Raw genomic sequence first — 115343 nt, forward strand, 5'->3', positions numbered from 1 at the left:
TTCAATCGCAACTTATGAGCCAATGACGACAATACAAATGGTTTATCTTTTAGGGGCAGGTCTTTCTGCTGCAGTTGGCCAAATTGGTATAACACTAGCCTATAGTTTTGCACCTGCAAAAGATATTTCTATCTTTACGTATGCTTCAATCATTTTCACGGCTATATTCGGATTTATTTTATTCGGTGAAACACCTGATTTCTATGCCCTTATCGGTTATGTCATTATTATTGGTGCAAGCTATTATATGTTCGAAAAGGCACGACGACAAACCGATATAACTAAACAACAATCTAACACTAAGGAGTGATTCAATTGACTCAAGGACGTCAAAAAGAAGAACTACAAGATATTACTTTATTAGGTAATCAAAATAATAAATATGAATTTGACTATACACCGGAAGTTTTGGAAACATTTGATAATAAACATCAAGGACGCGATTACTTCGTAAAATTCAATTGTCCTGAATTTACATCTCTTTGCCCAATTACAGGTCAACCAGATTTCGCAACGATTTATATTTCGTACATTCCAAATATTAAAATGGTAGAATCTAAGTCATTGAAATTGTACTTATTTAGCTTTAGAAATCATGGCGATTTTCATGAGGATTGTATGAATATCATTATGAATGACTTAATTGACTTAATGGACCCACATTATATTGAAGTTTGGGGCAAATTCACTCCACGAGGTGGTATTTCAATAGATCCATACACTAATTATGGACGTCCAAATTCTAAATATGAGAAGATGGCTGAACACCGATTAATGAATCATGATTTATATCCAGAAAAAATAGATAACAGATAAAAGATTAACTTAACCACTAAATCGTCAAACAATTTAGTGGATTTTTTCATTATTTGTGATATTTTATTCAAATTTACTATTGCCTATTAGTGAATTAAAGCGTATTTTATTATTATCATTTAAAATTCCAAAAGAGTAAGATGATCTAAATAAAGCAACTTATTCTCATTCAATTTTAAATCATCAACTCATTGACTGAAATTTCTAAAAATTTCTATTTTTAAGAAATTAATCAATTTTACTTATCATATTTATGATTTTAAATTTCAGTCTTTAAAGAAAGAAAGGATTGGGATACATATGGCAACAAACAATTCCCATGAACAAGCTGTTCAAACAATACCTCAGCGAGGGTTCTTCGGACACCCTAGTGGTTTAGGAGTACTATTCTTTGTAGAATTTTGGGAAAGATTTAGCTATTACGGCATGCGTGCCATGCTTATTTTCTACATGTATGATCAAATTAAAAATGGTGGTTTAGGAATTGATCAAACGACTGCAATGTCTATCATGTCAGTTTATGGCGCATTAATTTACATGTCTTCAATTCCTGGTGCATGGGTCGCAGATAGACTATTCGGTACTAGAGGGGCAACCTTGATTGGTGCAGTACTCATTATCATCGGACATGTTTGTCTAAGTTTACCATTCGCAATGTTCGGTTTATTCGCATCAATGTTCTTTATTATCATAGGTTCAGGCTTAATGAAACCAAATATTTCAAACATCGTTGGACGATTATATCCTGAGAATGATACTCGTATGGATGCCGGTTTCGTTATATTCTATATGTCAGTTAACCTAGGTGCGCTTATCTCACCTATCATTCTGCAACATTTCCTAGACGTGAAAAACTATCACGGTGGTTTCTTAATTGCAGCGATTGGTATGGCATTAGGTTTAGTATGGTATATGATTTTCAATAAAAAGAATTTAGGTTCTGTTGGTATGAATCCAACCAACCCACTATCTTCTGAAGAAAAGAAAAAATATGGATTAATCGTAGGTATCATTGTAGCAGTCATTGCGATTGTACTATTAGTTACATATTTCACAAACACTTTATCATTCAATCTTATTAGTAATACGGTTCTAGTACTTGGTATAGCTTTACCAATCATTTACTTCACTACTATGATTCGCAGTAAAGATGTTACAGATGTAGAACGTTCTCGTGTTAAAGCATTCATTCCTTTATTTATTTTAGGAATGTTATTCTGGGCAATACAAGAACAAGGATCAAACGTATTAAACATTTATGGTTTAGAACGTTCTGATATGAAAATGAATTTATTCGGTTGGACAACAGATTTCGGTGAAGCATGGTTCCAATCAATTAACCCATTATTTATTCTTTTATTCGCACCAATCGTATCTGCGATTTGGTTGAAAATGGGTAAAAAACAACCAAGCCTTCCAGTAAAATTTGGATTAGGTACGCTATTAGCTGGTGCTTCATACATTTTAATGGGACTTATCGGTATGAGTTATGGTGATACGCACTTCTCAGTAAACTGGGTTATCCTATCATACGTTGTATGTGTGGTTGGTGAATTATGTTTATCACCTACTGGTAACAGTGCGGCTGTTAAATTAGCCCCTAAAGCATTTAATGCTCAAATGATGAGTGTTTGGTTATTAACAAACGCATCTGCACAAGCACTTAATGGTACATTAGTTAAATTAATCAATCCTTTAGGGCAAACGAATTATTTCATCTTCTTAGGAAGCGTTGCTATTGTAATTACAGTAATCATCTTAGCTTTCACTCCTAAAATTTCAAAAGCAATGAAAGGTATTCATTAATCACCTTTGTATTGTTAAAAGATGACATTTAAACAAGATAATAAGTTATCATAAGCCCCTTCATAGTATTTTATAAGCTATGAAGGGTTTTTTTATAATTCTTATCTTTATTGAGACATTGACAAGAGCCTGAGCCTGGGACATAATTCAATGTCTCAGGCTACAAATATATATTGGCAGTAGTTGACTGAATTAAAAATGCACTTGTAACTAGCTTTTTTTAATTCTAGTCAACCTTGCCGGGGCGATGGGACCCTAGCAAAGAGAAGTTCACAAAGAAATTCTACAAGCTAAGCAAGCTGGGGATACAACGAAATAAATTTTGAGAAAATATTATTTCTGCCTCGCTCCCTCTATCTTGTATTTTCTTTGTATATCAACTAAAAAAATGTAATGATAAATACTTAAGCACTTGTTTTACTCAAATTATAATTAAGCAAATAACATTTCGGGTAAATAAATGTTAAATCAGAGTAAATAAATGAAAGTAGGCATACGTATGGGTCAAAAATTTAATCATGGTGTTCTTTTTTACCATGAACATAGTGGTCTCAAAGATATATATGAAGGTTTAGGAGAAGTAACTAAATCACTTACTACTATGTGCAAACACCTATCAATTCAACTAAGTGAAAATGAAGGCGACATTATTAAGTATTCTGAAAGAATTAAAAATCAAGAATATAGTAGTGATGTTGATATCGTTTTTATTCTAGGTGGCGATGGTACAGTTAATGAATTAGTTAATGGTGTTTTGGCAAATGACCTAAATGTACCTATTGGAATTATTCCTGGAGGTACATTTAATGATTTCACTAAAACATTAAACTTGAACCCTAACTTTAGTAAAGCTAGTGAACAACTTAAAACGTCTCACTTGGAATCATATGATGTTATGAAAGTGAATGGCACTTATGTGCTTAACTTTGTGGGATTAGGACTTATAGTTCAAAACGCGGAAAACGTGCAAGAAGGTCGTAAAGATATCTTCGGTAAATTAAGCTATGTTGGTTCAACTGTTAAAACATTAATGAATCCAGAAGATTTTGATTATACATTAACTGTAGATGATAAAGAACTTAATGGTAATACCTCTATGCTAGTCGTTGCTAACGGTCCTAATATCGGTGGCAGTAGAATACCACTTATGGATTTATCACCTCAAGATGGTAATTTGAATAGTTTTATTTTTGATAAACAAAGTTTTACTATTCTCAATGATGTGTTCAAAAAACGCGATAGTATGGATTGGAATGAAATTACAAACGGAATTGATCACATAGCCGGTAAACATATTACATTATCGACGGATCCAGTTATGAAAGTAGATATTGACGGTGAAATTAGTCTTGAAACGCCAATTACAATTGAAGTTCTACCAAAAGCACTTCAGATTCTAACTTTTCCAGAGAATGCTGAACAATAAGAATTTATTATACTAATATAAAAGCGATTAAGGTTAATGATAGGGTTATCATACCTTAATCGCTTATTTTAATTACTCTCCTAGAAAGAATGCTTCTACATCTTTCCAACCGTTAACACGTTTAAAACGTTCTTCACTTACATTGTGAGACGCAGTAAAAATGATTGGTTCACCTTCAAATATTTGTAATTGACGAGGATTATCATCTATTAAGTAATCTGTTTTCACTACATTTTTACGACCACAGAAGACAAATTGCTGTGGATCTAAAAATGGAAAGAATTCAAGTAACCACTCATATTTATCATGAAATGAAGTAGGAACATCCATAGCTGCAGTAGCAATGTAAACATCATATTGCTCAGTCAATTTCTTAACGACTTCTTGTGCATGAGGCATAACAGTTAAATTTCTAAAGAAGCCTGGCGCTCTTAAAATATCACGAACTAAACCATCATGCTCTGGTATTACATTTTTAAGCTTTTGTCCATTTAAAGACTCAACTGTAATTCCTAATTCCGTTTTTACGTTAACCGCTTCAATAATTGCACCTAACGTGTCTGCTAATACTTCATCCATATCTATTGCTATAGATTTTCTAGACATACTATCTCTCCCTTAATCATCACCTATATACTTTTAAAGTATAGCAAAAATTTAAAAGGGAGTGCTACAAGACATTTAGAATCTATTATAGCACCCCTTGCATAATCAACTTATGATGTACTTCTAAAACTCAACTAATCATTGTAAGTTAAAGAGCTTACGTATTAGACCAACTTAATAATCAAAATGTTTTAATACTTCAATCATTCTGTCATTTTGTTCTGGGAATCCGATTGTAATACGAACGCCAGTTGGAAACGGACGTGTGATACAACCCACTTTTAGTAACGCTTCATATAATTCTTGTGCTTTTTCAGTTACAACAAATACAAAGTTCGTCTGACTAGGTAAAAAATGTTTACTTTGTGGTATCTCAAAAAATTTTTCACGTTCTTTAGCATTTTTAGCTGTTACATCTTTCAAATACGCTTGATCTTCTAATGCTGCAATCGCTGCGTATTCTGAAATACGAGTGACATTGAATGGTGGTCGAATGATATTCCACTTTTCAATAGCTTCATTTGTAGCTACAACATACCCTACTCGCAAACCAGCTAATCCATATGCTTTAGAGAATGTTCTCAATAAGAATGCATTATCGAATCGTTCTTGCAATTTCAATGTATCTGGATAATCTTCTGCTGTCACAAATTCAAAGTAAGCTTCATCGATCAATACAGGTACATGACTAGGTACGCGTTCTAAAAAGCTTTCTAATTCATCGTGATTGAAATAGGTTCCAGTTGGATTATTCGGATTACATAGCCACACTAAAGCAGTCTCTTCATCGACCTCTTTAATAATATTCTCTAAATCAAACCCACCATTTAGTAGTGGTACTTGAACAACTTCAGCAGATTCTACAATAGCATTATGATAATATTGTCCAAATGTACCTTCACTTGTGACAATTTTATCTCCTGGCGTTAACACTGCTCTTGAAATCATCAAAATAACTTCGTCTAACCCCGCACCAAATAGAATTCGAGAAGGATCCACGTTCAAATGTTCACTAATTGCCTTACGTAATGAAGGTGAGCCCGTCTCAGGATAATAAAATAACTCATCCAAATGTGCTTGAACTGCTTGCTTTGCTTTTGGAGAAGGACCATATAAATTTTCATTTGAAGCAAGTTTATATAATTCGCCTTCTATACCGTGCTTTTCTTTAAGTGCTTGTGGTGATAATCCTGGTTGATACGCTGCTAATTGATTTAATTGTTGTTTCATTGCCAACCACTCCTTTTCAAAAAATTAAAAATGTTTATTCAATTATAAACCTGTTCCCCTAACATTGTTAAATTACAAGTCATTGACTAGTAAAAATTTATATTAACTTAATGTACACCATTCATCGCTTTCTTAACCATTGGAGAAATAGCTACTAAGATAACACCAATAAGCAGTGTAAACAATCCTGAGTATAAGAAGAACTCTTTCTCACTAATAATCTTAAATAATACAACGATTTGGCTATTGAGGCTTTGTGCAGTGGCGTTACTGAGCATCCACAATGCCATCATTTGTGCAGAGAACTTTGCAGGTGCTAATTTAGATGTTACAGATAACCCTACAGGTGAGATACACAATTCACCTAATGTAATTAAGAAGAAACTTAACACTAACCATATAGGGTGAATCAAATGCGCATCACTATTCAAAGGTATAATCATGACTAGATATGATAAACCTGCAAAGATGGCACCTAATGCAAATTTATATACTGTACTTGGATTATGTCTGCCTAATTTAGTCCATAAACTAGCAAAGACAGGTGCTAACATAATAATAAATACTGGATTGACAGACTGGAACCAAGCTGCTGGTATGTGGAAATCTAACGCACCATTAGTCAATTTAGCTAAGCTAAGTTCTGTCTTCTGGTCGGCAAAGTTAGCCAAAACGGTCGAACCTTGTTCTTGAATCATCCAAAATGCAACAGACGTAATAAACAACGGTATGTAACTATAAATTCTAGAACGCTCTTCTTTGTGTGTCTTATTACTTGATAACATATAAACAAAAATACAAATTGGTAACACGATACCTACAATCGTTACAATGACACTAAAACTAGATAAACTCAATTTTCCAATAAATTGCAAGATAAGTAGGATAATTGCGAAAATTACTACGACAATGCCGGTAATAATTGATAATCTTTTGATTTCTTCTTTTCTAAGTGGGTTAGGAACGCTTAAACCAGCCAATCCTAGATTCTTTTTATTTGTAATAAAATAAGTGACTAATCCGATGAACATCCCTATTGCTGCTACCGCAAAACCAAAGTGGAACCCTAATCTTGTTTGTAAGTAACCTGTTGCAAATGGTGATAGAAAACTACCTAAATTGATACCCATATAGAAAATAGTAAAAGCAGCATCTAAACGTCTATCATTGTGGTCATATAATTCACCAACTGTAGTTGAAATATTAGGTTTCAATAAACCTGTACCAATAATAAGTAGTAATAATGCTATCATAACCACTGTTAAACTACCTGGTATCGTTAACATGATGTGACCAAACATAATTAATATGCCGCCATAAAATAATGCATGTCTTGTACCAATGATTCTGTCTGCTATCCAACCCCCGATGGTACCAGACATATAGATGAGTGCGCCATATAATGATACGATTTGTAATGCTGTTCCCTGTGGCAAGCCGAAGCCACCTTTACTAACTGAATAGTACAGATAATAAGCTAGAATCGCTTTCATACCATAGTAACTGAATCGCTCCCAAAATTCAGTAAAGAATAGCGTACTTAACCCTTTGGGATGTCCAAAGAATCCTTTTTGAGGTACACTCTCAACAATCTCTCGTCTCGAATAATTTCTAGTATTCATTTTTCTCCCCCCTAAAAACCATACACGCTTTTTGTGTATTTATAGAATAGTGTAATTAAAATTAATTCAGATTACAATTGTATTTACTAATTTTGCGCTTTAAAAAAAGGAACAAGACAACGAATTCATGATTAATTCGTTGTCTTGTTCCAACATTTTCGCGTGACTATTTATTTTACTAAACCTTCTTTTTCAAGATAATGTTTCGCAACATTATACGGATCTTCATTTTTCACGGTAACTTTGTAATTCATTTCTTGCATCTCTTCATCTGAAATTTTACCCTCTAATTTGTTGAGCGGTTTTTTAATTTCTGGATGTTGCTTTAAGAATTTTTCTTTAAACATTGGTGCACCTTGATATGGTGGGAATACGTGTTTATCATCTTTTAAGACTACCATATTATATTGTTTTAATTCTGCATCTGTTGAATATGCGTCAATTAAATTAATGTCACCTTTTTCTACTGCAGTATAGCGTAATTTAGGCTCCATTTTTTTAACATTAGATAAGTTGAGACCATAAGCTTTCGCCACAGCTTTATAACCATCAGATCGATCATTAAATTCCATAGTGAACCCTGGTTTAATTTTATCTTCAACCTTTTGTAAATCACCAATTGTTTTAATATTATTTTCTTTAGCAAAGTCTCTCTTCACCGCTAAAGCATACGTATTATTATATTTCATAGGTTTTAACATCGTCATGTCATATTTCTTCTCTAGACTTTGTTTAGCTTGTTGATATACTGCATCTTCTTTTTTAGATTTTAAATCTTCTTTAGTTAATTCACCTAATACTGTCCCTGTAAATTCTAAATATCCGTCGATGTCGTCAGATTTTAATGCATTAAACAGGAATGATGTTTTACCCATACCATCTTTAACATCAACTGTATCATCCGTTTCATCCTCAATTAAAATTTTGTACATATTCGTAATAATTGAAGGTTCTGAACCTAATTTACCTGCAAGCGTAATTGTGTCACCTTTTTTACCGAAAAGTGGTACAACAATGACTAATAGTATAATAAGAATCATTGCACCTACAGTGATTAGTAGCTTTTTATAAGATAATTTCTCCATATAACGTAGTATTAAATCAAACATAATTGCGAGTAGTGCAGCAGGAATCGCTCCGATAAGGATTAAAGACGTGTTGTTACGGTCAATACCTAGTAAAATTAAATCTCCTAGTCCACCGGCACCAATTAATGCGGCTAAAGTTGCTGTACCGATAATTAGAACCATAGCAGTACGAATACCGGCCATCATCACTGGCATCGCTATTGGCAATTCTACTTTAGTCAAACGACGCATCGGCTTCATGCCAATACCTTTTGCAGCTTCAATAAGAGACGGATCAACTTCTTTAATGCCCGTATATGTATTTCTCAAAATTGGCAACAATGCATACACAACTAATGCAATAATTGCTGGCACGCGACCAATACCAAATATTGGAATCATTAACCCTAATAATGCCAATGATGGAATGGTTTGTAATATAGCAGCTATATTCATAACGACCTCAGATAACCGCTTCGTCTTTGTTAAAGCAATCCCTAATGGCACAGCGATTAAAATTGCGATTAGTAGTGCAATAAATGAAATTTGGATATGTTCTAAGATGGTCGTAAGTACTTCGCCTTTACGATCATTGAGTGTGCTAAATAATTCGCTCATGCTTTAACCTCCTTGTCATGGTCTATCTCAGATAAATACTTAAAGATATCTTCACGTTTTAAGAGTGATTGCGTGGAGGTTGATACATCATTAACAATAACCGCTTCATGTTGGGCTAATGTAGAATAAACTGAACGTAATTGCGCATCACTATTGATTTCAGGATAATCATGGTGTGTTTCTTTTTCTGTGAGTGGCGAAGTAATATTAAGATCTTTCAACTGTAAGCTTTCTTTATCTTGTTCTAAATGGCTACCCATAAACTCTTCTACAAATTTATTTTTAGGTTGATTACGGAATGCTTGTGGTGTATCTATTTGTTCAACATGCCCATTATTAAGTAAACAAATTCGATCACCTAGCTTCATTGCTTCTTGAATATCATGCGTTACAAATACAATTGTCTTTTTGATTTTAGTTTGTAGTTCTATTAAATCATCTTGTAGTTTCTCGCGACTGATTGGATCCAGTGCACTAAAAGGTTCATCCATCAATATAACTGGTGGATCTACAGCTAATGCTCTTACTACACCAACTCTCTGTCGTTGGCCACCTGATAATTCATCTGGTTTACGATCTCGATATTTTTCAGGTTCTAAACCAACCATTTCAAGTAATTCGTCAACACGTTGATCTATATCTTTATCTTTCCATTTTTTCATCTGTGGAACCTGTGCAATATTCTCTTTAATGGTCATATGAGGGAAAAGTGCGATTTGTTGCAACACATATCCAATATCCCATCTCATTTCATAAACAGGATAATCACTTATAGGTTTATCTTTAAAATAAATATAACCTTCACTTAACGGAATAAGCCTATTAATCATCTTCAAAGTAGTTGTTTTACCACACCCTGATGGACCTATAATTACAAAAAACTCACCCTCATTTATTTTGAAACTTACATCATCAACTGCCACATTATCCCCATAACGTTTTGTTACGTTTTTAAATTCAATCATTTAGTCACCTTCATTTGCTTTACTTATTCAAATAGTTTGCATTCTTATTCCCTATTTAAACATGTTTAATGATGAATTCATATTAAATTAATCGAAATATAGAAATTACATTTAAAATTAATAATGTGGCAATAAAATAAAGGTAAGGTTCGCTACAGAAATAGTAACAACCTTACCTTTTACTTTATATACTCGCTTTATATGAATGTATAATCTCTAAGAATTTCGGACAATAATGTTTTAATTTATAGCTACCAACACCATCTATAGATATCATTTCTTGTTTGGATTCTGGTTTGCGTTTAGCAAACTCTTCTAACGTGTAATCCGAAAAAATACTAACCGGTGCAATATTCAATTTCTCACTTAACTTACGTCGAACTTCAACTAATTCACTGTATAATGCTCGATCTACACCTTCAACTGTATTGATATAGACTTTTTCTTTGGATTTTTGTTTAAATGGTGTCGTAAATACTTTCTCTTTATTGTTAAGTAACTTTTTAACACTTTCATCACATATTAAGATTTCATCATTTTCATTTAAAAACCCTTTGAAACGCAATTCATCAATTAAATGATTTAATTCTGAAGTGGTATAATCTTTCATCAAACCATGTGTCGTCAACTTATCATAATCATTATATTTAATATAATCACTTGTTTCTCCACGCAAGACTTGAATGATTACGCTATAGCTTTCTTTTTGACGCATGCGTGCGATACAACTAATAATCATTTTAGCTTCTTGCGTCATATCATATGTTTTATTTTGTTGAATACAGCTACTACATTGTCCGCACTCTTCTAATTTTTCGTTAGGTTCAAAATAATGTACTACAGTCGCTTCAAGGCATTTTTTTGTTTTCGTGTATTGAATCATTTTAGTGAGTTTCTCACCCATTTTATCTTTATAATCTTCATCAGCCTGTGAAACTGTAATAAAATATTCATGCAATCCTTTATCACGTTCACTAAATAAAAGAATGCATTCACTTTCTAATCCATCACGACCTGCACGACCTGCCTCTTGATAATATGATTCTAAATCACCTGGCATATTATAGTGTATAACGTATCTAACATTTGATTTATCTATCCCCATACCAAAGGCGTTTGTCGCAATAACAACCTTCACTTTATCATATACAAATTCATTTTGAGCGGCCTCGCGTTCTTTGTTTGTTAAACCAGCATGATAAATTGCCGAAGAAACATTGATAACATCTAATGCTTCTTGTAACTCCTCAACTTGCTTACGTGTAGAGCAATAGATAATTCCTGCTTGTTCTTTATGTTTCTGCACATAATCTACAACAAATTTCTGACGTTGATAGGTAGGATTCACTTTAAAAATAAGATTCCGACGTTTCGTACTTGTTTTTACTTCATCTCGTCTATCTATGTTTAACTTTTCCATAATATCTTGCTGTACTTCTGCAGTAGCTGTTGCCGTTAATGCAACGATTGTAAAGTTTTGAGGTAATGTGAATACTTTTTTAATGACACTTTGATAGCTAGGTCTAAAGTCATGCCCCCACTTAGATATACAATGTGCCTCATCAAATGCGATAAGATGAATATCAATTCGACTTAATAAACTTAAAAAATATTGATTATCGAAACGTTCTGGTGCAACATATAAAAACTGAATATGACCTTTCCTTAAATCATCTTCGATTTCTTTTTGTTGCTTCTTAGTTAAACTACTATTTAAGAATGCTGCTTTAATCCCCATTGCTTTAAGTTGATCAACTTGGTCTTTCATTAAAGATATTAGTGGACTTATTACAATTGTCGTTCCACCTAACATTAATCCAGGCACTTGGTAGCAAATTGATTTACCACCACCTGTAGGTAATACACCTAAAACATTATGATGATCCATTATTTTAGTTATGATTTCTTTTTGACCAGGTCTGAACTTGTCATACCCAAAATAATGCGATAATGTTGCTTCCATACTTTACATTCCCCTTATTGCTCTTTTAGTTCTTCTAATTCACTCCATCTCGTGATGTCTGTTTCATATGTTAGCTCTAAATGTTCTTTCTCTTCATTTAATTCTTTGATTTTGCCATAATCAGCACTGGCCTCAATCATCTCTTCATCTATTTCTTCTAAGCGTGTTTCAGTTTGTTCAATACGTTCCATCAAAGTTTCATATTCTCGTTTTTCCTTATAAGACAACCCTGATTTTTTTCGCGCCGTTGTTTTTTGCTTTGGTTGTTGTGCTTGTTTCTCTAGTGCAGCTAATTTATCCTGCTCTTTCTTATAAGTCTCATAATCTTCAAAGGTCCCTACAATACGTTCCATCTTTCCGTCATGAATATACCAGTACTCTTGAGCGACTTTATTTAAAAAATAGCGATCGTGACTAACAGTTATAACTGAACCACCAAAACTACTAATATAGTCCTCTAAAATAGTTAATGTTTCTGTATCTAAGTCATTTGTCGGTTCATCTAGCAACAGTACATTAGGTTGATGCACGAGTAATCTTAATAAATATAAGCGTTTTTGCTCTCCGCCTGATAATTTGTATATCTTCTTACCATGTGTTGAGCTTGGGAACAAGAAACGTTCTAGTAATTGAGTTACAGAAATTGAAGTCCCATCCTTCTCTTTAGCCACTTCACTCTCTTCTCGTAGGTAATCAATCATACGTATATCTCTATCTAACGTTTCTTCTGTTTGTTTAAAGTATGCTACTTTTACAGTTTGGCCAATTTTAAGTGTGCCTGTATAATCGTTGTCTTCTCCGCTTAAAATATTTAATAATGTTGTCTTTCCAGCTCCATTTGGCCCAACAATACCAATAAGTTGCCCACTTTGAATAATTTCAGTAATATCTTCAAATAATGTTCTGCCGTTAATTTGTTTTGAAAGTTTTTCTAACTCATACACTTGTTTGCCTAATCTTGAATACGCTAGATTCAATTGCCCTTTATCTTGAACGTGTTGATCTTGCACTTCTGATTCTAAATCATTAAAACGGTTGATACGTGCTTGTTGCTTTGTCGTTCTTGCCTTAGCGCCAGCTCTCATCCAAGCTAATTCTTGTTTATATAAAGCCTTTTGCTTTTCTTGTTGTTTTTGTTCAATAATTTCATTTTCTGCTCGCATTGCTATGTAATCTTCATAATTACCTGGATAAGATTTTAATTTACCTCTATCTAATTCAATGATTCTACTCGCAATTTCATTTAAAAAGTAACGATCATGAGTTACGAACAATACGGTATGAGGATACTGCTTTACATAATTGATTAGCCATGTTATAGATTCAAAGTCTAGGTGGTTTGTAGGTTCGTCTAATAATAATAGATCAGGTTGTTCAATAAGCGTTTTAGCAAGCACTACGCGTTTTTGCTGACCACCTGACAGTTCGTTCACCTTTTTGGTCGTGTCATTAATACCTAGTTTAGATAATATGGTTTTAATTTCTGCATTATAATCCCATGCACTATTTTGGTCCATAGCCTCTTGTGCTTTCATCATCTTTTGAAAATGCGCGTCATCTTGTTGTTGTGAATAAGCATTAACTGCTTCTTCGTAAGCTTTTATAATTTGAAGAGTCGATGTGTCTGAACTAAGTACAGCTTGAAAAACAGTCATATCTCCATCTAAATCCTGCTTTTGAGAAGAATACCGTATACGATATTGATTAGGATGCGTAATATCAGCTGTATAATCATCATCTATATTCCCGATAACTTTAAGTAGAGTACTTTTACCAGTACCATTTATTCCAACCAATCCTATTCTTTCATGTTCAGAAATAGATAGGTTTAAATCATCGAAAATGATTTTATCCGCATATGATTTATTTAAGTGCTCTATTTTATACGCTTCCATGCATCTACTTCCTTTTCCAAATCGAAATATCGAATTTTTTAAATATTTTTGATAAGCTTAAATCAGTTCTATATATTATACACCTTTTTAGGCTTAAATGATACAAGGAGACAAGAGTTATGATTGACTTTTTCGAAAATTTACCGCCTTATTTACAGGCGCTTGTAGCAGGTATTATTACTTGGCTACTCACAGCATTAGGTGCTGCTTCTGTATTTATATTTAAATCCGTAAATAAACGAATACTAACATCTATGCAAGGATTTGCTGCGGGCATTATGATAGCTGCCAGCTTTTGGTCTTTATTACAACCCTCTATTGAATATGGTAAAGATGGTAGTTTGCCTGCTTGGTTACCTGCTGCAATTGGCTTTTTGTTTGGTGGTATCTTCATACGTGTCCTCGATTCAGTTATTCCTCATTTACATCAAAGAATTGGCGATAAGAGTCAGTACCGCGAGGGTGTTAAGACTTCTTTAAGTAAGAATACGCTATTAGTACTAGCTATTACATTACATAATATTCCAGAAGGTCTATCGATTGGTGTTGCTTTTGGTGGAATTGCAACTGGTAATAGTCAAGCTACATTTTTAGGTGCTTTAGGCTTAGCGATTGGTATAGGAATACAAAACATTCCAGAAGGTGCAGCATTATCAATGCCTATTAGAGCTGCAGGCGCATCTCGTTGGAAAGCTTTCAATTACGGTCAAGCTTCAGCAATTGTAGAACCTATCTTTGCTACTATCGGAGCTGCATTGATTTTAGTTATTACACCTATTTTACCTTATGCGTTAGCTTTTGCAGCTGGCGCTATGATATTCGTTGTAGTTGAAGAACTTATACCTGACTCACAATCTGGTAACAATACTGATTTAGCAACACTAAGTCTAATGATTGGCTTTACAATTATGATGATTTTAGATGTAGCACTTGGATAATACTTGCTATTATCATAGATATTTAAATTAATAATGAATTCGATATTATTTTATTAAAACTCTTATTTAAAATACTTGTCTATGACATTAACTAAATTGAAATACAAACAAAAAACGAGTTGAACGTTTGTTCAACTCGTTTTGTTATTATTTTTGGTTACCTTTTGGCCCAGTTTTATATTCATATTTAGATGGGTCAATTTTTTTGAAATCAGGGTTTTTATAGAATCTGAACAAGTCACCATTTAAGACATTGTCACTCATTTCTAAATCTTTCTCAACCTGTTTCTTATTCTTATCTAAATCTTTTGGTTGCGTCTCTAATAATTCGTTAGTTTTATTAGAATATGCTTTACCGTTTACATATTTGTAATCTTTCGTGATGAAATCACCATTACGGAATGGAATTACATCATTATGATCTTTAGATAACATGTCAGTACCAAACATTAAGAAGTTTTTAGAGTCAATTCCTACTAAATGTAATATAGTAGGCATAACATCCATTTGACCAGCATATGTCTTATCTACTGTACCTTCTTTACCAGGAATTTTTAGCCAGAAACCTGTACGATTTAAGTCCATAAATTTCGCTGGCGTAATCTTTTCACCTAATAATTTTTCCATCGCATTATTATGGTTCTCTGAAATACCATAATGGTCACCATAAATCATAATAACTGAATCGTCGTATAAACCTTTCTTCTTAAGATCAGTTACGTACTCTTCAAGTGCTTGGTCTAAATAATGCGCTGTTTGAATGTAACCATCAACAGTTGAATCACCTGTATTAGGTTTATCAATATCTGCATCTTCCTCACTCAATGTGAATGGATAGTGGTTTGTTAATGTAATTAAGTGTGAATAGAATGGTCCTTTCATTTTAGATTGATATTCTGCTGACTCTTTAAAGAACGGTTTATCTTTTAAACCTAAGTTAACAATATTATCGTCAGACATATCATAATATGTTGCATCGTAGAATTTATCAATACCAAAATGTTTATAAACTTGGTCACGGTTCCAGAATGTTTTATAGTCACCGTGCATAACATCAGAAGTATAACCTTGCTTTTGATCTAAAATAGCAGGTAATGATTGGTAAGTATTATCACCTTTCAATGAATATGCAGAACCTTGTGGTAAACCATAAAGGCTGTTATCCATTGTGAACTCAGCGTCTGATGTTTTACCTTGACCAGTTTGATGGAAGAAGTTTGGATAGTATCTAAAATCTTCGTTACCTGTAGATAATTTATTTAAGAACGGTGTTACTTCTTTACCATTAACCTTTTTATTGATTAAAAATGTTTGGAAACTTTCTAGATGTATTTTAATAATATTTTTCTTCTTAGCAGCACCAAAATACTCTGAATTTGGTGTTGTATTTTTTTGTTTCGTGTAATTCAATACTTTAGTTAGGTCATCTTCAGAAGCCAATGCTTTTTGTTGGTTATTCTGGATTGTTTTAACGCCATCATAAACTGTAAAGTTATATGGACCTAAATACTTCACTAAATATTTATGGTCAAACGTACGTGTTAATAACTCAGGACGATCTGTTTCAGCAAAAGCTAAGTTCAAGAAGAATAATGCTACTGAAGCAGCCATTACAACCGGTACAAACTTTTTACTGAAGACCCGCTTATCTAACCAACTTCCTTTGAAAATAAGGATGAATAGATAAACAATAGTATCTATAAAGTAAACAAAGTCATACCATTTAAATGATGCCCCAACAGCACCACCCATAGACTCAACATTCCCCGCTTGGTTAAGTGTACTAAATGTTAAAAAGTCCGAGAAGAATCTAAAATAAACTACATTTGCATATAGCAAGAATGATAGTAAAAATCCTCCAATAAAGATGAACCAATATGCTTTTTTTCCTTTAAAGAATAAGAACACACTTAAAATAAGCGCGATTAAACTATATGGATTCATCAATAGTATTAAGTTTTGAACTAGTCCTTTAACACCCAAAGAAAAATCAACATAATATGAAAAATACGTCTTCAATGTCACTGTAAAAACAGTCAGTAAGAAAAACGCAAAAAGACTTATTTTCTTTTTGTGTAAACTCATGTATGTTTCCTCCGTTTATAGTTATTCAACTTTGAAGAAATGTTAAAGACTTAACCGAAGACTTAAACACTCACTCAAATATGACCGTTATGCAATTACTTACTAGTTTTTAAATTTCGCTATTTTAATTTATTAAGAATATGTCATACACATACATTAAATACAAACGATAATTCACTCTTACATATTTATCCCAATGACGAACTATACGTTAGTAATGCCTTATGTATACAATGTTGGATGCTATTCTATTTAATTATTAATAAAATATTAACAAATTATGAACTTTGTAATATTATTGTAATATTGCCCGTAGTTCAATATATAAATATATAGTATTTTTACTCATTTATCAAGAAAAAACATCTTTATATATCGACATCTCAATAGTTTGTCACAAATATATACAAGTATAATGATGACGCACTGATTTATTTATTATAGCTTTTTATATGATATTTTTAATCAGACTATAGACCTACTCAATCTATTAAAAATCCGTATAAATAAATCGTACATTCAATTAATTATTAACAGTTATTTCATCATTTCTAATTGCATTCTGAATTCAATACCGTGAAACAGTTGATTCATCCAATTGCTAAATTTCACAACATTTTTTTCAGCGGTTTCAATATCAATAAATTGGAATTTCAAACGTGAACCTTGTGGTTTCTGTGCAAGTTTAGTCAAATGATAACTCGCAATCGTTCCAATTTGAGGGTAACTTCCTATTGTATAATGATCGTTTAATAAGATAATCGGTGTACCATCTCGTTTAACTTGAATTGTTCCTCTTTTAACAGATTGATGTGCAGGCATATCATCGTAATATGCTTTTATCTTCTCACCATCTAATAACATACCAACACGATTTGATTTATTAGTTACTTTATATTCGCCTTTAATAAAATGGGATTGCGTTTCCTTATCAAAGTCTTCAGTACCTTTATTTGCGATAACATGAAACACGTCAGAGATATAGTTGAACGACAATGCATAACCATCAATCCCCCAATCAGTAGTACGCTTTTCTTTTAGATTCTCAAATAACTTATGATGACGTTCAGTATATTCTCTTTTCATTTCAACTTCATCGCCATTTTCAAGTTTACGCCCGTGATAGCCACCAATGTGAACATTTAAATCCGTAGAATTCGAACCCAGCCAATTGTCTAATTTAAATCCTCCACCTATAGCAAGATATACACGTGACGTTTTATTTGTTTCTTTAAAAGATAACACATCATCTTTACCTAAAAGGTATAGTTTATAAGGTTTTACTCGCATGTTTTGTGTATAAGCTTCAAAATTTTGACCTGTTAATGCAATCAAAGTAGGTTCAGTGAATCGAATTTTAGCCATTATATGTGTCATTTCAAGTGTTGCTTCATTCTTGTCATTAGCGACAAGACGATTTGCTATTTCATGACCTAGCGTGTCTAAAGCTCCACACGGAATAACACCTGCATATTCATATCCATGACGCCCGAAATCTTGAAAGCTACTAAACAATCCGGCTTTTTCTATTATGATTGACATGGTTTAAATTCTCCTAATTCAATATCTTTGCGTTTTTCTGGTTTGAATGTGACATTATCTCCTAATTTTAGCAGTGTAAAATCTTCTTTTTCAGGAGTAAACAACGTCATAGGCGTGTACCCTATCACTAACCAATCATTATATGTATCAGTTGTAACAATCCCGCATTTTTTTCCTTCAATAATAACTGAACCTGCAGTAACAAGTTTCTTCTTATTACTTGTATGATTAACATACAATGCCTCATTCATTCCAGTTAAATATGGAAAGCCAGGAGCATAGCCCATCATAGAGACAAAGTAAGCATTATCAGAATGTAATTGAATAAATTCATCTTTTGTTAATTTGTAATACTCTAGCAAGTCCTGTAAATCGGGACCAAATTCATCACCATAAATAATAGGAATTTCATAGGTCGTGCTCTCATCTTTGTTCATTTCTAATTGTTTTATTTCTTCTTGAATAGATGTTACTAGTGCCTTCATATATTGAAAAGGTGAAGTAATATTATGATGTTTAATCATATCTCGAGCATCATAGCAAATCATCATATCTGATTCAGTAGGCACAATTTCAGTTATAAATGGCAAATCTTTCTCTAATAAATGATTACGCACTGCGATTAACTCAGTTGTTACATTTTTAGATACATCTTTTTCAACCGCAATTACAATTGCTTGATCTCCCTGACTATAAATTTTCATAACTCCACCTCAAAATAATTATGTTTAATGATGATAAAATATATTTAGAAAATCAACCACATAAGGAATGATTGATTTAATTAAAAAATAAATGAATACACATTGAATTAAAACGGTAACGGTTGCCACAATTCGTGCCTTAATGAGTGCATTATTATTTAAATATCGATCTGCTAAATATTTACTTATCACATTTAAAATCACAATAATTACAACCCATAATATTGCCATATTTCACTCCGTTAGTTCGTTTTTATCAATAAATACGCATATACTTCCAATATTATTTTATAGATAAATAGACACATCGGCAACCTCTCGTAAACTATTTAGTAAATAGATACGTACCTGCTGATTAGTTAATTTCTCGCTGAGTTCTGTTTTAGTATAATTTTTGATTGAAAGTTTTCCTTCATCTATAAGAGATTGACGCATGCATCCCAATAAAAAGTCGTTGTCATAACTCGGCGTATTGTATGTACCTTCTTCCTCTATCATGATATTACCAATATCAAATTCCAGAATCTTACCTTTTTCATCATATAATAATATTAAATCTGTTTCATGATTGTGTGCTAAATGCCGGCGTTCTGTGGTTTTGTTAATGATATATCGTTCGTTATAATGCGTTTGAACTTGCTGAAATTTAGCCGTAAACAGCGACTTTTGAGATAAAGGTTTAATTACATAATTCATATCGCCAGTTTTATCTATTTCTATTTTAAGTCGGAACGTGCCCTGTTGATGATTTTTTATAATCTCCTTTACAAGATGTAACCAGTTCTCCTTTGAAAAGGCATAACCTAAACGTCCACATGATTGTTGTATTCGATTAATATGATATTGAAGTCTTGGAATTTCACCATTTTCTAAACGCATCGTTTCAAACAAGTTCATTTATAACATCTCCAATATCTTTGTTTTATCTCGAAACTCTTGTACTTCTTTTTCAGGTATAGAATCAATCGTAATCCCTGCACCCACACCGTAATGAACTTTCTCATTTCGATACTCAAGCGTTCGAATTGGAATATTAAATATCATTTTATCATCCGGGCATAATAATCCAATTGTGCCACAATAAATATATCTAGGATTAGCCTCAAGCGCTTTAATGTATGACATCGTATTAAGTTTCGGTGCGCCCGTAATAGAACCACATGGAAACAGCGCTTTTAGAATATCAGTCAAACTCGTTTCGGCTTCTAATCGACCCGAGACCATACTCGTCATTTGATAAACAGTCTTATAACTTTCTATAAAGAATGGCTTATTAACGTGTATAGTTCCTGGCTTAGAAATTCTAGAAATATCATTACGCAATAAATCAACAATCATTACATTTTCAGCACGATCTTTAAGAGAGTTCTTCAATATTTCATAATTCATCAAATCTTCATCTTTATTAATACTACGTGGCATTGTCCCTTTCATCGGTTTACTTACGACTACATTTTCTTGGTTATTAAATGCTCCTTTTTGAAAGAATAATTCAGGAGAAATTGAGGCAACTTTAATCTCTTCTACATCTAATAATGCAGTATAACCACCATTATTTGTCTGAGTTAAATAATAATATAAATCAGAGATTGGGTAATGGATATCACTAACTAAACGTGTTGTATAGTTCACTTGATACGTTTCTCCATCAGTGATTGCGTCTTGAACTTGTTTAATCTTATCTTGCATTTCTGCATCACTTTCCAAAAAGCGAAACTGATGTTTAGGAATGTAGCTTTGTGAAAGATTGTTAGACGGATGTTTAGCCATATTAGGATTGAAACTATATGCAAGAGCTATGACTTGATTATTATCCAATTCGTGCGTAGCCATTTCTTGATTAAAAAATTTTGCCGCTTCATATGTAAGATAAAGTGCTACGTATCGTCCGTTTGATTGTTCATCTTGAGCAAAGCGAACTACTGCACCGATGTCATTCAAAGTGTAAGCCACCTTTTTAGAGACATACGTGTCAAAATTCAATGCTATTGTTTCAAAATGATCAGGTGTCGTATAGTATCGATAATTAAATGCGATGTTCATAGTCTATCCTCACTTTTTCTAAAAATAGTCGAATCTGTTCATGCCCATATTCACTTAAAATAGATTCAGGATGATACTGAACGCCATAAATAGGATATTGATTATGTTCAAAAGCCATTATAATCCCCTCTTCGTTATAAGCTGTCATATTTAAAACGGTAGGGATATGATTTTTATCAGCAATCAGTGAATGATATCTCATTACTTCAAACGATTTAGGTAGTCCTTTAAATAGTCCAGTTCCTCTATGAGTTAACGTCGTGGTATGACCGTGAACCGGCTTTAATCCATGAATAATCGTACCTCCATAATATTCATAAATAAATTGGAAACCTAAACAGACACCTAATATAGGAATTTCACCCTCAAATTGATTCATAATTTCAGTTAAAATTGGATAGTCACTAGGTTTACCTGGACCTGGCGAGATGACAATTGCCTCTACGTTAGATGACCTTAATAGATCAACGGAAACGTCATCTACCTCGTATACAACTATCTCTTTATCAGTTTCTGTCTTAAAATAATCTATTAAATTATATGTAAATGAATCTTTATTATCTATAACTATAATCATTTATGTCGCTCCAACTCTATGTTAAATAAATTCATCTATAACCTTATTATAATTAATAATTTTTTGAAAATGTAAGGGTTTACTATTTATATTGCTTTAAAATATAGCTTGATTTTAAGAAGTGAATATATTACGCTAACTAGCGTACTAAAACTCAAAAGAGGTTCCTAGCTGAAACCCTCTATAAAAAACTAGACAATAATCGAAATATTTAGTTTGAAAGTAACATTACTTTTATATAACTAGTTGAAATGTTTCTAAGTCTATCTTTTTTATAGAGATAGACTTTTTTTATGTTCTCATGGCTAGGTTAGAGACGGCATAAAGTATCATTCTAATCTTTTCAAAAAAGGAGAATATTCATGACAAATCAAAATTTAAACAAGGACAAAGCCATTGTAGTATTTAGCGGGGGGCAAGATAGCACAACGTGTTTATTTTACGCTAAAAAACATTTTAAAGATGTTGAATTGGTAACATTTAATTACGGTCAACGACATGATGCAGAAATTGAAGTTGCTACACGCATCGCAAAAGAGCAAAATTTAAAACATCATATTTTAGATATGTCACTATTATCACAATTAACTCCAAACGCCTTAACACAACATGATATGGACATTGAAACTGGTGAAGACGGTATTCCAAACACGTTTGTACCAGCACGTAATTTATTATTCTTATCATTTGCTGGTGCATTAGCTTATCAACGCAATGCTAAACATATTATTACCGGGGTTTGTGAAACGGACTTTTCAGGTTATCCAGACTGTCGTGATAGCTTTATTAAATCAATGAATGTAACGCTTAGTTTATCTATGGATAAAGACTTTGTTATTCATACCCCTTTAATGTGGTTAGACAAAGCACAGACATGGGAACTTAGTGACGAATTAGGTGTTCTAGATTATATTCGACACAATACACTTACATGCTATAACGGTGTGATTGGTGATGGTTGTGGTGAATGTCCAGCGTGTCAATTAAGACAACGTGGTCTACAACATTATTTAGAAGCAAAAGGAGCGAATTAAAATGATTCAACAACTCTATCCGTCAGTTGCCCACCCCTATAGTTTTGAACTTAATAAAGATTTTAATTTTTCAGCCGCGCATTACATTCCAAGTGAAGATGCCGGTAAATGTATGAGAACACACGGGCATACTTACTTTGTTAATTTAACAATTGCAGGCGATAAACTCGATCATAATGGTTTCTTAATCAATTTTAGTGATTTGAAAAAACTAATCCACGACCAATTCGATCACTACTTATTAAATGATTTACCTCAATTTAAAGATAAGAGTCCCTCAACTGAAGTTGTAGCTCAAACAATATATAAAATGGTCCAAACTCATCTACAAAACTGTGATAATCAACCTGAATGTGTCCAAGTTTATCTACGTGAAACGCCGACTAGTTATGTGGTATATCGCCCAAAGGAGTATAAATAATGGCTGCTAAAATTCCAGTACTCGAAATTTTTGGACCTACGATTCAAGGTGAAGGACGTGTTATAGGTCGCAAAACGATGTTTGTTAGAACTGCAGGTTGTGATTATCGTTGTAGTTGGTGTGACTCTGCTTTCACTTGGGATGGAAGTGCTAAAGAAGACATTAAGTTAATGACAGCTGAAGAAATATATAATCAACTGAAAAAAATCGGCGGTGACCGTTTTGATCACGTTACGATATCTGGAGGTAACCCAGCACTAATTAAAGGTATACAAGATTTAGTGGATTTATTTGAAGAAAAACAGATATACACTGCTTTAGAGACTCAAGGAAGTAAATTCCAACCATGGATGAGACAAATTAACGATTTAACTATAAGTCCTAAACCACCAAGCTCTAACATGAAACCTAACATTGACATATTAGATAGTGTAATCGAACAATGCATTGAATCAACACTTAATTTAAAGGTTGTTATTTTTGATGATGATGATTACGAATTCGCTAAAATGATACATCATCGCTACCCAAACATTCCTTTTTACTTACAAGTCGGTAATCCCTACCTAGATGATGATGTTGACAACCATACAGAGAAACTTTTAAGTCGATATGAAGCATTAGTTGATAGAGTAATGGCTAGTAATGATATGAACCAAGTTTATGTTTTACCACAGTTGCATACGTTACTGTGGAGTAACAAAAAAGGTGTTTAATAATTACTTTATAAATGAAAAATATTTTTTAAGTGTTTTGAAATGATTAAGTTTGTTTTAATTGGTATAATGTTCTAATGAACTATGTGAGATAGGAGTACAGCATGATTATATATGTATTAATTAATATCGCCGTAGTGCTTGGTGTACTCGGCCTTGACTTATATAAGCACCAATTCAAACAGCTTAAATTTAGCTCCGTATTAATAGCAATAACGATTAACGCTTTAATTAATGCTATCGTCATCGACAAATTTAATTTTATAACATTATGCTCAATCGCTTTTTTTATATGTTGGTTGGGACTTCAATATTACTTGAATCATCAACACTATACACTTGTAATTTACGAGTATAAATCGATTGCCTTGATATTTTCTATCATAATAAGTTGCTCATTATTTATTACCTATGGATCAAGTGATCAATCAATTTACATGTCTGTTCCATACTTAGCGCCAACAATATTCTTAATAGGTGCTAGTGCAATATTTTTAGGTACTTTCTCTAGAGGAGAGCTTGGAATTTTTAAATTTATAAAAAAGCTTAAATTTCCAATTACTATAGGCTATATGCTTATTATAATTTCGATTGTATTATTAACTATTTTGACGCCATTCTGGTATATCTTCTTAATCATCTATATTCTTTTAGGTATCTATCTAGCATGGCAACTTAAAAATACTAATTTAAAACATCATATAGAAAATAAATAAACGCTTGAAGTTTCATCATTTAAAACTTCAAGCGTTTATTTTGATTTTTATTAATGTACTTTTTCTTTCTCTTGCTCTACTACTTTGAGATCGTGCGTTGGTTCTTTTAAATTTGATGCTTGCACAATATATTTAGGTCGTTGCTTAACTTCATAGTAAATCCGTCCAATGTATTCACCTACTACACCAATAGAAATCAATTGAATTCCGCCAATAAGTAATACCGCAGCTATCGTTGTAAAATAACCAGGATTATTAATGCCATTGACCATTATACCTATCAGCAGATACAAGATATAAACGATACTTAAACTGAATATCGTCATTCCGAGATAAATCATCGCACGTAAAGGTTTATTATTAAATGAAATTAGCCCATCAATACCGTAATTTAATAATTTAGTGAATGTCCATTTAGAATGACCCGCTTCTCGTTCTACATTTTGATATGTAAAGATTTTAGTATTATAACCAATCCATTCAAATAAACCTTTTGAAAAGCGGTTATATTCTTTAAGAGAAGACATTGCTTTAACTGCACGTTGACTCAATAATCTAAAGTCACCGACACCATCTATGAATTCAATGTCTTCGACAAAGCTATTTATCAATTTATAATATAACTTAGTCATTGACTTACGGGCTATGTTCTCCCCTGTTCGATCTCGCTTAGCAATAACTTGGTCATACCCCTCTTGGAATCCTTCTATCATTTGTGGAATGAATTCTGGTGGATGTTGTAAATCTCCATCTACCATCACCACAGCATCACATTTCACACTATGCTGAAAACCAGCTATCATTGCTGATTCTTTACCAAAATTTCGGCTGAAAGAAATATATTTAACATGTTGATCTAAGCTTGCTAAATGTTGAACATAGTCGATTGTGTTATCTTTACTACCATCGTCGACAAATAAAAGGTCATAATCATACCCTTTGTCCAAGCTATCTTCCATCAAAATTTCAGTCAATTTGTCGTAAGTTTTTGTTACGACTTCACCTTCGTTAAAACAAGGCACAATGACTCTGATTTTCATTAAATTACATCCTTTTCATCATTCTTAGTACTATTTTATCAATAAAATAAATAACTATTCTACTAAAAACTATGCAATTAACAAATAATTAATAAAAATTAAATAAAAAATATACAATCATTCTATAATTTTCAATGTCTGATTTCATTTAATAGAAACGGCTCTATAATAAATTGGACTGATGACTAAAAATCATCAGTCCAATTTTTATGTTTGAATACAAAAATGGCGCAATTACCTCTATAATTATTAGCTACCAAACAAAATAAAAAGAAAGGTAATGCGCCTATGTGTAAGTCTATATTAAATACATTAAGAATTAAAGATAAAAATCTAAATTTTTCAGATGAAGTGATTGAGAAAAAACATAAAGGACGAATGAGCTTGTTTTACTATGCCGAGCTCACTTATCAACCTACACATTGTGAAAATTGTTCAACTAAAAATGAAAATTTCTCAATAGTAAAAAATGGTAAGAAAACCTCAACGATTACTTTACTTAAAATTATGGAAATGCCCGCTTATTTAGAACTTCAAAAACAAAGATTTTATTGTAAATCATGTGACAGTCATTTTACTGCTAAATCTAATATTGTCGACGCTCATTGCTTTATTTCTAATAAAACAAAACTTGCAGTTTTAGATAAAGCACAAGAATACCGCTCTCAAAAATCTATCGCTAAGTCATGCTTAGTATCATCAATGACTGTGTCTAGAGTGATTAATCAAGCGGCAAGCGACGTAGGTCAGTCTTCTTTTGATGCTTTACCTGAACACTTAATGATGGACGAATTTAAAAGTGTTAAAAATGTAATCGGAAAAATGAGTTTTATTTATGCAGATGCTGTATCGCACCGCATCGTAGATGTGGTAGCGGATCGTAAGTTAAAATCGCTAAAAGATCATTTTTATCGCTATTCTTTGAAACTCAGACAAAAAGTCAAAACAGTCACGATTGATATGTATGAACCATATATGTCACTAATCAAACAATTATTTCCTAACGCGAAGATTATTATTGATCGTTTTCATATTGTTCAATCTTTAAATCGAGCGTTAAATATGTCTAGAGTTCATGTAATGAATTGTTATAGAACCTCTAATAGACCGCTTTATAATAAATATAAAAGTTATTGGAAACTATTTCTTAAACCTTTTGAAACGCTAGAAGCATTTAATTATCATAAAGTCCATTTATTTAAAGAGTGGAAAACCGAAAAAGGCATTATAAATTACTTATTAGGTGTAGATGTAGAACTATTTAATACATACCACTACGTTCATGAGCTAAGAAGATTATTAAAAGAAAATCAAATAGAGAAATTTAATCATAAACTCTTTTCTATTCATCTTTCAGATGTGTGTCCTAAATTACGCCCAGTCATTAGAACTTTAAGACGATTAGCAGCTTTCATTGAAAATACTATGACATATTCTAACCTGACCAACGGTCCGTTAGAAGGAATTAATAATAAAATCAAACTCATTAAAAGGGTATCTTTTGGTTATAGAAATTATGATAATTTACGTAATCGAATTATTATAACTTCGCGACTATTTGCGTCAACAACAAAAAAAGAGATTAAACAACCTAAGGTTGCTTAATCTCAATATTTGGACTCATCAGTCCGATTTGACGTAGAGCCATAGAAACCAATTTATTTCAAATCACCTATACTCACTTCATCGGGATCTTTACCTTGACGCGCATTGCGATTTAAACTATCTATTTCAGCTATTTCTGTTAGTTCTAGGTTGAAATCAAATATATCATGATTTTCTCTTATACGTGATGGTGTTTTAGATTTTGGAATTACAACACGATTATGTGCCACGTGCCAACGTAATACGATTTGCGCTGGTGTTTTATCATACGCTTTTGCTAGTTTTGTTATAGTAGGATCGTCTAACAATCCTCTGTTTCTCATTAATGGCATCCATGCAGTAACAACTATATCATGCTTATCACAGAAATCTTGGACTTCTTGTTGATTAAAGTAAGGATGTACTTCAATTTGATTAACTTGAGGTACAATATTAGTTTCACGCATTAATTTTTCTAAGTGATGTACTTTGAAGTTACATACTCCAATTGCTTTTATTTTACCTTCTTCATATAATTTTTCTAATGCCTTATATGTTTCAATATAAAGTTCATTTTTTTCGCAAGGCCAGTGAATTAAATATAAATCGATATATTCTAAACCTAAATTGTTTAATGAGCGATTAAAATACTCAAGCGTACTATCATAACCTTGATGGTCGTTCCATAGTTTAGTTGTAATAAACAAGTCTTCTCGAGGCACTCCACTATTTTTTAGTGCTTTACCGAGTGCTTCTTCATTATTATAAAAATATGCTGTATCAAATGCACGATAACCATCATCTAATGCAGCTTGAATCGCTGTTTCCATTTCTTCATCTGTAACCTTATAGACACCTAAGCCAAGTCTCGGCATCGGATAACCATTGTTTAAAATTTGTGTGTCATTTACCATAATATCTTCTCCTAATGTTCTTGATAATTTGTCACTCTATTAATAATTAGGATAACTCTAATAGAGTGTATTGAACAATTAAAAGGACTGGGACAGAATTCTTTTGAATTCGTTGTCCCAGCCCTCAAAGTTGGAAAGAACTGGGAAACACTTCATATAGAGCGCCTTCTCAGTTCAGTCAGCTTATGCAAGTTTGCAATATAGCCTTGTATAATATTAATTTATCCAATAAGTTTTAAATTATTCACGACTTTCATCGTTATTGTCTTTTTTATCTTCATTTTCATCTTGGTCTTCACCGAATGTTGGTCTATTATCGATGAACTCATATTTAAGTACAACCCAAACTAGTTGATGATTGTCCATTTCTGACACAATCCAACGATCATATTGCGTATCGATATGATCTTCAACTTGTAAGTTAGTGTTGTGGGCTTGGAGCCAACCACCTATTGTATCAATGTCTTCTGAATCTTCAAATTCAATGTTGAATTTTTCATTGAGGTCATCAAGAAGGACACGTCCATTAATTTGATACGTATCTTCACCAAGTTTAACGATGTCATTTACTTCATCATCATCAAACTCATCACGTATTTCACCGACGATTTCTTCAAGAATATCTTCCATTGTTAAAATACCAGCTGTGCCGCCGTACTCATCAATAATTAAACTGATATGTACGTGTTCACGTTGCATTCTAACTAACGCATCACTAATGCGAGTTGTTTCTGAAATCATTGGTAATTCATGGATATAATTATTGATTTTGATAGGTTTCCCAGAAGCATACTCTGTTAAGAATTCTTTAACGTTGATGAAACCTTTAATATGGTCTTTGTCTCCATCCTCAGTAATTGGGTAACGTGTAAATTGATGTTCTTTAATCGTCTCTAATAATTCGTCAACATTGAATGGTTCATTTAAAGTCACCATCTGAGTACGTGGTACCATGATATCTTTTGCATGTCTCTCATCAAATGAAAAGATATTTTGCATATAGTTTAATTCTGTTTGGTTGATTTCTCCACCATTATAACTGTTGTTAATAATAATCTTAATTTCCTCTTCTGACATAGCATCAGTTTGAGCGTCTGGATCAACACCTAACATTCTAATTATCACACGTGCTGAACCATTCATTAACCAAATCAAAGGTTTCATTATATTACCGAAATAGTACAATGGTCTAGCGTATGTTAGGGCTAATTTTTCTGTATGTTGAATTGCTATAGATTTCGGTGCTAATTCACCCAATACTACGTGCAAATAAGTCACTACGATGAATGAAATTACAAATGAGATTGTTGTAGTTAATGCATCAGGTAACTGTAATAAGTTAAATAGAGGATGCAACAATTTTTCAAATGTTGGTTCACCTAACCAACCTAATCCTAATGAAGTAACTGTAATACCTAATTGACAGGCTGATAAATAATAGTCAAGATTCGCAATCATCTTTTTGACAATTTTAGCGCTACGATTACCTTCTTCAGCTAATTGTTCAATACGCGTTGAACGTACTTTAACTAATGCAAATTCTGAACCTACGAATACTGTTGTTAATGCTATTAATAGAAAAAATATTACTAAATTTATTATGGTCACTGTATCCAATTAATTCCCTATTCCTAGGGATTCACCTCCAAATAAATGTGTCCCATATGGGTAACACGAATTTAATTCGTAATTTGCTTTGACGATATAAACACATGTTAAGACCTTCCCATTGCGACACCCCCGAAAAAATGTATTACTTTTATTTTATCATATATTAATTACAAATAGTTGATTGTAACGCTTTTGATTAAAAAGTTACAACTTATCATTTAAAACTAATATTGCGTAATAGTCAAGAGAGGACTACACTAAAGCGCTTAGTAGTCACAAAGCATAAATTCTTTATCACTAAAACGCTTTGCATCCTATGACATACTCTCATATGTCTACCCATTTTTACATATTTTAATGACTCTATACCAATTTGAGAGCCTGGTACATAAGTAAGATGATGATGCTATTTTGCAAATTCTCAGTAGCTGACTGAACTGAAAAGGGGCTTAAATCAAGCTTTTTCCAGTTCTAGTCATCCTTGCGGGCGGGGCCCCAACAAAGAGAATTTCACTAAGAAATTCTACAAGCAAAGCAAGTTGGGAGAGGGACGACGAATTTGAAAAGAATTCTGTCCCACTCCCGTAATTTATGACTAAGATAAAAATGGAGCAAGACATAATTCATAATGAATTCGTTATCTTGCCCCAATCTTGATAATATAGACTACTCGTCTAGTTATGAAGAATAAATTAAAGTATTAAAAAATCTCTCGCCCAATTATTAGGGCAAGAGATTTTTATTTCTATTCATCCATAGCTTTTGAAGCTTCAATTTCGTTTTTAGTTACTTTTGGTTTCAATAAACCATACATAATTGCTGAAACAAGTGTACCTACTATCAAAGCAATTAATGTTTGTAAGATATGACTAAAGTCAGTCGCTGCTATAACAATGATACCACCGTGTGGTGCATTGATTCTTGAACCTAATGCTAATGCAATTGCACCACCGACACCTGAACCTACCATCATTGATGAGATCACACGTAATGGGTCAGCTGCAGCAAATGGAATTGCACCCTCAGTGATGAATGATAAGCCCATCACATAGTTTGGCACGATAGAACCACGTTGTTCTTTAGTGAATTTACGTTTAAAGAATATCATTGCTGTTGCGATTGCTAATGGTGGAATCATACCGCCTACCATTGCTGCTGTAATTGGTGCGGCATTTCCTTCTGTCAATGCTGCTGTGGCGAATACATATGCTGCTTTGTTAAATGGTCCACCCATATCGATGGCCATCATTGCACCGATAACTAAACCAAGTAATACAATATTTGAACCTGATAAGCTATTTAATCCATTTAATAATAAGTTATTTAACCATGCTGCTGGCGGGTTAAATGCATAAATCATTAATAAACCAGTGATAGTTACACTTAATAATGGATAAATTAACGTTGGTTTTAAACCTTCAACTGCTTGTGGTAAGCCACGTGTAATATATTTAATACTTTGTGTTAAGTAACCTGCTAAGAAACCTGCAATAATACCACGATAAATCCAGAACCACCAGAAATTGCTAACATACCGCCAACTAAACCAGCTGCGAAACCTGGTTTATCTGCAATACTACGAGCGATGAAACCTGATAAGATTGGAATGATTAAGGCAAAGGCACTCTTATTACCTATATTCCATAATTGTTCTGCAAAAGCGTTGTGCTCAGAGCTTTTAGGGTCAAATGAGTTAGCCCCGAATAAGAATACGATAGCCATCAAGATACCACCAGCAATTACTAAAGGTAGCATATTTGATACACCGTTCATTAAGTGTTTATAGAACGCTTTACCAAAGCTTTGTTTCTCATTACTTTCACTATCTGTAGATTTAGAGTTACCACCACGTGCTACAAATGGTTTACGACTTGTATCAAGTGCTGTGTTAATAAGTTCTTCTGGTCGTTTGATACCATCAGCAACTGGTACTTCAACTACGTTTTTACCGTCGAAACGATCTGTTTCAACATGAACATCTGCAGCTACGATAACACCTGTCGCACGTTCGATGTCTTGTTGAGTTAAATGGTTTTTAATACCGCCTGAACCATTTGTTTCAACTTTCATTTTAACGCCCATTTTATCGGCTTGTTTTTTCAATGCATCGCGAGCCATATAGGTATGTGCGATACCTGTAGGACATGCTGTTACAGCTAATACATATGGCTCATTAGCATCTGTCGTATTTGCAGAACCACTTGTCGCACCAGCGGCCGCTGCCTCTTGTTCTTGTGCTTCTTTTTCTTCTTCTTTAGTTGCTTCATCATCCGCATTATCAATAATTTGAAGCACTTCTTCAGGAGAGTTAGCATGTAATAAACTTTCTCTCACTTTATCATCCATTAAAATACCAGATAATTTAGCTAGTGCATCTAAGTGTGTTTGTGCGCCACCTTCTGGAGCAGCAATCATAAAGAATAAATGTGCTGGTTGACCGTCTAAACTTTGGTAATCCACACCTTCCTTAGATTTACCAAAAGCAATGGCTGGAGATTTTACTGCTGCTACTTTTGCGTGAGGAATAGCAATTCCTTCTCCAATACCTGTTGTACTTTGTGATTCACGATTATGAATTGCTTCTTTAAATTGAGCAATATCACTTAACTTGCCAGCTTTATCTAATTGATTCACTAATTCATCAATGACACCATTTTTATCAGACGCTGATAAATCCATAGCAATTGTATCTTTTGTTAGTAATTCTGTGATTCTCATTAATTTCACTCCCCATCAAGTACTGTAATAGTAACCTGTGATTTAATTTTTTCTATATCTTCTATTGTTGCTAAATCTTCAGTAAATGTCGTTGCTGTCCCAGAAGCAACAGCTTGTTGAAATGCATCTTCAAGTGATAATCCAGATTCAAGACCTGCCACCATACCTGCAACAGTGCTATCTCCTGAACCAACCGTATTTACGACTTGCCCTTTAGGATTTTGAGCTTTTATACTACGCGTTTTATCTATATAAATTGCTCCATCTCCACCTAAAGATATAATGACTGATTGTGCACCTTCTTTTAAGATTTCACGACCATACTTAACAACATCTTGGTCGCTCTCAACAGTCATATCAAACATTTCTTCTAATTCATCTTTATTAGGTTTAATAAATAATGGTTGATATTTTAGCACCGTGTTAACTAAATCTTTTTCAGCATCAACCACCAATTTTGCACCTGTACTTTGAGTTATTTCTGCAATTTGAGCATACGCATCACTTGGAATACTCTTAGGTACACTACCAGCAACAATAACTGTATCTTCCTTTGTTGTCTGTTTAATTTGATTTAATAATGCTTGGAATTGGTCGTCAGTAATAGACGGTCCAGGTGCATTAATTTCAGTTTCGTCACCAGATTTCAGTTTTACATTAATACGTGTATCTTCATCAACTTTAATAAAATCCGTTTTAATTTGACTTTCTTCTAATGTTTGAGCTATAAATTCTCCAGGAAAACCACCAGCAAACCCTAATGCTGTAGATGGTACACCTAGTGTTTTTAAAACACGAGATACATTGATACCTTTTCCACCTGCAAATTTATAAGTAGATGTCGCTCTATTTAACCCTTTTATTTCAAATCCATTAGTAAACATAATGTAGTCAATAGATGGATTGAATGTTACTGTATAAATCATGGTTACCCTCCTATAAACACGTACTTCTCTTTATATTGTTCAAAATGTGAAAGTGCTATTGTTTGCTTTGATACCACCATTTCAACATGGTTTTGACTAATTGGCACATGTGCAAAATAAACTTCATCTATTTTTGAATGATCAAGTAAAACATATGATTGATTTGCTTGTTCCATGGCCTTCTCTTTTATTAGTGCCTCTTTTTCATCTGGCGTCGTAAGACCGTATTTCAAATCTAAACCATTCATTCCTAAAAATGCTTTATCAAAACAATAACGACTCAATGTATCAAGTGCACTAGCACCTACTGTGGCAAATGTTGTTTCTTTAACCTGTCCACCTATCATCAAAGTTTTGATGCCTTGGTTAAGTAACTTTTCAACATGCGTTAATCCATTTGTAACCACTACAATATTTTGTGCTTTAATGAATGGAATCATTTCAATCGTTGATGAACCAGCATCCATAAAAATGCAGTCGTTATCTTCGATGAGTTTTGCAGCAAATTGACCAATTACTCTTTTTTCTTTTAAATTTTGCGACAATTTATCCGACAGAATTTGTTCATTATTTCTATTACTATTTAATGTTGCTCCTCCATGAACTCTTTGAAGTCGACCTTGTTGTTGCAATTTCGATAAATCTCTTCTAACAGTTGAAGCGCTGCAACCTGTTCGCTCTATTAATTCTTGGAGTGTGAGAAAATCTTTTTTCCTTAATTCCTGAAGTATTAAGTCATGTCTTTTTTCAGAAATCATTTAACCACCCCGCTTCAACTCACATTATAATGTGTACGCTTACATTTTTCAATCACAAATTGTCAAAAACAATCAAAAACATTCATTTCGGTTTAAAAATTAACAGATATTACACAATTTGTCATCCTATTTGTAATATCTGTCACTATATTGCTATTTTTGAGTAATGTCTTCTACTTGTGCATTTGTCATTGAAACAAGATCCTTAAGTTGTAGCACAATTTGAATTCCTCGTTGTCCACCACTCACGATAATTTTTTCGCGTGAAGAAGCAGATTGATCAATCGTAGTTGGAAATAAATGTTTCATGCCTACCGGAGAACAACCACCTCGTATATAACCTGTTACTTGTTTCAAATTATCTAATGGCATTAGCTGTAATTTCTTTTCATTAACGACACTTGCCGCTACTTTCATATCTAATGACTCACTGACTGGAACTACAAATACGAAATGATCATGTTCAGCATTTTCTAATACAAGTGTTTTAAAAACATCATGGACATTTTCACCGACTAATTCTGCAACGCGTTCACCATCCATATGCCGATCTTCGACCTCAAATGTTTTGACTTCATAATCTATTTTAGCTCTGTCTAACATACGCATCGCATTTGTTTTCTTATGTTTCATACACGTTCACCTCAAATTCATCTTTATCTATAATCTTACTACGCTTTCTATGAAAAATAAAAAGAGCGCTCTTCTCTATTATAAGAAAAGGCGCGCTCATTGTGCGTTATTAGATAAGGCTTCTATTTTACCCGTTTTATTTACTGCAATATTACTACTTTGTGATTGATGGTTTGGATTCAATTGATACGTAATATCTTGATTCGTTTCACCACTACGTTCTAAATTGACCACTTTACCATATTGATGATTCGTATAATTTTGAGCAATTATTCTACATTCTTCAGAAGAATATTCATGCTTATTACTATTTGCATTGTCATGGGAAGTGGAATCTATTTTATTATAGTGTGTTTCCATTTTGCGTTCATCGGCGTTTTTTTCTGATGCTTTAGCTGTGTGACTTGTAGTGATATCTAACATTTTCTCAGTTGCAGAGACACTACTCATCTTTGAAAATGTAGAAATTGTCTGATGCACTTTAGCTAAGGCATTTTGGTTTGTAGCTATAAATAATAAGAAAGCTAGACATAACGATAAAATTACAGCCACCATACCTAAAAGTATGTTTTTTTAATTCATCTCCTTACCCACATTTCTCTCTAAATTTTTATTTATCTTAACATATATAGAGAGTAAAAATAATTATGTAGACTGCAATTTAAAATAACTGTAATCTTTGTAATACTTCTATTAATAATCGACGCTATATTGTTACAATTTGACAACATAAATGTAAAAACAAGCAATGACATCGTCAATTTTTCAATTAAAAACGAATGATGCCATTGCCTATTTCATTTAATATTCATATTAACCTTTACATAGCAATTCTATGGTCTTTACTTCGTTGTGTGTTTTCGACGTCTCGTTGCTTGCAGTGCTTTTTCAACAAAAATAATCACGATACCGAACAACATAACTATGATTGCCATATATAAGGGAAATTCCACGTTAACATCAAATAAAGCACCAGCTACTAATGGACCAACAAAGTTCCCCATACTAGTAAATGTGGAGTTTAATCCACCTGCAAAACCTTGTCGATTACCTGCAATGTTAGAGTAGTAGTTCGTAAGTGCTGGACGAATTAAATCGAATCCAATGAACACGATAAAACTAATAAACATGATCGTCCAATAACTATGCGACAAGATTAATAAACCAAGTACAATCGCTGAATAGAGTAATGACCAGATAATAAAGGTTAATTCAGTCATGTATTTCATAAATTTGTCGAAGAAGAAGACTTGGAATACCGCTCCTGCTACGCCACCACCAACAATTGCGATTGAAATATCACGTGGTGTATAGTTGGCTTTCTCAGCTGTATAAAGTGAGAATAATGTTTCAAATGCTGATAGACCAAATGCCAGTACTAATGTCAAAATAATTGGCGTAATAAATACTTTCCAGTTAATTTTTGTAAATACTTCCGGTTCGAGTGAATGGAATCCTTCAGTTGTTTCTTTGCGCGGGTTATGAATTAATAATAAAGACATGATAAATGCTAAAACACCTAAAGTTCCCGCAAAGTAAAATGGAGCTCGATGTGAGAATTCCGCTAAAAATCCACCAATCCCTGGACCTAAAATAAAGCCTGAATTGATAATAGCTGACATGTAACCAAAGTTCTTGGCTTTATCCTTAGCTGGTGAAATATCTGCAATCATACCAGTTACACCAGGCATTACCATCCCTGCACTAAAACCACCTAATATACGAGAAGCGATTAAAACAGGAAAATGATGACCGATAGCGAATAGAAACTCCGATATGGCAAATAGAACTAGACCAATGCAGATAATTAATTTTTTTCCGAGTTTATCAGCCATCGTACCACCGAATGGTGAAATAATCATTTGAGATAAGGCAAACACTGCTACCAATATGCCTAAGTCGCTACCCTTTAGACCTAAATCTTTCAAGTAAACGGGGAGTACAGGTATTACCAATCCGATACCTACAAAGATTAAGAAAATATTGAAGTACAATGTAAATAATTGTTTTTTCATGATGACACCTCATTTCATTTTTATATGGTAAATTTCATCATTTCATTGAAGATCAATTTTAATCACGCTTCTGATTAAATATAAATGAGCTACGTCTAATAACATAGTTGAAAATTACATAATATTAGGACATTGTATACTATTTAACTTCTATATTACAATAGTAAGATTTAAATTCTAAGCAATAAAACTTACTGGCTAGTATAATGTAGGTAACTTATCAAATTGAGGTGACGATGATGAAATATAATAAAGATGGTCAAACGTTTCTTTTAGTGCTAGACAAAGGCGAAGATATTGTAGAAGTCCTAACACAATTTGCTATGGAACAAGAAATGAAATTCGGTTCAGTTAGTGGTATAGGCGCATGTGACAATGTAACGTTGAATTTTTATAATTTAGACACTCAAAAATATGAAGCACGTGAAGTTAATGAAGCTTTAGAACTAACAAGTTTACTTGGTAATATTTCACATATTGATGATAAACCATTTACGCATTTACATGGAACATTCGGAACACGTGATTTTCAAACATTGAGTGGTCATTTAACGAAAGCTGTTGTATCAGCTACGGCTGAAATAGTAATTCAAATGACTAACTTAGATGTTAATCGTACACATGATGAAGAAACTGGATTGAACTTATTAAGACCTTAATGCAATGTATAAATTAAATTAGCCCATAGATGACATATTTAGATATGTATCTATGGGTTATTATATGTATTCCTCATTTATTACATTAAAATAGCATTTTATAACTTTAAATTTCTTTTGACTAGATAAACATAATGCTTAAATATTTGATTACCATTTAGGTAACCTTTATTATTAATCATTGACTAACTAAAATAAACTCTTATTTTTTCAAAGAAAGTAGTGTATAACATGACTTCGCGTTATATTGCCAGAATATATTTCATAATACTTTTCACATTCTCACTATTTGAAACACGTGTTTTTAATTTTATGAGTTTAAACCTCTTTTTAGCTTATATACCATTTGAGTTATGTTTACTATTAAGATTATTTAAGCCAAGAAAAAAATATGAATGGCCACTTTTTATAATATTTGGTTTGATTTTTGTATTGCTAGTGCCTAATACTTTTTATATGCTAACGGATTTAATTCATTTAAATCAATTTACATTTGATTTTTATGTTCAATTAAATATTATGGAATGGCTATATTTTACTTACCTATTATTAGGTGTCTTTTTAGCAATGTATTGTATGATTCTTATATTTATAAATTTGATGCATTTTACTTCAAAATTATGGATAAATCGTACTCTAATTGTAGTACTTATGTTCTTAAATGGTTTAGGTATTTATATGGGACGCTTTTTAAGATTCCATACTGTTCATTTGATTACTGAACCTTTCACTATTATTCGTCAGGTGATTGCATCTTTAAATACACAATCCATAACATTTATTTTACTAATGGTATTACTACAAACCGTAATCATTATTTTCGTGAAAGGAGTGAGAGTGGCAAAATGATTTGGCACATTATGATTCTTCTAATCATTATTATTGCTTTACAACTCATTATTGGACATTTCTTTCATAAAAATGGTTTTAGTATGACGCATAGTATTATCCTTATGTTATTACCACTTGGTATCGGTTTGTATCTCGTTCAAATTTTTTATTATGAACGCCGTTATCCTAAATGGGAAGTGCCATTAAATGTCAAACTACGCTTAAAATATATGTATTTGGTTACTTTCTTAGAATACGTAGCCGTATATATATGCTTATTTGCCTTAAAATAACACTTAAAACCTTGGATAAATGAAGATAAATATAAGCGTGTTCACACACTCACGTAAGTAGTTCTAATATAGATAATAAAACGTAGTTGAGTGCGGGGCCCCAGCAAAGAGATTTTCAACTAGAAAATCTACAAGCAAAGCAGGCTGGGGTAAAATAAATTTTGGAAAATATTATTTCTTCCCCACTCCCTTCTAACAAAAGTAAATTGGAGTGAGACAGCATTTAATTTGATTGCTATCTCACTCCAATTGTTTTTTATATTTGTTTAAATACTGACATAACATGGTCTCTTGCTTCTTTATGATCGACTAGTGGTTTTGGATAATCCTGACCTAGTTTAATACCTTCTTGTTCTAACTCCGCTTCATGTTTAAAAGGTTCATGTAATAATTTAGGAGTAACATCATTTAACTGTGGTATAAACGTTTTAATGTACAAAGCATCTTTATCAAATCGTTCACTCTGACGACTTGGATTAAACATTCTAAAGTAAGGAACTGCGTCTGTCCCTGTAGATGCAGACCATTGCCAACCATGTACATTTGATGCGGAATCAAAATCGATTAATTTTGTTCTAAAATAATCCTCACCCCAAGTCCAATCAATGAACAAATCTTTCGTTAAAAACTGTGAAACAACCATTCTCATACGATTATGCATAAATCCAGTTTGATTTAGTTCAGTCATTGCTGCGTCAACTATTGGAAAACCAGTACGCCCTTCACACCAACTTTTATAATCCTCTTTATTATATTCCCATTTAATGTCACGATATTTTTCATTAAATGCCTCATGAGCTGTGTTTGGATAATGCGTCATTAACACATAATAGAACTCTCTGAACATCAATTCTCGTATAAACTGTTCAATATTATGTTCATCCTCTTCATAACGCTCTATCAATTGAGTAACAATTTGCTTAATGTCTATTATGCCATAAGCCAAAATGATACTTAACTGACTTGTTAAGACTTCAGGCAAATATTCACGATTGGTTTCATAATTTTGTATGTCTTGATCTATGTAGTCATTCCATTTTTTAATTGCTTTTGATTCAGAAAGGCCATACTTAGAATAATCTTGGTTTAATTTTTGCTGAGATTTCACGAATAAATCGGACAAGTTCTTTAATTTATAGGCATAAGAGTCATGCTTTCTTAGTTTGGAACGATGTGCCTTATAAAAGCTGGTAAACACTTTGTATGGTTCCCCTTGTTTGTTCATCGTAGCGCTTGGTTTGAAATAGTGATTGGCACGCACTGTGGTAACTGTAATATTGTGCTTGTTAAAAGCCTTTTTTAAATGACGAATATCATAACTTTCTTGATGATAACTCATAATATCGCCAGCAACAATAACTTCACTGATAGATTTATCTTCACAAAAATCCCCTAAATCACTATAGTCTAACAAGAAGGGTTCAATATCATACTGTCTTAAGTCATTTAGAAATGATTGCATTACACCATAATAATAATTTGCTTTCATGTTTGTGCCATCTTCTTCGAATATTTCCTGTGGAATAATGAGGTAGCATTTCTCAATTTCCTCTTTATTTTGATGAATATATTCAAATAATGGATTGTTATTAATTCGGAAAACGCGATTTAGTATTACACCTATAGTCATCATTTCACTCCTGTTATTAAAGGTTCATTAACTTTACCCTTTTTCCAATAATTAAAATCAGAAACTTTATGTTTCGACTTAATGGAATACCAAAGTCTTTAAACCAATCCTAACCATTTCCAATATGTCAAACTAAATATGATTACTAAGATATAGGCAATAATAGTTAGTGGTACTCCTGTCTTTAGGAAGTCTTTAACTGTGAATGTACCCGTACCATAAGCAAGCATGTTTTGTGGTGCGCTAACAGGTAATAAGAAACCAAAGCTAATTACAAATTGTTGAATGAGCACAAATCCAATCGATTGATCACCTAAATGTAATGTAGCTGTAAGTGATATAAATACCGGTATGAGCGCTGAAGATAAACTTGTTGCACTCGCGAACCCAAGATGAATCAAGATATTAAATAGTGTTATAAGAGCAATAGTAGCTATGAGTGGCATATGTTGTAACCCCATAAGCCCGAAGGTTTGGTCACTCAGCCACTGTGCAGCGCCTGTTTTTAGTAGTACATTCCCTAATGAAATCCCTACTCCAAATACTATAATTGTTCCCCAAGGTATTGTTTTTTCTACACCTTTCCATGTAATAACACCAACTTTAGGTGTTAACATAATTGCTAAAGCAATTAAAGTAATTGACGCAGAGTCTATAGGATGTAGAATCTTTTCAGTAGACCAGAAGAAAAGTAATAACACAGATATAATTATCAGACGCCATTCTCTAAAAGATACTGGTCCTAATTTATCTAATTCTTCTTTTATCAATTCTTTGCCACCTTCAATTTCTTTATGTTCAGGTGGCATCACTTTCATCATGATAAAGAATAAAGCGATTGACATAAGGATAGACCATGGTGCTGCATATAAGAACCATTCTCCCCATGACACATCGTGTCCTAAGTTCTGATTAATAAAATTAGTAGCTACAATATTTTGAGCAGCCGCTGTTTTTATACCAATGTTCCAAATCGAAACGGCCTGGACTGCTGTAATAATTAAAAGTGATGCAAGTTTACTTTCTTTTGATACTTTGAATGCGGCAATCATACCTAATAAGATTGGTACAACTGCACCCGCTCTTGCAGTTGCTGAAGGAACAAAGAAAGCTAATAAAATTGAAACTAAGATCGCACCGATAACAATATTACGTGTTTTATTACCTACAATTGATAGCACTAGTAAAGCCAAACGTTTATGTAATTGCGTCTCTTGCATCGCTGCTGCCAAAAATAATGCCGCTGCTACTAATGCAACCGCAGATGTCGAAAATCCACTAAATGCATGCGTTAATGCATTTCCCGTGCCTAACCAATCAGCGCCAGATAATATTTTATCTCCCTCTTTTGGATTACCTAGTTTCTCTGACAGTTGTTGGACTGGACTAAATCCACAAATTAAAATGATTAAACCTAAAATCATTGTTGCTGAAACTGGATACGTCACAGCTTCGGTTACCCACATAATAACGGCAAACGCTAAGATGGCAAGAGCTCCTTTTGCCATTATTGGTAACCCTGCTGGTGTTGGTAATAACAAGATAATTAATAAAATGGCAAAGCTTATAATAATCCAAATTGGCTTGTAACCACTTTTACTCTTTTTCCCTTTTTTATTTTTTAAAAGGTTGTTATTCTCCTGTGTAGCCTGCACTTTTTCCATAGATACCACTCCCTTAATTCGTCAATTTCAGTATATCAAGAAAGCGCTTCATCAACGATTGAATGTGACAAAATACACAAAATATTCACTTTTCATATTATTTTAAGCATAAAAAAACTTTGTGATAACGTCTTACTGACTATCACAAAGTCTATGTCATTCTTAACAAAATTATTTAACCAAAAATTTCACGATTTAAGCCAAAAACATATAATAGCGTAAAGAATGTAGCCCCACTTAAAACGGTCAAAATTAAAGATAAAATAAGTGTTCGTTTAAAGCGATTAATAAAAGCTATGAATAAAATACCTAAATTGTATGCAAAAAAGAGTCCGAATAAAGACATTGTCACTTTAATGTTAGTATAAAATATATTAAATAGCAGTACGATAATAGCAAAAACTGTATAAGGAATCGTAATACATCTAAATTCAAAACGAATTTGTTTCGTACGTTTATCTTCGTTATTCATGGTCAAACCCTCCTATTTTTATTATAAAACATAAAAAAGTAAACGCCTATGTCATAACTGTGACAAAACGATATTATGTGAATTGAATCATATCAAGTTGATTACGTAATCTATCTGTATCCAATGACTCTCCAATGATAACGATAGTCATCGGTACGTCTTTATAGATAATGCCATAATCAGGTAAGCCCATTGCATATTGAAATTCATATGTTACTTCTGGTAGATCTCTAAACTTCACAAATCCTTTTAAGCGAAGTACACTATCTGGCAAACGCATAATAAATTGATAAAATAACTGACGGTCTATTGCTGCTGTAAATGTATACTGCATCGACTGAATTCCATGATGATGTATATGTTTATGCTGAATTTCATTATGTTGAATCACTTTACCGTTGATCTGTTCATCATTAAATTGACTATAAGTGGTAATAATTATAGGCGCTTGTGGATTGAGTTTATTTAAATTTTCTTTAACTTCGTTAAGTGCTTCTTCACCTATTAAATCAGTTTTATTTAGTATTATCGTATCACTATAACGTAATTGTTCTTCTAATAACTGAGTTGTTGAAGGACTATAGACTTCTTTTTTAGTGAATCTTTGTGCATCTACAATACCAATAATTGTTGGTTCATGAACATTTTTTATTATTGTAGGGTCTTGGCAAGCCGAATAAATCTCAAAGGGATGCGCTAAACCAGTTGCTTCTATAAGAATATGACTCGTATCTGTTTGATCAATCAACTGTTTCAATTGGTTAACTAAATCGTTATTTAAATCACAGCATACGCAGCCATTAATTAAAGAATGAATGGAAACATCATTTCCAAGTAATAAACTATCAACGTCAAAAGATCCAAATTCATTCATTATAATTGTTATTTTCTCATCTTTTTTTAATAATTGCTCTATATAATGTTTTAGAAATGTAGTTTTACCACTTCCTAAAAAGCCATTTACGATTGTAATTGATACTTTTTCATTTTTATTATTTATCATTTTAAAATCTCTTTTCTTTTTAAAATTAATTTGAATATGATAATATATGTATTTATTTTAGATTACACTTGATTAAAATAGAAATATCTTCTAGAATTTAAACATACTTTAATTTTAGCATGGCATTGAGACGAAGTGTGTTGCAAGTTATATTTTATACAACATAGACGAAATTTAATCCGAAACATAGAGGGACGGATAGAATGTCTGGAGGAGAACTTTAATGTCTGAACAACATAATTTGAAAGAGCAACTCTGCTTTAGTTTGTACAATGCACAAAGACAAGTTAATCGCTACTATTCAAATAAAGTCTTTAAAAAATACAATCTTACGTACCCACAATTTTTAGTGCTAAGTATTTTATGGGATGAATCTCCTGTAAATGTTAAAAAGGTAGTTACAGAACTAGCTTTAGATACTGGTACTGTATCACCTTTATTAAAAAGAATGGAACAAGTTGACCTCATCAAACGCGAACGTTCTGAAGTTGATCAACGTGAAGTATTTATTCATCTTACTGAGAAAAGCGAAAAATTCAAACCTGAATTAAGCGATGCATCTCAAAAAGTCGCGAATGCTTCTTCTTTAAGTAATGATGAAGTACATGAACTCAATCGTCTATTAGGGAAAGTCATTGATGCTTTTACCGAGTCAAAGTAAAATGACATGCTAATACTAAGCCAATTAAAGTTATTCGTTTCGAATCAAATTACTATATATTTATCAATAACGAAAAGCCTGAGTTATCTATAACAGATACCTCAGGTTTTTCGTTTTAAGACAACGTATGCGTATATTTAAGGTTCTATAATAAATTGGACTGATGACAAAATTCATCAGTCCAATTTTTATGTTTTTGAATAGAAAAAAGGCGCAATTACCTCTATAATTATTAGCTACCAAACAAAATAAAAAAGAAAGGTAATGCGCCTATGTGTAAGTCTATATTAAAAACATTAAGAATTAAAGATAAAAATATCAATTTTTCAGACGAAGTGATTGAGAAAAAATATAAAGGACGAATGAGCCTGTTTTATTATGCCGAGCTCACTTATCAACCTACATATTGTGAAAATTGTTTAGCTAAAAATGATAATTTCTCTATAGTAAAAAATGGTAAGAAAACCTCAACGATTACTTTGCTTAAAATTATGGAAATGCCCGCTTATTTAAATCTTCAAAAACAAAGATTTTATTGTAAAACATGCGATAGTCATTTTACTGCTAAATCTAATATTGTCGACGCTCATTGCTTTATTTCAAATAAAACAAAACTTGCAGTTTTAAATAAAGCACAAGAATGCCGCTCTCAAAAATCTATCGCTAAGTCATGCTTAATATCATCAATGACTGTGTCTAGAGTGATTAATCAAGCGGCAAGCGACGTAGGTCAGTCTTCTTTTGATGCTTTACCTGAACACTTAATGATGGACGAATTTAAAAGTGTTAAAAATGTAACTGGGAAAATGAGCTTTATTTATGCAGATGCTGTATCGCACCGCATCGTAGATGTGGTAGCGGATCGTAAGTTAAAATCGTTAAAAGATCATTTTTATCGCTATTCTTTGAAACTAAGACAAAAAGTCAAAACAGTAACGATTGATATGTATGAACCATATATGTCGCTAATCAAGCAATTATTTCCTAACGCGAAGATTATTATTGATCGTTTTCATATTGTTCAATCCTTAAATCGAGCGTTAAATATGTCTAGAGTTCATGTAATGAATTGTTATAGGGCCTCAAATAGACCGCTTTATAATAAATATAAAAGTTATTGGAAATTATTTCTTAAACCTTTTGAAACGCTAGAGGCATTTAATTATCGTAAAGTCCATTTATTTAAAGAGTGGAAAACTGAAAAAGGCATTGTAAATTACTTATTAGATGTAGATGAAGAATTATATAATACATATCACTACGTTCATGAGCTAAGACGATTTTTAAAAGAAAACCAAATAGAGAAATTTAATCATAAACTCTTTTCTATTCATCTTTCAGATGTGTGTCCTAAATTACGCCCAGTCATTAGAACTTTAAGACGATTAGCAACTTTCATTGAAAATACTATGACATATTCTAACCTGACCAACGGTCCGTTAGAAGGAATTAATAATAAAATCAAACTCATTAAAAGGGTATCTTTTGGTTATAGAAATTATGATAATTTACGTAATAGAATTATTATAACTTCGCGACTATTTGCCTCAACAACAAAAAAAGAGATTAAACAACCTAAGGTTGCTTAATCTCAATATTAGGACTCATCAGTCCGATTTGACATAGAGCCATATTTAAATATTGTCTAATTCATTTTTAATAAACGACTTAAATAATGGTTGCCATGACTTAGTTCATCATAACTTCCTTGTTCTCTAATCTGTCCATCAATAAGAACAACTATCTTGTCGAAATATGGCAGTAATTTTAAATCATGCGTTGCAATTACCAGTGTTTCAACTTGTTCATCAATCAATTGCATCACTTGTTTAGTATTATCCTCATCTAATGCAGTCGTTGGTTCATCTAATAACCATATTGAGGAACCTTTTATTAAAAGTCGTCCTAATGCAATACGTTGCACCTCACCACCTGATAATGTGTTTCCATCTAAAGTGATTGTTTTTTCTAGATCTAGATAGCCTAAATTGAGGCTCGTTAAGACACGTTGAATGACATCATCATTTTTACTAGAGAACATATTGTAACGTAATGTACCATCAAATAATTGTTGTGATTGTAAAAGAACATTAAGCTTTTCAAAGCGAATGTCTTCATCTAGTTGTGATATGTTCTGACCATCGAGAGAAACTTGTCCTTTATCGATATCGTACAAACCACTCATGATTTGTAATAATGTACTTTTTCCTGAACCAGATGGTCCAACAATCGCTACTTTTTCCCCTTTTCCAACAGTTAAATTAATATTGGATAACGTTGGTATTTCTTGATGTTCGTAACTAAATGATACATTCCTAATATTGTATACGTTACTCTGTTTTGTTACCAATGATTGCTTAGATTGATCTACTGGATATGATAGAACATCATTTAAACTATTTAACGCTTCATCAGTATCTGCTTTGTAATATGCAAAGTTACTCATAGGCACTGTTTGTTCGAATAAAGTTAACATCATCAAAACAATACTCGTTAAATACACAACATTTAATTGTCCTTCTTTAACTTGAATAAATCCTAATGCTAAGGTAGCAAATATAGCGATCATTGCGATTATATTTAGCATATAATCATATAAAGTTAAAAATCGCGCTTCTTTCGATTGCATTTTGTCATACGATTCTAATGCATTCATTAAATCTTCACGATAGGCTTCTACATTGTTAAAACGATCTAACTCAGCATAGCCTTCTTTGTAATCGTAAAATTGGGTAATCGTAGTTTGTTGCTGTTGTGCAACTTGTTGCTTTAATTTGCCTACACGTTTAGCACTCAACCACGGTACAAGCCAAAGTGAACAGAACATACTTATAATGATAACTATAGCATGCATAACACTAAAATATACCAATGTTACTGCTGCAATAATTGCTGTGAAACCAATGACAACCGGTGGATAAAAGACTCTTAAATAGATGTTTTGTAAAGCTTCTACTTTGCTTATCATTTTAGTCAATAAATCAGCGGATGAATATTGGCGATATAAATTAGGTACTCTAGGGATTAATTTTTCTAAAAATTGAACCCGAACATCTCGTAACATTGTAAATGTCGTTTTGTGTGATAGTAAACGCTCCCCATATCTTGCAATCGCACGTATAAACCCGAACAACTTAACCGATACAACTAACACCATTAATGCATATAAAGGTGCGCCTAAAGCACTTTGAGTTACCATGTAACCACTTAAGAAGAACATTGCTAATGCAACGACACTCCCAATAACACCCGTCAATATTGCTAATATTAAATCTTTGTCAGGTCGAAATCGAATTTGTGGTTTCACACTAAGTCACCACCTTTTTCAAGTCTTACAGAAATCGTTTGATCATCTTCAACTAAGTAACCATCTTTTATAAATAATCGTCGCGTTGCTTGACGAATCGTTGAATCGCGATGGGCAATCATAATCATCGTTACCCCTTCAAAATGTTGTGCGACTACTTGTTGAATAACAGTTTCAGTCTCTAAATCCAGGCCAGTGGTAGGTTCATCAAAAACAACAATATCAGGATTCATTAATAACACCCTTGATAACTCAATACGACGCATTTGTCCGCCTGATAGCATTTCTCCACCTTCACCTATTCTGCTATGAATACCATTTTTTAGAGACATTACCTTTTCTTTTAGTCCAACCATCTCTAACACATGAAGAATTTGGTCGTCATCAACTTTTTTAAACATTGCTATGTTGTCTTTAATTGATGCTGAAAAAATATAAGGATTTTGACTTAGCATTCCAATTTGATTAACACATTTGTTAAAAGATACATGCCCACTCGTCGGACGTACTATTTGAGTAAGTAATTTGGCTAAAGTCGTTTTACCTGCACCACTTGGTCCTACAATAGCTACATTTTCACCCTTATCTATCTTGAGCGATATATCACGAATGGCATAAGAAGGACTATTCGGATACTGATAATTGACGTTGCGCATCTTAATAAGAGATTCTTGTTGCTCTTTTACTATTTCTTGATTAGTAAGCGGTGTGTTTTCAGAATCTAAAAATTCAAAAACTACATCAATTGCACCCTCACTTTGTTTACCTGTGTGGAAAGCTTGTCCTAAATCTTTAATAGCATTATAAAATTCAGGAGCTAATATAATTGCAATAGCTGCTGTTTTAAAATCAATATTATGAAAGACAACAAGACTTAATGCTGCTTCTAATGCAACCAATCCAATACCAAGCATACTTATGAATTCGAGCATCAAACTTGATAAAAATGCACTTTTTAATATGCGCATCGTTAAATCTCGAAATTGTGTACTATCTTCATATACTTGCTTTTTCGTGTGGGCTGTCTGTCTAAAAAGTTTAAGTGTAATGAGTCCCTTAGAAACATTAAGAAAACGTTGACTAAACTGATTTAAATACGTCATTTGATCTTTTGATTCATCACGTGTTTTAAGTCCAAAAATAATATAAAAAAGTGGAATAAAGGGTGCTGTAACTATCATTATTAATGCGGTATTTAAATGAATAAAACACATTGCTATGATAATCATTAAAGGGATCATCATAGATTTAAAGACCTGTGGCAAATAATTTTTAAAAAACGGGGATAGTCCGTCTATTGTCTCTGTTAAAATATTAATTTGCGTTCCTGTTGCAATAGTTGATTCTTTCAAAACAACTTCTCGACGCAATTGATGTTTAACTTTGCCAGCTAACATATCACCTAATCGTAAATTAATCATATTCAATGTTGCTCTAAGAATTAAAACGATTAAGATGATAATCAATAGTGAATTTACAGAACTCAAATGATTGTAAAGCACTCGATCTAAAAAACTCGCAATACTTATATTCTGAACCACTACTGTTATTGCTAAGAACATACTTACAATTCCCATAGATAATGGAAATACTTTATATTTAAAGACTAAATTCATTAGTTTTTTCACTTTATCTTCACCTAATTTATTATTATAAAAGGTTCTCAATTGTTTATCATTTAATATCTTTTAAAAAACAGTGACAAAATAATGAACATACAATCTCATTCTTAAGTCCGTTGCGGTAAGTTAGTTATATCAGTAAATTAGTAAAGGTACTGCGATATATTTTATATAAATTCAATTATTAGTTATCTCATTATTATTAGCGTTGATTTGATGCGTTATGATATTATAGAAAAGTGAATTTTGACAACAATATATTTAAAGACAACAATATTTTAAATTTTTAATAAAAGAAAGAGGTTACTTATGATTATTATCGAGTTTATAAAGGGCCTTATCTTAGGTATTGTCGAAGGTTTAACTGAATTTGCTCCAGTTTCATCTACAGGTCATATGATTCTAGTGGATGATATGTGGTTAAAATCGACTGAATTTCTAGGTCCTCATTCAGCTTTTACATTTAAAGTCGTAATTCAATTAGGTTCTGTTTTTGCTGCGGCATGGGTGTTCCGTGAGCGCTATTTCGAAATGTTACATATTGGCAAATATAGAAATAGTTCAATAAACGAGGAGTTTCGTTCTAAACCACGTCGATTAAATTTACTACACGTATTAGTCGGTATGATTCCAGCTGGTATATTAGGTGTGTTATTCGACGATTTTATTGAAGCGCATTTATTTAGTGTTCCTACTGTAATGATTGGTTTATTCTTAGGTGCAATTTATATGATTATTGCAGACAAATATAGTAAAAAAGTTCAAAATCCTAAGTCAGTTGACCAAATCAATTATGTTCAAGCATTCGTAATTGGTATCTCTCAAGCGGTAGCAATGTGGCCTGGTTTCAGTAGATCTGGGTCTACGATCTCAACAGGTGTCTTGATGAAGTTAGATCATAAGTCTGCTTCTGACTTTACCTTCATTATGGCTGTACCTATTATGCTAGCTGCAAGTGCACTATCATTAGTTAAAAACTATCAATATATTGAACTTGCACATATTCCATTTTACTTAATTGGATTCTTGGCTGCCTTTATTGTTGGCTTGATTGCAATCAAAACATTCTTACACTTAATTAATAAAGTTAAGTTAGTACCATTTGCAATTTATCGAATCGTATTGGTAATAATTATAGCCATTCTTTACTTCGGCTTTGGAATTGGTCAAGGCATTTCAGGTTAATTATAAATCAATCTAATAATGGCTTTACGCCACATAACATCGTCAAAGATTTAATCTTTGGCGATTTTTTTAGTCAATGAGCTGACTAAAACACTCTCTTAACCTACCTAGTTTTACTCAAGTTAATATAAGGGTTCTAGCTAGTTCCTTCGTTTAGTATGATGTATCATAGGGTAATGAAGATAAATAGTAAATCTAATGGAGGCAACGAGTATGGACAAAAAGAAAATCATTAAAACGGCGATTAATGTTTTACCAATCATTATTGTGCCACTAGTAGTAGAACGTAAGCGTATTAAATCTCATCCTGAGGTACAAAAAGCAACTCATGCAACGTCAAATGCAGGACAAGCGATTGCGAATAAAGCAACAGGTGCAAAAGAGTATTTAGGAGATAAAAAACAAGAATTCGACAACAAACGTGAATTAAAGAAAATTGCAAAAGAAAATGATCCTGAATACATTCAGAAAAAAGGCGAAAAGTTAGCTAAGAAAAACTATAAAGAAGCTGACAAAATGAATAAAAAACTACAAAAAAATATCGAACAACGTCATAAAGAAGAAGAAAAAGAGCGTGAAAAGAACGAAAAACAACGCATTAAAGACATGAAGAAAACTCAAAAATATCAAGAAAAAGTTGGTTTAACTCCTGGGAAACTTGATGATGAGACAGAGAAAAAAGGCGAAAAACTCGAGAAAGATAATAAAAAAGACGTTAATAAGCTAGATAAAAAGCTCCAAAAAAATATTGATAAACGTCATAAAGAAGAAGAGAAATTACAAAAGCAAGAAGAAAAAGCACGCATCAAAGAAATGAAAAAGTTCAAAGATCATGAAGCCGAAAGTGTTGTTACACAAAATAAAAATGAAGATAACAATAAGGCGTAACGCTTTATGACACGTGTAATCATTGATGGAGATGCTTGTCCAGTAGTTGATTCAGTAATTGAATTAACTACTGGGACAGGCATTTTTGTTACCATTTTACGTAGCTTTAGCCATTACTCAAATAAAGTGCTCCCAAATCACGTTGAAACAATTTATATTGATGATGGACCTGATGCTGTTGACTATAAAATTGTAAAGCTTGCTACACCAGAAGACATTGTAATAACTCAAGATTATGGACTTGCCAGTTTATTACTATCTAAAGTTAAGATTGTAATGCATCATAAAGGGCATTTGTATCGTTCAAGTAATATAGATATGTTATTACAACAACGTTATAATAATGCACAGATAAGAAAGCAAGGCGGTCGTCATAAAGGGCCTCCCCCTTTTTCAAAAGAAGATAAAAAACAATTTGAGCGTGCATTTAAATCTGTTATCAAACAACTATAGGAGGAAGAATAATGAAGCGAATTGCAGTATATTGCGGTGCTAGTAAAGGTAAAGACCCCATTTATGTTAAAGAAGCATACGAACTTGGTAAATATATGGCTGAGCAAGGCTATGAATTAGTTTTTGGTGCAGGTTCTGTAGGTATTATGGGTGCAATTCAAGATGGTGTATTAGATCACGGTGGACATGCTATTGGTGTAATGCCTAAGATGTTAGATGAAAAAGAAATCACTAGTCAAAAAGTGAGCGAACTTATTCTTGTAGATTCAATGCATGAACGCAAACAAAAAATGGCGGAACTTGCAGATGCTTTTGTAATGGCCCCTGGTGGCGCTGGATCTCTTGAGGAATTTTTCGAGACTTATAGTTGGGCGCAAATTGGCATTCATGAAAAACCAATTGCCGTTTATAATTTAAATGGATTCTTCAATCCACTTCAACAACTTATAAATAGTATGATTGAAGAAGGATTTATTGATGAAAAATATAAACATTTAGCACCTTTATATAATTCTAAAGAAGATTTAATTAATGGGTTACTTAATTTTAAACCCCTAGGTATACGTACATACGATTAATTATAAAGCGACATGTTTTGGACTATTATATTTATAAAAGTGATTATTTATCACATAATATAACCATCCAATCTCATGTCGCTTTTAATTTTATATTGATAATTGTTTATAATAACGTACTTGTCTTTTTAACATATGATATTTGCTTAACTCTGGTAATTCAAAATGGTCATATAATGTCATGCCAATTTTTTCCATTACTTTTCTAGAAGGCAAATTATTTTCTGCAGTAAAGCTATAAATAGCTTCAATCCCCTTTTTTTTGGCAAATGCTAACACAGCTGTTGCACCTTCAGTGGCAAGTCCGTTACCCCATACTTCTGGAATAAGACGCCATCCAATTTCATATAGTGGTAATTCCTCAAATGGGTATTGGCTATCTTGAGGTATATAATTAACCCCAATAAAACCAAGCCATTCGCCAGTTTCTTTAAGTTCAACTGCAAATAAGCCTATACCGTTTTCTTTAATAATGTCATCCATTTTTTTCATATCTAATTCAGAACGTCGATAACTTAATAAACTTGGAAAATAGCGTCGCACTTGAGGATTAGCATTCATCTTTTGAAATGGCAATAAATCTTCTTGCTTCCAGTCTCGTAATTTAAGTCTTTCTGTTTCTATATATGTAGCCATTTTCAACACCCCATTTTAAAGAAATACATGAGTAAAAAAGTGCGATATGGATATAGACCATAGCACACTTTATCCGTCTTTAAATTTGATTGAGTAACTAATTAACCTCTAGATATATAACTAACGAGTTCAATGTGTACTGGAATCTCTTTTAAACGATCACGTTGATCTTTAGGTGCAACAAAAGTTGCATCTACAAAGTCATTACGATGGTTAAGTTTAAATGTAGCTACAAATGTGTCAGTATCAGATTCAAAGTTTGGTAAGTGTGCAACCACACGTTTGATTTCACCAGTAGAATCAACAATTGTACGTCCAGTAATATTTTCAATTTCACGTCCTAATTCAGGTAATGTGATTTCGCGCCCTTCTAAAATGTGAAAATCTTGTTCATGCATATGTCATCTCTCCAATGTTATAGTTTATGATTAAACGTTTTTTATGTAGTTATGTTTAATTTGTACAATAATTAAATTGTGAATTGTAAATGGTTTAGATTAAGTTTACCCTACATCCATACATGTCAAACTTGACGTATGAGGCTGGCCAAATTGCCTTCATTATTTAAATAAATTTATTAACGGCTACTTGATGATGTATCGTCTGAGCTACTTTGTTCACTTGTAGCACTTTCACCGCTATTTGATTGACGCTCTTGAGTATTACTAGATTGGTTAGATTGCTGTGAATCACTACCACCATTTGTCTCAGAAGTATTCGTTTCGTTACTTGACGTGCTATTTTCAGTGGTACTTTGGCTCTTAGATTGTTTGTATGTATCACTATCTGATGATTGATTTGAGTCACTACTATCACTTTCATCGCTTTCTGAATCATCTTTAGCTGATTCTGTCGCAACTGAATCATCAACTTCTTTTTGAAGCTTTTCACGTTGGTCGTTAAGTTTCTCTTTTTGCTTTTCTAAATCTTTCTTTTGATTTTTCAAATCATCATTTTCTTTTTGTAGTTTTTTAACATCTTTCTCTAATGATGCTCTTTCATCGCTTTTACCGCAAGCAGACAACATAAGTGTCGCAGAAAGTAGAAGTATCAACCATTTTTTCATGCTTTTCTCCTTTATTACGAATGAGTAATATTATTTTAACATGAATTAAGAACCTATTCATTTGTTTACCTTAGGTCTTTACGCATTTTTACATGACTTATCGCATAACCATTCGCTTTATTGAGCTCAATCATTGCATCATTTGTAGCATCAACCATACCTTCAATTGATTTAGCACCCATTTCAATCGCCCAATTTTCTAAAGCAATCTTTAGACGCTTAGCATGACCCAGTCCTCGAAAATGAGGGTCTGTGTATATCATCTCAGTGATTACTTTTTCTTGAACTGCTTCAAAATGCCCCCAAATAAACGAAATTAAGCGCTGTGTGTCTTCGCTCAATTCAATTAAAATTATATCATTACTGTGCTTTAATCGTTGAATAATCATATCTTGACGTAATCCAATTGATAGATGTGTCGCATTGTAATGTGTTTCTCGCTTTTCAATATAATATTCTTGTATCTTTGCGATGGATTCAATCCATAGCATATCTTTAACAGTTAGTTTTCGCATAATGACTTCCTTTATGTTATACATTATATTCTATATTTATCTATGGTATGATTATCCATATTTAACATATAATAATCTATTATTTTTAAAAATAAAATAAGTTTAGACGTTAAGGAGCTTAGTCAATGAAATCCACTGCGAAATTAGCACGTGAAAATAATGTAAAATCATTGCGCCTAAATAATACAGATAGAGAAATCTTTGAAAATTATATGACATATATCCGCGCTGATTTACGCGTCAATCCGCATGACAGTGAGGTAATGCTAAGTCGCATATTAAAAAGATTATTAGAAGCTGAGAATGAAGGTACGTTAGCATTAGAGTTTTTCGAACATAATCCAAAAGCACATGCTAAAAAAGAAATTAAATCATTGCCAAATGAAACGTTTCAAAATATATTTAAGTATATTTTCAGGAATTTTATTTTTTTAATTGGTATTTTTTGTTTCTTTAAAGGCTTTATTGGCTTTTTTATTGGTGGAGATAATAATGAAGTTTACTTGTATACATTTCCGATTAGTGTCATAGCAGGTTTATTTATTATCTTTATGTTTATATTAGTCATATTTAAGACGGTTCAACTTCAAAGTTTCAATAATTCACATTGGGTGTGGTTATTTAATTACACTATTATCGCTTTACTGTTAGTCGCTCTATTTTATGTCTTTTTTATTCCGCAATCATTTTTAGCTTTTGGTCCTTACATACTTATTAGTAATTGGTCATTTATTATAATTTCAGCCATCATTACGCCGATCGCTTTTTATATACAACATCATTTTGTTAACAAGGATTCAAATACTATCTTATAATACGTTGTCACGATGAACTAAGACTTGTAAAGTAGCATTTTATGAAAATAAAAAGGTTAAGCATCTGTATCGTACGTGCGCAATGATGTTCTCAAAAGATGATTTGAAAACTCAAAGCCACTTTGATATAAATGACTTAACCTTTTTTTAATTAGCCTACTAAAAACACATCTATAAAGAACCAAATGACCATAATGAACATAATTAACGCTTGTGCAACCGAACTCGCTAAAAATGCTACTACAGATCCAATGCTTGCATTAAGTGCTTTTCCAAAATCAAAATCTTGCACTAATTCTACAATGAGCACTGCTATAAAAGGTACAATGATAATACCGAACGGTGGAATGACGAAGCATCCAACAATCACACCTATTAACGCTGCATACTCACCCAATTTAGAACCGCCAAAGCGATTTACAAAGTATTTATTCATTAAAAAGTCAGATACTAAAATAAATACAGTGAACAAAATCATAGCTACATAAAATATCCATGATAACCCATCTTGAGAGAATCCAAATTGATAAATTAAGAATCCTACCCATAGCACAAGTACAGATGGAATAATAGGTTTAATTAAACCTACAAATGCTAAAACAAATGATAATAGTATTAATATCCATAAAACAACTTCCATTACTTAACTTTCACATCCGCTTCCGTATATTTTTGATCTTTCGTAAAGAATATCAATATCATTCCTATGAAAATAGATGTTGCTGAAACGAAGAAAACATTCTCCAATCCAACCCAATGACTCATTGCACCACCTAATAAATTTCCTAACAACTGTCCAATCACCATTGCATTCGCAAATAATGTTGAAGCATAACCTGGGAAATCAGGTAAAATATCTTGGAAATAGCTAATACCTAATCCGAGTAAGATAGCTAAAAATAGTGCTAAGAAGATTTGTCCAATCATCATAGCATAGATATTTTCAAAAACACCAATACTAAAATAGAAGGCACCACCACTAATTGCACCTATGATTAACAACGTTCGAGTAGCCAACTTAGCAGATAACATACCTAATATAACCATAAAGGGAACTTCTAAGCCGGCACATAAACTTGCTAGCGTTCCTACATATCCCTCTTGCTCCTTAAGATAATCTGTGACAAATAGCGGCATATTCATTGTGTACATCCATTGACCTATATGTAATAAAATAAATGCTATAAATGGAATAAATAGTGTTTTATCCTTAAGCATGTTAGGCGCAGTCTTCTCAATATTGGCTGTACCACCAACTTGCTCTTTTGCTGATAAATTTAAATCTTTATAGAAGAAGATTTGTAAAATAAGTGTGAATAATAATATAAAGACGGTGCCGCCAAAAAGTCCAGCATATCCCATAAATTGAATTAAATACGCTCCGATTAACGGACCAAATAAGAAACCAAAAGAAAACATAGAACGTAAAACAGTATTGGCAAATTTAGCATTATTTCTTGAAGATGAAACGTTAATGGATTCACGTGCAGATGCATATAATTGTGGCATTGCTGGAGCGAATAACCCTTGAAAAACAGCGTATACAATAATAAACAACCAAATATTATGAATATAAAAATAAATCGAGAAACTAATAGCCCCCATCATTAGTGCACTAATGATGAGTACTTTTCTATTAATGCTATGCGTATCTGAAAAGCGAGCGACAATAGAATTGACTGTAAATTGACTCACTGCTGCTAGGGCAAGTAAAATGCCGAATTGGTTAGTTGTCATCCCTAGCTCTTTAGTCGCGAATAAGACGAAGTAAGGTACTGTGATGGCAATCCCCATACCTAATAGCATCATATTCACAACAAATAATTTGTAGTTTTTTATATGCAACAATGCTGCAAACATTTTTCTACCTCTATTCTTTTTTTAATTACACATTATCCTAATGATTAGCGAATAAAGTTAAGCATCAAAGTAACAAATGACTCAACTTGAGGGAGTTGTAACATGCTACTGTCATAACTCATAAACGTTGAGCGAATAAGTGGTTGATTGTCGATGTTTACCTTTTCAAATTCAAACATATTTTTATCTATATTTTTCATCATGATTTCCGGAAGAATCGTAACCCCTACACCACTTACTAACATTTCTTTGCATGTAGCAACTTGATCCACTGTTATCGTTGCGTGATAATCTTGTCCAAGATTCTCATTATACCATTCTTTAATTTGATTGATATAGATAGGATCAGCTTGAAACTCTATGAAAGGTAATTTAGAAACCTCGCTCTTTCTTTCTTTTGGGTAGATAAAATAATGATCATCGTCAAAGAGGTGTGTATTAGTCAAGTTCATTACTTTATTTCCTCGAGTTATCATCACATGATAGTCTCTATGATTTGCTTTAATTTGTTCTGTAGAACCTACTTGAACTTGTATCTCAACATTTGGAAATTGTGAATTATATAAACTTAATACTTCTGGTAATAACGTTTGACCAATCAATGATGAGCAGCCGATTGAAATGGTACCATTCACTTCTCCAATATGTGCTTGCATTTTATCAAAAAATACACGCTCTCGTTTTAACATGTCACGAGCGTGCTCAATAATCATAGCACCCTCAGTGGTAGTGATTAATTGCTTCTTTGTACGGATAAATATGCCTACACCAAATGAATGCTCTATTGCTTTAAGTCGTTGTGTTACAGCTGGTTGAGAAATATATAATATTTCTGCTGCTTTACGTAACGTCTTGGTTTCATCTAATGTAATTAATAATCGATAGTCTTCTATTTTCATAGCTTCCCCCTACTAATGTTTATTCATGAACATGGCTATGAGCAACAAAAAAATTTAAGACTGAAACGAAAACTATATAAACAATGCTTCACATTTACTTATCGTTCCGCTTCGCTCCTAATATTAAAGGCTTAGAGTTCCATCATTTCCCTTTATTTACATGTGGCTTATGATGTTGAATATGTTTTTTATACGTCTTATTATAATTTGGCTTTTTCAACTTACCAACCATCTTGTTATAGCAATACATAATTCGATTATTAACATCATCAAAATTTTCATTGATTTCAATCATCAATTGATGCGCAATCATATAAGCTTCATGATATTGCTTTTTAGTGATTTGTTCATTTTTTAATGCTAATTTCAAATCATTTTCATCAACGAGTTCATATTCTCCAGTTGATGGTAACACAAGCACATCCAAGAATAAATCGAGTGTTCTAGCATTGCCCTTTTGAGTAATATTCTTAATATTGATATCGAAGTAATACTCCAATGGATTTCCTTTATCATCAAACATTGCAGTAATACTATATCGTTTCTTTTCCGGCAAAATCTGCAACCATTGATAATTGTCATCAGCAACAATTATATTCTGGCCTACTACCGTCACCTCTAAAGGTTCACGAACCTTCTTCATCGTGACCAAGCCAATAATACCCTTAAATCTATTATTATTTACCTTAACTTCTATGTAATCACGTTCTAATAGGCGACGCCAGTGACGTTTATCTATATATTTAATTTTCATAAAGCCACCAACTCCTTGTCATTATTATATTAAACTAACTAATTGATGTCATCTTTGGTCGTTTTTAATTGAATTACGCACATAAACATATAAAAATTTTCAATTTTATTTTACTACAACTAATTAATTTTTAGGGAAAATTGACAAAAATACTCGTATTTGATAATTTATGTTTATATTATCTGAAAATTCTAAATAAATTGATAAAGGAGGAACTGCTATTGACTTACAGACCTTTTAAAGCAGACCATGTTGGAAGTTTGTTACGACCTCAAAGATTAAAGGACGCTCGCGCTAAATATAATCAAAATGAAATCAGTGGTGCAGAGCTAAAACAAATAGAAGATGAGGAAATCGACCGTATTATAGAGAAGCAATTAGAAATAGGTTTACATAGTATTACTGATGGTGAATTTCGAAGAAGTTGGTGGCACTTTGATTTCTTAGAAAATCTAGATGGTGTCGAAGGTTACACTCCTGATCACGGGCTAGAATTTGAAGGGCTAGAAACGCGTGCCCATAATGTAAGAGTAGTTGATAAAGTTAGATATAATCCTAATCACCCCCATTTTGACCATTTCAAGTTCTTATATGACAGAGTTAATGGACGCGCTACCGCAAAAGTATCAATTCCGAGTCCAAACCAATTATTCCACCCTAACATATTGAATGAAGATATTTATCCAAATATTGAAGACTTTGCTCATGATATTTCTGAAGCTTATCGCCAATCATTGCAACATTTTTATGATTTAGGTGCAAGATACATACAAATAGACGATGTATATTGGGCTAGTCTGACTGACGGTACACATAAAGTTCGAGGACGTCAACGTACAGATGAAGAAAAAGTTCGAGCTCGTGAATTAGCATATAAGGTGGTAAATGATGCTGTCAAAGGTCTTCCAAAGGATTTAATTTTAACTACACACATTTGTCGTGGTAACTATCAATCAACATGGGCAATTTCAGGTGGTTACGAAGCGATTGCTCCGTATTTATTTAAAGAGCACCTGCATGGATTTTTCTTAGAATATGATGATGAGCGTTCTGGCGACTTTGAGCCTTTACGCTATTTTGATAAGGAAGCTTATGCCGTACTAGGTTTAATTACTTCTAAGACACCCGCACTTGAAGATAAAGAATTAATTAAACAACGTATTAAAGAGGCACAACAATACATCTCTCTAGATCAAATATGTTTGAGTCCTCAATGTGGATTCGCTTCAACTGAAGAAGGTAATCAGCTCACAGAAGAAGAACAATGGACTAAATTAAAATATGTCGTAGAGCTATCTAATGAGTTATTAGGCAGCGCTAATTAGCACCATATTGAATTCTAAAAAACACAAAGTTAGATGAACCTAACTTTGTGTTTTTTAGTCTATTGGTCTATGTTTAATAAGGCATATTGTTTAATAATTGCCTCGTGTTGAGGATACATACTGTACAACTCATCTTGTGTGAATAATTCAAAATGATTAAAATCAAATGCTGGTTGGCACATACATCCAACCAAACTATAGCCTTTTCTGTCTGTTAAACTCGATGCAAAAATAGTACCTTTAGGCACTAAATACTGCAATACGTCGCCATTTTCAATTGAAGCGCCTAATTGTACTGATTGATAGTTCCCCTGAGGTGTAATCATATGAATGGTCAAAGATTCACCTGCATGATAATACCATACTTCATCCGCATCGATACGATGAAAATGAGAAATATCACCAGTATTTAACAAGAAGTATATACTACTGAATGGTGCACGTTGTGCCTCATTTGTTGTTTCTCGAATTGTTTCTTTATAATAGCCACCTTCTGGATGAGGTGTTAGATCAAGTTGTTTAATCCAATAATCTGCATTTTTCTTCATTATTTTAAATCCACATTATGGAAAACATTTTGAACATCTTCAAGGTCTTCGAGTGCATCAATTAATTTCTCAAATGTTGCTTGGTCATCCTCTGATAATTCAATATCAGTTTGAGGTAACATTTCAAACTCAGTAACTTTAAATTCTTCTACACCTGTTTGACGTAATGCATCTTGTACATGAGCAAATTGGTCTGGTTCGGCATAAACGATTGTAAGATCTCCATCTTCAATTACATCTCTAACATCAACATCTTGTTCCATTAATGCCTCTAAAATGTCATCAGCTGATTTACCTTCAATGCCGAAAGTAGCCGTGTGATCAAACATGTAAGCTACAGAACCTGATACACCCATATTTCCGCCATTTTTACCGAAAGCAGCTCTCACATCTGAAGCCGTACGGTTTACATTATTAGTTAATGCATCTACGATAAGCATTGAACCACTTGGTCCAAAGCCTTCGTAACGTAGGTGGTCATAATTTTCATCACCAGCACCTTTAGCTTTGTCAATTGCTCTATCAATAATATGATTAGGTACTGAATACGTCTTCGCTCTTTCAAGTACTAATCTTAATGCTTGGTTAGATTCAGGATCTGGTTCACCAGATTTGGCTGCTACATATATTTCTTTACCAAATTTCGCATATATTCTACTTGTATTTTTATCTTTTTGGGCCTTTTTCTCTTTAATATTATTCCATTTACGTCCCATAATGTCATCTCACTTTCATACTCAATAATCCTTATTATATAGCATTAATAAATCATTGTCTAAAAAGGAAATAAACGCATTGTACGAAGTAAAAATAAGCATAAAAAAAATACTGACAGAATGTCTTTGTCAGTATTCTCGTTCAACATATTAAATTAAATATCTAAGAATTCTTCAACATCATTGAATAAAGCATCGAATTTTTTAACATTCTTCTCATCCATATAGATAAAAATTTTTCTCTCATCTTCAGTTGATCGAACCTTACTTAGTCTTTCTTTTTCTATAAGTCGTCGAATTGAGACTAATAATTTAGTTCTACTTAGCTCTAACTCACTAATTGCTATTTTTAGAAATTTTTGCATTAACATTTGATCTTTAGCAATATGTTCATGAGCAAGTTTGAGCAAAGCCAAATCATTTAATGTCAACTTATATTGTTTATCTATGTACTCTGACAATGCTTTATATTGTTTATAGAATTCTAGTAATTTATTTAATTTGTCATTATTCAATGATTTTTGCACCTCCAAATATAAGCAGACAACTTAATTACTATTATCCTTTATATTTTTAGGTATGTCCTATAACTTTGTTTAGAAATTTTTGTCGAATTTACTAACAATGTTAAAAATAGTTGTGCAAAACACAATTGAGTAGATTTTATTTTTTTAAAACTTTAACGATATACAACGCATTGTAATTAAGTTTAATTTGAAGGGGGTGCATTATTAAAGTTATGTTCTATCATTTGAAATGTTGGATGGATTAAATAATCTAGTTTTCTTAAAAATCGTTTTGACCATTTATGTTTTTTTCTAATACTCTGAGAAATAAGATGATTAATATTACCGTTATAGTCATCGATGAGTTGAATTTGAACTAAATAGGTATCTTTTAATACATCATCTGCAAAATCAATAAATATATCTGTCTGATCATAATTGACTTGCAATGATTCACTTTCTAAAACACGCCAATCGTAAATTAGAACAGTATATTGGTCTTCATCGTCAATTAAGATGTAATTTTCATTAAATAATTTGGGTTTCATACTAATTTCAATGAGTTGCTCTAAAATCGCTCCTAATATCGACTTAAAACCGTTTTCATCGAATATGTGAAGTGCATTAAACAAATTACCACTATGCTTGAAGTTAAAGCCAATTCCGTTAAAATATGACGCTGTTCTCACAAATGTCTCAATTAATAAAGGTGCACTATTATTCAAATCATTATATTTACTATTTAAAAATTTGTGGTTTTCAAAATTTAAAAATATTATTTTCTGATCTTCTAGATCAAATTGCTTTAATATTTGTCTAATATTTTGATATCGTAATATATTTTTCACCAGTAAATGTTCATTCTGTTCAATTAAGTAAGGCATTTTTAGTTGTGCATTATCAATATATAAAAATTCAAAATTAATGCGTTTGATTTGTGATTCTAATGTTTTAAACAATACAGGGTCGTTTAGCAGCTTACTTATTTCTAACCCAAATGAAAATTGTTGCGTTTTATGCTGTATTTTTAAAATGATTCGATAAATGGATTTCAAATTTACTTCATCTAAATCAAATACAAGACCTAATTTATGATTACCACTCGTAGGAAGTTGATGTTCTCTGAAGTAGTTTGCTACATCCTCAAAATTAGACTCTAAAAAATCCGTTAACGTTAAATCTTCCAGTCTAAATACTACATTTAATTCATTAATAATGATGTATTCAAACAATCGTTGTCTTTCATACTTTGTCATTTGATCTTTAATATCACGCATATCTACATTTAGATAAAACTTCAATGTTGAGTGTTCGTAATACAAAGGTCGTGCAAAATCTTGAAAAAATAATAATCTTATTTCTTCTATAGTATTAATTTGAATCACTAAATAATACGGATTCACAGTAGAACCAATTGTTGAATCTGCGTAGATTATATGTTCATCGTGTTGGTTATAATATTTTTGTTTAATCTTGATTAATTGATTAATGTAGTCAATATTTCCTTCGATTATATTTTCATAATCCATATCAATAGATTTTTCATATCTATCACAGTATCGGTACTCGTTGGGAGTCATGTCAACATAATTTTTAAACGTTTTAGAATAACTTGAAGCACTGCTAAATCCTACTTTTTCGCTTATTAAACTTATCGTGTATTCCGTTGTTAATAGCCATTCAAATGAATTTGCAATTTTTAAAGTATCTACATATGTCTTGAAACCCATATTTAGCAATTGATTAAACTGTGCCGAAAGATTAGATTTAGAAGTAAATAATTTCGATGCTATACCCGTTAGCGTTAATTTCTTAGTTATATTTTGATTAATATATTCTAATATTTCGCTTAATTCACCGTAAAAAGAGAAGTTATATTGATGATTTGCGATTGATTTCTCAATGGCCCCTTCTTTTCCGATAATATCAACAACAGAAGTAATATATGTAGTATCTTCAGAAACTGAGTCTGCGTTTAAATGGTTTAGGGCAAGTTGCAATAATGCGCGTTTAATGGAGTTAATGGACTTAACTAGATTAGTTGAGTATTTATAATTGAAGAAATCAAAATGGCGATCTCTAAACCAATCACTAGCGATATAAAGCATGATGGTTTTTTTATTTTTTAGAATTGAAAAAATATCTGTATTATTAATAACGTAAATGTCATTTTCGACGTTAACAGTTTTAGTAAAGTGCTGAAGTATAAGCTGACCTTCTATCGGAAACAACAGAATAATACCGTCTTGGCAACGTGTCATTTTGTATTCATTCTTAGTCAATATATGAATATTGGTATTAGACATTGATTAACCTCTTTCTAATTCATGATAGTCTTTCTAAATGTTGTACTAATTTCCTTTTGTCTCTTAGCACTATCATAGTGATTAAATGTAAATTTACCACAACATGATAAACAAATCAAAAATACAATTTTTTATAAATTAATTTCTTATTATTATTAATTTAAGTTATGAATTTGTTAAAAAAATGTCCCGTTATTGCCTCAAAATTCAATCATGTATATAGTAATACGATCAATCATACAATTACTAAACAAAATAAAATCATTGAATGCAACACGTAGACATCTCAAATGTATAGTTTCTCATTATATTCGTTCTTATTTAATTTTTAAAGCGATTTGCAAGTCTTAATACATCTTTTATAATATTCAATAAATTAATAAATAGATTAAAACCCATTTCCCGTGGTGAAAAATTCCCCCGCTTCATACGATTAAAATCATACAATGTATATAATAGGAAAAGTATTAAACCTACAACTGTAATAACAGTGTGATATATAGGATTATCAATGAACATGCCAATTAATCCAGCAATAATTAACGCAATTAATGTTACAAATAAATATTTACCAATACTAGAGGCATCATTAATAATAAAATAGCCTAAAATACCGAATACTATAAATGCACCAATTGCTAATAAGACATTTTTATAAAAAACCTCTGGTCCTAAATTCTGCATATAAGTGGTAAAAGTAGCATATGATAAAAGACCTACAATTATGGCGTAAATATGCGAAATAACCAAACCATACTTACGCGCACGTTGAATAAATAATGTTGCCAAAATAAGTACTAATAATGCTATAGATAAAGGACGTCTCCATTCCATAGGTAAGTATTGTCCGAAGTAACATCCAATTCCAAATATAATCCAATAATACATAAAAAATAGCCATACCTTGGCGTAATCACGCGTTCTATCTTTATCTCGATGTTTTGTCTTCATGTGATGTGTGTTGTTATACGACTGAAACATACAATGAATCTCTCCTTATCAGATATCACTTTTTCAACATGATTGTATCGCATTCTAACTACTTTTCAAAAAATAAATCATTAACAAATGATATGTTTTCTACAATTACATTTTCATTAGTTATTAATACTAGACCGCAAAATATGCACTACAATTAAATTTAACACAACCTTAAAGCCTATTGTTGAGCCATTTTGAGCTTAAACCTTTCCACTCATATCATCTTTATTTTAATAGAAATATTACAAATCACTTAATTTTTTTATTAAAATAAACATTCAAATATTTGATGAAGACTATCATATCAATAGATTAGGCGTTTTTACATAATCAGTGACAAATATTAACAATATTACAAGATAATAACAACGCCCAAATTGTGTCTCTTTTTTGATAGTATGAATACGTGATATATGTAAATGAATATATAAGATAAATTAATAGTTTAGGAATTTATTAATTATAAATAAAATCAATTTTCTCAAGGAGGACATTTAGTTGAAAAAGTTAGCAGTCGCAGCTTCTGTCGCAACCGGAGCAGTTGCAGTATTATCTAATCACAATGCTGAAGCATCAACTCAACATACTGTAAAATCCGGCGAGTCGCTTTGGAGCATCGCTAGTAAATATAATACATCTGTAGATAGTATTAAGAAGAGCAACAACCTTTCAAACAATATGATTTTCCCTGGTCAAGTTATTTCTATTGGGGGCAGCAGTAATAACTCTAACAATGCCAGTTCAAATGCAACAACTTCTTCATCAACATATACTGTAAAAGCTGGCGATTCTTTATATGCAATTGCTAGTAAAAATGGTGTAACTGTCAATGCATTAATGGAAGCCAATAATTTATCAGGTTACTTAATTACACCAAATCAAAAATTAAAAATACCTAATGGTTCAACTACAACACCTAGTAAAACAAATCCTAGTACAAACAATAATGTAGGCGGAAGTGGCGGTTATTCTAGTCCAACATTTAGTCACCAAAACCTATATACTGCTGGTCAATGTACATGGTACGTATTCGACCGACGTTCTCAAGCTGGTAAACCAATTAGTACTTATTGGTCAGATGCAAAATATTGGGCAGGTAATGCAGCAGCAGATGGTTATACAGTAGATCATAACGCAACTGTAGGTTCGATTATGCAAACAACTACTGGCTACTATGGACACGTAGCTTATGTTGAACGTGTTAATGCTGATGGTAGTATCTTAATTTCAGAAATGAATTATGCTAACGGACCATATAACACTAATACTAGAACAATTCCTGCATCTGTAGTTTCAAGCTACAACTTCATTCACTAAGAAATTAAATATAGAGTATAAGAGCAGCTAATTAAGTTAAATTGGATTGCTCTTTTTTCTGCATTAAAAATAATACTATTTAATAAATCATCCCACTGTTTTAACTTAAATTCAAAGAAGGTTTAAACTATTATGTCTCATTTCATATCTAACAAAGAAGGGAGTGGGACAGAATTCTTTTAAAATTCGTCGTCCCACCCCCGCAAGGATGACTAGAACTGAGAAAAGCTTGATTTAAGCGCCTTCTCAGTTCAGTCAGCTACTGCGAATTTGCTAAATAGCATTATTATATTATTTATGTCCCAGATTGTTCCTTAATATTTTATTATAAGAAAATGTTCATAACCCAGAATATCAATGCTGCTAAAAGCGCAGAAATTGGTAATGTAATAACCCATGTAATAATCATACGTTGTGCAGTGTTCCATTTAACACCTTTAGCTCTGTTAGAAGCACCTACACCAAGAATTGATGATGATACAACGTGTGTCGTAGATAATGGGAAGTGTAATGATGAAGCTACAAATATTGTTAATGCTGATGATAAGTCAGCAGCAGCACCATTTGCTGGGCGAATTTTCATAATGTTTCCGCCTACTGTTTTAATAATTTTCCATCCACCAATTGCAGTACCTAGACCCATTGCAGTTGCACAGGCAACTTTTACCCATAATGCCGGCTCAACGTTTGTAGGATCTTGAATATTAGCAACGATTAAAGCTAATGTAATGATACCCATTGATTTTTGTGCATCGTTCGTACCATGTGAGAATGATTGTAATGCTGCTGTAAATACTTGGAAGAATCGGAAATTACGATTCGCTCGAGTAAGGTTAGCATTTTTAAAGACAATTTTAACAATTGTGTACATAATGAATCCGACACAAAATGCAATAATTGGTGAAATGATTAAAACAATAATAATCTTAGTAAAACCTTGATAGTGAAGTACACCAAATCCTTGTGCTGCAATCGCTGCACCAGCGATTGAACCTATTAATGCGTGAGATGATGAACTTGGAATACCATAAAACCATGTTAATAAATTCCAAATGATTGCTGCTAAAATAGCGGCTAATACAACTACTAACCCATTATGTAACTTAAATGGATCAACAATGTCTTTTGTGATTGTACCGGCAACACCAGTAAATGTTAAAGCACCGATAAAGTTCATAATTGCCGCTAAAAATATTGCAGTTCTAGGCGTCAAGGCACGTGTCGATACTGCTGTAGCAATCGCGTTGGCTGTATCATGGAATCCATTGATAAAGTCAAAGATTAAAGAAAATATAACGATAGCTATAGTGATAATTAATACATATTCCATAAATTAAAACTCCCTTAGCTATTTTTCATAATAATCGTTTCGAAATTATTTGCTACAACTTGACATTTATCTGCGATTTCTTCCATGCTTTCATAAATATCTTTTATTTTAATTAGTGTGATTGGATCTGTTTCACTGTTGAAAATGTGTTTAATAGATTGACGTAAAATGCCATCACAATTTGTTTCAAACTCTTTAATATTAATAGAATGAATGCGCATGTGAGATAACTTCTTCTCAACTAATAAACCAACAGCTAATTTCATTTCCGCTACTGCTTTTTGAATATTTTCTACGAATTCTGCCATGTATTCATCTGTATATTCAATTGAATACATTTCAAACATTGCTGATGTTTCTTCCATTGCGTCAAGCACGTCATCGATTGCATTGCATAAAGATAAAATGTCTTCACGTTCAATCGGTGTGATAAATGTTTGATTTAAATCCGTAATCACTTGATGCATTAATTCGTCACCATGTGACTCATAAGTCTTGATATTGTCAGAATAAGCTTTTAAATCTAAGTGCGTATTGAAATCCATTTTCCCGAATTCAACTGCAGCACGGTCCAAATTAAATACCATTTCCTCTAATTGAACCATGAACTTATCCTTTTTCTTAGTAAACATTATAAAGCCTCCATTATAGCGATCGTTTCCAATCACATTTGTAAATTTTTATTATTGTAAGACAACTTTAGATAAAGAATACATTTACAATAAGAACATTTCAAAAGTCTATTTTCTGACTATTTGTAAATTTTATGTAAATATAATGTTTTACTGTTATTCACGTAATACTCCATTACTGAATTTGTCCCTATTTGAAAATATCACAAAATTTACATAACCACAATTACATTTACAAATTCTTTACAAATACGAAATATTAGATAAACATTGGCTTAAATTGAGTGATTGATAGTTCTTTTAGAGTGATTATAGGCGATAACTGCAAAAATACTATAAATGATTGTATAAATACCCATTACAACGAAAATAGGAACTTTATTATCAAAGCCTATAACCTTCATAAAGACCACTGCCGCAAAGTAAGAATGTAGTAAGGCAATAAATAGTGGTATACTAAAATTAAATGCCACTTTAAGTTTTAACCCTTTAGCCATGTCTTTTTGAATAAAACCTAATTTACGTAATACAGAATAACTTTCTAACTCATCTTCTGTTTCATCAATTTGTTTAATGTAAATAATACACCCTGTAGCGATTAAAAATGCAATTCCTAAAAATGATGTTACAAATAATAATATTCCAGTCAAACTTGATACTTCACTCACCACTTCACTACGCGTTTGAACATTACCATCAAGATCCTTTGTTATACTCTCAAGTTTTGGTATATCTCTGTTATGTTTTAAATCAAAAGCATATTGTGAAACGATGTATTTATTTTTCGCATGTGCTTTCAAATAGTTATAATCTGTATCATTTAAAACTAAAGTAGGACCTCCTAAGTCAATACTCTGTTTAAAATAAATTTTATCCATCACTTTATTCAATTTAATATTTACATGATGCTTTTTAGTTCCTATAGAAGCTGTACCATGCGGTGTATGTTTCGATAAATCATGAATTAACCCTTCAGGCATAATTAAATGAGCCTCACCCTTCTCTATAGAAACATTAGGGAAATATTTTTCACTCGTTACAGTAATCGCGTATGGTTGCACCTGATTTTTATCAAATAAATGATCTTTGTATAGTTGAGAATAAACAACTTGTTTAAAATCGTAATGGTAAGGAATATGATGTCGATTTAATTCAAAACCTAATTCATTAGCTACTTTCTCTTCTTTAAGTGTAACCTCATGAGGAGATTCTAATAGAATTTCATTTGTTAAAGAACCTCTACTAATCGCAGCGAAACACAGTACAGATACAGTTATTGCTGAAATGATTGCCATTACAGTTAATGAAAATGCATTTTTTCTAATTCGAAACATGAGTGATGATGTAAAAATAACATCATTTACAGAAACATTACCACCTTTAAGGTATCTAATCGTCTTTAAAATGAGAGAAATCGTACTTCGAAAGAAAAAGTAAGTTCCTAAAACAGTAAGAATTAGAATAACAAACGGTAGTATCACATCATCTACAATCTCGACAAAACGCGTCGATAAATAATAACCTGTTAATATCAATACAATACCTAAAACACCTAATATAACTTCACCTAATGTTAGTGTAATATGACTATCTTCTTTACTGTCTTGAGAGGCCATTAAACTTTTAATTGAAGATTTGCTTAAATAAATAGACGCTTGAATAATGATAAGTATATAAGCAATGACAAGTATAAATAATGTTTGCGCAATCGCTTGAAAACTAAAAGTGATTGATACAGAAGTATGTATACCTAATAATTTTAAAACAATCATTAATAGTATTTTTGATCCTAAAATACCGATAATCATACCTAATAACGCGGTTATAATAAAAATAAATAATTGTTCAAGCATTAGCATATAAATAATACTCTTTTTACCTAAACCAATCGTTTGCAATAATCCGAATTCATAGCTACGTCGTTTAATAAACAACATATTCGTATACATAATAAATACAACAATAATGATAAATAAAAAATAACTTCCCACTTGTGTTCCTTGTTGTATCATTGACAACGATTGATGCACATTTAAATGATGCACATACTTAATTGTTATAAAACTAAAAAACAACACGATACTTAATACAAGTGAAAAGATGTAAATCGCGTAATGAATTATATTCTGTTGAAAGTTCTTCCATATAATTTGACTAAAACTCATACATCATGCCACCTAATATACTTTGCGCACGTAGGATCTCTTTGTGAAAGACATTTTTATCATCTTCACCTTGATAAATTTCAGTAAATACCTGCCCGTCTTTTAACATAATCACACGCTCTGAGAAGCTTGCTGCCAAAGGATCATGCGTTACCATTACTATCGTTGCGTTATAAAGTTCATTGATTTTTTGAAAACGTTGTAATAAATCGCGAGTATTTTTAGAATCAAGTGCCCCTGTTGGCTCATCCGCGAAAATAATCTTAGGATACGTAATAAATGCACGCGCTGCGGATGTTCTTTGTCGCTGTCCACCAGAAATGTCTGATGGATATTTATCACTAATTTCAAAAATATTTAAAGCCTGCGTAATACGTTGATAGCGTTCATTCATTTCTTTTTTATCTAACTTTTGAACTGATAAAGGTAACATGATGTTTTCTTTAACTGTTAACGTATGTAATAAATTATATTCTTGAAAAATAAAACCAATATCTTTTTTTCTAATTTCAGACAACGCTTTATTAGATAATTTCTCTAATTGTTGACCATCTAAAATAATAGAACCATGTGTTAAATAGTCAATTGAACTTAACACGTTTAATAACGTTGTCTTGCCTGATCCCGATGGCCCCATGATAGCTACAAACTCTCCCGCTTCAATTGACAGATCTATATCTTTTAAAACTTCTTGTTCAGTTTGTTTATTTCCATAAGTTTTGGCAATTTGCTTTGCCTGTAATATTGCCACGGTTTTGTTCACCTCGCCATTCATTTTATCTACATGTGCGTTTACTATAGAAATATCGCACTACTTTAATCAGTTTAATTATAAAAGTTATCGCTTTTGATGAAATGAAGATGGAGTAACAAATCTAAGTTTTAAGGTTACATTGTTGTCACTTGGGTCATACGGGCCATCAATTCATTCTGTTTTGGAAAAGTTAATACAAAAGTAGTCCCTTGTCCTACTGTAGATTCTACTCGAACATTAATACCTAATTGATCTTTTACACTGTTAACCAGATATAGCCCTATTCCTGAAGAAGTTGTTTCATTACGATTCGCAGTCGAAGTGAAACCACGCTCAAATATACGTGGTAAATCTTTGTGACTGATACCTCTACCAAAATCTTTAATTTCCAATGTTACATGACCATCATTTGTATAAGAACGAATAATAATATCTTGTCCTTGAGAATATTTTAATGAGTTAGATAAAATTTGGCGAATCATCATGCGACACCATTTCACATCCGTGTATACATCTAAGTTTGTTTCTAAATCCAAATCATAGCCTATACCTTTGGCTTGGCTAATGTGACGTGTTAATTGGACCTCATCAATCACAAGACGCTTCAGTGATGTCTCTTCAAAATACATGTCTCTATTTTTAGACTCTAAACGCGTTAAATAAAGTTGCTTATCTAACAACTCATTAATACGTGCCCATTCATACAATAATGACTTTTTACGTTTCCCCTCTTCTTCTTGATCGATTAACAACTTCATCGCTGTCACAGGTGTTTTAATATCATGAACAAATTCTGTTAGAGATTGTTCTGTCGATTGTATGTGTAATTGTTGTTCAACAACACGTTCCTTTTGACTCGTTAATTTGCGATAAAGATAATTAACAACTTCCTTTTGAAACGGATCTTCTGCTAAATCTTTATGCTTAATTTCTTCAATTTCTTTATTATTATATAAATGTTGATATAGCTTTACTTCTTTTAAAAAAGTAAAAATTAAAAACATCGCTGTAAGACCGAGATTTAACGTTACTATAAATCCTATACTCTCGATGGAAATATCATAATCAATGTAAGCCATACCTAATAAAATCAGATGTAGAAACACAATCCAAAAAATCCAGTTACTTCGCGTTTTGAGGAATAACCAAAACCATTTCAAGTTACTCATGTGCCATGTAACCTTTACCTACTTTAGTTTCGATCTGTGTATCCATACCGATATCAGACAATTTTTTACGCAAACGGTTAACGTTAACAGTTAACGTATTATCACTTACAAACGCTTCATCATCCCATAGCGCAGTAATTAAGGTATCTCTAGTAACAATTTGATTTTGCTTTTGAATTAACATTTCTAAAATAATCATTTCAGTCTTCGATAAATAGATAACTGAATCACCTTTTTGAATACTATCTTTTGATAAATCCACAAGTGCATCTTGCCAATTCAATGTTCTCTTTTCTTCTGCTCCAAATTCATAAACACGTCGATAAATAGCTTGCAATTTAGCTATTAAGACGTTTGTATGGAATGGTTTTTGCATATAATCATCGGCTCCCAATTCCATGCTCATGACTTGGTCCATTGGATTATCACGTGATGATAAGAATAAGATGGGAACATTAGATACTTGCCTAATCTTTCTACACCAATAAAATCCATCGTATTTAGGTAATTGAACATCCATAATAACAATTTCAGGATTTGTTTCTTCATAAATATCCATTACTGCACTAAAATCATCTATACCTGTCACAAAGAAATCCCAATGTTCTAATTCTTTTTTCAGTTCTTGGAAGAGTGTTTGATCATCTTCTACTAATAATACTTGCATCACTTTATCACCTATTATTTTGTATATTTCATTTTTTCCCCTGATTGAACCCGTCCGTTAAAATGTTTAATTCGGCAATCAATTTCAAACCCTCGCATAATCAAACCTTGTAATGGTGCTTGAACGAAGTAGTAAATTGGCCATAGTAATTTCGGAATATAATCATATAAATGAACAATGACTAATCTTGTACCTTTAATTTGCCTAAATTCTAATTTACCTTGTTTCTTTTGATTAGATTTTATCATTGAACCTGAAATCAAGTGTAATGTTATAAGTCCCGAGTCGTCTTCAACTTTTTCCATAATTAATAATGGTTTAGACTTTTTTCGTGCATAAACAATGTATCTATCATTATCTTGATATGTGTGCATGAATGTACCACGTGTATCATTAAGCCATTTCATAAAGTAGTCTACTAGATAGGATAATGTCCATTTCCTAGGTAATATCATTCGCATCGCTGTTCTTATATCATCATATTTAGACATCTGTAATTCAGCATTTATATGTGGTCGTTTAATTTGTGTGTTTGTCTTTTCCACAGGAACGCCGTAATTCTCTAGCCTTTGTACTGTCTCAATATCAAATCGACTACCACTTATATATACTATTTTAGACACACCTTGTTGAGCTGCTGCTCTGGCAAAGTTATCTGCGGCAATCAAATTTAAATCTCGTGCCGTTGCTTGGGTTAATTTTGCTGAATTCTTATTAGGATCTAAATAAAAAACAGCAATATCCATACCTTCCATAGCTTTTACAACATCAGTATAATTATAAATATCTCTTTTCAACCAAATAATTCGATCATTATCTTCTTTTTTAGTATTTGGATACTTTGATAGGGCATATATGTTTGCATCTTTTTCAATAACACTACTTATATACTTACCAATATAACCACTACCACCTGCTAATAGTACATTCGGTTTCATATTTAAGATTACCCCTTTAGTTTAAAAGTTTTTTATTTTATGTATATCTATGATTTATTGCTATAATACCATGTAAGACACAATAGTTTATTAATTTGGGAGGAAGCCTTATGGCTCATATTATTCGTGAAATTAGTATAAAAGACGTTGAAGACTTTATTAAATTATTAAGCAAAATTTATGATGAATCTGAATATACATTATATAACCCGGGTGAATATACGCCCAGCATCTCAAGTGTTAGCGATCGTTTAGAACGCATTATCACTTCTCCAAGAAATACTGTTTATGTTGCAGAGCAAGATGATCAACTGGTTGGTTATGCATTCATTACGACTGAAGATTTTGAGCGTAAACGTCACGAAGCAGTTATCACAATTGGTGTTAGACAACTATATCAGAAACATGGCATAGGTATGGCATTAGTAAATGCGACTGAAGCTTGGTCAATCAACCATGACATTAGACGTATCGAAGCTTCCGTTGTCCCTGAAAACGCGCGCGCAGTTGAACTCTTTAAAGCTGCTGGATTTAATATTGAGGGCGAATTAAAGGATAAGCTTTACATTAATGGTCAATACTTCAATAAATATGTCATGGCCAAACTGCTTATTTAATATTCAAATTTACTATCATTATATTATACTCTAGTCTCAATAATATTAAACAACATTACTAAAATGTTAGATTAAATAATAATACACCTGTTGTATTTAAATAGCACTATCATAAAATATTGGAAATTAAAAAAGGCTTACTTCCTTAATGATTTAACATATAGGAAATAAGCCTTTTATTCTTAGCTATAGTGTTGTAACTAATAAAGTTTGATAATTGTATCATTTCATCGTGGTTAGTAAGGTGATAATGAGAAACTTTTATCCGAACTCGTAGAACCATCAAATGGAGATTGCTGATTTTGTTCTACACCAGATGATGATGTATTTCTACTTAAGAATGCGAGTACACGTTTCATATTCTCTTTAGATTCTGGCTTCTCTAAATGAAATTGATATTGATGATGTAAATGATGTGAACCATCATAGAATAATGTACTAACAGGAATGTCCTCTTCCTTCAACTTACGGTAAAATTCAATATTTTGACTGTAGAAAGGATCAGCATCACCTACTGATAGATACGTTGAAGGATAATCTTTAGTCACTTGATTAATTGTTGACATTTGAGAAATATTTTTAAATTCTGATTCCCATTTTGTTGCACCAGTATAACTATGCATAAACATTTGAATTCTTGGGAATTCCGTTTCTCTAACTGTCTTCATATCATAAAAACCACCGAAAAAGATAGCGCCTTTTATTTGTGATGGTGTAAAACGCTGTTCAAATCCCATTTCACTTCGTAGTGAACTATTTGTTTGCATAGCAACATATTGACTTGTAAGTTGTGCACCGGCAGAGTCACCGCCTATAACAACTTGATCTAAATCAATTGGGAAGCGGTCTTTATTATGCTTAATAAACTGAATTGCATCATCAAATTGAATGAGTGGTGTAGGATATTTATAATTAGGTGCTAAAGCATAGTTAACATTGACTACTACATAGCCTTGTTCCACAATTTGCGATAGCAATGGATTTTTATATTGTTTATCACCTGCAACATAACCCCCTCCATGCATCCAGAAGATAACTGGCAATTTAGTATCCTTGTCTACATCGTCAGGCATCATAATATCAAGTTGGCTTCCAGGAAGATGATTATTATAGGTAATATTTTGAAATAATTTGACGTTAGGATTATTAATTTGAACTTTTTCACGTTGTTGTTTTTTCTTCTCACTCTCTTGTTGATGGTGGTATAGCCCCCAAGCAACTACAACACTCACAATCACAATAATGACACCTGTGATAATCGTCCATTTTTTCTGAGTATTCATTCCCTACGTTCCTTTCAATTGATTATAGAAAGTTTGCTTATTCATTTAATAGAAAAAGCAACCCGTATAATCATACGAATTGCTTTTAAGATTAAAACATTCACTTTCAATTGTAAAGTATTGCTATTTTAAATCTATGCTATATGATCTTTGTTATCACTCTTACGTACATAGTATTTAATTAATACTGCAACTACGATAAACAGACCAACAACACCCATAATGTTATATAAGAAATTAATTAAGTCTGCAAAACCTACAAAGCTTAAAATAAATGCAGCAATCATCATAATAATGATAAAGATGTGATATTTTTTACTATATGGTTCTATAAAACGTGCTGCGAATGAATAGCATAGTCCTAAGATTGTATTGTACATAACTGTTAACATGATGACAGTTAGAACAAGACCAATCCATGGATGAATAGCATTAGCTAATGTTAATGTTGGAATTTCAACATCTTTAATTTTAGGATATTCAGATTGTAGTGCAAAGTTAATTAAAGCCAGTAAGATAGTGTAAATCACACCGCCAAACGTTGCACCTCCACCTGAAATTTTACGTTTAGAAGCGTCGCCTCCAATTGCAACGACTGTACTAAAGCCCACTGCAAAAGCTAGACCACCGTACATTAATCCTCTAACTATACCCCAAAATACACTTGTTTTATCAACAGTACTGTTAACTTCATTTAAAGGAACGCTACCTGCGAATAAGTAGTAAACGGCAATAAGTATTACCATAATTATTAAGAATGGTGTGACGATACCAAGTGCGCTCACGATTTTGTTAAAGTCTAATAATAATGTTAAATAAATGACAATAGTCATAATTAAGGCACCTAACCACGTAGGTATGCCAAAACTCTCTTGGAATGTTGAACCAGACCCTGCAATCATAGTGACTGCTATACCAAATAAGAAGAATACTAATATATAATCGAAGATTTTACTAAACTTTTCTCCGAATAAATATTTTAATGTAGACTCATGATTCGTAGCTTCAAATGCTGTACCTATTTTAGCAACTTGTCTACCTATAAAACCAAGAATCAAACCTGAAATAAGTACACCAATATAAGACCATAAACCATATGGTGTAAAGAATTGCATAACTTCTTGTCCAGTTGAGAATCCGGCACCTACTACAATGCCGACATAGGCGAAACCAATTTTTACAGCTTCTTTATTTAATCCCATGCGAAAATATAACCTCCTTAAATTTGACACATTGTGCATTATAACGCACTTCAAATAATATGCAACAGTGCATAAAGGTTACGAACCGGCGTTTATCGGCTATAAACACTATGCTATATACGCTTGTTAAGGATTTAAAATTCTTTAAAAATTATTATAATTATCTTATTTTTCATAAATAAGTAACTAGTAAATCATATTTAATTCTATATATGACATATATCACATCTAAATTTTTAAACAAATAATAGTAATAAACATTATAGTAAAATTTAATCGGAACTTTTTGAATGATATAAAACAAAAAAACCAGTAAATGTATCTATTAAACACATTTACTGGTAATATATCTAAACGCTAGAAAGTAATTAGTTAATCAATGAGACAATCATTTACATGCTTATTAATTAGAATTTCCATATTGTTGTAGTTCGTTAATATCAACGACAACATTATCCATGCGCTTAGCTGTTTCTTTAAGTGCATTTCTTGCAACATGATTACTCGGATCTAATTTCAAAATTTGTTTAGCAACTTTGAAAGCTTCCGAATCTGTAATAACAGGTTCGGGAATGGCATGTAATAACAACATTTGTAATAGACTCTTAATTTCTTTACCATTCGTCAATTGAATGGACGCTTGCGCATGGTAATAAGCAGAATCTAATGCCCCTTCTATCTCACTTAGAGGATAGACAAGTAATAGAAATGCTAAATCATGCAATTCAGACGTTTCTTCAAATTTAATCATATCTAAAATACAAGTATAAAACATCATGCTTTCATTTTCATGTGCACATGAAATGTAGGCTTCTTCAAAATCTAGAAAGTCTGCTTTGGCCATTAGTTGTCTAACTTGTTCAAATTCTCCACTTAAAACGTATTCCTTGATGCTGTTTTGCATGACCTTGCCCACCTACTCTTTCACTTTACTATAATAATCTATTTTATCACAATCATTTGTCATTTTCATTTTATAAATTACTTATTTATAAAATTTATTTTGCGCATTTATTTGATTATTATATTTACGCACATTATTTAAACATTAATCAAATGTATTTTCTTTAAAAGAAGTTTGAGCGACTTCTTTTATCGCTTCATCAGTTGTTCCGCCAACTGAGAGTTTCACTGCAGCAGTAAAACTACCTTCAACTATTGGTGCATCTATCTTCTTAATATGATGTGATCCTTCATACATCTCAATTGCTAAATCTAAATTCATTTCAGAAGAACCTAGATCATAAAAACACAATGCGTCATCATCTAAGTTATTGATAATATTTTGAATATCATCAAATGATGTACCTATGCCTCCATCGACACCGCCGTGAGCTACAACGTTAACATCTTGCGCCATCTGATTGAGCAAAGCTTTAGTACCATTCGCAATGTCTTCACTATGGCTAATAATTATAATTGTTGTCATTCAATGTCATCTCCAATCAGTGCACTTAATACGTAAACCATACTTTGGGCACCAGGGTCGATATAACCTATTGAATCCTTTTTAAAGTATGCTGCACGTCCTTTTGTAGCTTCTATCTCTTTCGTATCAGTAGCAAATTGTTGTAGTATCTCTGACGTAATTGTTTCATCATTTTCTAAAGCTTCACGCGCTCGATCTACAACATCAAACATCGTCTTCTCATCTCGTTGTACTTTACCTCTCTGCGCAATCGCATTAGCAAATTCAGTAACAACAGCTTTTAAATTTTCTTTGTCCATTTCATCATTAACAACATTAGCCATTTTAACAAAGCTAAATCCATATAATGGACCAGATGCACCACCAATATTTGACATTAATGCCATACCAGTAGATTTAAATAGCGATGACATACTACTATCATCTATCTTGTCTTTCAAACTTTTAAATCCACGCAACATATTGACACCATGATCGCCATCACCGATTGCTCTATCTAAATCCGTTAATAATGTTTCTTTCTCTGAAAACACTGCCTCTAAATTTAATAATCGTTGTTTCATATCTTTAACATCCATTTTTAATCACCTCAGTTGAATGTAGTTTTCTTTTTAAAAGTAGCGAGACGTAGTAGGTGCTTGTAAAGCTTTGAGTAGTTCTTCATTATTAGGAAGTAGTGTGATTGAAAAACCTTGCATATCTAATGAAGTCATATAATCACCAACAAACCATTGCGCCACATCTCTATTTTGCTTTTCTAAATAAAGTGAGCAATATTTAGTCACAATATTTAATTCTGATAGTGGTGTACCACCCATTCCATTAACTATAACGATTAAAGATTGCTCTTGATTTTCTTTAAGTAATCGACTTAATAACCGTTCAACGATACTATCGATTTCTTCATAGTGTATTCGTTCAATTCCTTTTTCGCCATGAATACCTATCCCAATTTCTATATCCTCATCATTAATATCAAATCCATATTGGCCTGTTGTCGGAACCATTGGTGGTGTCAGTGCCATACCAATACTTTTAATTTGTGAAACTAATGCTTCAGCTTTTTCTTTAATTTCCTGTAGAGCTAAACCTTGTTCAGCTAGGTAGCCTACATATTTATGAACGCATACTGTGCCTGCAACACCACGTCTTTGCGTTTCTTCAGACACTGATATGTCATCTTTAACGACAACCATCTCTACTTGAATATCTTCCATTTCTGCCATTTCTTGCGCCATTTCAAAGTTCATTACATCGCCAGCATAATTTTTAACAATTAACAACACACCATCACCAGTATCGACAGCCTTAATTGCTTCTAACACTTTATCAGGAGTTGGTGAAGTAAATACTTCTCCGCAAACTGCCGCATCAAGCATCCCTTGCGCAACATAACCTGCATGAGCCGGTTCATGTCCACTACCGCCACCTGAAACAATCGCTACGCCTTTAGATTTCTTTTTACGTCGCACGACAACAGTTTCTGCAATGATTTCGATATAATTATTTGCTATTTTTAAGCCGTCTAACATATCTTTTAAAAAGTTTTCCTTTTGTTTTATTAGCTTTTTCATATGCAACTTCCTCCTTTGGCCTATCAATTTAATTATAAATCAAGCACAATGTATGCGCTATCATTTACATATAAATCGACTTTAATAAAAAAGTGGAAATGGAACAGAATTTATCCTTATTCAAACACAGAGAATTTCAGCGTAAAATTCACTACTAAGGTCTGTCCACTCCCACGAAGATTACTATAATCGTAAAAAGTTTAATATTTAACTAATTAGAAATTATGTCTTGCATATATTTTATACTTCAGTATTACTATTTAATTCATCAATTTTTAAATACTCTTAGATTTATACATTAAATAAATGAAATAAGGTGCGCCTATAATAGCAACTACAATACCAGCAGGTACCCCTGTCGGTTCAAGGATGACTTTACCAATAGTATCTGATAAAACGAGTAAGAAAGCACCTACGATAATTGAAATTGGTAAAAAGAGTTGATGACGTGGCCCAATAATTGATTTTGCAATATGTGGCCCCATTAAACCAATAAATGCAATAGCACCTGCAACAGCCACGGCAATTGATGATAAAACAACAGCAATAAAGAATAGAACTACACGTTCTTTTTCAATCTTAACACCGAGACCTTTAGCAATGTGTTCATGTGTATTAATTAAATTCAATACATTAGATTTATATAATAGAAATGGAATTATAATGATTAGCCATGGAATAGTTGCAATGACAAATGTCCAGTCATCGCCCCAAATATTACCAGCAAACCAAGTAGCTATAAATTCTGACTGATCTTCATTAAATTTAGACATAAGCGTAATAGAACCACCATATAAGGCTGTCTGCATGCCTACACCAATTAGCACCATACTTGAAGGTGTAATGCCATCTTTCTTATTCACACTAAATAAAAAGATAACAATTGCAGTAGCTACACCACCAATGACACTAATCACTGGTAACACATACACAAAATTATCAGGGTTAATTTGTCCTATTGAAATAAATAATGCTATTGCGAAACCACCGCCAGCATTAATACCTAAAATACCTGGCTCCGCAATTGGATTCTTAGTGACACTTTGAATAATAGCGCCACTTAAACTTAACGCAGCACCTGCTAAAATAGTAATTAACATTCTTGGGAAACGAAATTCCATTAAGATTAATTGATCATAATATTCACCTTGACCTATGAGCGTCTTAAAAAAATGATCAACCGGAATTTTATATTCTCCTGAAGACACACTCCATGTACATGCGGCTAATAATAATATTGAAAAAATTACTAAAGTAACGATTTGTTTTCGTCTTAATTTAGGATGAATCATATTGTGCGTCCTCCTCTTTTAACTAAGTATAAGAAGTAAGGCACGCCGATAAATGAAATAATCGCTCCCACTGGCGCTTCACCTAACATTCGTGCTACAGTATCAGCTAAAATCATAAGTAAACCGCCTGTTAAAGCTGTTAATGGTAATACCTTTGAATAGTCTGTACCTACTAAGAATCTGACAATGTGAGGTACCATCAAGCCAACAAAGGCAATTTGTCCTACCATTGAAACGGCTACCCCCGCTAATATCATAGTTAAGAATAAACTTACTCCACGAATCAACGTGATATTTTGACCCAAGCCTTTAGCAAGTGTCTCTCCTAAATTTAAAATCGTTAATTGTTTACTCATTGCTATGATGATAATAATAGCAATGATAATAACAGGTCCGCTCCACATAAGTTGTTTCCAAGTCGTACCTGAAACACCGCCAGCAGTCCAGAAAGTAAGTGTTTGATTCAACTTAAATGTTAAAGCAATACCTTGACTCAAAGCTGTTAAAAGTGCACTTACAGCAGCACCTGCTAAAATGATTCTCATAGGATTGAAGCCATCACGTCTAGAGCGACCTATCGTTAAGACAATAAAGCCACCCAACATCGCACCTAAAAACCCTGCACACATGAGCATTAAGAATGGTGCTGCCGGATAAAAAGCAAATGTTAACGCCAATGCAAATGAAGCCCCAGAGTTTAAACCAATTAAACTTGGATCTGCAAGTCCGTTTTTAGTTACGCCTTGAATAACAGCACCAGCAACTGATAATGCCATTCCAACTAATACCGCACCTAAATCACGCGGTATACGTATCTCACTAATAATATTATGTTGTTGATTTTTAGGATTATAATGAAAAATAGCATCCATAATAGTTGAAAAACTAATTTTCGCTTCACCTATCAAGATAGATACAAGCAATGCGCTTATTAACAACACAAAGACTAAAATAATATAGCCAATAAAACCTATGTTTACTTTTTTATCTTTCTCCATCATGATAAAAATTCCTTTTTCTTAGTTTATCTATATATTATGAATAATTACGTTCGAATAAGTCATATGTCACTAACAGTGGTTTACCTGTACGAGGGTCCGTACTAAGTACGACATCGATATTAAACACTTTTTCTAGAATATCTTTAGTCAACACGTCTTCAGTAGCGCCACAAGCAATGATTTCACCTTTCTTCATTGCGATAAGATGATCAGAAAAACGAATAGCCTGGTTAATGTCGTGTAAGACCATAATAATGGTACAACCTTGTTCTTTATTTAATTGTTGAACTAATTCTAAAATTTCTAATTGATGTGAGATATCTAAATATGTTGTGGGTTCATCTAGGAAAATAATGTCTGTTTTTTGAGCCAATGCCATTGCAATCCAAACTCGTTGACGCTGACCACCACTTAAATCATTAATAGAACGATGTCTAAATTCAGATGTGCCAGTAACATTTAAAGCCCAATCAATCTCTTTTTTATCTTCAGCAGATAGACGGCCGAACCCTTTTTGATGTGGAAAACGACCATAAGATACTAATTCTCCTACTGTAAGACCATCTGCTACTTCTGGTGTTTGTGGTAATATAGCAATTTTTTTAGCAATTTCTTTAGTTGATTGCGTATGAATATTTTGACCATCTAATTGAATTTCACCATTTTTGATTGTTAATAAGCGTGACAATGCTTTTAATAATGTAGATTTCCCACAACCATTAGGCCCAATGATAGACGTAACCTTGCCATCAGGTATTTCTACATCTAAATTGTTAATAATCGAATGATCCCCATATCCAATTTCCACTTGTTGCGCTTTTAAACGATTCATGCTTTCCCTACTTTCATAATAAATAACTTTATATACGATTGAGTTTGTCAATTGATAATAATTATCATAGTCAATAGATGTATTATAACATCTTTGTAAATAACTGACTATTTGTAATCGACAAAGCAAAGGTTAGGTATTTCATTAATTGATGTCGTCATAACACTTTCACCAATATATTGAAACACCTAACCTTATTCATTCTCATTATTCATCCACTAAAAAGCCATTGCCATATACATCTCTCACATCATGCACAACTAAAAAGGCTTGATTATCAATCTTACGTATAATTTTCTTAGCTCGAGACACTTGTGTTTTTGCAACAACAACATATAATACGTCTTTTTCTTCACGACTATAATAGCCTCGACCATCTAATATAGTAAGGCCTCGACCAACTTGTTCATCTATTGCTTTAGCTACTTGGTCAGGCTTACTTGAAATAATCGTCATTGCTTTTTTAGTATTTAAACCTTCTATAACATATTCCATAACCTTCGTACCTATATACAATGAGATAACTGTTACTAAGGCCATTTGCAATGGTAATACTGTTAATGATATGAGTACTACAATCAAATCAAAAAACAATAACGCATATGCAGTACTTACATCTAAATATTTATTAGCAATTTGTGCTAGTATCGTTGTCCCTGCAGTTGTACCACCAGCTAAAACAATAATACCAATGCCTAACCCAACACAAGAGCCACCAAATATAGCGTTAATGATGACATTTCCAGTTTCGACGTGCCAAGACTCAGTTAAACTTAAAAACACTGAGATAAGTACAGTTGCCACAATAGTTAATAACATACTTTTCTTACTTAAAAATTTATACCCTACAATGATCAGTAGCGCATTTGCTACAAAGTTCGTGATGGCTGGAGAAATGTGAAACGCATAATATAATACGATGGCTATACCTGTTACGCCACCTTCTCCTAAATTACCTGAGATAATGAATGCATTAACCCCAGCTGAAAATATGAAAGAGCCTAGTATAACTAAAAGTAAATCTTTAATATTTTTATTCACATACACCAACCCCTTTTAATGTAATATCATTAAAAAGGTTATCACAATCACTAGTGAAGCTACAATATGCATTTCATAAATAGTCTATATCATTTTCAAGGTATATTTCTATTTCACCATGAATAAGTGAACTAATTTAAAAACAAATATAAATTTTCTGAATTTTTTGTTTACTTCGCCAATTACATTTGCTATAATGTGTATAACTTCTTAATAAGAGAAGTTATCTCCTTTGTGTTGTTTATAGTAACAAAACAAATTTTGCTCGAAGTACTGTGACAGTACCTAGTCCTTACCGTTACAAGTACATTAATATTCATTTCCCATAAAAACCAAGTATATAGGGTGTCTCCTCACCCTATATACTTGGTTTTTATCATGTTAATTAAAATCTACTGAAATTATTAAAAAAATCGTGGAACGAAATTCAAATTGAATACTGCTCCACGATTCTTTTTAATTGATAAACATGTTATGTATCTTCTTACCAAGCAAATAATCCGACAAACGCTGCAGTAAGTAATGATACTAATATACCTGCTAATAACATCATAGGTACGTATTTAGATACAAAATCTGATGTTTTTTGATCGACAATCCCTTTTAATGTTCCGACAATCATTCCGATTGTAGAGAAGTTAGCAAATGAAACTAAGAATGTTGAAATAACAGCTCTTCTGTGAGGGCTATATGAATCAACGACTTTACTAATTTCACCCATAACTACAAATTCATTAGTAACAATCTTCTTAGCCATTTGTTGAGCAACAATCCATGCTTCTCCCCATGGCAAACCAAGTAAAAGTGCAAATGGATACATGAATAAACCTAAAATTTGATTTAAACCGAAACTACCTTTTACGCCTATCCATCCACCAACTAGACCTGTAATTAAGTTTATAAAGCGATCAATTAAGTCTGCTAAAGCAACAAAACTAATTACAAATGCAATAATGATTAATACTAATTTACCTGCATTAAGTACAGAATCACCTAAAAATGAGAAGAAAGGTTGACGTTTTACCGTTTCATTATTTTTGATGCTATAAATGATGTCTTCTTGTTCTTCAACACTAACCGGATTCAAAATTGAAGAAACAATTATCGCGTTGATAATATTTAGTGGTATCGCAGTTAATACGAGATCACCCGGTATCATTTGAACGTATGCACCAACAATAGCTCCAGAGATTGAACTCATTGACATCATAGCCACTGTTAATACACGCATTTCATTCATACGTTTCAATTGTTCGTTTGATACAGCTAATGCTTCAGTATTACCTAAGAACATCATTTCGATGCCAAAGAATGATTCAAATTTAGGTTGACGCGTAATTTTCGCTAGCACCCAACCAATACCACCTATAATTTTAGGTAGAATATTGAAATACATTAATACGTCAAATAATGGTACTACAAGTAGAATTGGGAAGAGTGCGCTAATCGCCATATCCATCTGTTTACCACTAGTGAAACTGCTGAATGCAAATCCTGTTCCAGTATGTGCTGATTGAATTACCCATGCGATTGCTGAAGCTAATCCTTCTACAATAGTTCTCCCAATTTGGAAATAGACGAAGAACCATGCTAAAAACAAGTTTAATACAACAAGAATTAAAATAGATTTCCATTGGATGTTTTTGCGATCTCTTGAAAATAAAACTGCAATTCCCAAAAACGCAAGTAACCCAATGATGTTAACCAATAAAAACATAAGGCACCTACCTGATTAATTTTTTATGACATTAATGTCATAGCATGTCTATACAACAGAACCGTACTTTATTCACTAATTTACCCCAAAAGTTCCGTTAATAATATATTTTTAATTATACCATGAGGTAATGTTCGAGAAAATAAAGATTTTTTAAATAGTACAATAGAAAGCACTAGAGTTAAATTTACTGCTCTAGTGCTTTCTACTTTCATTTCAATTATGAATTTTTCTCAATATCATTATAAATATAATCACCAATATATTGAGATGCTTTTCCATTTTCTATAGAACAAAAATCATTATAAAATGCTTCTATCTTATCTTGATATTTCACTTTATGTTGATCAATTTGTTTTAACTCTTCAGCTAATTTAAACTCGTCTGTAATGATTTCACCTGGTAGGTCGTTCATGTAATCCATGTAGAAACCACGAAGTCCTTTATCATATTTTTCTATATCGTATGCAAAGAAAAATTGTGGACGCTTCAAGATACCAAAGTCAAACATAACAGAAGAATAATCAGTAATTAATGCATCAGAAATTAAGTATAACTCCGAAATGTCGTTATAATTTGATACATCAATTGCAAAGTCATCATATCCATGTAAATCTAAAGCATTAGCAATTAGATAATGCATTCTTAATAAGATGACATACTCATCTCCTATTTCTTTTTGAAGATTAGCTAAATTAATTTTCAAATCAAATAAGTATTGTCCCTTTTTCACAAACTCATCGTCTCTCCAAGTTGGAGCATACATGATAACTTTCTTATCTGCAGGTAAATTCAAGTCACGCTTAATTTGTTCAATATATTCAGTGTCATTTTGACGGTTAACTAATACATCATTTCTCGGATAACCAATCTCCCAAATACGGTCTTCATCCATCCAAAATGCAGATTTAAAAATATCAGAAGAGTATCTATTTGGTGATACTAAGCGATCCCAACGTGATGCTTCAGCATAGAAGTTCTTCTTATAGTTTGCAGTTGTCGTGCCAGGCATTCTAACCACTTTCATATCATTAGCTAAACGTTTTAATGGTGTTCCATGCCAAGTTTGGATATACATTTGATTCTCTTTTTTATTTAAATATAAAGGTAATCTAGCATTTGTAACCCAATATTTCGCTTTAGCATAGGCATCATAATAAGCTTGAGATCCCTTTTTAACTTTAGTAGCATTACCTGGAATATTGTTATTTTCTGGTTTTGAAAAGACCCAAATATAATTTAAATGAGGATAATGTTTTTGCATGTATTCATAAATATATTTAGGACTATCGCTATAATTTTTACCACCAAACGCTTCAAATACAATTGTGTTCGGGTCAACTAAGTCTTCATTATCACTCAGTTGATATTTTGAGCGTTCTTTCATCTTGCTATTTAACACAATATTTTTAACTAAACGTGTTTTATTACGTAAGTCATTAACATATTTGGCATTTTCAACATCATCCATTGATAAGAATAATATTTCTAAATTATATAATACTTTCCCATCTTTTAGGATGTTCCATTTTAAAGCTTTAACAATTTTAATAAGCGCATCTTCAAGTGACACATATCGAGATTTTATATCTCTAAGTGCAGGATCAAATCCACTTTTAATTTCATTTTTCATTCGTTGAATGAGAAAATTTTTAATTCGCTTATCATTCGTTCTTTGCATAGCATCAAAGAAACTATTAACATGATCTTCAAATTTATTTGTAAAATCTTGATCACTTAATGTATTACCATAAAATGGATCGTATACCTCACCACGATAATAGAATGGGAAGTTGGTAATTCTAACAAAACGCTCCGCATATTTTAAATACTCAAGCACAAATGACGTATCTGCATAAATATCTAATGATTCATTAAATTGAATCTGATGCGCTTTAATAATGGCATTTTTAAATAGAATATTACATGCTGATTCTTTTCTCAAAATTGCATTTGGACTTTTTTGATGAGAAGCATATTGCAAACGTACTTTATCTTTATCTACATACTGTGGTCGTTGACTTCTAAATTTATGAATTGGTGCAATCAGTGTATCTAAACCATTCACATGTTGAAGATAGTAATCAACAGCATATGAGGCCAATTGATCATCGGCATCTAGGAATAGTACGTATTGACCATGTGCTTGTTCCAAAGCTACATTTCGTGCATGTGCGTGTCCAGTATTCTCTTGCAATTGAATGAAGTGAACGTCTTTATCATATGATTTTAATGCTTCTTGTAAGATTTCTGTTGAGCGATCAGTTGAACCATCATCGACAACAATAATGTCAAAATCTTGATTTCTCTGGCTTTTTAAACTGTGAATACACTCACTAATATAATCTTCATTATTAAAATACGTAATAATAATCGATAATTTATTCAATATATTTCTCTCCAATTTTTCTATTTATTCTCCGCATGTGTAACGTCATCGATGAGTGATTGATAATTGTTTGATGCTTGTTCTACACTAAATTTTTCACTTAATTTTACATCTTTGAAATGAATATTTCTAGCCATTTCCATTGTATCCGCAAACCCTTCGATGTCATCTTTTTTCACAAGTATACCATTTTCATGATTAGTAATTAACTCACTCGGTCCATAACGAACGTTATATGAGATAACAGGGCAACCATAGTTAATACTTTCCATAATCGATAACCCAAAGCCTTCATACCGACTTGTCAATAATGAAGCTATCACTTTTGAAAAGACTTCTTTAGGATGATTAGTGTGTCCTTTGAATATTACTTTATCTTCAAGTTGAAGTGTTTTAACCAATTGCTTCAATGTGTTTAAATTACCCTCTTTATCTTTTCCATATACAAGCAACTTAGATGAATAACCTTTTTTCAAATAAATATCAAACGCTTTAATAATATGATCAATTTGTTTTTCTTGAGCCAATCTACCAATAAAGCAAAATTGATCTTCAACCTCATCTCGACGATTCGATTGCGCTATGCTGACAAAATGAGGTATGACTTCTATTTTATTATCATCTATGCCAAACTGTGATTGAATATCATGTTTTTGGTATTCTATTAAAACTATATATTTATCGATTATTTCTTGTTTATCAAATGCTAATTTATATGAATGACGAACTTTATTACCTTGTATATGATTGCTATGAAACATTAATATGCGCTTAATGTCATTTTCGCAATCAATCAATGGTCTGTCGAGTAAGCGTGCATCATTAAATACAACACTTCCATTAGGTAAAACATGATTATAATAATAAGTAAATAGAGCTTTTTCATTATTAAAGGTGCGCGTCTCACCACGCTTTGTTAAATGTTCAATATCAATCAATTTGTTCTCTTCATCATTCGTAAAATGTTTCTTTAAATACACGTCACCCTTTTTATCATAATATTCTTCCTTTGTTTTGATTGCCGTTACATCATCAAAATAATCAATCTTATGTAATCTGCCATTTAACGTGAATGCCTTACGTTTAGATACCTTTTGTGAATTAGGATTGATTGTATCTTCAAACTTCATAATCTGTTTGTTCGCATAGTATTTGCGAAATAATACATGAACATTATCTTTATAATATTTAACGTTATCCCCTTCTTGAATGGCCTCTAATCCACGTATCTTAACTTTAGTTTGAATTGGTAACTTTCTAAATAATTTGGGTTCAACAGGTTACTCTAGTAGATTATAATTCGCAAGCCAATCGTATAAGTTGTCTAATTTTGTATTCTCAGTTATTAATTCTTTATTTCTAAAAATTCGATATACATTTTTATAATTAGCGTTATAGTTAGTCGTTAGAATTGTAGAAATTTCTCCCAATTGAGTTTCTAAAAACTTTACTCTATGTAACAAAGATTTTGTCCTTCCACCATGTGTAGGAGGTAAAGTGGAAGTTATTGTATATAACATAATTATGCTCCAATCTTAAGTTTTAAAGTGTGAGTCTGTATACTCACATACGTCATTTAATTATTGATGATTATTTCACAATTAACTACATAAGACAAAACATATATTTCATTTTTCTTTTTAAAAAAGTAGTTGGAACAAACTTAAGTTCCAACTACCTAATATTCATTACTCGGTTAAATTTTGAGTAGTAACAAACTGATGGTATTTTTCGTGATTTTGCATTAATTCAGCATGTGTACCTTCACCCGTTACCTTACCTTGATCTAGGAAAATGATTTTACCTGCTTTTTTTATAGTTGAGAGACGATGTGCAATAACAATAGTTGTTCTTCCTTCCATAAGAATTTCTAATGCCTCTTGGATTTTTTGTTCGCTCTCACTATCTAAATTTGCGGTAGCTTCATCTAATAATAAAATATCAGGATTTTTCACAAAACTGCGTGCAATATCGATACGTTGTCTTTGACCTCCAGATAACTTCAGACCACGTTCACCTACTAACGTGTCATAGCCATCATCAAACTGCATAATAAAGTCGTGACAATTCGCTAACTTAGCATACTTAACCAATTCCTCATCCGACACTTCACGGTTTATACCATATAAAATATTGTCACGTATCGTACCACTCATCATAGAATTCGATTGCATTACATAACCAATCTTGTTTCGCCAATTCGTAATTGGAACATCATAAATACTTTGCGTTCCATATTTAATATCTCCAGATTCAATGTCATACATACGTTCAATCAAATTAAAAATTGTACTTTTTCCTGAACCCGACGGACCAACAAACGCGCTCACCTCTCCTTGAGGTATACGGAAAGATACGTTACTAAGAATAGTTTTAATATCATATTTAAAATCAACATTTTCAAATGACAATTCGCCATCGTAAATTGAGATATCTTCTATAGGTTGTAAATCTTCCATTGGTTCAATAGGTTCTTGCATAATTTCAAAGATTCTACTACTCGCCCCAACTGCCTTTTTATAATCCGTGACTAATGTTGAAAGATTCATTAAAGGCATCGATAATTGCATCACATAAAAAATCATCGCAATTAACGCACCAGCTGTTATCGCACCTGTAGCTATTCTAATAGCACCAAAACCTAATATAACCGCAATCATTAATAACATAATCACACTTGAAATGGGTTGAATGACAGCTGTAATTTTTGCTTGTCGCAGACCTAAATTATAAATTTCACGTAAATTACTATGAGCGTTGTTTAATTCTTGTCTTTCTGTATTCGATACTTTTACTAATCGCATCTCAGTTAACACACGACCTAGCAATCCACTAAAGTTAGCGATTTCAGTTTGCGTATTCATTGATATTTTTTGCATTTTGCGACCTAATGGAATCATTATTGCCATAAATATCGGAATTGCAATAAATGTTAATAATGTCATTTGCCAGTCCATAATGAACAACATAACTATGGATCCAATGAGTGTAATTACTGCGGGAAGTAATTGTGGCAATTTCTGTGAAATAAATTCATTTATAACTTTAGTATCGTCTGTCAAACGACTCATTAACTGCCCACTTTCATTCTTATCGAAAAAAGGCATTTTTAATTTAATGATATGTTCCCAAAGTATTGATCGAATATCGTAAATCATTTTTTCACCAATTTTACTTAGTAGATAAATACCAATACCACTTAGTAGTGCATTAGCTATAAATATTCCTGCAAATAAAAGAACGATATTCCAGTTGATAGTACTTGTTGAGAATTTATCAACTAATCGTCCGGTAAATAGCGGAATTAACAGACCACTAATACTCCCTAGCGAAGAAATAATGATTGCCGCAATAATCAGTCCATATGGCCACGACAATCGTTTAAATAAGAAAAATAACGGATTTTGTCCTTTCATAAATTAGCCCTCTTTTTATATTCATTTTAAAATTTTAATTATCTTATTTTCCAAGTATAAAGCTTTAACAAATAAATTCATATTATCAAATTTATATGATAAAATATTTTAGTTGAAATTTTGAAAAAGGAAAGATAAGAATGAAACGAAGCTTAATAATTACCTTTGCTCTACTTTTAACCATTGTTATTATAGCACCTAACTCCTACGCTTCCGAATATGAACCAACACCTACTGAAATTGCTAGACAATATGGTTACCCGAATGTAACAGATGCCTATCAACCTGAAGGTAGCATAAATGTAAGTCAAACCGGGCAAATTTTGTACGACTATCAATCTAACCAAAAATGGTACCCCGCTTCAATGACGAAGCTAATGACAATGTATCTTACACTTGAAGCCGTGAATAAAGGTGAGCTTTCTTTAAATGACAAAGTACATATTACGGACAAGCATTATCGCATGTCAACTTTACCAGAATTAAGTAATACGAAATTATATGCTGGTGAAACATATACAATTAGCGAGCTACTCCAAATTACAGTTTCTAACTCAAGTAACGCTGCAGCTTTAATTTTAGCTGATGAGGTTTCGGGAAATGTGAATGATTTTACTGATTTAATGAATAAGAAAGCTAAAGCATTAGGCATGTCAAACACCCATTTCGTAAACCCAACAGGTGCTGAAAACAAGCAATTAAAAGAATTTGCGCCATCAAAATATAAAAACCAAGACAATACTACTTCCACTGCGAAAGACTTTGCAATTCTAGATCACCATGTCATCAAAGAGACTCCTAAGATATTACATTTCACTAAACAACTTGCTCCTACACAACACGGTGTCACATATTATACATTCAATCATTCATTAGAAGGAGCCAAAATGAGTTTGCTAGGTACAGATGGTTTAAAGACTGGCTCAAGTGATGTTGCAGATTATAATCACACGATTACAACTAAACGTAACAACTTCCGCATTAACCAAGTTATTATGGGAGCAGGAGATTACGTGAATTTAGGTGGAGAAAAGCAACGTAATATGATGGGAAATGCCATGATGAATCGTTCTTTCGATCAATACAGTTATAAAAAGGTACTTTCAAAAGGCACACATAAAATCAATGGCAAAAAATACTATGTCAAAGATAACTTATATGATGTAGTACCTGAAGGTATGAATAAAAAAGATTATAAATTTATCGTTAAAGATGGTTCAATTCATCTTGACTACAATCGCCAATTTCTTACAAAAGATGATGGACCTCCAAAAGTTGAAGTAACGAAACCTCTATTGCACAAAGCAAATACCATTGCTCAAACGACGTGGAAAGAGCATCCAGTGGTTACCTTTGTCGCATTAGCCTTATTAGCAATTGCATTTATACTTATTGTACGTTCATTTATTCATTTATTATTTAAACGTAAATAAAGTGATTGATAACTCTTTAGCTATATAGCAACAATATCTTTTACTTTCAGTATTAATATAAGGAACCTAAGTGCTATGTCACTTAGGTAAGAAATTCTAAAATGTAAAACAATTAAGAATTTCTTTAAAGAACTGCTATAGAGACGTCACCTCAGGAACGCGAAACAACTTAAGTTAAACAAAGAAGCCAGCAAATGAATTCATAAAATTCATTTGCTGGCTCTTTTGATAGGATTAAGACCTTATATTTTTAATTATTTAGAGTCTTTGCCATATAATTCTTGTTTAATCTTAGTTGTTGAAATACCTTCAGTACGTTTTAAGTATACGACTTCACATTTATCTTTTAAGAAGTCGAATTCACCTTCCCAGTCATGTCCCATTACAAAGACATCTACCTCAAAGCGATCCACGTCGATTTCTTTTTGACCCCAATCATTCTCAGGAATAACTAAATCAACATAACGAATTGATTCTAACATCATTTTACGTTGTTCATAATCATAATATGACTTTTTATTCTTAATTTGATTGAATTCATCTGAAGATAAAGCAACAATTAAATAATCGCCCATTTCACGCGCTCTTCTTAGTAATTCAATATGACCATAGTGTAATAAGTCATAAGTACCATAAGTAATAACTCTTCTCATAAACGCTATCTCCTTAACATAGTTTTTAACATTTTTTCATAATCTTAATTTAGCATAAATAAAATTTACATACCATTAATTTTATAAGTTATACTACACTATCTCTTTAAAGTACGCTTAACTAACTGTTTACTGCTAAATGCAAATTTTTTGGGCATAACTTGTGCTTGAAAACGAAAGTATCCTGGTCTTCCAATACCAACATCGATAAGCGTTTGACGCCACTTCTCGTAAGTGTCACGTGTCCAATTTTTTGCACCTTGCTCAACTGCTTGAATGATTCTAAACAACGCATCGCCTGAGTAGTTCGTATGTTGCATATCTTTAATGTAATGCGTGACCTTATCAATAAATTCAGGTGTAACTTTACTACATTTTAATAAATAAGATTGAATAAGATAACTAACAATTAAATCATCCATTCGATAACTATAGTATGCTTTCTCATTTGTTAAAAGTAGCATTTCCATGACGCGCTGACGTACTCGTCGAGCATCTTCAATATAAGATATAAATGTATCAGCTCGTTTATCTGTGATTGAACCTTCTTGCTCATTATAGCCATATATAATGAGTGGTAGTAATTGGATATCGCGTGCTGTTAAATAAGCTCGTGTGACAAAGGTATGCTCTTCACAAAACACAACGTCTTCATCAAAACGTAATGCACTAAATTTAGAATTAAATAATTTTCCACCAGGCCCAATAGATTGTAAAATTTCAGGCGCTTCAGCTAAAGATACTAGTGATTCACGATTTATTTCCTCATGGGTCGGTATAATTTTCCAATCTCCTTGGACACCTCTACCAATTTGACCAATGACGATATCAACCTCTTGATTACGTTCATAGTAATCTATCATCTTATCTAGTCTACCCGGTAAAAATTGATCATCTGCATCTAAAAACATAAATGCTTCAACATCATCAGACATTGCAGCTAATCCAAAATTTCTACTTGCTGCTGCACCTTGATTATCTTGATTGTAAATCATGATATTTTTAACTTCTTTTTGTAATTGAGTGAGCTCATGTCTTGAATGGTCTGTAGAACCATCATTTACGCAAATGATTTCAACCTCATGTGTTGTATCGATAGATTTGATTGCTCTACGTATTGTCTTTTCTGCATTATATACAGGTATTATGATAGCTATTTTCATCTTTTCACCATCTTTTCAATAAATTCTGTAACGCGTCGAACACTATCTTCACGATTATACTTATGCCAATTTTTAAATAAAGGTTTGAACAAGGCAATATCATTTCTTATTTTTAAAATTAATTCTTCTTCTGTTGTTACTTTATATTGTTGTGGAATTGCTTTATAAAATTGGTTTAAGCCACGAATTTTATCATATTTATGCTCGTCGTACACATAAAATAATGTTGGTTTGTCTAATAAACTCGCCTCAATAGGTAATGAACTATAGTCACTAATAATCACATCCGCCATAATCATCAATTCTTGTGTAGTGGCTATAGATTGACTTTTTGAAATAGATGGATGTAATTGATTAATCAATGTGTACTCGGGTAGCGCTTCTTCAAAGCGAGCAACATCTATTTGTCTATTATTTTCAGAACCTTCACGATAAGTGGGAACATAGACCACCAATTTTTTATGAATATTATAATGCTTTTTCAAACGTTCTTGCTCGGCCTTAAGATTGAATTTTAAATATTGTGATAGACGTGGTAAACCGAGTGGCAATAATTGATCTTCAGTAGCTTCAAATGACTCTTTAAAACATGTCCCCATCTCTTTACCACCAATAATATAAAAATCAGTCGCTTGATACACGCGTTGATATTGTCTAACCATGGTTACATTATTCAAATCAACTTGATGATCAGTCAGCCCAAAATTTTTCAGTGCGCCAGATGCATGCCACGTTTGAATAATCGTTTGTGCTTTCTTCTTAGTATAACCACCTAGCATTAAATAATACGTATCGATTAAAATGACTTTCGAACTACTTAATGCTTTTATATGTTTGACGATATATTTGTTTCCTGCTGGTATAAAATTTATGTTGTTAAGATGTTCCAACCTATATTGTTCTTCAAATTTTGCAATTACAGTTATTTTGTAACCTTTATTGTCTAATTCATTAATAATCGGCATGACATCCTCAGGAAATGTCATGAGTACCGTAATTTGCTTTTTATCAACTTGTCTCCTTTTGTAAATAAAATTCAATAACGTAATCATCAACATATATACTTTTTTAATAATTAGTCGCATACATTTACCCCTCATATTTTCATTATAAAAATTATAAATCAAAAATTGTCATTATGCTGTATACACAAAATCCTTGATAAACGCATCAACATTTATCAAGGACTTTAAATTATAAGAAATCTGCGAAATGATCGCGATATCTTCGATGTAAAATTGAACCTAGCACAAAGAAAATTAAAATAACTATCACATTATATAATAATAATTTCCAATGTTCTATAAAGTACCATTCGTGGAATAAAATCGCTGCACGATATGATTCAGCCAAGAAATAAACTGGATTAAATTTAATAATTTCACCAATTGTTCCACCAATACCTGAATCTTTAGGTACCCATAGAATTGGAGACATATAGAATAAAATTCTTAATAAAGCCTGCATGATCATTTGTGTATCCCGTACAATAATGCCGAGTGTCGACGTAAATAATGCAACAGATGCTGTAAAGAAAAATGTCATTGGTACATAAATTAATAATTGTACAATATGAATTGAGGGGAAAATACCATTAACGATACAAATTCCTATAATAATTAACAATAAACCTATATGACCATAAAAACGACTGGTTACAGTGTAAGTTGGTATGATAGAGAGTGGGAAATTCATCTTCGCCACTTGATTAAACTTCATAGATACTGATTTAGTACCTTCAAGGATACCTTGGTTTACGAAGAACCACATACTAATCCCTACAAGTAGCCAATAAATAAAAGGTATGCCATGAATAGGTTGGTTACTTCTAATCCCCATACCAAATACAAACCAGTAAACCATGATTTGTAATGCTGGATTCAGTAATTCCCATGCTACACCAAGATAGTTATTCGTATTCGTTATTTTAATTTGGAATTGTGCAAGTCTTTGCACTAAGTAAAAATTCTTAATATGTTCTTTAAAAACAGATCCTACTGCCGACATTGAAATTAACCACGCTTTCAATTAAATATCCACAATGTGTTTACATTTTTTATTTAAAATTAGGATAACTACATTATATATAACATTTTCTCAAAAGTTTAATATAATTATTACGTACATATAGTATTATTTTATATTGTAGAGAAGATTACTAGAAAATAAGAACCATAACTATGGACTTCATTTTCCAAAAAAAGTAAAATCTACTTATTGTTTACAAAAAGTTATTCAAAATCTCTTATACACTTTACACTAGGTTAATAAATTTAACAACTATTGTATGATGTATTATAATCTATATAAGTATTTATAAGGAAGGAAATATCATGAGCGTATCTGTAAATATAAATAATGTGACAAAAGAATATCGCATTTATCGTAATAATAAAGAACGCATTAAAGATGCCTTAATCCCTAAAAATAAAAATAATACATTTTTCGCTTTAGATGATGTCTCTATAACAGCTCACGAAGGTGATGTCATAGGTTTAGTCGGCATTAACGGCTCAGGTAAATCTACATTGAGTAATATGATTGGTGGTTCTATTTCCCCAACTTCTGGAAATATTGAACGTAATGGTGAAGTCAGTGTCATAGCAATCAATGCAGGTCTGAATGGTCGTTTAACTGGTGTAGAAAATATCGAATTTAAAATGTTATGCATGGGATTCAAAAGAAAAGAAATCAAACAACTTATGTCTCAAGTTATAGAATTTAGTGAACTCGGCGAATTTATCCATCAACCTGTTAAAAATTATTCAAGTGGTATGCGTGCTAAATTAGGATTCTCGATTAACGTTACAATTAATCCTGATATCTTAGTCATTGACGAAGCATTATCAGTTGGTGACCAAACTTTCACTCAAAAATGCTTAGACAAAATTTATGAATTCAAAGAAGCGAATAAAACGATTTTCTTCGTAAGTCATAATATTCGTCAAGTTCGTGAATTTTGTACTAAAATTGCCTGGATTGAAGGCGGAAAGCTCAAAGAATACGGAGATTTAGAAGAGGTTCTTCCTAAATATGAGCAATTCTTAAAGGACTTCAAGAAAAAATCAAAAGCTGATCAAAAAGCATTTCGCAAAGGTTTAGATGAAAAACGCTTTATTGTTAAATAGCGATAATCAAGATAAAAATTTAAAGGCGGATTCAGTCCTCTCGACTTGAATCCGCCTTCTCCATATTTAAAATAATTAGTATCAGAATAGATACTTATTTTTTCTTTTTCATTTTTCGTTGTACTTTAAAAACTTTAAACATAAACTTAGGAATGCTACGCATACGTCCAATACGTTTCCAATCGATTAATAAACGATATACCCATTCAATATTTAATTTAATAAATAGTTTAGGTGCGCGTTTTTTTGTGCCACTATATATTTCAAATGAGCCGCCCACACCCATCATTACAGTTCTTTTAAAGGTGTGTCGATGTTTTTGAATCCACTCTTCTTGTTTAGGGAAACCCATCCCTACAAATATATAATCAGGATCAAAACGTTTTATGCGCTTGATTACCGTCTCATCATTTAAATCTATATAACCATGATGGTAATCGAATTGCGCCTGAGGGTATTTGTGTTGTAAATTTTTATGTGCTAGTGTGACTACTTCATTTTTGGCACCAAGTAAATATACTTTTTGATAATTTGTATGGGCAATCTTTAAACAATGTTCCATTAATTCAATGCCAGGCACACGTCGTTTTAACGGTGTTCCCAAACGATTTGATGCTTTAATAACACCTGTGCCATCCGGGACAACAAAATCCGCACTATTAATTAACTGTTTATAAGTACTATGCTCTGACGCATAATCAACGATTTCTGGATTAGCTGTCACGATAAACAAATTATCCTCAGTCTCTTGTGTGAAAAATGTTTTGACATGTTCAATCATATCTAACATGGTTACATTATTAAATTGAACACCTAAAATATCCACTTTAGTCGCTGTTGTCTCTTTTTGATCATGCATTTAAGTAATCTCCTTACTGTCTAAACAATTTTCATATGCATATATTATATGAAAATAGAATCATAATAAATAACTATGTAGTTGTCTAAATATATTTTCAAATGATTTATCTTCTTTTTTTAAAGTTCTCTCATTAAAAGATACATCTAAAGTCTAAACGCTAAATCATCAAATTTACTTTATAATAAATACTATAATCTTACACTCGACGAGGTCAACTATGGTCTATTTAGAAAACTTTTTTACTACAACTATTAATTTAAATATATATTTAATCTGTATTATAGCAATTATCTATATTATGATTCATCAAAATAGACATCGTCAATTCAATCAATATTTAGATGTTTATTTAAACTATATTCCTGTACTTACACATGAATTCGGTCATGTATTATTCAATAAAATCAGTGGTGGACGCGCAAAAGATTTAGTCATCGTCACACGGCCTTCGGAACGACTTCAAACGATGCAACAAGGCTATGCTATTACCCAATCCAAGGGGCTCATTGGACAATTCATTACAACTCTAGGTGGCTATATTATGCCTCCATTAATTCTTTTAATTGGTCTAAGTGCTGCGTATTATGGTCACCCTAGTTTGTTCTTAAGCGCTTATATCATCATTTTCATTTATTTTTTAATACTTACATCACGCAAACTATCACCTATCATTGTACTAATTTTATTTATTGCACTTCTATACTTCTTAGTACAACATGATAATCAATTATTATTTTATTATCTAGTCACATTTATTTATCACCTTATACTAGGTGTCTTATTAGGTGAGGTTTTACAATCAAGTTGGACGATATTCAAACTGACTTTTCAGCGACCAATTCCAAGTTGGGATGGACGCACATTGACAGAACTTACACGCATACCAACTTTCTTATTCAGTACATTATGGATAGCGATTAACATATTTACGATATACTTAATGCTTATCTTTACAATTTAATAAATTCATTCAAAAAATCTCCAATAAAAAGGTATTATTGAACTCTTTATTGGAGATTTTATTATCTGATTTAAACATGCTCTGCAAAAATATTCATTGCATTATCATAACTTAGTATCGTTACAATATCATTTCGTTTCAAAATCATTACTTTATTTGTTTCATCTTTAGTTACGATCTCAACATCATTTCCAATTGAAATATTTTTGCTAGAAAGGTATACCAGAAGTTCGGTCTTATCACGTACTCGCTTAATCGTCACTTTATCACCAGGTTCAAATTCTAATAAAGATACCGTGAATTTCTCTTCAAAATGCTGATTTCTAGGGATAATACCACCGTGTGGACATGTTTCAGGATAATCAAGTATCTTATCCAAGCGTTCTACAAATAAATCTGAAATGCGATGTTCCAAAATTTCCGCTTCTTGATGGACTTCTTCCCAATTATATTGTAAAACTTCTATTAAAAATAACTCCAACAGGCGGTGACGCTTAATGATATCCAACGTATGTTTCAAGCCCTCATCTGAGAGTTTCACACCTTTATAGTGTTTCGTTTCAACATAACCAACCTTTTCCAAGCGTCCAACCATTTCACTAACTGAAGGAGGTTTTATATTTAAGTACTGAGATAACTTTTTATTTGAGACAAAGGATGTATCTCCTTCATTGGCTAATATTGCTTTTAGATAATCCTCTTTTTCTTCAGTTAACATCATTTCACCTCACCCATACATTCACTTTATTGTATCATGAATTGATAACGAATGTTATTCACCTTATTTAAACAAACCGTACCTTAATAAAAAAAGAGAGGATAGGATAGAATTCCATTTGAATTCATTATCCATACCTCACTCTATTATATCTTCATTCATATTTATTATGTTAATCAGTTAAGCTATCAACGATAACCATTTCATCATAGTTTATCGCTTCTCTTAATTTCAATGCCGTACTTTCAGTAATCTCACCATCGTCAGTTAAACTAGATAAAACACGGCGTTGTTCTCTTAAAGCATTTAATTTTATCTTCGTAATTGAATCTTCGGCTCGCGTATTAAAGAAATTAGATGGCGATAAGTTATCTATTCTCATAAGATAACCGTCACAAATCATACCAACTTCTAATTTGTTATCTTCATTCGCTTCATCTACAAGACGACTCACAACATTATAATGAACAATCTTATTGATTTTAGAAAGTTCCATTAAGTTATCAGTAACACTTAATGATGATGCCGCATTGGTACGTGTACGTATACGACGTTTTAATAGTACAGCTCTCGCACCAACAATCATACGACGTATCAATGACGCTTGACGATACACTTGTGTACGTTCTGCATAACGCATGTAGTTTTCTAATACACTCGCAGTTATTTCACCATCATCGGCAAGTCGTTCTAGTGTTTTCGTTTCAACCTTAAATGCTAAACTCTGTAATCTTTCGAGTTCTTTTGAGTTCTCATCATCCTTTTCAACAGATTTCAAGAACGTTAATTTATCGTGATATTCTTTAATGACATTACCATAACGATAACTTGTTTCAAATGATGAATGATGATTCAAGTAATCTATGACATGTTCAAGAATATATATTCTAGCTTCTTTAAAATTCATACTTCCAATCTTAGCCTTAGGTGCACTAGATGTTACAAACGGCAATACAACTTGTGCAATCACAAGACTTATAATAACCATACCTGATGAAATAAATAGTAAATCATTACGATATGTAAACGCATGATGATCTGCTAAAAAGTATGGTAATGTTAATGCGATTGCTAACGAAATAGTTCCGTGCACGCCACATAGTGTCATGATAAGCGCATACATGCTTCGTTTAGGTGGTTTCTCTTTCTTCTTGTCCTCCCCTTCTTCATTCATTAATTTTTGGAAAGGACTGACAGATAAATAGAATAGAGGATAGAGCACATACACCCATATAAATCTAAATAAGTATACCGCTAACGCAACGAGTGCTGTTATCACAACTAAGAACAATAAATTGTGTGGTTCAGTTTTTACAATATTTCCAATTACTTCTGGAACTAAAAATCCTAATATTGAAAAAACAAAACCATTCAATGCATATCCTAGAATGTTCCAAGTGTGATTGTAACTCATTTGAAGTCGAGTACGTGTTTGAGCGATACGATCACGTTCAAAACCATGAACTAAACCTGCTACAACGGCAGCAATAATACCTGACGCATGAAACATTTCAGCAACAAGATACGTAACAAATGGCGTTAATAGTTGTAAAAAAGTAAACATATTAATATTTTCTATGCCACGTCTTGTAAGTGTTAAACGGAATCTAACAAGCGCGATACCAATAAGTAAACCAATAATCGCACCACCGATTGACGCGATTAGAAATTGTTGCACCGCTTCAAATAGTGAGAATGAACCAGTAATTAAAACACCTACCGCTATTTTGAATGAGATGATACCTGCTGCATCATTAAGTAACGATTCACCTTCAAGAATAGTCATAGCACCTTTAGGTAAAACCTTACCTTTTGTAATAGCTTGCACTGCCACAGCATCAGTTGGACATAATATTGCGGCTACGGCAAAAGCTGCACCAATAGGAAGTGTCGGCCAAATCCAATGAATAAATAGACCTACACCAATAACAGTTGTAATAACAAGTCCTAAGGCCATTAACATCACTGGTTTAATATAACGACGTAAATGAGCTCTCGAAACGTTAACACCTTCCACAAAAAGTAACGGTGCAATCGTTGCTACCATAAAGAGTTCCGAATCGAAGTTAAATTCTACAGGTACTGGCGTTAAAAAGAGGAGCATTCCTAAAGCAATTTGAATGAATGCCAGAGGCACTTTGGGTAAAAAAGTATGAACAAAGGAGCTTACAATAACTACGGCTAGAAATATGAGAATCGTTTCAAATATTTCCAAACTTCCACCCCATTTTATACTTCATATTTAATTGGAGAAATAAGACTTGCCTAATATAAAAATAAGTTTGATGTCTATTTATATCCTGATAAAATACATCTTAAACTCACAATCGGTTAATTATAATTTTACCATTAAAGTTACAATGAATTAACTAACTTGCATTCATTTCTAAACCATTTTAATTAAATTGAAGCCGTTGTAACCTATTTCCAAACCATACATACATTTCATTCCCTATTACAATAAAATTCAGTAATGGTTTGAAATAGCGGTCCTTCCTCTTCTTTTATAAACGGAAGATTAATTTAGTTGACGTATTTTTAATCTTTACTAAAATTTTAACCGTATAAAAATTTCTATTTTAAGGAGTTAAATCATGAATACATTTTCAGAAAAGGAAAAACTCAAATTATTGTCAGATATCGTAGAAATTAATTCGGTGAATGATAATGAAATTGAAGTTGCAACTTATTTGAAGGACTTATTTGAAGCGCATCATATTAACGCAGAAATTGATGTTATTGAAGGTAAACGTGCTAACTTAATTGCTACTATCGGCAGTGGTAGTCCAGTTGTAGCAATTTCAGGTCACATGGATGTTGTATCGGAAGGTGATCAAAACGATTGGGACTATCCACCATTTCAAATGACTGAAAAAGATAATCGATTATACGGTCGTGGTACCTCAGACATGAAATCTGGACTTATGGCTTTAGCTATTGCGATGATTGAGCTGAAAGAAAACGATGCACTACCTCATGGCACGATAAAATTCATGGCAACTGCCGGCGAAGAAAAGGAACAACTTGGTTCCGCACAATTGTATAAGAAAGGTTATATGAATAATGTTGATGCTTTGATAATTGCCGAACCATCTGAAACGAATATTGTTTATGCTCATAAAGGATCAATGGATTATAAAATCACTTCTAAAGGAAAAGCCGCACACAGCTCTGTACCTGTCGTAGGATTTAATGCAATTAAACCATTAATTCAATTCATACAAGATATCGATACAGAATATGACCGTATTTCGAAAGAATTAAATAGCGAAAAGCTAGATTTCTCACATCTTATCAAACGCATTCAATCACAGTTACAACAAGAAAACAATCTAGATGAAGAAGAAGTTGAACGTGTGATTTCTGGACTTGTCATTAGTAATACCATTTTACATGGTGGGAACCAAGTCAATTCAGTTCCTGATACTGCAACTGCTGAATTTAATATTAGAACGATTCCAGAATTTGATAACGAAAAAGTTAAATCACTATTCAAAACGTATTTGGAAGAAGTTAATAAGCAAGGCGGACAGTTAGAAGAAGATTTATACTTAGATTTAGATCCAGTATTAACAACTGGAGATAATCCATTAATTAAGATTGGGCAACGCGTAGCTAAACAAATATTTGGAGAGGATATTGTCGCATCACCAACCGTTGGTGTAACAGATGCTTCCAATTTATTGCGCGATAAAGATGAACACTTTTCTTTCCTAATGTTTGGACCAGGAACAGCACCTCATCAAATAAATGAATATGTCGAAAAAGAGAAATATCTTCGTTTTATCGATTACTATAAGGAATTGCTTATAACTTATTTAAATGAATATAAGTAACTAGCGGTCATCTTAAACTAATATTTATACTGAGAAAACTTTATGTTTAAACGTGTATGTTATCCTTTAGTTGAGTCTTACATTCATAGGAGGATATCATGAAAATTTCATGGATTTTTTGGTGGATAATAAGTGTGTTTGAAGTTTTAAGTTTTTTTGGATTTGCATTTTTACTTTGGCAACGATCTGTAGATGCAGCAGGTGTCATACAAACTACCGAAGTCAAATGGATTAATATTGCTGTATTGGGATTAGCATATCTAATTCCATTCTTGATACAAATCGTATGGCTAATTATTAATCTCATTTATTCAAAACGCAAACAAGTAACAATTTAGATTGTTTATTAAGTTAACGCAAATTAAGTAGATTTGAGGGAGTAGGACAATGAATCTAAACATTCTGTCCAACTCCCTCCTCTTTTTATTTAATCAACCTTGTTCTGAGCCCTCTTCTTTTTACATTTTCCTTTTTATATTTTAAATTGTTTCACTAATTTTTTCTTATGAATTTACTTATATCATTAGAAATAGGGTATGATTCAACAAATAATATAAAAATACAACTGTCTACTTTTAATATACTTATTATCTTAAATAAGGGGTGTAAAGAATGTATGTTCCTAAATATTATGAAATGAAGGATTTCAAATAAATTAAGTACTTTATGCATCAAAGATTAGCAAAAGAAATAGATACGAATTAGAATAAAATCCATGTCATATTATATAGAGGTCATTTATTATGAATAAATTTAAATTAGTTCTTCTTATATGCTCTTTTTTACTAATGATTGCAACTTTGTTCTTTTGGACATTATTTCTGCCACCATTGTCTGAACTTGAAGGCGAGAATGCATTGGCACAAATGGTTGTGTTTGTCCCGTCTATAATTGCGTACCCAGTTTTATTTCCGATTATATGGCTTTTAGAAATCTTTTATCTTTTTACAACGAAACACTGGTCTTATATGGACTTGCTATTTTTATTACTTAGTTTAGTAACGCCAATCTTATTATTGGTTGTTCATTTTATAATCGCTACATCACCTATACCTTTCCTACTTCTTTACATTTATTTAAGTATATTGACCATGTTAATGACACTGGTCTCTTATATAAATTTAAAAAAATGAGATTGAGCATTTCAAAGTAGTAGTTTTAACTATTACTCATTCATGTTCAATCTCATTGATTTAATCAATCTTTAGTTTCTCTTCTAGCTTCCGATAAACTTTCGATATTTTCTTCTTGCTGTTTTTCTTTTTCTTTCTGTCGCTGCTTTTGAACATCGTAATAAATTTTTTCACGACGCTCTTCTCGAATTCGAGCTCGATTTTTAAGTTCTTCTGTAGAATTGTATTCTTTAGAACTTAATAAAATGGAAGATCGACTTGGTGCATCATCCTTACGATACATGTATGCACCTGTACGATAGGCTGCTCTGGCAACTAAATGCATACCAACTGGCGATGTTAAATTAATAAAAACAATTGATAGTAATAACCTAACACTAAAGAAGCTTTGTTCATTCGTAAAGTAAATTAACACACCCACTAATGTTAGTAAGACAGATAGCGTAGAACTCTTAGTAGATGCATGGCTTCGTAAAAAGACATCTTGAAATTTTACAATTCCAATTGCACTAATGACAGCAATGATACTACCAAGAAATATAAGGAGCGCGGCAATCAACTCAATGATTTCGTTTATTTGTGCCATTGAATACTCGACCTCCCCCTATAAATCTAGAAATAGATACAGAACTTACAAATGAAATAATTGCAACAAGCATTATGGAATCAAGGAATGAAACAGTATTATAAATAACACTAACTATACCTATAATGCACATGATGACAGCACTGGAAGCATCGAATGCCACAACCCTATCAGCTGTAGTAGGTCCTTTGATTAAACGGAATAATCCAATTATGAACGCTATGCCAAATAATACTAATGCACTTGTAATAAAAAAATTCGTGAGCGTTTCAATCATTGTGACACCTCCGTAATCAAGTTTTCATATTGTTTTATGCTTTTAAGCAGACTTTCTTTTTCTTTTTCTGAAACATCTATACTGTGTATAAAGAATTTATTGGTAGTCTTCGAAATACGAATAACTGTTGAACCAGGCGTAATAATGATTAGAATAGTTAAAAACGTAATTGCCCAATCATTTTTTAAATTCGTTTCATATGTTAATAACCCTGGATTCATATGTCTCGTTTTAAATAAAATGTAATTAATAATACTAATACTAGAAGTAATTAATTGATATAAATACACGCCTAAGAACTTAATAGCAATCCATATCTTCTTAGGATAAAAAGCTTGCCCAAAGAAACGATGTAATATATAAATTACTATTAAACCAATGATGAAGCCAGATACGAAGGTAGAGAATTGAAATGAGTCTTCATCTTGAAACAGTACCCATAAAAATGCGATTAATATGTTCAATACAACTTGTCTCATTTATTCCCCTCCTTCAAATGTGAATTGACAATGCTATGGAAATAATTATCATCCATATTCAATTTTGTTGCATTTTCAGTAGCATTCATCACAACTGGCGCTGCAATACCCATTGCAAGTACGACTGCAACTAATATACCCAGAATCGTTTTACGGTGCTTAGGTAGCGGATTGAAATCAACCTGTTCACCATCATTGTCTCCAAAGTACATAATAAATAAAATTCTAAACAGACTATACATTGCTAATAGACTTGTGATAATCATTAATGCTAAGCCAATGAAGTTACCATTTTCAATCGCACCTTGGAAGATGAGTACTTTTCCTGGGAAACCACTAAATGGCGGTACGCCTCCAATCGCAAATATCATAACAACAAATGCAACACCAAAAAATGGTTCTTTCTTAGCTAATCCACATAAATATTTATATTCGCGGTAACCAGACATATAAACTAAACTACCTATAATAAAGAACAACATTGTCTTCACAATAATGTCATTCGCTAGATAGAAGATAGCACCATGTACACCTGCAAAGGTATTGGAACCTAGACCTAAAATGACAAAACCTATCGATAATATAACTTGATATGAAGCCACTTTCTTAATATCACGATATGCAATAACACCGAAAGCGCCTATCAGCATTGTGATACATGACATAAATACTAACAATGGATGTGTCACACCCGTATGTTGATCAAATAGAAGTGTAAAGAAGCGAATGAGTGCATATGCACCTACCTTCGTCATTAACGCTGCAAATAAAGCGGCAAGTTCAGTGTTGAGCACTGCATAAGCTTTAGGCAACCACATAAATAGTACTAAGGCTGCTTTCGAACCAAAGGCCACTATAAATACAATTGAAATAATAATAATAGTTTTATTATCATGGATTTGATCTAAGCGTAAAGCAACTTGTGAGAAGTTTAATGTTCCAACCGTCTTGTATAATAAACCAATACCTAGCAAGAATAACCATGATCCTACGATATTCAATACAACATAAATAATGGCTGCTCTTAATTGTTCGACAGATTGTCCTAACGTTACTAATACAAATGAAGCTAGTAACATGATTTCAAACATTACATACAGGTTAAATAAATCAGATGTTAAGAAAGAGCCAATAACGCCTGTTGTTAAGAATAAGATGAAAGTAGGCAAGTAGTATCGATTAACACGATCTTCCCCACGACCAAATCCGTATGACATAATGAGTGTCACAACAAATGACGCTACTGTAACCATAACCAAACTCAGTGAATCACCTAAGAATTGGATACCATAAGGTGCTGCCCAACCACCAAAATCAAGCGTGATGGGTTTATGTTGCAAGACGTATATCAATAAACATAATGAAATAACTGTATTAACAGACATTGTTCCAATGTACAAAATTTTTGAAAGCCTGTTCTTCTCTTTAGTAAAAACAAGGACTAATGCACATAACAATGGTAATAGGATTGGAAGGACTAATAAATTACTGTTCATTTTCATCCTCCTCTCCTCTTAATACATCAATATTTGCTTCTTTAGTAACACGGTATGTTCGATAAACTAATACTAGTAAGAAGGCAGTCATTGCAAATCCGATAACGATCGCAGTTAAAACAATAGCCTGCAATAATGGATCCACATAATTAGTATTAGAGCCGTGAATTAAAGGTTCAGTCATCTTATTACTATAATGACCCATACTCATAATAATTAGATTTCCCGCATGCGTATAAATCGAAATACCTATAACAATTCGAATTAAGTTGAGTGATAGTATCATGTACGTCCCTATAAATACTAAAAATCCTATCACAAGTAATAATATTAAATTCATGATTTACCACCACTCAAGGCCAACATAATTGTTACGATGACGCCGACAACCGTTAACAGTATCCCTAATTCAAACAATGTAATTGTCGTTACATGTAATTCACCTAATAATGGAAAATGGATGTATGCTTCACTTTGGTATAGGAACGATTTACCAAAGAAAACCGGAACGATTGCAGTAAGTGCTGAGATTATGGCACCAACAATCATTAACTTTTTAAAATCAATAGGTAAACTTTCTAATACTTCATGTACATCAAAAGCTAGGAACATTAGGATAAAGGCCGAACTAAAGATAAGACCACCTATAAAACCGCCACCAGGATTATTATGTCCCGCAAAGAAAACATAAAAGCCGAATGTTAATAAAATAAATACGACGATTTTAGTAACGGTTCTTAACACAACATCATTTTCTTTCATCTTGGCCCCTCCTATCTTTGTAATGTAATAATGTATAAATACCTAAACCGGCAATAATTAAGACGATACCTTCAAACATTGTATCTAAGGCTCTGAAATCTCCTAAAATAGCATTTACAATATTTTTACCACCAGTCAATTCATAGGCATTCGTATAATATTTAGAAATTGACTCTAGACCATCACCTTGTTGCGCAATAAATATGAGCGTTACTACGGCTCCAGCCATAATAAATGATACGATAATTTTGATTGTTTCTTTTTTCATGTTCACTGTTGTACGAGCGATATTTGGCAATCTAGAGAAACTTACAATAAAGAGAATGGTCGTAATTGTTTCTACTACTAATTGAGTTAACGCTAAATCTGGTGCTCTCATTAATAAGAAGAATAATGCAACACTGTAACCAATAATGCCATTTAAAATGACCATTGTTAAACGTTGTCGAATAAACACTAACGCTATACCGACAACACTAATCATAATGCCTAAAATAACTTCCAATGGACCAAATTCTGAAACTTCTATTTGATGTAACTTTGGCAAACCTACTTGGAATATGCCATATGCAATTAATATAGAGAAAATAAGAACCGTTATAATATTGTAATGGTTTAATCTGTTATTCATTAAACCTCGAATCATTTGACCTGAATAACGTTCAAATCCTCGATACACATTGCGATAAGAATTTGTAATAGAAGCGTATTTAATGACTTGATGCGTAATAGCTTTCCAGTTTACTTTTAACGCTAAAATGAGACCAACTATAATAACAATCACACTGAAAATGAGTGGCAAATTAACACCATGCCATTGAGAAACATGCGGTGCTATTGCATCTACGCTACTACCCAAATTGGTAACATTTCGTAGTGCCGGCAATACTAAATGCTCAGTGAAAAAGTTGGGAATAAAGAAAATGATTGGTATCATAACCATTAAAATTATTGCAGGTAAACTGAACAACCAAGGTTCATGAATATGTTTCTTCGGCACTTTCTTTTCGTCAAATTCTCCCCAATAAGTTTCTTTAAGCATGTAAACTGCATACACAAAAGTAAAGATACTTGCTATAACACCAATAGCTACAACAATAATCGTTAACGTTAAACCAAATTGTTGAAGTTCGATTGCGCTAACTAGAGAATCGAAGAACATCTCTTTACTTAAGAAACCATTTAACAACGGCACACCTGCCATTGATAACGCAGCAAGTGTCATAACTAAATTCATTTTAGGGAAGAATTTACGCATTCCACTTAATCGGCGAATTTCTCTCGTACCAGCTTCATGATCAATGATTCCGACACCCATAAATAAAGCACATTTAAATATGGCGTGATTCATTAAATGGAATAAACCGGCGAATAAAATTAATGTATACGTCTCTGCCATTGGACCTGATGAATGTTGCGCAATACCTCCACCTAGACCAACCATCGACATTATCATTCCTAATTGGCTAATTGTTGAATACGCTAAGATACCTTTTAAGTCATATTGTCTTAAGGCCGTTACAGAGCCAAATATCATTGTAATCAAACCTACAAAAGTAACAATATAAATATAACTATCACTTAAACCTAAGATAGGCGTGAATTTAAATAGTAAAAAGATACCAGCTTTAACCATAGTAGCTGAGTGTAAATAGGCACTTACAGGGGTTGGTGCAGCCATGGCTTTAGGTAGCCAAATATGGAATGGAAATTGAGCTGATTTCGTAAATGCACCTATTAACAACATTATCATCATTGGTATAAATAGAGCATGTTCACTAATGCTATGACTTTGAGTAAGTAATTCTGAAATCGTATTTGTACCAGTAATGATATACAACATAATGAATCCTGTTAATAAGGCTAAACCACCTAAAACAGTGATAATAAATGACTGAATGGCGCCTAATTGACTTTCGGCATTGCTATACCAGTATGAAATTAATAGGAATGACGATACACTTGTTAATTCCCAGAAAACATACATTAAGATAGTGTTATTTGAGACTACAATACCCAACATACTAAACATGAATAACAATAAATATAAGAAGAAACGCGGTAAGTTATCTCTATTAACAGATAAATATTGAGTAGCATAGAAGAATACTGCCACCCCTATAATGGAGATAATTAATCCAAACATTAATCCTAGACCATCTAATCGAAAATCCAGATTAACATCAATAGCGGGCATCCATGGAATTTTAAATTCTACAAATTTTCCATGTAGAACATTAGGAATTTGGGCTAAGAAATATCCCGAAGCTAAAATAGGTGCTAACAAAGCAATATATCCAGCGAACCGTCTCAATGACTTAATAAACAGCGTCATTAAGACGACTAACATAATAACTATTAGTCCACCTAGTAAATATACTAAGCTCATCAAAAGCCTCCTTTTCAGTAAAAATCAATTATAAATTTAAAGCGATAATTGTATGTAGTTCATCATCGGCAGACAACCCGATAAATTTCACCGTTTCTTGCGTTGTCTGATGACCTAAATATTTTTGTATGATTGCAATAGAAATACCCGATTGATAAGCATGATAAGCAAATGTTTTTCGTAAAGTGGTCAATCCAATATGACACAAACCTAACTCTTCAGCGGCATGATGAATGATTCGGTAAGCTTGTTGTCTAGATAACTCTTTATGTGTTCTTATCGATTGGAATAATAAATGATCATCCATAAGCTTATTATATTCAATAAATCTTCTAACCTCTTCACGTAAATCGTTTGGTAATAAGATTTTGATTGCAGGCGCACATGACTCAATCCAAGATGATTTTATTTCATCTTGATCAATCATTTTGACGTCTTTCACTTTTAGATTTAATAAATCTGTTAAACGTATGCCCGTATGTATAGCTAATTTAAATAAAAGATAATCTCTATCAGATTTCTTTTTTAATACATCATACATCTTTTTTATATCATCTTTATTTCTGATCGGTTCAACTTGATTCATCTATCCACCTCATAAAAGTTTCTTATTTAATGATAAACCATATTTTAGTAACATTAAATGTTTTTGCTCAAATTTCTTTAAATAAATGTGTCCCTTTTTTGAATGGATTTCGATATATAGAGTGAAAGGAGGTGACAAACATATGAATGAAATTTCACAATTATCTGTTGTTTGTACGCATATCACTCACGACGCAAGTGGTAAAGCGAAAGAAACAAAACGTCGTTTTACTAACTTAAACACTAAAGCCACAGATTCAGAAATCAGATCATTCGTCAATATCATTGCACATCTGATTAATGAAACATTCGATAAAGTTGAGGTGGTTAAAACACAAGTTTTAGCCTAATTTAACTTAAAAATTAAGAAAGGAGGTATTCTACATGTCAAAGACTTTAGAACTTGCTTTTAAAACAAATTTAAATAAAACTGCTAAATTGCAATTCCCACAAGTTAACGTTGTTGTATCTGAGGCTGATGCTAAAGTTGCTATGGATAATATTATTAAACTTAATATTCTACAACCTACAGCTGGCACACCTATTAAAGCCACTTCTGCTAAATTAATAGACGTTACGAGTACTACTCTATTTGAAACTAAATAACACATTCTGATGTTTCAATGAGTGTGAGACAAAAAAATGTTTCATGACTACTGCGTATATTCGTAATAGATGACTAAACTGACAAGACGCTTAAATCAAGCTTTTCTCACTTCTAGTCAACCTTGCGAAGCTAGGATGAAGAATTCTGTCCTAGCTTCTTTTTTTATAATTAATACTTCAATAATTTATATTCTGAGCCCACCATTAGTAAAACGCGTTGATATTCGTATTTTGAAATCGGAAACTAAAATGCGTATAATAATGTTGCTTTAGTTATGAAAGAAAATATAGGGGGTCTATCGTGGCATTTTTATTTATACTCGGTATTGTGGCTGGTATGATGGTCCCAATCCAAACCTCAATCAATTCTCGCCTTGGACGATATACTGAATCATCTTTTTATGCATCTACCATTTCATTTTTCGTAGGTACACTATTTTTATTTATTTTAAATATGATTTTTAATCCTAAATTATTTGATGGTTCATTTTATAGTGGACATACAATTGACTATCATTGGTGGGTTGGTGGTCTACTAGGTGTTTGTTTCTTAACAGGAAACTTATTATTACTGCCTCGTTTAGGCGCAGCGTTAACTGTTGTCATGACAGTAGCTGGTCAAATCATCATGGGGGTCTTCATAGATACTTTCGGACTACTTGGCGCAAGCAATCATTCGTTTACTTTCCTAAAAGCAGTAGGTATCATAATCCTATTCTTCGGTATCTTATTAATGAACTATATACCTAAAAATAAACTCCAAGAAAAAACAAATCATATGTTTTATGTTTGGCTTATCATCGGCTTTATATTTGGGTTTGCGCCACCATTACAAACAACAATTAACAGTGGTCTAGCTCAGCAAATGCATAATTCGCTATTTGCCGCACTCGTATCTTTCACTGTTGGTACATTAGCATTATTTATTTTAACGTTAATATTTAACAGAAGTCTTAAAATTAAAATCACACACCCTGATATCGGTAAAATCAAGCCAATACATTTTATTGGTGGTGTTCTAGGCGTTGTATTTGTCACATCAAATATAATTCTGATGCCGTTTTTAGGTGCAGCACTGACAACTATTGTCGCAATGTTAGGTCAAATGTTAATGGGTGTTATCATTGATCATTTCGGTTTAGGCGTTCGCAAGAATCCAATAACACTTCGCAAGTTTAGTGGGCTAATTGCCATAGCTATAGGAATTATTTTGTTACGCCTCTTCTAATTTTTACAACAATATATTGTTATCTTTATTTAAAATGTCTTCTTTTCTTAGTAATTGAGAAGACATTTTTTTATTTATACGATATTACACATATTCGTTATATCGCCATTGTATAATAGTTGTATAAAAATTTTATAGAGGTGATCTTATTGAAGACATTTTTTACCCCGTTAAGAATTTTAATTGCCACGCTTATCCTCCTCGTCATATCCTTTGTATGTTATATTTATGCAAAAATACCAACAGAACCTGACACATCTAAAATAGAAACCATTACTGCAAAACCTCAATACTCTCTCTCATTCATTGGAGAACAACAACCTCAAGAAAGTTTCACTTTATATTTCAATCCATCTTTAGGAAATGTTTCTTCCTTACTTGTCAAAAATGATGAAATCATCCATTCTGATACACCTTTATTAGAGTATTACAATCCGCCCCTTGAAAAGCTTATTGTAGCTAAAAAGAAGGCCCTATCCTCACTTATCAACCATTCGCCGAAACAATCAATTAGTCAACAGTTAACGCTAAACAGCCAAATATTAGAACTCCAAAGTCGACTTCAAACACGCATTAATTCCCCTATTTCTGGAAAAGTAACTATCCTAGAAGCACATCCTTCTAAATTAAATACAAAAATAATGCAAATTAATAGCGAAAAACATATTATTCGTGCTAATATAACTGAATCTCAATTGGAACATATTAAAGCGAATCAAGATGTAAACGTTACAAGAAATCACTCCAAATTATTTACTGGTAAAATTCTTTCTATCATTCAAATCCCTTATAAAGTAGAAAAAGGTGAATCAATTTATCAAGTAGATATTTCGACTCAAGATCAATACCCTCTTGGACGCCACTTTGATATCGATGTTGGAACTTCTAAAATAGAACTACCTATAAGTTCAATTTATGATAATTATTATGTTTTAATTACACAAAATAACAAAATTATTAAAAGAAGAATAGAATATACTAAAAGTCAAAAAAATGGGTATATTATGGTATCCAATGGATTAAATATTGGAGATAAAGTGATTGTTAATCCTTCATCATCACTACTTCAAAAATAGCAGTGATGTTTTGCAATTGTATATTCATATTAAAATTTATTATAT

General features: G+C 32.3%; 109 protein-coding genes, 1 pseudogene and 1 riboswitch (1 of these 111 cut by a window edge). Of the genes and pseudogenes, 32 read left to right on the top strand and 78 right to left on the bottom strand.

The genetic code is table 11. The features are described from left to right. The 4 genes from EQ029_RS10020 to EQ029_RS10035 all read left to right on the top strand — a co-directional run. Positions 1-310, top strand: partial view of a DMT family transporter gene (locus EQ029_RS10020; protein ID WP_037558382.1) — the final stretch only. The gene continues 575 nt to the left of window position 1, outside the view; only the last 310 of its 885 coding nucleotides appear in the window; its start codon lies beyond the left edge, outside the window; its stop codon occupies positions 308-310. 5 nt (positions 311-315) lie between these two features. Continuing rightward, complete coding sequence (gene queF / locus EQ029_RS10025; RefSeq protein WP_011276427.1) at positions 316-816, top strand: preQ(1) synthase; 501 nt, start codon at positions 316-318, stop codon at positions 814-816. A gap of 300 nt (positions 817-1116) precedes the next feature. Beyond that, positions 1117-2622 (top strand): S-Cys-Gly-3M3SH uptake peptide MFS transporter, encoded by a 1506-nt coding sequence (locus tag EQ029_RS10030; protein WP_011276428.1) that lies wholly within the window; start codon positions 1117-1119, stop codon positions 2620-2622. Between the two features lie 499 nt (positions 2623-3121). Further along, entirely contained in the window at positions 3122-4048 is a 927-nt protein-coding gene (locus EQ029_RS10035) for a diacylglycerol/lipid kinase family protein (RefSeq protein ID WP_037558381.1), read from the top strand. Between the two features lie 72 nt (positions 4049-4120). Here the strand turns inward: EQ029_RS10035 and EQ029_RS10040 are convergent, their stop codons facing one another. The 7 genes from EQ029_RS10040 to EQ029_RS10070 all read right to left on the bottom strand — a co-directional run bounded on the left by EQ029_RS10040 (position 4121) and on the right by EQ029_RS10070 (position 14014). Beyond that, the gene (locus tag EQ029_RS10040; RefSeq protein WP_011276430.1) at positions 4121-4654 is read right to left on the bottom strand and encodes a 5' nucleotidase, NT5C type; all 534 of its coding nucleotides are present in this window, start codon (positions 4652-4654) and stop codon (positions 4121-4123) included. Between the two features lie 174 nt (positions 4655-4828). Next, complete coding sequence (hisC, locus tag EQ029_RS10045; RefSeq protein ID WP_053031085.1) at positions 4829-5884, bottom strand: histidinol-phosphate transaminase; 1056 nt, start codon at positions 5882-5884, stop codon at positions 4829-4831. 107 nt (positions 5885-5991) lie between these two features. Then, a complete protein-coding gene (locus EQ029_RS10050; protein WP_037558380.1) occupies positions 5992-7506 on the bottom strand; it encodes a peptide MFS transporter in 1515 nt (504 codons plus the stop codon). Positions 7507-7676: 170 nt separating this feature from the next. Then, positions 7677-9191 carry an ABC transporter permease/substrate-binding protein gene (locus EQ029_RS10055; protein ID WP_011276433.1) on the bottom strand — a complete coding sequence of 505 codons (1515 nt, stop codon included), beginning with the start codon at positions 9189-9191 and terminating at the stop codon, positions 7677-7679. Then, positions 9188-10156, bottom strand: coding sequence for an ABC transporter ATP-binding protein (locus EQ029_RS10060; protein WP_011276434.1), 969 nt, complete (start codon positions 10154-10156; stop codon positions 9188-9190). The genes EQ029_RS10055 and EQ029_RS10060 overlap by 4 nt, the downstream gene beginning before the upstream one ends. A 184-nt stretch (positions 10157-10340) precedes the next feature. After that, entirely contained in the window at positions 10341-12119 is a 1779-nt protein-coding gene (recQ, locus tag EQ029_RS10065; protein WP_011276435.1) for a DNA helicase RecQ, read from the bottom strand. 14 nt (positions 12120-12133) lie between these two features. Further along, entirely contained in the window at positions 12134-14014 is a 1881-nt protein-coding gene (locus EQ029_RS10070) for an ABC-F family ATP-binding cassette domain-containing protein (protein WP_033079622.1), read from the bottom strand. A gap of 119 nt (positions 14015-14133) precedes the next feature. On the opposite strand from EQ029_RS10070, the gene EQ029_RS10075 reads away from it, so the two are divergent. Then, on the top strand, positions 14134-14952 hold the full coding sequence (locus EQ029_RS10075) for a ZIP family metal transporter (RefSeq protein ID WP_011276437.1): 819 nt from the start codon (positions 14134-14136) through the stop codon (positions 14950-14952). A 147-nt stretch (positions 14953-15099) separates the two neighbouring features. Here the strand turns inward: EQ029_RS10075 and ltaS are convergent, their stop codons facing one another. The 7 genes from ltaS to EQ029_RS10110 all read right to left on the bottom strand — a co-directional run bounded on the left by ltaS (position 15100) and on the right by EQ029_RS10110 (position 21903). Next, entirely contained in the window at positions 15100-17037 is a 1938-nt protein-coding gene (ltaS, locus tag EQ029_RS10080; RefSeq protein WP_011276440.1) for a polyglycerol-phosphate lipoteichoic acid synthase LtaS, read from the bottom strand. A gap of 537 nt (positions 17038-17574) precedes the next feature. Next, positions 17575-18579, bottom strand: coding sequence for a 5-oxoprolinase subunit C family protein (locus EQ029_RS10085; RefSeq protein ID WP_011276441.1), 1005 nt, complete (start codon positions 18577-18579; stop codon positions 17575-17577). Beyond that, positions 18567-19283 (bottom strand): 5-oxoprolinase subunit B family protein, encoded by a 717-nt coding sequence (locus EQ029_RS10090; protein WP_011276442.1) that lies wholly within the window; start codon positions 19281-19283, stop codon positions 18567-18569. The genes EQ029_RS10085 and EQ029_RS10090 overlap by 13 nt, the downstream gene beginning before the upstream one ends. A 24-nt stretch (positions 19284-19307) precedes the next feature. Beyond that, positions 19308-19514: a hypothetical protein gene (locus EQ029_RS10095; RefSeq protein ID WP_011276443.1), complete on the bottom strand. Its 207-nt coding sequence runs from the start codon at positions 19512-19514 to the stop codon at positions 19308-19310. 57 nt (positions 19515-19571) lie between these two features. Then, positions 19572-20180 carry an aminotransferase class IV gene (locus tag EQ029_RS10100; RefSeq protein WP_057504668.1) on the bottom strand — a complete coding sequence of 203 codons (609 nt, stop codon included), beginning with the start codon at positions 20178-20180 and terminating at the stop codon, positions 19572-19574. Continuing rightward, positions 20181-21326: a chorismate-binding protein gene (locus EQ029_RS10105; RefSeq protein WP_016930964.1), complete on the bottom strand. Its 1146-nt coding sequence runs from the start codon at positions 21324-21326 to the stop codon at positions 20181-20183. Beyond that, complete coding sequence (locus tag EQ029_RS10110) at positions 21310-21903, bottom strand: anthranilate synthase component II (RefSeq protein ID WP_011276446.1); 594 nt, start codon at positions 21901-21903, stop codon at positions 21310-21312. Before EQ029_RS10110 ends, EQ029_RS10105 begins: the two co-directional genes overlap by 17 nt. 154 nt (positions 21904-22057) lie before the next feature. After that, positions 22058-22104: riboswitch (PreQ1 riboswitch) on the top strand. Positions 22105-22265: 161 nt separating this feature from the next. Here EQ029_RS10110 and queC point away from each other — a divergent pair. The 4 genes from queC (at position 22266) to EQ029_RS10130 (ending at position 24790) form a co-directional block, all read left to right on the top strand. After that, on the top strand, positions 22266-22937 hold the full coding sequence (gene queC, locus EQ029_RS10115; RefSeq protein WP_011276447.1) for a 7-cyano-7-deazaguanine synthase QueC: 672 nt from the start codon (positions 22266-22268) through the stop codon (positions 22935-22937). Position 22938: 1 nt separating this feature from the next. After that, a complete protein-coding gene (gene queD / locus EQ029_RS10120; protein ID WP_011276448.1) occupies positions 22939-23358 on the top strand; it encodes a 6-carboxytetrahydropterin synthase QueD in 420 nt (139 codons plus the stop codon). After that, positions 23358-24074, top strand: a complete 717-nt coding sequence (gene queE / locus EQ029_RS10125; protein ID WP_011276449.1) for a 7-carboxy-7-deazaguanine synthase QueE — start codon at positions 23358-23360, stop codon at positions 24072-24074. Before queD ends, queE begins: the two co-directional genes overlap by 1 nt. 104 nt (positions 24075-24178) lie before the next feature. Next, on the top strand, positions 24179-24790 hold the full coding sequence (locus EQ029_RS10130) for a DUF2273 domain-containing protein (protein ID WP_046309634.1): 612 nt from the start codon (positions 24179-24181) through the stop codon (positions 24788-24790). Between the two features lie 50 nt (positions 24791-24840). On the opposite strand, the gene EQ029_RS10135 is transcribed toward EQ029_RS10130, so the two are convergent. After that, a complete protein-coding gene (locus EQ029_RS10135; RefSeq protein WP_057504667.1) occupies positions 24841-25830 on the bottom strand; it encodes a glycosyltransferase family 2 protein in 990 nt (329 codons plus the stop codon). Positions 25831-26118: 288 nt separating this feature from the next. Between EQ029_RS10135 and EQ029_RS10140 the strand changes: the two genes are divergently transcribed. Beyond that, positions 26119-27435, top strand: coding sequence for an ISL3-like element ISSha1 family transposase (locus tag EQ029_RS10140; protein WP_011274424.1), 1317 nt, complete (start codon positions 26119-26121; stop codon positions 27433-27435). A gap of 53 nt (positions 27436-27488) precedes the next feature. On the opposite strand, the gene EQ029_RS10145 is transcribed toward EQ029_RS10140, so the two are convergent. The 8 genes and pseudogenes from EQ029_RS10145 to norA form a co-directional block, all read right to left on the bottom strand. Beyond that, positions 27489-28328 carry an aldo/keto reductase gene (locus EQ029_RS10145; protein ID WP_011276452.1) on the bottom strand — a complete coding sequence of 280 codons (840 nt, stop codon included), beginning with the start codon at positions 28326-28328 and terminating at the stop codon, positions 27489-27491. Positions 28329-28568: 240 nt separating this feature from the next. Beyond that, complete coding sequence (locus EQ029_RS10150) at positions 28569-29945, bottom strand: hemolysin family protein (RefSeq protein ID WP_011276453.1); 1377 nt, start codon at positions 29943-29945, stop codon at positions 28569-28571. 739 nt (positions 29946-30684) lie between these two features. Beyond that, a pseudogene (locus tag EQ029_RS10155) lies at positions 30685-32657 on the bottom strand (PTS fructose transporter subunit IIABC). 5 nt (positions 32658-32662) lie between these two features. Continuing rightward, positions 32663-33583: a 1-phosphofructokinase gene (pfkB, locus tag EQ029_RS10160; RefSeq protein ID WP_057504926.1), complete on the bottom strand. Its 921-nt coding sequence runs from the start codon at positions 33581-33583 to the stop codon at positions 32663-32665. A gap of 2 nt (positions 33584-33585) precedes the next feature. Beyond that, on the bottom strand, positions 33586-34341 hold the full coding sequence (locus EQ029_RS10165) for a DeoR/GlpR family DNA-binding transcription regulator (protein WP_011276456.1): 756 nt from the start codon (positions 34339-34341) through the stop codon (positions 33586-33588). A 153-nt stretch (positions 34342-34494) separates the two neighbouring features. Continuing rightward, positions 34495-34974 carry a Cys-tRNA(Pro) deacylase gene (ybaK, locus tag EQ029_RS10170; protein ID WP_011276457.1) on the bottom strand — a complete coding sequence of 160 codons (480 nt, stop codon included), beginning with the start codon at positions 34972-34974 and terminating at the stop codon, positions 34495-34497. A 96-nt stretch (positions 34975-35070) separates the two neighbouring features. Continuing rightward, positions 35071-35529: a hypothetical protein gene (locus EQ029_RS10175; RefSeq protein ID WP_234449342.1), complete on the bottom strand. Its 459-nt coding sequence runs from the start codon at positions 35527-35529 to the stop codon at positions 35071-35073. Between the two features lie 287 nt (positions 35530-35816). Further along, on the bottom strand, positions 35817-36989 hold the full coding sequence (gene norA, locus EQ029_RS10180; RefSeq protein ID WP_011276459.1) for a multidrug efflux MFS transporter NorA: 1173 nt from the start codon (positions 36987-36989) through the stop codon (positions 35817-35819). Between the two features lie 239 nt (positions 36990-37228). On the opposite strand from norA, the gene EQ029_RS10185 reads away from it, so the two are divergent. From EQ029_RS10185 to EQ029_RS10195, 3 genes are all read left to right on the top strand, one after another. Further along, on the top strand, positions 37229-37648 hold the full coding sequence (locus tag EQ029_RS10185; RefSeq protein ID WP_057504927.1) for a PPC domain-containing DNA-binding protein: 420 nt from the start codon (positions 37229-37231) through the stop codon (positions 37646-37648). 231 nt (positions 37649-37879) lie between these two features. Continuing rightward, a complete protein-coding gene (locus EQ029_RS10190; RefSeq protein WP_011276461.1) occupies positions 37880-38497 on the top strand; it encodes a DUF1361 domain-containing protein in 618 nt (205 codons plus the stop codon). Beyond that, positions 38494-38772: a hypothetical protein gene (locus EQ029_RS10195; RefSeq protein ID WP_011276462.1), complete on the top strand. Its 279-nt coding sequence runs from the start codon at positions 38494-38496 to the stop codon at positions 38770-38772. Before EQ029_RS10190 ends, EQ029_RS10195 begins: the two co-directional genes overlap by 4 nt. A gap of 256 nt (positions 38773-39028) precedes the next feature. Here EQ029_RS10195 and EQ029_RS10200 read toward each other — a convergent pair whose 3' ends face one another. From EQ029_RS10200 to EQ029_RS10215, 4 genes are all read right to left on the bottom strand, one after another. After that, entirely contained in the window at positions 39029-40402 is a 1374-nt protein-coding gene (locus EQ029_RS10200) for a cryptochrome/photolyase family protein (RefSeq protein WP_049394542.1), read from the bottom strand. Between the two features lie 98 nt (positions 40403-40500). Further along, a complete protein-coding gene (locus tag EQ029_RS10205; protein ID WP_049395656.1) occupies positions 40501-42066 on the bottom strand; it encodes an SLC13 family permease in 1566 nt (521 codons plus the stop codon). 175 nt (positions 42067-42241) lie between these two features. Continuing rightward, positions 42242-42538: a hypothetical protein gene (locus tag EQ029_RS10210; RefSeq protein WP_011276465.1), complete on the bottom strand. Its 297-nt coding sequence runs from the start codon at positions 42536-42538 to the stop codon at positions 42242-42244. A 73-nt stretch (positions 42539-42611) separates the two neighbouring features. Then, positions 42612-43541, bottom strand: coding sequence for a CobW family GTP-binding protein (locus EQ029_RS10215; protein WP_016930917.1), 930 nt, complete (start codon positions 43539-43541; stop codon positions 42612-42614). A gap of 223 nt (positions 43542-43764) precedes the next feature. Between EQ029_RS10215 and mgrA the strand changes: the two genes are divergently transcribed. Then, positions 43765-44202 (top strand): global transcriptional regulator MgrA, encoded by a 438-nt coding sequence (gene mgrA / locus EQ029_RS10220; RefSeq protein WP_011276467.1) that lies wholly within the window; start codon positions 43765-43767, stop codon positions 44200-44202. 272 nt (positions 44203-44474) lie between these two features. Then, entirely contained in the window at positions 44475-45791 is a 1317-nt protein-coding gene (locus EQ029_RS10225) for an ISL3 family transposase (RefSeq protein WP_011275929.1), read from the top strand. Between the two features lie 56 nt (positions 45792-45847). On the opposite strand, the gene EQ029_RS10230 is transcribed toward EQ029_RS10225, so the two are convergent. Together EQ029_RS10230 and EQ029_RS10235 are read right to left on the bottom strand one after the other, a co-directional pair. Beyond that, entirely contained in the window at positions 45848-47509 is a 1662-nt protein-coding gene (locus EQ029_RS10230; protein ID WP_057504933.1) for an amino acid ABC transporter ATP-binding/permease protein, read from the bottom strand. Continuing rightward, positions 47506-49137, bottom strand: a complete 1632-nt coding sequence (locus EQ029_RS10235) for an ABC transporter ATP-binding protein/permease (protein ID WP_053030956.1) — start codon at positions 49135-49137, stop codon at positions 47506-47508. The genes EQ029_RS10230 and EQ029_RS10235 overlap by 4 nt, the downstream gene beginning before the upstream one ends. Positions 49138-49440: 303 nt before the next feature. Here EQ029_RS10235 and EQ029_RS10240 point away from each other — a divergent pair, with 303 nt between their 5' ends. From EQ029_RS10240 to EQ029_RS10255, 4 genes are all read left to right on the top strand, one after another. Next, positions 49441-50316 (top strand): undecaprenyl-diphosphate phosphatase, encoded by an 876-nt coding sequence (locus EQ029_RS10240; RefSeq protein WP_011276470.1) that lies wholly within the window; start codon positions 49441-49443, stop codon positions 50314-50316. Positions 50317-50529: 213 nt separating this feature from the next. Then, on the top strand, positions 50530-51204 hold the full coding sequence (locus EQ029_RS10245; protein WP_011276471.1) for a hypothetical protein: 675 nt from the start codon (positions 50530-50532) through the stop codon (positions 51202-51204). Positions 51205-51210: 6 nt separating this feature from the next. Then, positions 51211-51657, top strand: a complete 447-nt coding sequence (locus EQ029_RS10250; RefSeq protein ID WP_011276472.1) for a YaiI/YqxD family protein — start codon at positions 51211-51213, stop codon at positions 51655-51657. Between the two features lie 11 nt (positions 51658-51668). Beyond that, on the top strand, positions 51669-52235 hold the full coding sequence (locus tag EQ029_RS10255) for an LOG family protein (protein WP_011276473.1): 567 nt from the start codon (positions 51669-51671) through the stop codon (positions 52233-52235). Positions 52236-52325: 90 nt separating this feature from the next. Here the strand turns inward: EQ029_RS10255 and EQ029_RS10260 are convergent, their stop codons facing one another. From EQ029_RS10260 to EQ029_RS10275, 4 genes are all read right to left on the bottom strand, one after another. After that, a complete protein-coding gene (locus tag EQ029_RS10260; protein ID WP_011276474.1) occupies positions 52326-52871 on the bottom strand; it encodes a GNAT family N-acetyltransferase in 546 nt (181 codons plus the stop codon). Between the two features lie 101 nt (positions 52872-52972). Beyond that, on the bottom strand, positions 52973-53269 hold the full coding sequence (locus EQ029_RS10265) for a hypothetical protein (protein WP_011276475.1): 297 nt from the start codon (positions 53267-53269) through the stop codon (positions 52973-52975). Between the two features lie 179 nt (positions 53270-53448). After that, positions 53449-53937, bottom strand: coding sequence for an SA0632 family lipoprotein (locus tag EQ029_RS10270; protein WP_016930916.1), 489 nt, complete (start codon positions 53935-53937; stop codon positions 53449-53451). A 65-nt stretch (positions 53938-54002) separates the two neighbouring features. Further along, complete coding sequence (locus tag EQ029_RS10275; protein WP_011276477.1) at positions 54003-54452, bottom strand: GNAT family N-acetyltransferase; 450 nt, start codon at positions 54450-54452, stop codon at positions 54003-54005. Positions 54453-54577: 125 nt separating this feature from the next. On the opposite strand from EQ029_RS10275, the gene EQ029_RS10280 reads away from it, so the two are divergent. Next, positions 54578-55267, top strand: a complete 690-nt coding sequence (locus EQ029_RS10280) for a DUF1129 family protein (protein WP_011276478.1) — start codon at positions 54578-54580, stop codon at positions 55265-55267. 151 nt (positions 55268-55418) lie between these two features. Here the strand turns inward: EQ029_RS10280 and EQ029_RS10285 are convergent, their stop codons facing one another. The 4 genes from EQ029_RS10285 to EQ029_RS10300 all read right to left on the bottom strand — a co-directional run bounded on the left by EQ029_RS10285 (position 55419) and on the right by EQ029_RS10300 (position 58780). Further along, a complete protein-coding gene (locus tag EQ029_RS10285) occupies positions 55419-55907 on the bottom strand; it encodes a DUF456 domain-containing protein (RefSeq protein ID WP_049395658.1) in 489 nt (162 codons plus the stop codon). Continuing rightward, positions 55907-57127: an MFS transporter gene (locus EQ029_RS10290; RefSeq protein ID WP_016930915.1), complete on the bottom strand. Its 1221-nt coding sequence runs from the start codon at positions 57125-57127 to the stop codon at positions 55907-55909. Before EQ029_RS10290 ends, EQ029_RS10285 begins: the two co-directional genes overlap by 1 nt. Positions 57128-57171: 44 nt before the next feature. Further along, complete coding sequence (locus EQ029_RS10295) at positions 57172-58026, bottom strand: LysR family transcriptional regulator (RefSeq protein WP_016930914.1); 855 nt, start codon at positions 58024-58026, stop codon at positions 57172-57174. A gap of 142 nt (positions 58027-58168) precedes the next feature. Continuing rightward, a complete protein-coding gene (locus EQ029_RS10300; protein ID WP_016930913.1) occupies positions 58169-58780 on the bottom strand; it encodes a ribonuclease FAU-1 family protein in 612 nt (203 codons plus the stop codon). A 221-nt stretch (positions 58781-59001) separates the two neighbouring features. On the opposite strand from EQ029_RS10300, the gene EQ029_RS10305 reads away from it, so the two are divergent. Continuing rightward, positions 59002-60105: a 5-methyltetrahydropteroyltriglutamate--homocysteine S-methyltransferase gene (locus tag EQ029_RS10305; RefSeq protein WP_016930912.1), complete on the top strand. Its 1104-nt coding sequence runs from the start codon at positions 59002-59004 to the stop codon at positions 60103-60105. A 59-nt stretch (positions 60106-60164) separates the two neighbouring features. Here EQ029_RS10305 and EQ029_RS10310 read toward each other — a convergent pair whose 3' ends face one another. The 5 genes from EQ029_RS10310 to EQ029_RS10330 form a co-directional block, all read right to left on the bottom strand. Next, the gene (locus EQ029_RS10310; RefSeq protein ID WP_016930911.1) at positions 60165-60653 is read right to left on the bottom strand and encodes a cupin domain-containing protein; all 489 of its coding nucleotides are present in this window, start codon (positions 60651-60653) and stop codon (positions 60165-60167) included. Continuing rightward, positions 60653-61369, bottom strand: coding sequence for a YebC/PmpR family DNA-binding transcriptional regulator (locus EQ029_RS10315; protein ID WP_057504932.1), 717 nt, complete (start codon positions 61367-61369; stop codon positions 60653-60655). Before EQ029_RS10315 ends, EQ029_RS10310 begins: the two co-directional genes overlap by 1 nt. Before the next feature lie 155 nt (positions 61370-61524). Next, on the bottom strand, positions 61525-61884 hold the full coding sequence (locus tag EQ029_RS10320) for a transcriptional regulator, SarA/Rot family (RefSeq protein ID WP_011276486.1): 360 nt from the start codon (positions 61882-61884) through the stop codon (positions 61525-61527). Between the two features lie 194 nt (positions 61885-62078). Then, entirely contained in the window at positions 62079-64181 is a 2103-nt protein-coding gene (locus EQ029_RS10325) for a helix-turn-helix transcriptional regulator (RefSeq protein ID WP_230197446.1), read from the bottom strand. A 321-nt stretch (positions 64182-64502) separates the two neighbouring features. Then, positions 64503-65132, bottom strand: coding sequence for a Bax inhibitor-1/YccA family protein (locus tag EQ029_RS10330; RefSeq protein WP_370444505.1), 630 nt, complete (start codon positions 65130-65132; stop codon positions 64503-64505). 528 nt (positions 65133-65660) lie between these two features. Here EQ029_RS10330 and EQ029_RS10335 point away from each other — a divergent pair. Further along, a complete protein-coding gene (locus EQ029_RS10335) occupies positions 65661-66479 on the top strand; it encodes a LysM peptidoglycan-binding domain-containing protein (RefSeq protein WP_011276489.1) in 819 nt (272 codons plus the stop codon). A 325-nt stretch (positions 66480-66804) separates the two neighbouring features. On the opposite strand, the gene EQ029_RS10340 is transcribed toward EQ029_RS10335, so the two are convergent. The 7 genes from EQ029_RS10340 to EQ029_RS10370 all read right to left on the bottom strand — a co-directional run bounded on the left by EQ029_RS10340 (position 66805) and on the right by EQ029_RS10370 (position 74134). After that, a complete protein-coding gene (locus EQ029_RS10340) occupies positions 66805-67809 on the bottom strand; it encodes an inorganic phosphate transporter (RefSeq protein ID WP_011276490.1) in 1005 nt (334 codons plus the stop codon). Positions 67810-67823: 14 nt separating this feature from the next. Further along, a complete protein-coding gene (locus tag EQ029_RS10345) occupies positions 67824-68441 on the bottom strand; it encodes a DUF47 domain-containing protein (RefSeq protein WP_011276491.1) in 618 nt (205 codons plus the stop codon). Positions 68442-68716: 275 nt separating this feature from the next. Further along, a complete protein-coding gene (locus EQ029_RS10350; protein ID WP_057504931.1) occupies positions 68717-70606 on the bottom strand; it encodes an ABC transporter permease in 1890 nt (629 codons plus the stop codon). Further along, complete coding sequence (locus EQ029_RS10355) at positions 70596-71357, bottom strand: ABC transporter ATP-binding protein (protein WP_011276493.1); 762 nt, start codon at positions 71355-71357, stop codon at positions 70596-70598. Before EQ029_RS10355 ends, EQ029_RS10350 begins: the two co-directional genes overlap by 11 nt. 137 nt (positions 71358-71494) lie before the next feature. After that, entirely contained in the window at positions 71495-72529 is a 1035-nt protein-coding gene (locus EQ029_RS10360) for a HAMP domain-containing histidine kinase (protein WP_037558297.1), read from the bottom strand. After that, entirely contained in the window at positions 72522-73196 is a 675-nt protein-coding gene (gene graR / locus EQ029_RS10365; RefSeq protein ID WP_011276495.1) for a response regulator transcription factor GraR/ApsR, read from the bottom strand. Before graR ends, EQ029_RS10360 begins: the two co-directional genes overlap by 8 nt. Positions 73197-73210: 14 nt before the next feature. Further along, positions 73211-74134, bottom strand: a complete 924-nt coding sequence (locus tag EQ029_RS10370; RefSeq protein WP_011276496.1) for an NAD(P)H-binding protein — start codon at positions 74132-74134, stop codon at positions 73211-73213. Positions 74135-74244: 110 nt separating this feature from the next. Here EQ029_RS10370 and EQ029_RS10375 point away from each other — a divergent pair, with 110 nt between their 5' ends. Further along, positions 74245-74751: a GNAT family N-acetyltransferase gene (locus EQ029_RS10375; protein ID WP_011276497.1), complete on the top strand. Its 507-nt coding sequence runs from the start codon at positions 74245-74247 to the stop codon at positions 74749-74751. A gap of 236 nt (positions 74752-74987) precedes the next feature. Here the strand turns inward: EQ029_RS10375 and EQ029_RS10380 are convergent, their stop codons facing one another. The 14 genes from EQ029_RS10380 to EQ029_RS10445 form a co-directional block, all read right to left on the bottom strand. Continuing rightward, positions 74988-76034: an alpha/beta hydrolase gene (locus tag EQ029_RS10380; RefSeq protein WP_057504930.1), complete on the bottom strand. Its 1047-nt coding sequence runs from the start codon at positions 76032-76034 to the stop codon at positions 74988-74990. Between the two features lie 134 nt (positions 76035-76168). Next, a complete protein-coding gene (locus EQ029_RS10385) occupies positions 76169-77236 on the bottom strand; it encodes a YkvI family membrane protein (RefSeq protein ID WP_057504929.1) in 1068 nt (355 codons plus the stop codon). A 403-nt stretch (positions 77237-77639) separates the two neighbouring features. After that, the gene (locus tag EQ029_RS10390) at positions 77640-78140 is read right to left on the bottom strand and encodes a hypothetical protein (RefSeq protein ID WP_011276501.1); all 501 of its coding nucleotides are present in this window, start codon (positions 78138-78140) and stop codon (positions 77640-77642) included. A 144-nt stretch (positions 78141-78284) separates the two neighbouring features. Further along, complete coding sequence (dhaM, locus tag EQ029_RS10395) at positions 78285-78665, bottom strand: dihydroxyacetone kinase phosphoryl donor subunit DhaM (RefSeq protein WP_033079535.1); 381 nt, start codon at positions 78663-78665, stop codon at positions 78285-78287. Next, positions 78662-79243 (bottom strand): dihydroxyacetone kinase subunit DhaL, encoded by a 582-nt coding sequence (gene dhaL, locus EQ029_RS10400; RefSeq protein WP_011276503.1) that lies wholly within the window; start codon positions 79241-79243, stop codon positions 78662-78664. The genes dhaM and dhaL overlap by 4 nt, the downstream gene beginning before the upstream one ends. A gap of 33 nt (positions 79244-79276) precedes the next feature. Next, positions 79277-80239: a dihydroxyacetone kinase subunit DhaK gene (gene dhaK / locus EQ029_RS10405; protein WP_037558295.1), complete on the bottom strand. Its 963-nt coding sequence runs from the start codon at positions 80237-80239 to the stop codon at positions 79277-79279. A gap of 275 nt (positions 80240-80514) precedes the next feature. Continuing rightward, the gene (locus tag EQ029_RS10410) at positions 80515-81531 is read right to left on the bottom strand and encodes a FecCD family ABC transporter permease (protein WP_016930906.1); all 1017 of its coding nucleotides are present in this window, start codon (positions 81529-81531) and stop codon (positions 80515-80517) included. After that, the gene (locus EQ029_RS10415; protein WP_016930905.1) at positions 81528-82532 is read right to left on the bottom strand and encodes a FecCD family ABC transporter permease; all 1005 of its coding nucleotides are present in this window, start codon (positions 82530-82532) and stop codon (positions 81528-81530) included. Before EQ029_RS10415 ends, EQ029_RS10410 begins: the two co-directional genes overlap by 4 nt. A 34-nt stretch (positions 82533-82566) precedes the next feature. Further along, positions 82567-83364 carry an ABC transporter ATP-binding protein gene (locus EQ029_RS10420; protein ID WP_011276507.1) on the bottom strand — a complete coding sequence of 266 codons (798 nt, stop codon included), beginning with the start codon at positions 83362-83364 and terminating at the stop codon, positions 82567-82569. 207 nt (positions 83365-83571) lie between these two features. Continuing rightward, positions 83572-84405: a YitT family protein gene (locus EQ029_RS10425; RefSeq protein WP_016930904.1), complete on the bottom strand. Its 834-nt coding sequence runs from the start codon at positions 84403-84405 to the stop codon at positions 83572-83574. A gap of 484 nt (positions 84406-84889) precedes the next feature. Then, the gene (locus EQ029_RS10430; protein WP_016930903.1) at positions 84890-86122 is read right to left on the bottom strand and encodes a NupC/NupG family nucleoside CNT transporter; all 1233 of its coding nucleotides are present in this window, start codon (positions 86120-86122) and stop codon (positions 84890-84892) included. Positions 86123-86342: 220 nt separating this feature from the next. Then, the gene (locus tag EQ029_RS10435) at positions 86343-88511 is read right to left on the bottom strand and encodes a bifunctional glycosyltransferase/CDP-glycerol:glycerophosphate glycerophosphotransferase (protein WP_016930902.1); all 2169 of its coding nucleotides are present in this window, start codon (positions 88509-88511) and stop codon (positions 86343-86345) included. A 20-nt stretch (positions 88512-88531) separates the two neighbouring features. After that, positions 88532-89641 (bottom strand): glycosyltransferase, encoded by a 1110-nt coding sequence (locus EQ029_RS10440; protein WP_230197430.1) that lies wholly within the window; start codon positions 89639-89641, stop codon positions 88532-88534. Positions 89642-90199: 558 nt separating this feature from the next. Then, positions 90200-91927, bottom strand: a complete 1728-nt coding sequence (locus tag EQ029_RS10445; RefSeq protein ID WP_037558896.1) for an ABC transporter ATP-binding protein — start codon at positions 91925-91927, stop codon at positions 90200-90202. 140 nt (positions 91928-92067) lie between these two features. Here EQ029_RS10445 and pbp4 point away from each other — a divergent pair, with 140 nt between their 5' ends. Further along, a complete protein-coding gene (pbp4, locus tag EQ029_RS10450) occupies positions 92068-93360 on the top strand; it encodes a penicillin-binding protein PBP4 (RefSeq protein ID WP_037558901.1) in 1293 nt (430 codons plus the stop codon). A 254-nt stretch (positions 93361-93614) separates the two neighbouring features. On the opposite strand, the gene tagD is transcribed toward pbp4, so the two are convergent. The 4 genes from tagD to EQ029_RS10470 form a co-directional block, all read right to left on the bottom strand. After that, complete coding sequence (tagD, locus tag EQ029_RS10455) at positions 93615-94013, bottom strand: glycerol-3-phosphate cytidylyltransferase (protein ID WP_037558902.1); 399 nt, start codon at positions 94011-94013, stop codon at positions 93615-93617. Between the two features lie 98 nt (positions 94014-94111). Next, the gene (locus tag EQ029_RS10460) at positions 94112-95176 is read right to left on the bottom strand and encodes a glycosyltransferase family 2 protein (protein WP_037558905.1); all 1065 of its coding nucleotides are present in this window, start codon (positions 95174-95176) and stop codon (positions 94112-94114) included. Continuing rightward, the gene (tarB, locus tag EQ029_RS10465; RefSeq protein ID WP_016930896.1) at positions 95173-96261 is read right to left on the bottom strand and encodes a teichoic acid glycerol-phosphate primase TarB; all 1089 of its coding nucleotides are present in this window, start codon (positions 96259-96261) and stop codon (positions 95173-95175) included. The genes EQ029_RS10460 and tarB overlap by 4 nt, the downstream gene beginning before the upstream one ends. Positions 96262-96370: 109 nt before the next feature. Then, the gene (locus EQ029_RS10470; RefSeq protein WP_029376639.1) at positions 96371-97183 is read right to left on the bottom strand and encodes an ABC transporter permease; all 813 of its coding nucleotides are present in this window, start codon (positions 97181-97183) and stop codon (positions 96371-96373) included. Between the two features lie 326 nt (positions 97184-97509). Here EQ029_RS10470 and tagH point away from each other — a divergent pair, with 326 nt between their 5' ends. Beyond that, positions 97510-98304, top strand: a complete 795-nt coding sequence (gene tagH / locus EQ029_RS10475) for a teichoic acids export ABC transporter ATP-binding subunit TagH (protein ID WP_037558912.1) — start codon at positions 97510-97512, stop codon at positions 98302-98304. 94 nt (positions 98305-98398) lie between these two features. On the opposite strand, the gene tarA is transcribed toward tagH, so the two are convergent. Continuing rightward, on the bottom strand, positions 98399-99163 hold the full coding sequence (gene tarA, locus EQ029_RS10480; RefSeq protein WP_011276520.1) for an N-acetylglucosaminyldiphosphoundecaprenol N-acetyl-beta-D-mannosaminyltransferase TarA: 765 nt from the start codon (positions 99161-99163) through the stop codon (positions 98399-98401). A gap of 220 nt (positions 99164-99383) precedes the next feature. On the opposite strand from tarA, the gene EQ029_RS10485 reads away from it, so the two are divergent. After that, positions 99384-100127 carry a M50 family metallopeptidase gene (locus EQ029_RS10485; protein ID WP_037558913.1) on the top strand — a complete coding sequence of 248 codons (744 nt, stop codon included), beginning with the start codon at positions 99384-99386 and terminating at the stop codon, positions 100125-100127. A gap of 70 nt (positions 100128-100197) precedes the next feature. On the opposite strand, the gene EQ029_RS10490 is transcribed toward EQ029_RS10485, so the two are convergent. Both EQ029_RS10490 and EQ029_RS10495 read right to left on the bottom strand, forming a co-directional pair. After that, on the bottom strand, positions 100198-100845 hold the full coding sequence (locus EQ029_RS10490; protein WP_057504801.1) for a metal-dependent transcriptional regulator: 648 nt from the start codon (positions 100843-100845) through the stop codon (positions 100198-100200). A gap of 172 nt (positions 100846-101017) precedes the next feature. Then, a complete protein-coding gene (locus tag EQ029_RS10495) occupies positions 101018-103060 on the bottom strand; it encodes a cation:proton antiporter (RefSeq protein WP_011276523.1) in 2043 nt (680 codons plus the stop codon). A 379-nt stretch (positions 103061-103439) separates the two neighbouring features. On the opposite strand from EQ029_RS10495, the gene EQ029_RS10500 reads away from it, so the two are divergent. Both EQ029_RS10500 and EQ029_RS10505 read left to right on the top strand, forming a co-directional pair. Continuing rightward, positions 103440-104681 (top strand): ArgE/DapE family deacylase, encoded by a 1242-nt coding sequence (locus tag EQ029_RS10500; protein ID WP_011276525.1) that lies wholly within the window; start codon positions 103440-103442, stop codon positions 104679-104681. Between the two features lie 98 nt (positions 104682-104779). Further along, entirely contained in the window at positions 104780-105019 is a 240-nt protein-coding gene (locus EQ029_RS10505) for a DUF3923 family protein (protein ID WP_011276526.1), read from the top strand. A gap of 859 nt (positions 105020-105878) precedes the next feature. Here EQ029_RS10505 and EQ029_RS10515 read toward each other — a convergent pair. The 8 genes from EQ029_RS10515 to EQ029_RS10550 are packed head-to-tail and all read right to left on the bottom strand — an operon-like array spanning position 105879 to position 112389. After that, positions 105879-106400: a Na+/H+ antiporter subunit G gene (locus EQ029_RS10515; RefSeq protein ID WP_037538101.1), complete on the bottom strand. Its 522-nt coding sequence runs from the start codon at positions 106398-106400 to the stop codon at positions 105879-105881. After that, positions 106375-106677 (bottom strand): Na+/H+ antiporter Mnh2 subunit F, encoded by a 303-nt coding sequence (gene mnhF2 / locus EQ029_RS10520; RefSeq protein ID WP_011276529.1) that lies wholly within the window; start codon positions 106675-106677, stop codon positions 106375-106377. The genes EQ029_RS10515 and mnhF2 overlap by 26 nt, the downstream gene beginning before the upstream one ends. Then, complete coding sequence (gene mnhE2 / locus EQ029_RS10525; protein WP_011276530.1) at positions 106674-107156, bottom strand: Na+/H+ antiporter Mnh2 subunit E; 483 nt, start codon at positions 107154-107156, stop codon at positions 106674-106676. Before mnhE2 ends, mnhF2 begins: the two co-directional genes overlap by 4 nt. Beyond that, entirely contained in the window at positions 107153-108652 is a 1500-nt protein-coding gene (mnhD2, locus tag EQ029_RS10530; protein ID WP_057504793.1) for a Na+/H+ antiporter Mnh2 subunit D, read from the bottom strand. The genes mnhE2 and mnhD2 overlap by 4 nt, the downstream gene beginning before the upstream one ends. Continuing rightward, positions 108642-108992, bottom strand: a complete 351-nt coding sequence (gene mnhC2, locus EQ029_RS10535) for a Na+/H+ antiporter Mnh2 subunit C (RefSeq protein WP_011276532.1) — start codon at positions 108990-108992, stop codon at positions 108642-108644. The genes mnhD2 and mnhC2 overlap by 11 nt, the downstream gene beginning before the upstream one ends. Next, complete coding sequence (gene mnhB2, locus EQ029_RS10540) at positions 108989-109414, bottom strand: Na+/H+ antiporter Mnh2 subunit B (protein ID WP_011276533.1); 426 nt, start codon at positions 109412-109414, stop codon at positions 108989-108991. Before mnhB2 ends, mnhC2 begins: the two co-directional genes overlap by 4 nt. After that, on the bottom strand, positions 109401-111803 hold the full coding sequence (locus EQ029_RS10545; protein WP_057504794.1) for a DUF4040 family protein: 2403 nt from the start codon (positions 111801-111803) through the stop codon (positions 109401-109403). Before EQ029_RS10545 ends, mnhB2 begins: the two co-directional genes overlap by 14 nt. Positions 111804-111831: 28 nt before the next feature. Further along, on the bottom strand, positions 111832-112389 hold the full coding sequence (locus tag EQ029_RS10550) for a tyrosine-type recombinase/integrase (protein ID WP_011276535.1): 558 nt from the start codon (positions 112387-112389) through the stop codon (positions 111832-111834). A 142-nt stretch (positions 112390-112531) separates the two neighbouring features. Between EQ029_RS10550 and sroA the strand changes: the two genes are divergently transcribed. From sroA to EQ029_RS10570, 4 genes are all read left to right on the top strand, one after another. Continuing rightward, positions 112532-112738, top strand: coding sequence for a sigS mRNA-stabilizing protein SroA (sroA, locus tag EQ029_RS10555; protein WP_011276536.1), 207 nt, complete (start codon positions 112532-112534; stop codon positions 112736-112738). A 34-nt stretch (positions 112739-112772) separates the two neighbouring features. Then, a complete protein-coding gene (locus EQ029_RS10560) occupies positions 112773-112994 on the top strand; it encodes a DUF2922 domain-containing protein (RefSeq protein WP_037538110.1) in 222 nt (73 codons plus the stop codon). A gap of 301 nt (positions 112995-113295) precedes the next feature. Further along, complete coding sequence (locus EQ029_RS10565) at positions 113296-114222, top strand: DMT family transporter (protein WP_011276538.1); 927 nt, start codon at positions 113296-113298, stop codon at positions 114220-114222. A 140-nt stretch (positions 114223-114362) separates the two neighbouring features. Next, the gene (locus EQ029_RS10570; RefSeq protein WP_229381291.1) at positions 114363-115298 is read left to right on the top strand and encodes an efflux RND transporter periplasmic adaptor subunit; all 936 of its coding nucleotides are present in this window, start codon (positions 114363-114365) and stop codon (positions 115296-115298) included. Positions 115299-115343: the final 45 nt, after the last annotated feature.

This window comes from Staphylococcus haemolyticus (genome assembly GCF_006094395.1).
GTDB lineage: Bacteria > Bacillota > Bacilli > Staphylococcales > Staphylococcaceae > Staphylococcus > Staphylococcus haemolyticus.

Excerpts from the sequence above, each read along its gene's own strand:
- EQ029_RS10030 (WP_011276428.1), top strand. The coding sequence starts at position 1,117 with ATGGCAACAAACAATTCCCATGAACAAGCTGTTCAAACAATACCTCAG.
- EQ029_RS10035 (WP_037558381.1), top strand. The coding sequence starts at position 3,122 with ATGGGTCAAAAATTTAATCATGGTGTTCTTTTTTACCATGAACATAGT.
- EQ029_RS10040 (WP_011276430.1), bottom strand. The coding sequence starts at position 4,654 with ATGTCTAGAAAATCTATAGCAATAGATATGGATGAAGTATTAGCAGAC.
- hisC (WP_053031085.1), bottom strand. The coding sequence starts at position 5,884 with ATGAAACAACAATTAAATCAATTAGCAGCGTATCAACCAGGATTATCA.
- EQ029_RS10050 (WP_037558380.1), bottom strand. The coding sequence starts at position 7,506 with ATGAATACTAGAAATTATTCGAGACGAGAGATTGTTGAGAGTGTACCT.
- EQ029_RS10055 (WP_011276433.1), bottom strand. The coding sequence starts at position 9,191 with ATGAGCGAATTATTTAGCACACTCAATGATCGTAAAGGCGAAGTACTT.
- EQ029_RS10060 (WP_011276434.1), bottom strand. The coding sequence starts at position 10,156 with ATGATTGAATTTAAAAACGTAACAAAACGTTATGGGGATAATGTGGCA.
- recQ (WP_011276435.1), bottom strand. The coding sequence starts at position 12,119 with ATGGAAGCAACATTATCGCATTATTTTGGGTATGACAAGTTCAGACCT.
- EQ029_RS10070 (WP_033079622.1), bottom strand. The coding sequence starts at position 14,014 with ATGGAAGCGTATAAAATAGAGCACTTAAATAAATCATATGCGGATAAA.
- EQ029_RS10075 (WP_011276437.1), top strand. The coding sequence starts at position 14,134 with ATGATTGACTTTTTCGAAAATTTACCGCCTTATTTACAGGCGCTTGTA.
- ltaS (WP_011276440.1), bottom strand. The coding sequence starts at position 17,037 with ATGAGTTTACACAAAAAGAAAATAAGTCTTTTTGCGTTTTTCTTACTG.
- EQ029_RS10085 (WP_011276441.1), bottom strand. The coding sequence starts at position 18,579 with ATGTCAATCATAATAGAAAAAGCCGGATTGTTTAGTAGCTTTCAAGAT.
- EQ029_RS10090 (WP_011276442.1), bottom strand. The coding sequence starts at position 19,283 with ATGAAAATTTATAGTCAGGGAGATCAAGCAATTGTAATTGCGGTTGAA.
- EQ029_RS10095 (WP_011276443.1), bottom strand. The coding sequence starts at position 19,514 with ATGGCAATATTATGGGTTGTAATTATTGTGATTTTAAATGTGATAAGT.
- EQ029_RS10100 (WP_057504668.1), bottom strand. The coding sequence starts at position 20,180 with ATGAACTTGTTTGAAACGATGCGTTTAGAAAATGGTGAAATTCCAAGA.
- EQ029_RS10105 (WP_016930964.1), bottom strand. The coding sequence starts at position 21,326 with ATGAACATCGCATTTAATTATCGATACTATACGACACCTGATCATTTT.
- EQ029_RS10110 (WP_011276446.1), bottom strand. The coding sequence starts at position 21,903 with ATGATTATAGTTATAGATAATAAAGATTCATTTACATATAATTTAATA.
- queC (WP_011276447.1), top strand. The coding sequence starts at position 22,266 with ATGACAAATCAAAATTTAAACAAGGACAAAGCCATTGTAGTATTTAGC.
- queD (WP_011276448.1), top strand. The coding sequence starts at position 22,939 with ATGATTCAACAACTCTATCCGTCAGTTGCCCACCCCTATAGTTTTGAA.
- queE (WP_011276449.1), top strand. The coding sequence starts at position 23,358 with ATGGCTGCTAAAATTCCAGTACTCGAAATTTTTGGACCTACGATTCAA.
- EQ029_RS10130 (WP_046309634.1), top strand. The coding sequence starts at position 24,179 with ATGATTATATATGTATTAATTAATATCGCCGTAGTGCTTGGTGTACTC.
- EQ029_RS10135 (WP_057504667.1), bottom strand. The coding sequence starts at position 25,830 with ATGAAAATCAGAGTCATTGTGCCTTGTTTTAACGAAGGTGAAGTCGTA.
- EQ029_RS10140 (WP_011274424.1), top strand. The coding sequence starts at position 26,119 with ATGTGTAAGTCTATATTAAATACATTAAGAATTAAAGATAAAAATCTA.
- EQ029_RS10145 (WP_011276452.1), bottom strand. The coding sequence starts at position 28,328 with ATGGTAAATGACACACAAATTTTAAACAATGGTTATCCGATGCCGAGA.
- pfkB (WP_057504926.1), bottom strand. The coding sequence starts at position 33,583 with ATGATTTATACAGTAACATTCAATCCATCTATTGACTACATTATGTTT.
- EQ029_RS10165 (WP_011276456.1), bottom strand. The coding sequence starts at position 34,341 with ATGATTTCTGAAAAAAGACATGACTTAATACTTCAGGAATTAAGGAAA.
- ybaK (WP_011276457.1), bottom strand. The coding sequence starts at position 34,974 with ATGAAACATAAGAAAACAAATGCGATGCGTATGTTAGACAGAGCTAAA.
- EQ029_RS10175 (WP_234449342.1), bottom strand. The coding sequence starts at position 35,529 with ATGGTGGCTGTAATTTTATCGTTATGTCTAGCTTTCTTATTATTTATA.
- norA (WP_011276459.1), bottom strand. The coding sequence starts at position 36,989 with ATGAAAAAACAATTATTTACATTGTACTTCAATATTTTCTTAATCTTT.
- EQ029_RS10185 (WP_057504927.1), top strand. The coding sequence starts at position 37,229 with ATGAAATATAATAAAGATGGTCAAACGTTTCTTTTAGTGCTAGACAAA.
- EQ029_RS10190 (WP_011276461.1), top strand. The coding sequence starts at position 37,880 with ATGACTTCGCGTTATATTGCCAGAATATATTTCATAATACTTTTCACA.
- EQ029_RS10195 (WP_011276462.1), top strand. The coding sequence starts at position 38,494 with ATGATTTGGCACATTATGATTCTTCTAATCATTATTATTGCTTTACAA.
- EQ029_RS10200 (WP_049394542.1), bottom strand. The coding sequence starts at position 40,402 with ATGACTATAGGTGTAATACTAAATCGCGTTTTCCGAATTAATAACAAT.
- EQ029_RS10205 (WP_049395656.1), bottom strand. The coding sequence starts at position 42,066 with ATGGAAAAAGTGCAGGCTACACAGGAGAATAACAACCTTTTAAAAAAT.
- EQ029_RS10210 (WP_011276465.1), bottom strand. The coding sequence starts at position 42,538 with ATGAATAACGAAGATAAACGTACGAAACAAATTCGTTTTGAATTTAGA.
- EQ029_RS10215 (WP_016930917.1), bottom strand. The coding sequence starts at position 43,541 with ATGATAAATAATAAAAATGAAAAAGTATCAATTACAATCGTAAATGGC.
- mgrA (WP_011276467.1), top strand. The coding sequence starts at position 43,765 with ATGTCTGAACAACATAATTTGAAAGAGCAACTCTGCTTTAGTTTGTAC.
- EQ029_RS10225 (WP_011275929.1), top strand. The coding sequence starts at position 44,475 with ATGTGTAAGTCTATATTAAAAACATTAAGAATTAAAGATAAAAATATC.
- EQ029_RS10240 (WP_011276470.1), top strand. The coding sequence starts at position 49,441 with ATGATTATTATCGAGTTTATAAAGGGCCTTATCTTAGGTATTGTCGAA.
- EQ029_RS10245 (WP_011276471.1), top strand. The coding sequence starts at position 50,530 with ATGGACAAAAAGAAAATCATTAAAACGGCGATTAATGTTTTACCAATC.
- EQ029_RS10250 (WP_011276472.1), top strand. The coding sequence starts at position 51,211 with ATGACACGTGTAATCATTGATGGAGATGCTTGTCCAGTAGTTGATTCA.
- EQ029_RS10255 (WP_011276473.1), top strand. The coding sequence starts at position 51,669 with ATGAAGCGAATTGCAGTATATTGCGGTGCTAGTAAAGGTAAAGACCCC.
- EQ029_RS10260 (WP_011276474.1), bottom strand. The coding sequence starts at position 52,871 with ATGGCTACATATATAGAAACAGAAAGACTTAAATTACGAGACTGGAAG.
- EQ029_RS10265 (WP_011276475.1), bottom strand. The coding sequence starts at position 53,269 with ATGCATGAACAAGATTTTCACATTTTAGAAGGGCGCGAAATCACATTA.
- EQ029_RS10270 (WP_016930916.1), bottom strand. The coding sequence starts at position 53,937 with ATGAAAAAATGGTTGATACTTCTACTTTCTGCGACACTTATGTTGTCT.
- EQ029_RS10275 (WP_011276477.1), bottom strand. The coding sequence starts at position 54,452 with ATGCGAAAACTAACTGTTAAAGATATGCTATGGATTGAATCCATCGCA.
- EQ029_RS10280 (WP_011276478.1), top strand. The coding sequence starts at position 54,578 with ATGAAATCCACTGCGAAATTAGCACGTGAAAATAATGTAAAATCATTG.
- EQ029_RS10285 (WP_049395658.1), bottom strand. The coding sequence starts at position 55,907 with ATGGAAGTTGTTTTATGGATATTAATACTATTATCATTTGTTTTAGCA.
- EQ029_RS10290 (WP_016930915.1), bottom strand. The coding sequence starts at position 57,127 with ATGTTTGCAGCATTGTTGCATATAAAAAACTACAAATTATTTGTTGTG.
- EQ029_RS10295 (WP_016930914.1), bottom strand. The coding sequence starts at position 58,026 with ATGAAAATAGAAGACTATCGATTATTAATTACATTAGATGAAACCAAG.
- EQ029_RS10300 (WP_016930913.1), bottom strand. The coding sequence starts at position 58,780 with ATGAAAATTAAATATATAGATAAACGTCACTGGCGTCGCCTATTAGAA.
- EQ029_RS10310 (WP_016930911.1), bottom strand. The coding sequence starts at position 60,653 with ATGAAGAAAAATGCAGATTATTGGATTAAACAACTTGATCTAACACCT.
- EQ029_RS10315 (WP_057504932.1), bottom strand. The coding sequence starts at position 61,369 with ATGGGACGTAAATGGAATAATATTAAAGAGAAAAAGGCCCAAAAAGAT.
- EQ029_RS10325 (WP_230197446.1), bottom strand. The coding sequence starts at position 64,181 with ATGTCTAATACCAATATTCATATATTGACTAAGAATGAATACAAAATG.
- EQ029_RS10330 (WP_370444505.1), bottom strand. The coding sequence starts at position 65,132 with ATGAAGACAAAACATCGAGATAAAGATAGAACGCGTGATTACGCCAAG.
- EQ029_RS10340 (WP_011276490.1), bottom strand. The coding sequence starts at position 67,809 with ATGGAATATGTATTAATTATCACTATAGCTATCGTTATATTTTCTTTA.
- EQ029_RS10345 (WP_011276491.1), bottom strand. The coding sequence starts at position 68,441 with ATGTTTACTAAGAAAAAGGATAAGTTCATGGTTCAATTAGAGGAAATG.
- EQ029_RS10350 (WP_057504931.1), bottom strand. The coding sequence starts at position 70,606 with ATGAGTTTTAGTCAAATTATATGGAAGAACTTTCAACAGAATATAATT.
- EQ029_RS10360 (WP_037558297.1), bottom strand. The coding sequence starts at position 72,529 with ATGAGTAACTTGAAATGGTTTTGGTTATTCCTCAAAACGCGAAGTAAC.
- graR (WP_011276495.1), bottom strand. The coding sequence starts at position 73,196 with ATGCAAGTATTATTAGTAGAAGATGATCAAACACTCTTCCAAGAACTG.
- EQ029_RS10370 (WP_011276496.1), bottom strand. The coding sequence starts at position 74,134 with ATGAAACCGAATGTACTATTAGCAGGTGGTAGTGGTTATATTGGTAAG.
- EQ029_RS10375 (WP_011276497.1), top strand. The coding sequence starts at position 74,245 with ATGGCTCATATTATTCGTGAAATTAGTATAAAAGACGTTGAAGACTTT.
- EQ029_RS10380 (WP_057504930.1), bottom strand. The coding sequence starts at position 76,034 with ATGAATACTCAGAAAAAATGGACGATTATCACAGGTGTCATTATTGTG.
- EQ029_RS10385 (WP_057504929.1), bottom strand. The coding sequence starts at position 77,236 with ATGGGATTAAATAAAGAAGCTGTAAAAATTGGTTTCGCCTATGTCGGC.
- EQ029_RS10390 (WP_011276501.1), bottom strand. The coding sequence starts at position 78,140 with ATGCAAAACAGCATCAAGGAATACGTTTTAAGTGGAGAATTTGAACAA.
- dhaM (WP_033079535.1), bottom strand. The coding sequence starts at position 78,665 with ATGACAACAATTATAATTATTAGCCATAGTGAAGACATTGCGAATGGT.
- dhaL (WP_011276503.1), bottom strand. The coding sequence starts at position 79,243 with ATGGATGTTAAAGATATGAAACAACGATTATTAAATTTAGAGGCAGTG.
- dhaK (WP_037558295.1), bottom strand. The coding sequence starts at position 80,239 with ATGAAAAAGCTAATAAAACAAAAGGAAAACTTTTTAAAAGATATGTTA.
- EQ029_RS10410 (WP_016930906.1), bottom strand. The coding sequence starts at position 81,531 with ATGATTCATCCTAAATTAAGACGAAAACAAATCGTTACTTTAGTAATT.
- EQ029_RS10415 (WP_016930905.1), bottom strand. The coding sequence starts at position 82,532 with ATGATGGAGAAAGATAAAAAAGTAAACATAGGTTTTATTGGCTATATT.
- EQ029_RS10420 (WP_011276507.1), bottom strand. The coding sequence starts at position 83,364 with ATGAATCGTTTAAAAGCGCAACAAGTGGAAATTGGATATGGGGATCAT.
- EQ029_RS10430 (WP_016930903.1), bottom strand. The coding sequence starts at position 86,122 with ATGTTTTTATTGGTTAACATCATTGGGTTACTTGCGTTTTTGGGAATT.
- EQ029_RS10440 (WP_230197430.1), bottom strand. The coding sequence starts at position 89,641 with ATGAAGTTTGAAGATACAATCAATCCTAATTCACAAAAGGTATCTAAA.
- EQ029_RS10445 (WP_037558896.1), bottom strand. The coding sequence starts at position 91,927 with ATGAAAGGACAAAATCCGTTATTTTTCTTATTTAAACGATTGTCGTGG.
- pbp4 (WP_037558901.1), top strand. The coding sequence starts at position 92,068 with ATGAAACGAAGCTTAATAATTACCTTTGCTCTACTTTTAACCATTGTT.
- tagD (WP_037558902.1), bottom strand. The coding sequence starts at position 94,013 with ATGAGAAGAGTTATTACTTATGGTACTTATGACTTATTACACTATGGT.
- EQ029_RS10460 (WP_037558905.1), bottom strand. The coding sequence starts at position 95,176 with ATGAAAATAGCTATCATAATACCTGTATATAATGCAGAAAAGACAATA.
- tarB (WP_016930896.1), bottom strand. The coding sequence starts at position 96,261 with ATGCGACTAATTATTAAAAAAGTATATATGTTGATGATTACGTTATTG.
- EQ029_RS10470 (WP_029376639.1), bottom strand. The coding sequence starts at position 97,183 with ATGTCGGCAGTAGGATCTGTTTTTAAAGAACATATTAAGAATTTTTAC.
- tagH (WP_037558912.1), top strand. The coding sequence starts at position 97,510 with ATGAGCGTATCTGTAAATATAAATAATGTGACAAAAGAATATCGCATT.
- tarA (WP_011276520.1), bottom strand. The coding sequence starts at position 99,163 with ATGCATGATCAAAAAGAGACAACAGCGACTAAAGTGGATATTTTAGGT.
- EQ029_RS10485 (WP_037558913.1), top strand. The coding sequence starts at position 99,384 with ATGGTCTATTTAGAAAACTTTTTTACTACAACTATTAATTTAAATATA.
- EQ029_RS10490 (WP_057504801.1), bottom strand. The coding sequence starts at position 100,845 with ATGTTAACTGAAGAAAAAGAGGATTATCTAAAAGCAATATTAGCCAAT.
- EQ029_RS10500 (WP_011276525.1), top strand. The coding sequence starts at position 103,440 with ATGAATACATTTTCAGAAAAGGAAAAACTCAAATTATTGTCAGATATC.
- EQ029_RS10505 (WP_011276526.1), top strand. The coding sequence starts at position 104,780 with ATGAAAATTTCATGGATTTTTTGGTGGATAATAAGTGTGTTTGAAGTT.
- EQ029_RS10515 (WP_037538101.1), bottom strand. The coding sequence starts at position 106,400 with ATGGCACAAATAAACGAAATCATTGAGTTGATTGCCGCGCTCCTTATA.
- mnhF2 (WP_011276529.1), bottom strand. The coding sequence starts at position 106,677 with ATGATTGAAACGCTCACGAATTTTTTTATTACAAGTGCATTAGTATTA.
- mnhE2 (WP_011276530.1), bottom strand. The coding sequence starts at position 107,156 with ATGAGACAAGTTGTATTGAACATATTAATCGCATTTTTATGGGTACTG.
- mnhD2 (WP_057504793.1), bottom strand. The coding sequence starts at position 108,652 with ATGAACAGTAATTTATTAGTCCTTCCAATCCTATTACCATTGTTATGT.
- mnhC2 (WP_011276532.1), bottom strand. The coding sequence starts at position 108,992 with ATGAATTTAATATTATTACTTGTGATAGGATTTTTAGTATTTATAGGG.
- mnhB2 (WP_011276533.1), bottom strand. The coding sequence starts at position 109,414 with ATGAAAGAAAATGATGTTGTGTTAAGAACCGTTACTAAAATCGTCGTA.
- EQ029_RS10545 (WP_057504794.1), bottom strand. The coding sequence starts at position 111,803 with ATGAGCTTAGTATATTTACTAGGTGGACTAATAGTTATTATGTTAGTC.
- EQ029_RS10550 (WP_011276535.1), bottom strand. The coding sequence starts at position 112,389 with ATGAATCAAGTTGAACCGATCAGAAATAAAGATGATATAAAAAAGATG.
- sroA (WP_011276536.1), top strand. The coding sequence starts at position 112,532 with ATGAATGAAATTTCACAATTATCTGTTGTTTGTACGCATATCACTCAC.
- EQ029_RS10560 (WP_037538110.1), top strand. The coding sequence starts at position 112,773 with ATGTCAAAGACTTTAGAACTTGCTTTTAAAACAAATTTAAATAAAACT.